Source organism: Leyella lascolaii (genome assembly GCF_900079775.1).
Taxonomy (GTDB): domain Bacteria; phylum Bacteroidota; class Bacteroidia; order Bacteroidales; family Bacteroidaceae; genus Prevotella; species Prevotella lascolaii.
Genome location: NZ_LT556035.1, coordinates 6,574 through 121,916, shown reverse-complemented (window position 1 = coordinate 121,916; position 115,343 = coordinate 6,574). Strand labels below are relative to the sequence as shown.

93 protein-coding genes and 2 pseudogenes (1 of these 95 running past the window's edge) are annotated in these 115,343 nt (G+C 43.5%); 64 read left to right on the top strand and 31 right to left on the bottom strand.

Features of this window, described 5'->3' with window-relative positions:
- The 3 genes from pheT to BN4609_RS01700 all read left to right on the top strand — a co-directional run.
- Positions 1-796 carry the 3' end of a phenylalanine--tRNA ligase subunit beta gene (pheT, locus tag BN4609_RS01710; RefSeq protein WP_068855074.1) on the top strand. The gene continues 1,667 nt to the left of window position 1, outside the view, so 796 of the gene's 2,463 nt are visible here — the last part of the coding sequence; the start codon falls outside the window, past its left edge; its stop codon occupies positions 794-796.
- Between the two features lie 103 nt (positions 797-899).
- A complete protein-coding gene (locus BN4609_RS01705) occupies positions 900-1,637 on the top strand; it encodes a YebC/PmpR family DNA-binding transcriptional regulator (RefSeq protein WP_068855073.1) in 738 nt (245 codons plus the stop codon).
- A 73-nt stretch (positions 1,638-1,710) separates the two neighbouring features.
- Positions 1,711-1,962, top strand: coding sequence for a TIGR03905 family TSCPD domain-containing protein (locus tag BN4609_RS01700; RefSeq protein ID WP_068855072.1), 252 nt, complete (start codon positions 1,711-1,713; stop codon positions 1,960-1,962).
- 269 nt (positions 1,963-2,231) lie between these two features.
- Here BN4609_RS01700 and BN4609_RS01695 read toward each other — a convergent pair whose 3' ends face one another.
- Positions 2,232-2,630 (bottom strand): DUF8479 domain-containing protein, encoded by a 399-nt coding sequence (locus BN4609_RS01695; protein ID WP_068855071.1) that lies wholly within the window; start codon positions 2,628-2,630, stop codon positions 2,232-2,234.
- A 413-nt stretch (positions 2,631-3,043) separates the two neighbouring features.
- Here BN4609_RS01695 and lepA point away from each other — a divergent pair, with 413 nt between their 5' ends.
- Both lepA and BN4609_RS01680 read left to right on the top strand, forming a co-directional pair.
- The gene (lepA, locus tag BN4609_RS01685; protein ID WP_021993376.1) at positions 3,044-4,825 is read left to right on the top strand and encodes a translation elongation factor 4; all 1,782 of its coding nucleotides are present in this window, start codon (positions 3,044-3,046) and stop codon (positions 4,823-4,825) included.
- Between the two features lie 40 nt (positions 4,826-4,865).
- Positions 4,866-5,456 carry a Crp/Fnr family transcriptional regulator gene (locus tag BN4609_RS01680; protein WP_068855069.1) on the top strand — a complete coding sequence of 197 codons (591 nt, stop codon included), beginning with the start codon at positions 4,866-4,868 and terminating at the stop codon, positions 5,454-5,456.
- Between the two features lie 14 nt (positions 5,457-5,470).
- Here BN4609_RS01680 and BN4609_RS01675 read toward each other — a convergent pair whose 3' ends face one another.
- The 4 genes from BN4609_RS01675 to BN4609_RS01660 all read right to left on the bottom strand — a co-directional run bounded on the left by BN4609_RS01675 (position 5,471) and on the right by BN4609_RS01660 (position 11,399).
- Positions 5,471-7,132, bottom strand: coding sequence for an AMP-binding protein (locus tag BN4609_RS01675; RefSeq protein WP_068855068.1), 1,662 nt, complete (start codon positions 7,130-7,132; stop codon positions 5,471-5,473).
- A gap of 46 nt (positions 7,133-7,178) precedes the next feature.
- Positions 7,179-8,852 carry an AMP-binding protein gene (locus BN4609_RS01670; protein ID WP_068855067.1) on the bottom strand — a complete coding sequence of 558 codons (1,674 nt, stop codon included), beginning with the start codon at positions 8,850-8,852 and terminating at the stop codon, positions 7,179-7,181.
- 90 nt (positions 8,853-8,942) lie between these two features.
- On the bottom strand, positions 8,943-10,193 hold the full coding sequence (locus BN4609_RS01665; protein ID WP_068855066.1) for an ABC transporter permease: 1,251 nt from the start codon (positions 10,191-10,193) through the stop codon (positions 8,943-8,945).
- Positions 10,194-11,399, bottom strand: coding sequence for a pyridoxal phosphate-dependent aminotransferase (locus BN4609_RS01660; protein ID WP_068855065.1), 1,206 nt, complete (start codon positions 11,397-11,399; stop codon positions 10,194-10,196).
- A 189-nt stretch (positions 11,400-11,588) separates the two neighbouring features.
- On the opposite strand from BN4609_RS01660, the gene BN4609_RS01655 reads away from it, so the two are divergent.
- From BN4609_RS01655 to BN4609_RS01615, 8 genes are all read left to right on the top strand, one after another.
- On the top strand, positions 11,589-12,095 hold the full coding sequence (locus BN4609_RS01655; protein WP_068855064.1) for a DUF4494 domain-containing protein: 507 nt from the start codon (positions 11,589-11,591) through the stop codon (positions 12,093-12,095).
- Positions 12,095-12,769 (top strand): YggS family pyridoxal phosphate-dependent enzyme, encoded by a 675-nt coding sequence (locus BN4609_RS01650; protein WP_021993368.1) that lies wholly within the window; start codon positions 12,095-12,097, stop codon positions 12,767-12,769. Before BN4609_RS01655 ends, BN4609_RS01650 begins: the two co-directional genes overlap by 1 nt.
- Positions 12,770-14,472: 1,703 nt before the next feature.
- Positions 14,473-14,685 (top strand): hypothetical protein, encoded by a 213-nt coding sequence (locus BN4609_RS16365; protein WP_164071546.1) that lies wholly within the window; start codon positions 14,473-14,475, stop codon positions 14,683-14,685.
- 93 nt (positions 14,686-14,778) lie between these two features.
- On the top strand, positions 14,779-15,339 hold the full coding sequence (locus tag BN4609_RS01635; protein WP_164071545.1) for a hypothetical protein: 561 nt from the start codon (positions 14,779-14,781) through the stop codon (positions 15,337-15,339).
- A gap of 10 nt (positions 15,340-15,349) precedes the next feature.
- On the top strand, positions 15,350-15,919 hold the full coding sequence (locus BN4609_RS01630) for a hypothetical protein (RefSeq protein WP_068855060.1): 570 nt from the start codon (positions 15,350-15,352) through the stop codon (positions 15,917-15,919).
- A 75-nt stretch (positions 15,920-15,994) separates the two neighbouring features.
- The gene (locus BN4609_RS01625; protein ID WP_068855059.1) at positions 15,995-16,723 is read left to right on the top strand and encodes a hypothetical protein; all 729 of its coding nucleotides are present in this window, start codon (positions 15,995-15,997) and stop codon (positions 16,721-16,723) included.
- Between the two features lie 193 nt (positions 16,724-16,916).
- On the top strand, positions 16,917-17,495 hold the full coding sequence (locus BN4609_RS01620; protein ID WP_068855058.1) for a hypothetical protein: 579 nt from the start codon (positions 16,917-16,919) through the stop codon (positions 17,493-17,495).
- Positions 17,496-17,619: 124 nt separating this feature from the next.
- The gene (locus BN4609_RS01615; RefSeq protein ID WP_164071544.1) at positions 17,620-18,204 is read left to right on the top strand and encodes a hypothetical protein; all 585 of its coding nucleotides are present in this window, start codon (positions 17,620-17,622) and stop codon (positions 18,202-18,204) included.
- Between the two features lie 114 nt (positions 18,205-18,318).
- Here BN4609_RS01615 and BN4609_RS01610 read toward each other — a convergent pair whose 3' ends face one another.
- From BN4609_RS01610 to BN4609_RS01600, 3 genes are all read right to left on the bottom strand, one after another.
- Positions 18,319-20,103 (bottom strand): M6 family metalloprotease domain-containing protein, encoded by a 1,785-nt coding sequence (locus tag BN4609_RS01610; RefSeq protein ID WP_068855056.1) that lies wholly within the window; start codon positions 20,101-20,103, stop codon positions 18,319-18,321.
- 1 nt (position 20,104) lies between these two features.
- Positions 20,105-20,911, bottom strand: a complete 807-nt coding sequence (locus BN4609_RS01605) for an EFR1 family ferrodoxin (RefSeq protein ID WP_068855055.1) — start codon at positions 20,909-20,911, stop codon at positions 20,105-20,107.
- 139 nt (positions 20,912-21,050) lie between these two features.
- Positions 21,051-21,443: a DUF1573 domain-containing protein gene (locus BN4609_RS01600; protein ID WP_068855245.1), complete on the bottom strand. Its 393-nt coding sequence runs from the start codon at positions 21,441-21,443 to the stop codon at positions 21,051-21,053.
- A gap of 224 nt (positions 21,444-21,667) precedes the next feature.
- Here BN4609_RS01600 and aspS point away from each other — a divergent pair, with 224 nt between their 5' ends.
- The 3 genes from aspS (at position 21,668) to BN4609_RS01585 (ending at position 25,451) form a co-directional block, all read left to right on the top strand.
- The gene (gene aspS / locus BN4609_RS01595; RefSeq protein WP_068855054.1) at positions 21,668-23,437 is read left to right on the top strand and encodes an aspartate--tRNA ligase; all 1,770 of its coding nucleotides are present in this window, start codon (positions 21,668-21,670) and stop codon (positions 23,435-23,437) included.
- Between the two features lie 134 nt (positions 23,438-23,571).
- Positions 23,572-23,853, top strand: coding sequence for a winged helix-turn-helix domain-containing protein (locus BN4609_RS01590; protein WP_021993361.1), 282 nt, complete (start codon positions 23,572-23,574; stop codon positions 23,851-23,853).
- 533 nt (positions 23,854-24,386) lie between these two features.
- On the top strand, positions 24,387-25,451 hold the full coding sequence (locus BN4609_RS01585; protein ID WP_021993359.1) for a mannose-1-phosphate guanylyltransferase: 1,065 nt from the start codon (positions 24,387-24,389) through the stop codon (positions 25,449-25,451).
- Positions 25,452-25,992: 541 nt separating this feature from the next.
- Here BN4609_RS01585 and BN4609_RS01580 read toward each other — a convergent pair.
- From BN4609_RS01580 to nudC, 4 genes are all read right to left on the bottom strand, one after another.
- Positions 25,993-26,694: an N-acetylmuramoyl-L-alanine amidase-like domain-containing protein gene (locus tag BN4609_RS01580; RefSeq protein ID WP_241033168.1), complete on the bottom strand. Its 702-nt coding sequence runs from the start codon at positions 26,692-26,694 to the stop codon at positions 25,993-25,995.
- Positions 26,695-26,852: 158 nt separating this feature from the next.
- Positions 26,853-27,932 (bottom strand): DUF4421 domain-containing protein, encoded by a 1,080-nt coding sequence (locus tag BN4609_RS01575; protein ID WP_068855052.1) that lies wholly within the window; start codon positions 27,930-27,932, stop codon positions 26,853-26,855.
- Position 27,933: 1 nt separating this feature from the next.
- Positions 27,934-28,917, bottom strand: a complete 984-nt coding sequence (locus BN4609_RS01570; RefSeq protein WP_021993356.1) for a Gfo/Idh/MocA family protein — start codon at positions 28,915-28,917, stop codon at positions 27,934-27,936.
- 16 nt (positions 28,918-28,933) lie between these two features.
- Positions 28,934-29,722, bottom strand: a complete 789-nt coding sequence (gene nudC / locus BN4609_RS01565) for an NAD(+) diphosphatase (RefSeq protein WP_303645084.1) — start codon at positions 29,720-29,722, stop codon at positions 28,934-28,936.
- A gap of 613 nt (positions 29,723-30,335) precedes the next feature.
- Between nudC and BN4609_RS01560 the strand changes: the two genes are divergently transcribed.
- The gene (locus BN4609_RS01560; RefSeq protein WP_068855050.1) at positions 30,336-31,328 is read left to right on the top strand and encodes a metallophosphoesterase; all 993 of its coding nucleotides are present in this window, start codon (positions 30,336-30,338) and stop codon (positions 31,326-31,328) included.
- 788 nt (positions 31,329-32,116) lie between these two features.
- On the opposite strand, the gene BN4609_RS01555 is transcribed toward BN4609_RS01560, so the two are convergent.
- Positions 32,117-32,758 (bottom strand): HD domain-containing protein, encoded by a 642-nt coding sequence (locus BN4609_RS01555; protein ID WP_068855049.1) that lies wholly within the window; start codon positions 32,756-32,758, stop codon positions 32,117-32,119.
- Between the two features lie 76 nt (positions 32,759-32,834).
- On the opposite strand from BN4609_RS01555, the gene menA reads away from it, so the two are divergent.
- Positions 32,835-33,743, top strand: coding sequence for a 1,4-dihydroxy-2-naphthoate octaprenyltransferase (menA, locus tag BN4609_RS01550; RefSeq protein ID WP_068855048.1), 909 nt, complete (start codon positions 32,835-32,837; stop codon positions 33,741-33,743).
- A gap of 243 nt (positions 33,744-33,986) precedes the next feature.
- Here the strand turns inward: menA and BN4609_RS01545 are convergent, their stop codons facing one another.
- From BN4609_RS01545 to uvrB, 3 genes are all read right to left on the bottom strand, one after another.
- Complete coding sequence (locus BN4609_RS01545; RefSeq protein WP_068855047.1) at positions 33,987-36,317, bottom strand: putative porin; 2,331 nt, start codon at positions 36,315-36,317, stop codon at positions 33,987-33,989.
- Between the two features lie 238 nt (positions 36,318-36,555).
- The gene (locus BN4609_RS01535; RefSeq protein ID WP_068855046.1) at positions 36,556-37,326 is read right to left on the bottom strand and encodes a DUF4468 domain-containing protein; all 771 of its coding nucleotides are present in this window, start codon (positions 37,324-37,326) and stop codon (positions 36,556-36,558) included.
- A 122-nt stretch (positions 37,327-37,448) separates the two neighbouring features.
- Positions 37,449-39,509: an excinuclease ABC subunit UvrB gene (gene uvrB, locus BN4609_RS01530; RefSeq protein ID WP_068855045.1), complete on the bottom strand. Its 2,061-nt coding sequence runs from the start codon at positions 39,507-39,509 to the stop codon at positions 37,449-37,451.
- Positions 39,510-39,652: 143 nt separating this feature from the next.
- Here uvrB and BN4609_RS01525 point away from each other — a divergent pair, with 143 nt between their 5' ends.
- The 7 genes from BN4609_RS01525 (at position 39,653) to BN4609_RS01495 (ending at position 48,212) form a co-directional block, all read left to right on the top strand.
- Positions 39,653-40,483, top strand: a complete 831-nt coding sequence (locus tag BN4609_RS01525) for an outer membrane protein assembly factor BamD (protein WP_021993347.1) — start codon at positions 39,653-39,655, stop codon at positions 40,481-40,483.
- 13 nt (positions 40,484-40,496) lie between these two features.
- Positions 40,497-40,826 carry a DNA-directed RNA polymerase subunit omega gene (locus tag BN4609_RS01520; RefSeq protein ID WP_021993346.1) on the top strand — a complete coding sequence of 110 codons (330 nt, stop codon included), beginning with the start codon at positions 40,497-40,499 and terminating at the stop codon, positions 40,824-40,826.
- Between the two features lie 5 nt (positions 40,827-40,831).
- A complete protein-coding gene (locus tag BN4609_RS01515; protein WP_068855044.1) occupies positions 40,832-41,287 on the top strand; it encodes a DUF4293 domain-containing protein in 456 nt (151 codons plus the stop codon).
- Between the two features lie 459 nt (positions 41,288-41,746).
- Positions 41,747-44,320 carry a DNA gyrase subunit A gene (gene gyrA / locus BN4609_RS01510; RefSeq protein ID WP_068855043.1) on the top strand — a complete coding sequence of 858 codons (2,574 nt, stop codon included), beginning with the start codon at positions 41,747-41,749 and terminating at the stop codon, positions 44,318-44,320.
- A gap of 32 nt (positions 44,321-44,352) precedes the next feature.
- Positions 44,353-45,567: a tetratricopeptide repeat protein gene (locus tag BN4609_RS01505; RefSeq protein ID WP_068855042.1), complete on the top strand. Its 1,215-nt coding sequence runs from the start codon at positions 44,353-44,355 to the stop codon at positions 45,565-45,567.
- Between the two features lie 178 nt (positions 45,568-45,745).
- Positions 45,746-46,906 (top strand): tetratricopeptide repeat protein, encoded by a 1,161-nt coding sequence (locus BN4609_RS01500; protein ID WP_241033167.1) that lies wholly within the window; start codon positions 45,746-45,748, stop codon positions 46,904-46,906.
- Positions 46,893-48,212 (top strand): DEAD/DEAH box helicase, encoded by a 1,320-nt coding sequence (locus tag BN4609_RS01495; protein ID WP_206196529.1) that lies wholly within the window; start codon positions 46,893-46,895, stop codon positions 48,210-48,212. The genes BN4609_RS01500 and BN4609_RS01495 overlap by 14 nt, the downstream gene beginning before the upstream one ends.
- Before the next feature lie 1,023 nt (positions 48,213-49,235).
- Here BN4609_RS01495 and BN4609_RS01490 read toward each other — a convergent pair.
- Entirely contained in the window at positions 49,236-49,682 is a 447-nt protein-coding gene (locus tag BN4609_RS01490; protein WP_068855041.1) for a hypothetical protein, read from the bottom strand.
- Positions 49,683-49,819: 137 nt separating this feature from the next.
- On the opposite strand from BN4609_RS01490, the gene BN4609_RS01485 reads away from it, so the two are divergent.
- From BN4609_RS01485 to BN4609_RS01360, 28 genes are all read left to right on the top strand, one after another.
- Positions 49,820-50,254 (top strand): SoxR reducing system RseC family protein, encoded by a 435-nt coding sequence (locus BN4609_RS01485; protein ID WP_021993338.1) that lies wholly within the window; start codon positions 49,820-49,822, stop codon positions 50,252-50,254.
- Between the two features lie 6 nt (positions 50,255-50,260).
- Entirely contained in the window at positions 50,261-51,088 is an 828-nt protein-coding gene (locus BN4609_RS15520) for an RnfABCDGE type electron transport complex subunit B (RefSeq protein ID WP_084791319.1), read from the top strand.
- A 67-nt stretch (positions 51,089-51,155) separates the two neighbouring features.
- On the top strand, positions 51,156-52,511 hold the full coding sequence (gene rsxC, locus BN4609_RS01480) for an electron transport complex subunit RsxC (protein ID WP_068855040.1): 1,356 nt from the start codon (positions 51,156-51,158) through the stop codon (positions 52,509-52,511).
- A gap of 5 nt (positions 52,512-52,516) precedes the next feature.
- Positions 52,517-53,515 carry an RnfABCDGE type electron transport complex subunit D gene (locus tag BN4609_RS01475; protein WP_068855039.1) on the top strand — a complete coding sequence of 333 codons (999 nt, stop codon included), beginning with the start codon at positions 52,517-52,519 and terminating at the stop codon, positions 53,513-53,515.
- 11 nt (positions 53,516-53,526) lie between these two features.
- Complete coding sequence (locus BN4609_RS01470) at positions 53,527-54,126, top strand: RnfABCDGE type electron transport complex subunit G (RefSeq protein WP_021993333.1); 600 nt, start codon at positions 53,527-53,529, stop codon at positions 54,124-54,126.
- A gap of 40 nt (positions 54,127-54,166) precedes the next feature.
- Entirely contained in the window at positions 54,167-54,751 is a 585-nt protein-coding gene (locus BN4609_RS01465; protein WP_021993332.1) for an RnfABCDGE type electron transport complex subunit E, read from the top strand.
- A gap of 2 nt (positions 54,752-54,753) precedes the next feature.
- Positions 54,754-55,356, top strand: coding sequence for an electron transport complex subunit RsxA (gene rsxA, locus BN4609_RS01460; protein WP_021993331.1), 603 nt, complete (start codon positions 54,754-54,756; stop codon positions 55,354-55,356).
- 36 nt (positions 55,357-55,392) lie between these two features.
- Positions 55,393-56,430, top strand: coding sequence for a UDP-glucose 4-epimerase GalE (gene galE, locus BN4609_RS01455; protein WP_068855038.1), 1,038 nt, complete (start codon positions 55,393-55,395; stop codon positions 56,428-56,430).
- 687 nt (positions 56,431-57,117) lie between these two features.
- Entirely contained in the window at positions 57,118-58,113 is a 996-nt protein-coding gene (locus tag BN4609_RS01450) for an AAA family ATPase (protein WP_021993329.1), read from the top strand.
- Between the two features lie 40 nt (positions 58,114-58,153).
- Positions 58,154-59,026 (top strand): DUF58 domain-containing protein, encoded by an 873-nt coding sequence (locus BN4609_RS01445; protein WP_068855037.1) that lies wholly within the window; start codon positions 58,154-58,156, stop codon positions 59,024-59,026.
- 52 nt (positions 59,027-59,078) lie between these two features.
- Positions 59,079-60,125 carry a BatD family protein gene (locus BN4609_RS01440; RefSeq protein ID WP_068855036.1) on the top strand — a complete coding sequence of 349 codons (1,047 nt, stop codon included), beginning with the start codon at positions 59,079-59,081 and terminating at the stop codon, positions 60,123-60,125.
- Between the two features lie 13 nt (positions 60,126-60,138).
- The gene (locus BN4609_RS01435; RefSeq protein ID WP_068855035.1) at positions 60,139-61,137 is read left to right on the top strand and encodes a vWA domain-containing protein; all 999 of its coding nucleotides are present in this window, start codon (positions 60,139-60,141) and stop codon (positions 61,135-61,137) included.
- A gap of 12 nt (positions 61,138-61,149) precedes the next feature.
- The gene (locus BN4609_RS01430; RefSeq protein ID WP_068855034.1) at positions 61,150-62,172 is read left to right on the top strand and encodes a VWA domain-containing protein; all 1,023 of its coding nucleotides are present in this window, start codon (positions 61,150-61,152) and stop codon (positions 62,170-62,172) included.
- A gap of 104 nt (positions 62,173-62,276) precedes the next feature.
- Entirely contained in the window at positions 62,277-62,840 is a 564-nt protein-coding gene (locus tag BN4609_RS01425; protein ID WP_306455792.1) for a tetratricopeptide repeat protein, read from the top strand.
- 31 nt (positions 62,841-62,871) lie between these two features.
- A complete protein-coding gene (locus BN4609_RS01420; RefSeq protein WP_068855032.1) occupies positions 62,872-65,436 on the top strand; it encodes a BatD family protein in 2,565 nt (854 codons plus the stop codon).
- A 183-nt stretch (positions 65,437-65,619) separates the two neighbouring features.
- A complete protein-coding gene (locus BN4609_RS15515) occupies positions 65,620-66,153 on the top strand; it encodes a phosphatase PAP2 family protein (RefSeq protein WP_368407820.1) in 534 nt (177 codons plus the stop codon).
- Between the two features lie 4 nt (positions 66,154-66,157).
- Entirely contained in the window at positions 66,158-67,375 is a 1,218-nt protein-coding gene (locus tag BN4609_RS01415) for an S-adenosylmethionine:tRNA ribosyltransferase-isomerase (RefSeq protein ID WP_068855031.1), read from the top strand.
- A gap of 22 nt (positions 67,376-67,397) precedes the next feature.
- Positions 67,398-68,540 carry a DUF2027 domain-containing protein gene (locus BN4609_RS01410; protein ID WP_068855030.1) on the top strand — a complete coding sequence of 381 codons (1,143 nt, stop codon included), beginning with the start codon at positions 67,398-67,400 and terminating at the stop codon, positions 68,538-68,540.
- Position 68,541: 1 nt separating this feature from the next.
- Positions 68,542-70,467, top strand: coding sequence for an NAD(+) synthase (locus BN4609_RS01405; protein WP_068855029.1), 1,926 nt, complete (start codon positions 68,542-68,544; stop codon positions 70,465-70,467).
- 44 nt (positions 70,468-70,511) lie between these two features.
- The gene (locus tag BN4609_RS01400) at positions 70,512-70,928 is read left to right on the top strand and encodes a helix-turn-helix domain-containing protein (RefSeq protein WP_021993317.1); all 417 of its coding nucleotides are present in this window, start codon (positions 70,512-70,514) and stop codon (positions 70,926-70,928) included.
- Positions 70,929-70,970: 42 nt separating this feature from the next.
- Positions 70,971-72,920, top strand: a complete 1,950-nt coding sequence (locus tag BN4609_RS01395) for a dipeptidyl-peptidase 3 family protein (protein ID WP_068855028.1) — start codon at positions 70,971-70,973, stop codon at positions 72,918-72,920.
- A 12-nt stretch (positions 72,921-72,932) separates the two neighbouring features.
- Positions 72,933-73,550, top strand: coding sequence for a DNA alkylation repair protein (locus BN4609_RS01390; RefSeq protein ID WP_068855027.1), 618 nt, complete (start codon positions 72,933-72,935; stop codon positions 73,548-73,550).
- A gap of 99 nt (positions 73,551-73,649) precedes the next feature.
- Entirely contained in the window at positions 73,650-74,927 is a 1,278-nt protein-coding gene (locus BN4609_RS01385) for an adenylosuccinate synthase (RefSeq protein WP_068855026.1), read from the top strand.
- 13 nt (positions 74,928-74,940) lie between these two features.
- Complete coding sequence (gene hisS, locus BN4609_RS01380) at positions 74,941-76,302, top strand: histidine--tRNA ligase (RefSeq protein WP_068855025.1); 1,362 nt, start codon at positions 74,941-74,943, stop codon at positions 76,300-76,302.
- A gap of 303 nt (positions 76,303-76,605) precedes the next feature.
- The gene (gene rplU, locus BN4609_RS01375) at positions 76,606-76,923 is read left to right on the top strand and encodes a 50S ribosomal protein L21 (protein WP_021993310.1); all 318 of its coding nucleotides are present in this window, start codon (positions 76,606-76,608) and stop codon (positions 76,921-76,923) included.
- 19 nt (positions 76,924-76,942) lie between these two features.
- A complete protein-coding gene (gene rpmA, locus BN4609_RS01370) occupies positions 76,943-77,206 on the top strand; it encodes a 50S ribosomal protein L27 (RefSeq protein WP_021993309.1) in 264 nt (87 codons plus the stop codon).
- A 640-nt stretch (positions 77,207-77,846) separates the two neighbouring features.
- Positions 77,847-79,316 (top strand): tetratricopeptide repeat protein, encoded by a 1,470-nt coding sequence (locus BN4609_RS01365; RefSeq protein ID WP_164071543.1) that lies wholly within the window; start codon positions 77,847-77,849, stop codon positions 79,314-79,316.
- 34 nt (positions 79,317-79,350) lie between these two features.
- Positions 79,351-79,755: a hypothetical protein gene (locus tag BN4609_RS01360; protein ID WP_068855023.1), complete on the top strand. Its 405-nt coding sequence runs from the start codon at positions 79,351-79,353 to the stop codon at positions 79,753-79,755.
- A gap of 937 nt (positions 79,756-80,692) precedes the next feature.
- Here the strand turns inward: BN4609_RS01360 and BN4609_RS01355 are convergent.
- Positions 80,693-81,109 (bottom strand): DUF3127 domain-containing protein, encoded by a 417-nt coding sequence (locus BN4609_RS01355; protein WP_068855022.1) that lies wholly within the window; start codon positions 81,107-81,109, stop codon positions 80,693-80,695.
- Between the two features lie 159 nt (positions 81,110-81,268).
- Here BN4609_RS01355 and dnaN point away from each other — a divergent pair, with 159 nt between their 5' ends.
- From dnaN to BN4609_RS01325, 6 genes are read left to right on the top strand one after another with little or no spacing between them, the layout of a single operon-like run.
- Positions 81,269-82,393 carry a DNA polymerase III subunit beta gene (gene dnaN, locus BN4609_RS01350; RefSeq protein WP_068855021.1) on the top strand — a complete coding sequence of 375 codons (1,125 nt, stop codon included), beginning with the start codon at positions 81,269-81,271 and terminating at the stop codon, positions 82,391-82,393.
- Positions 82,394-82,399: 6 nt separating this feature from the next.
- Positions 82,400-83,227, top strand: coding sequence for a 3'-5' exonuclease (locus tag BN4609_RS01345; RefSeq protein WP_068855020.1), 828 nt, complete (start codon positions 82,400-82,402; stop codon positions 83,225-83,227).
- 11 nt (positions 83,228-83,238) lie between these two features.
- Entirely contained in the window at positions 83,239-84,459 is a 1,221-nt protein-coding gene (gene coaBC, locus BN4609_RS01340) for a bifunctional phosphopantothenoylcysteine decarboxylase/phosphopantothenate--cysteine ligase CoaBC (RefSeq protein WP_068855019.1), read from the top strand.
- A complete protein-coding gene (gene porD, locus BN4609_RS01335; protein ID WP_021993299.1) occupies positions 84,456-85,367 on the top strand; it encodes a type IX secretion system protein PorD in 912 nt (303 codons plus the stop codon). Before coaBC ends, porD begins: the two co-directional genes overlap by 4 nt.
- A 3-nt stretch (positions 85,368-85,370) precedes the next feature.
- On the top strand, positions 85,371-87,044 hold the full coding sequence (recN, locus tag BN4609_RS01330) for a DNA repair protein RecN (protein ID WP_068855018.1): 1,674 nt from the start codon (positions 85,371-85,373) through the stop codon (positions 87,042-87,044).
- A gap of 18 nt (positions 87,045-87,062) precedes the next feature.
- Positions 87,063-88,727, top strand: a complete 1,665-nt coding sequence (locus BN4609_RS01325; RefSeq protein ID WP_068855017.1) for a tetratricopeptide repeat protein — start codon at positions 87,063-87,065, stop codon at positions 88,725-88,727.
- Positions 88,728-88,887: 160 nt separating this feature from the next.
- Here BN4609_RS01325 and BN4609_RS01320 read toward each other — a convergent pair whose 3' ends face one another.
- Positions 88,888-89,307, bottom strand: a complete 420-nt coding sequence (locus BN4609_RS01320; protein ID WP_068855016.1) for a hypothetical protein — start codon at positions 89,305-89,307, stop codon at positions 88,888-88,890.
- Between the two features lie 130 nt (positions 89,308-89,437).
- Here BN4609_RS01320 and BN4609_RS01315 point away from each other — a divergent pair, with 130 nt between their 5' ends.
- From BN4609_RS01315 to BN4609_RS01305, 3 genes are all read left to right on the top strand, one after another.
- Positions 89,438-91,108 carry a glycogen/starch synthase gene (locus BN4609_RS01315; RefSeq protein WP_068855015.1) on the top strand — a complete coding sequence of 557 codons (1,671 nt, stop codon included), beginning with the start codon at positions 89,438-89,440 and terminating at the stop codon, positions 91,106-91,108.
- Positions 91,109-91,117: 9 nt separating this feature from the next.
- Positions 91,118-93,673 (top strand): alpha-glucan family phosphorylase, encoded by a 2,556-nt coding sequence (gene glgP, locus BN4609_RS01310; RefSeq protein ID WP_068855014.1) that lies wholly within the window; start codon positions 91,118-91,120, stop codon positions 93,671-93,673.
- A 1,072-nt stretch (positions 93,674-94,745) separates the two neighbouring features.
- Positions 94,746-95,723: a PcfJ domain-containing protein gene (locus BN4609_RS01305; RefSeq protein WP_241033166.1), complete on the top strand. Its 978-nt coding sequence runs from the start codon at positions 94,746-94,748 to the stop codon at positions 95,721-95,723.
- A 308-nt stretch (positions 95,724-96,031) separates the two neighbouring features.
- Here BN4609_RS01305 and BN4609_RS01300 read toward each other — a convergent pair whose 3' ends face one another.
- The 4 genes from BN4609_RS01300 to BN4609_RS01280 form a co-directional block, all read right to left on the bottom strand.
- Positions 96,032-96,529 (bottom strand): DUF3408 domain-containing protein, encoded by a 498-nt coding sequence (locus tag BN4609_RS01300; RefSeq protein WP_241033165.1) that lies wholly within the window; start codon positions 96,527-96,529, stop codon positions 96,032-96,034.
- A gap of 269 nt (positions 96,530-96,798) precedes the next feature.
- Positions 96,799-97,443 carry a hypothetical protein gene (locus BN4609_RS01290; protein WP_241033164.1) on the bottom strand — a complete coding sequence of 215 codons (645 nt, stop codon included), beginning with the start codon at positions 97,441-97,443 and terminating at the stop codon, positions 96,799-96,801.
- 21 nt (positions 97,444-97,464) lie between these two features.
- Positions 97,465-97,911 carry a DUF3408 domain-containing protein gene (locus BN4609_RS01285; RefSeq protein WP_068855009.1) on the bottom strand — a complete coding sequence of 149 codons (447 nt, stop codon included), beginning with the start codon at positions 97,909-97,911 and terminating at the stop codon, positions 97,465-97,467.
- 4 nt (positions 97,912-97,915) lie between these two features.
- Positions 97,916-98,674 carry a ParA family protein gene (locus BN4609_RS01280; RefSeq protein ID WP_068855008.1) on the bottom strand — a complete coding sequence of 253 codons (759 nt, stop codon included), beginning with the start codon at positions 98,672-98,674 and terminating at the stop codon, positions 97,916-97,918.
- A gap of 747 nt (positions 98,675-99,421) precedes the next feature.
- On the opposite strand from BN4609_RS01280, the pseudogene mobA reads away from it, so the two are divergent.
- Positions 99,422-99,841, top strand: a pseudogene (gene mobA / locus BN4609_RS16845) (conjugal transfer protein MobA).
- Positions 99,826-102,492, top strand: a complete 2,667-nt coding sequence (gene mobC, locus BN4609_RS17090) for a conjugal transfer protein MobC (RefSeq protein WP_084791316.1) — start codon at positions 99,826-99,828, stop codon at positions 102,490-102,492. The pseudogene mobA and the gene mobC overlap by 16 nt, the downstream one beginning before the upstream one ends.
- Positions 102,493-102,699: 207 nt before the next feature.
- Here mobC and BN4609_RS17210 read toward each other — a convergent pair whose 3' ends face one another.
- The 8 genes and pseudogenes from BN4609_RS17210 to BN4609_RS16030 form a co-directional block, all read right to left on the bottom strand.
- Positions 102,700-102,825, bottom strand: a complete 126-nt coding sequence (locus BN4609_RS17210) for a hypothetical protein (protein ID WP_353888547.1) — start codon at positions 102,823-102,825, stop codon at positions 102,700-102,702.
- A gap of 130 nt (positions 102,826-102,955) precedes the next feature.
- Positions 102,956-103,249: an IS1/IS1595 family N-terminal zinc-binding domain-containing protein gene (locus tag BN4609_RS17205; RefSeq protein ID WP_199658369.1), complete on the bottom strand. Its 294-nt coding sequence runs from the start codon at positions 103,247-103,249 to the stop codon at positions 102,956-102,958.
- A complete protein-coding gene (locus BN4609_RS16360) occupies positions 103,152-103,424 on the bottom strand; it encodes a hypothetical protein (protein WP_068855006.1) in 273 nt (90 codons plus the stop codon). Before BN4609_RS16360 ends, BN4609_RS17205 begins: the two co-directional genes overlap by 98 nt.
- 72 nt (positions 103,425-103,496) lie before the next feature.
- A complete protein-coding gene (locus BN4609_RS01255) occupies positions 103,497-104,327 on the bottom strand; it encodes a hypothetical protein (RefSeq protein ID WP_241033163.1) in 831 nt (276 codons plus the stop codon).
- Between the two features lie 696 nt (positions 104,328-105,023).
- A pseudogene (locus tag BN4609_RS16830) lies at positions 105,024-107,450 on the bottom strand (RHS repeat-associated core domain-containing protein); the annotation flags it as partial.
- 916 nt (positions 107,451-108,366) lie between these two features.
- Positions 108,367-111,408: a SpvB/TcaC N-terminal domain-containing protein gene (locus BN4609_RS01240; RefSeq protein ID WP_262503273.1), complete on the bottom strand. Its 3,042-nt coding sequence runs from the start codon at positions 111,406-111,408 to the stop codon at positions 108,367-108,369.
- 557 nt (positions 111,409-111,965) lie between these two features.
- Complete coding sequence (locus BN4609_RS01235; protein WP_241033162.1) at positions 111,966-114,830, bottom strand: T9SS type A sorting domain-containing protein; 2,865 nt, start codon at positions 114,828-114,830, stop codon at positions 111,966-111,968.
- Positions 114,827-115,343 (bottom strand): SpvB/TcaC N-terminal domain-containing protein (locus tag BN4609_RS16030; RefSeq protein ID WP_303645082.1); only part of this gene is annotated, 517 nt, incomplete at its 5' end. The genes BN4609_RS16030 and BN4609_RS01235, both read right to left, overlap by 4 nt.

Sequence of the window (115,343 nt, the reverse complement as noted above, 5' to 3'; positions counted from 1 at the left end):
CGACCTCAACGTGATGCGTCAGACTCTGCTGTTCGGAGGACTTGAAAGCATCTGCCGCAACATCAATCATAAGAGTCCGAACCTCCGTTTCTTCGAATTTGGAAACTGCTACCACTACAACCCGGAGAGAAAAGATGCCGAAAACCCGATAAAGGCATACTCCGAGGAGATGCATATGGGTCTGTGGCTGACAGGCAAGAGGGTGGAAGGTTCATGGGCTCATGTGGACGAGAAGTCGTCGTTCTATGAGCTGAAGGCTTACGTGACGAACGTGTTCCGCCGCGTAGGACTTGCTCCGCAGATGTATACCGTTGAGAATGGCGACAACAACATCTATGCGAAGTCACTCCGAATAAAGGCACGCAACGGTAAGCTGCTGGCTGAAATGGGAGTAGTGAGCGGCAGGATGCTTAAGGCGACAGGCATAAGTGCCGAGGTTTTCTATGCGGAGATAATGTGGGGAAATGTGATGAAGGCAGTGCGCAAGAACACTGTGCTCTATCATGAGATAAGCCGTTATCCGGCTGTAAGCCGCGACCTTGCCCTGCTCGTGGACAAGAGTGTGGAGTTCGCTGCCATAGAGGCGATTGCGGCGCAGACCGAGAAGAAGCTTCTGAAGAGTGTGGAGCTCTTCGATGTCTATGAAGGCAAGAACCTGCCGGAGGGCAAGAAGAGCTATGCGGTGAACTTCATCCTGCAGGACGAAAGCAAGACTCTTAACGACAAACAGATAGAAAACGTGATGAACAGACTCATCACAAACCTCAAGACGAAACTGGGTGCCGAACTGAGATAAAGCATAAACATCAATAACAAATAATAAAAACGATACTCATCGTGCGGCGCAGTGTGTTTTGAGAACATGCCCTCCGATGAAAACAAAAACATAAGTATATATTATGGGAAGAGCATTTGAATATCGTAAAGCTACGAAACTGAAACGTTGGGGACATATGGCAAAGACCTTTACCCGACTCGGAAAGCAGATTGCCATCGCCGTGAAGGCAGGTGGTCCGGAGCCTGAGAACAACCCGGCACTGCGTTCGGTCATCGCTACATGTAAGCGTGAGAACATGCCGAAGGATAACATTGAGCGTGCCATAAAGAACGCGCTGGGTAAGGACCAGAGCGATTACAAGGAGGTGACATATGAGGGTTACGGTCCTCATGGCATCGCCATATTCGTCGATACGCTCACAGACAATACCACACGTACTGTAGGTGACGTGCGCTCGGTGTTCAACAAATTCAACGGAACACTCGGCACAACCGGTTCGCTTTCATTCCTTTTCGACCATAAGTGTGTGTTCACATTCAAGAAGAAGGAAGGTCTTGACATGGATGAGCTTATTCTTGAACTCATAGACCTCGACGTTGAGGATGAGTATGATGAGGATGAGGAAGAGGGAACAATCACCATTTACGGTGACCCGAAAAGCTATGCGGCGATACATAAGTTCCTTGAGGAGAAAGGATTTGAGGATATCGGAGGCGAGTTCACATATATTCCGAACGACTTGAAAGACCTCGACGGTGACGCGCGTGCGACTATCGACAAGATGGTGGAGCGTCTTGAGGAATTTGATGACGTACAGAATGTCTACACAAACATGAAACCTGCCGAGCCGGCAGAATAACGCAAGGCCTCTGTAACACAAATAATGGAGCCGGCGGATGGTCGTGCGGCTCCTTGTTTTTACAACAAAGCATATGGCACATTACAGTTACAAGACACAAGGCACATGCAGCCGGATGATAGACATTGAGGTGGATGACGCAGGCGTTATAACCGGTCTGAATTTCACGGGTGGATGTAACGGTAACCTGAAAGGAATATGCGCGCTCGCAAAAGGTCATAAGGCTGCCGATGTGAAGGCTCTTCTCGGAGGTATAACCTGTGGCGGCAAGATGACAAGTTGTCCCGACCAGTTGGCTAAGGCATTGGAGGACATGGGATACTGATACGCCATACAAAAGAAAAGTCCGGCATGATTCCGTAATGGTTCATGCCGGACTTTCCGTCTGTATATGTCTTATCCATAAACGGCTGCCAGACCGGCAAAGCCGCTTCTTCGTTTGATTGTTTGCTCATAAACGCTCTTCCGCGCTGCTGCCGTCATTCTGTTTCATGTTATATCGAGGCGTTTTCCACAGAATCTTACACAAAAGCGGAAGCCGATCCGCCTGACGGCGACACGGAATACGGATGGAGCATGATGCCCGCTCCGGTTTTATCTTTCGTATTCCTTTGGTGTATACTTCACACTGAAAAGCACTTTGCCGGGGTCTTTTGCCGAATGCAGGATGTATGCGAAGTTGAAACCGGCTTCTTTGTATATTTTTATCTGGGTGTTGCCTATAATGCTCTCAAGCAGTCCGCTCTTTATTCTGTCTTTGTTCTGGCTTATAATATCCGCATTGTCCATGGCGTCTGTGACTGAACAATAATACGTGTATGTTTTTGACTTCATGTCGAACGCGACGCTGTCCGTGCGTGTGTAGTTGACCACCGGGGTGGGACAGTATCTTTCGGTGAACTCGCGTGCCTCGCGCTGGGCACGCTCCTCTATGCTCTCATGACATGAGGCAATCATCATGACTGTAAGTACGGATAGTATGGTCTTTCTCATCTGTATTAATATTTTGTGCAAAGATAGTCTAAATTCCAGAATTTTACACTATCTTTGCATAAGATTAACTGCACTCGGAAATTAAAGAACAAGTTCTCATTTCTCTCGTTTGCGTTATCTTTGCATAAGATTAACTGCACTCGGAAATTAAAGAACAAGTTCTTATTTCTCTCGTTTGCGTTATCTTTGCATAAGATTAACTGCACTCGGAAATTAAAGAACAAGTTCTTATTTCTCTCGTTTCTGTTATCTTTGCATAATACAAACGGCTCTCGGGTAAATGGGGGTGGAAACGGAATATTGTTCTTGTGTGCGGTGATTGACATAAATGATAAAGTGGAATCCGGTAAAATGCGGAACCTCATTTTTGACCGGTATGTTGCTTACTAAAAACGAACAAACCGATACATATTATGAAGAATATAAGGAACTTCTGCATAATTGCTCATATAGATCATGGTAAATCAACTCTGGCTGACCGTCTGCTCGAACATACTGATACGATAAAGATTACTGAAGGACAGATGCTCGATGATATGGATCTGGAAAAAGAACGTGGCATAACGATAAAAAGTCATGCCATACAGATGGAGTATGTGTATGAAGGAGAGAAATATATTCTTAATCTTATAGACACTCCGGGACATGTGGATTTTTCCTATGAGGTGTCGAGAAGCATTGCCGCGTGTGAAGGCGCACTGCTTGTTGTGGATGCGACGCAGGGAGTACAGGCGCAGACAATATCTAATCTTTATATGGCAATAGACCATAACCTTGAGATAATTCCGGTTATCAACAAGATAGACATGCCGAGTGCCATGCCTGATGAGGTGGAGGACGAGATAATAGACCTTATCGGTTGTGAACGGACAGACATAATACGCGCTTCGGGAAAGACCGGTGAGGGTGTTGACGAGATATTGGAGGCTGTGGTGAGACGCATCCCGCATCCCACAGGAGACAGCGACGCGCCGCTTCAGGCTCTTATATTCGATTCTGTATTCAATTCATTCAGAGGAATCATCGCCTACTTCAAGATAGAGAACGGAAGTATAAGGAAAGGGGATAAGGTGAAGTTCTTCAATACCGGAATGGAGTATGACGCCGACGAGGTGGGTGTTCTTAAAATGGATATGGTGCCCCGCGACACGCTTAGAACAGGTGAGGTGGGATACATCATAAGTGGTATAAAGGATGCGAAAGAGGTGAAAGTGGGAGACACTATCACTCATGTGGACAAGCCATGTCTGGAAGCTATCTCCGGATTTCAGGAAGTGAAGCCTATGGTTTTTGCCGGTGTGTACCCGATAGATCCCGTAGATTATGAGAATCTGAGGTCTTCTTTGGAGAAGCTTCAGCTCAATGACGCCTCGCTGACATTCTCACCTGAGTCGTCGGTTGCGCTTGGTTTCGGATTCAGATGCGGTTTTCTGGGATTGCTTCACATGGAGATTGTGCAGGAAAGACTTGACCGTGAGTTCAACATGGATGTCATCACGACAGTGCCTAACGTCTCGTATATGGTGTATGACAAGCAGGGCAATGTGAAGGAAGTCCACAATCCGTCAGGTCTGCCTGACCCTACAATGATTGACCATATTGAGGAGCCGTATATCAAGGCGAGCATTATCACAACGTCAAATTATATCGGTCCGATAATGACTCTGTGTCTGGACAAGCGTGGAGAGCTTATAAAACAGGAGTTTGTAAGCGGAAACAGAGTTGAGCTTCATTTTATGTTGCCTCTGGCGGAGATTGTCATTGATTTTTATGATAAGCTTAAGTCTATAAGCAAAGGGTATGCGTCGTTTGACTATCACGTTGACGGCTTCCGTCCCTCACGTCTGGCTAAGCTTGACATATTGCTTAACGGTGAGCCTGTGGATGCACTGTCGGCTCTCGCACATCAGGACAACGCTGTCGTTCTGGGACGCAGAATGTGTGAGAAACTAAAGGATCTGATTCCCCGTCAGCAGTTTGATATCGCCATACAGGCAGCCATCGGGTCAAAGATTGTAGCACGTGAGACAATAAAATGTGTGCGTAAGGACGTGACCGCAAAGTGTTACGGCGGTGATGTCAGCCGCAAGCGTAAGCTGTTGGAAAAACAGAAGCGTGGAAAGAAACGCATGAAGCAAATTGGTAATGTGGAGGTTCCGCAGAAGGCATTCCTTGCTGTGCTTAAGCTGGACTGATACATAATGGAGTATAACTTACAAATAAAAAGAGTCTGAAATGAAAGAACCTGTCAGTTCAAAGCGGGATATCGCACGTGAGTTGGCGCGTAAATACAGCACGATGACTCACGATGAGCTTGATCTCCTTGAGGGTATTCTCAAACCGATGAAGTTTAAAAAGGGTGAGACAATACTCAAAACCGGGGAGACATGCCGTAACATTTATTATATAGATAGGGGTCTGATAAGACAGTATTATTATAAATATGATAAAGAGGTTACGGAACACCTGGGAGAGGGCCATACTATTTTCATGTGTATAGAAAGCCTCTTCAAGGAGGAGCCTTCTCAAATACAGGTAGACGCTCTTGAGACGTCAGTTATCTATGCTCTGCCTAAAACTGAATTGGAACGTGTGGCGCTGCACAGTGTTAACATACAGCTGATGTACAGAAAGATACTTGAGGAGAGTCTTATAATATCACAGGTGCATGCCGATCTGGTGCGTTTCGAAACAGCGCAGAACAGATACAAACGTATGTGTAAGCTTATGCCGCAGGTCGTTTTGCGGGCTCCTTTGGTGTACATCGCAAGTTATCTGCAGATGACACCGGAGACTCTTTCAAGAGTAAGGGCAATGCCGGGATAGTCCCGGCACCGCCCTTACTCTGTATAAAGATATCTTTTGATACTTTTTTTAGGTGTTTTCTCAAATTCTTCAGTATGTAGTCTTATCGAGGAAAGTCTGCAATAGGCGGGTAAGGACTCGTTGAGACTCTGCCGGTTCTGTTCCATTATCTGTTCAAGATCTTCATCCGACAGTCCCATGGAGTGTGCTTCATCATAGTCTGGATATACGAGTCCTACAAGCGATTCGCCCTTTTGTATGATGAGACTTTCGTTGACCATCGGCAATGAATTCAGCTTATCCTCAATCTCTTCCGGAAAAATGTTCTGCCCGTTTGCACCGAGCAGCATGTTCTTTGAGCGTCCTTTAATGAACACGTTGCCGTCCTTGTCCATCGTGCCGAGGTCGCCTGTGTGATACCATCCTTCTTTATCGATGGTCTCTCTTGTGGCTTCCTCGTTTTTATAATAGCCAAGCATTACATTCATTCCTCTTGCAAGAATCTCTCCAGGAATATTTTCCGGATCGGGACTGTCAATCTTCACTTCCATGTGAACGACCGCGCGACCGCATGATCCGGGAACAAATGTCTTGTAGTCAGAGTAGCATATGATCGGCGCGCATTCTGTTGAGCCGTATCCTACTGTGTATGGAAAATCAATCTTTTTAAGGAACGATTCCACCTCCTGGTTGAAGGCGGCTCCTCCTATTATTATTTCGTAAAAGTTGTTCCCGAATGCGTTAGTCACCTGTTCGCATATCTTGCGGTTTACCTTTTTGCTTACGTATGGCATGTTGAGTAGAATCCGCATCCGGTTGTTCTGTATCTTGGGAAATACCTTCTTGCGTATTATCTTCTCAATGATAAGAGGTACTGAGATGATGATTTTGGGTTTCACATCCGTGAACGCCTGTGCTATTATCGCGGGGCTGGGTACACGTGTGAGATAGAAGATGTGGCAGCCATGCAGAAATTCGAATATGAATTCAAATGCCATACCATACATGTGTGCCATCGGCAATATGCTTATCACATTGTCTCCCTTTTTGAGCTTGTTGCCGAGAACACTTTCCGCGAAGTCGTAGTTGCTCCACATGGCACGGTAAGGAATCATGACACCTTTAGAAAAGCCTGTCGTACCGCTTGTGTAATTTATTACGGCAAGTTCATCCGGGCTTTGTTCCTTGTAATAATTAACGTGTTGCTTGCGGAAATATTTCGGATATTTCTTTCCGAACATCTCGTTCAGATGCTCGCGGGCGTATGTCAGTTTCTCTGTCCTTGACAGTTTCAGGGAATAATCAGGTATGAATATGATGCCCTCAATCCCCGGCATCTTGTCTCCGTCTATTATTGTCGCGACCACGTCACCTGCGAACAGCAGTTTTGCTCCGCTGTGGTTTACAATGTGGTGAATCTGTTCGGCTGTGAATTCATGTAATATTGGTACTGCGATTGCGCCATATGTGAGTGTCGCGAGAAACGCTACAGCCCAATGAGTGCTGTTTCTTCCGCACAGTGCAATCTTGTCTCCTTTCTCCACACCGCTGTTTTCAAACAATATGTGGAGCTTTTCTATTTTCCTCGCCACATCGTGCGTCTGTAGCGTAAAGCCTTTGTAGTCTGTCAGGGCATCAAGGTTCCAGTTATCGACAATGTTCTGTTCGATAAGCCGGTTGAATGAGGGTGTTTCCATATTGAGTCTTTTTTATTGTTTTGAACAAATGCAGTTTAGGTATCTGTCATGTGTCCTGTATCTTGTAAAGATAGCGTTTTATACTTTTTTTAGGCGTTTTCTTAAACTCCTCGTTATGTATTCTTATTTCTGAAATCTTACAGAATGGAGGTATAAGTGTGTTTAGCTCCAGCCTGTTCTGCTCCATAATGTTTTTTAGGTCGTCTTCATTGAATCCCATAGCCTGTGCCTCTTCCATGTCCGGATACACAAGTCCTACAAGCTGGTTGCCGTGTTGCACAACAAGACTCTCGTTTACCATTGTCATGGAATTGAGCTTGTCTTCTATTTCTTCAGGATAGATGTTCTGCCCGTTTGCACCGAGGAGCATGTTCTTTATGCGTCCTTTAATATATATGTGTCCGTCGCTGCTCATTGTGGCACGGTCTCCTGTGTGGAACCATCCGTCCTCGTCAATAACCTCTTTGGTAGCTTCCTCGTTCTTATAATATCCGAGCATGAGGTTCGTACCTTTAACGAGCAGCTCGCCCGGAATGTTTTCCGGATCGCTGCTGTTTATCTTCATTTCCATGTGCCTTACGATTTTACCGCATGAAAACAGCTCATACTCGCTCTGGTCAGAGAATGCTATGAGCGGTGCTGTCTCTGTCGTGCCGTATGCTATGGTCAGAGGGAAGTCGATACTTTGCAGGAATGTCTCGATGCTTTGGTTGATGGGAGCGCCTCCGACAACCATTTCATAGGCTTTGCCTCCGAACACCTCGAGCACCTGCTCGCGTATTTTCTGCTTCACTTTCTTGCTTATTACCGGCATGTTGAGAAGCAGACGCATTCTGTTTGTCTGTACTACAGGAAGTATTTTCTTTCTGATTATCTTCTCGGCGACCAAAGGCACGGTCACGATGATTGACGGTTTTATTTCCGCGAACGTCTCAGCTATAAGTGTAGGAGACGGAAGGCGTGTCAGGAAATAAAGGTGGCAGCCGTTGAGGAATCCGAAGAAGAATTCGACCGCAAGTCCGTACATGTGAGCCATAGGCAGTGTACACACTATGTTGCCGCCAGGTTTCACTTTGTCCTTCAGTTTAAAAAGAATGTGGTCAAGGTTGCCCCAGATTGCCCGGTAGGGCAGCATCACGCCTTTGGAAAATCCGGTCGTACCGCTTGTGTAATTGATCATGGCAAGTTCGTCAGGGCTTTGCTCCTTATAATAATGCAGATGTTCCTTACGGAAATATTTCGGGTATTTCTTCCCGAACATCTCATTGAGGTGCTCTCTGGCATACGACAGCTTTTCTGTCCTTGATATTACGAGTGAGTAATCAGGAATGTATATGATGCCTTCAAGGTTTGGCATCTCCTCCGGATCTATCGTTGTCGCCACGATGTCGCCTACAAAAAGAATCTTGGCATCGCTGTGGTTTACAATGTTATATATCTGGTCAGGTGTGAACTCATGCTGTATGGGCACGGCAACAGCACCGTATGTCAGTGTGGCAAGCAGTGCCACGCCCCAGTTGCTGCTGTTTCGTCCGCACATGGCGATTTTATCTCCGCGTTGTACTCCGCTGTTTTCGAACATGATGTGCAGCTTCTCAATCTTTCTTGCCACATCATGGAATTGCAGTGTAACACCTTTATAGTCCGTCAGGGCGTCTCTGTCCCAGTTGTCTATTATACTTCGTTCAATATACGAGTTGAAGCTTGGTATTTGTTCCATTGCACAGAATTCATATTTGTGTGCAAAGATAATATCTTATCTGCACATCCCCAAAAGTTTTGTGCAATTTTTGTTTTGGCATCCGGCTAATTATTCGTAGCGCATTGACCTTGCCGGATGAATATGCGCGATGAGATAGCTTGGAGCTGTCAGCACAAAGATGCAGACAAGCATGGTCATGGCGTTGAGCATGAGAATGACAAGCGGGTTGAGTTCGGCAGGAACGGTATTCACATAGTATGTGGCTGGGTCGAGCTTGGCGAATCCCGTAAGTTTTTGCAGCAGAATTATGCCAATGCCGAGTATGTTGCCAATTATCAGTCCTTTGCCTATGATGAATGTGGCGAACCATAGGAATGTATGCCTTATCATTCTGTTGCGTGCTCCGAGGGCTTTGAGCAGGCCTATCATCGAGGTCCGCTCAAGAATGATGATCAGCAGACCCGAAATCATGGTCACACCTGCCACAGCTGTCATTATGGCAAGTATAATCCAGACATTCAGGTCGAGCAGTTCGAGCCATGAGAAAATCTGACGGTTGAGCTCCTTTATGTTCTTCGACGTGTATGTATGACCGTAGCTGTCGGTGGTGCGGTTGACGTTCCTGCTTATTGCGTCCTCCGTTTCCTTCATGCGGTCGAAGTCGTTCACTGATATTTCCGCTCCCGTCGCAGTGTTCTCATTCCATCCGTTGAGCTTCACGGTGGTATATAAATCGGTGAAGCATATTGTGTTGTCGTATTGCGTAAGATTGGTGCGGTATATTCCCGAAACGGTGAACCGTCTCATTCTTACACCGTCCTGATTGATGAAGTATGCGAATATCCTTTCTCCGCATTTCAGTCCGAGCTTGTCCGACATAGCCTTGGAGATGAGTATCCGGTTACCGCTCTTCTTGTCGGAAAACTTCGGAATGCTGCCTTCAAGCATGTTTTTATGTATGAATGTGGAGTCGAACTCCGGTCCCACACCTTTGAACATCACTCCAAGAAACTCGTTGTCGGTCTTCAGTATGCCCTGCGTCATGGCATAGCGTTGCACATGCTTCACGCCCGGCTGCTTCCTGAGAACATTCATTACCGAGTCGTCCATCTGTATGGGCTGCGTCTCCGATGTCTGCAATGTCATGAAGTCAGCCACCTGTATGTGGCTTCCGAACCCCACAATCTTGTCGCGTATGGTGTGCTTGAATCCGAACACCACGCTCACACTGACAATCATCACAGCCAGCCCTATTGCCACACCGGCTGTGGCAATGCGTATGGCAGGACGTGAGACCTTGCGCCTGTCGTTCTCCTGTGCGGAATATATGCGTCTGGATATGAAAAGAGGCAGATTCATCTATTTGTCGTCAGTGCGTCCCGGATAAGCCTCAAGAGCCTTTCTCAGGACAATGAGGGCACGCTCCAGATCTTCTTTTTTCAGTACGTAAGCTATTCTCACCTCGTTGTTGCCGGCTCCCGGTGTGGTGTAGAAACCTGCTGCAGGGGCAAGCATCACCGTCTCTCCTTCATAAGAGAACTCTTCAAGACACCAGCGGCAGAAGTCCTCCGAACTGTCTACGGGCAGTTTTGCCACCGTGTAGAAAGCCCCCATGGGTATCGGAGAATATACTCCGGGTATGCGGTTAAGCCCGTCGATGAGGCATTTGCGCCGTTCAACATATTCATCGTAAACGTCGCGGTAATATTCCTCAGGCGCGTCGAGCGACGCCTCAGCCACTATCTGTCCTATTAGCGGCGGTGACAGACGTGCCTGACACAGTTTCATCACGGCGGCTCTCACCTCGGCGTTCTTTGTTATCAGCGCGCCTATTCTTATACCGCACTCGCTGTATCTTTTAGACACGGAGTCTATCAGCAGGACATTCTGTTCGATGCCTTCAAGATGGCATGCGCTGATGTAGGGCGAGCCGGTGTAGATGTATTCGCGGTAGACCTCATCCGAGAAAAGATACAGGTCGTACTTTTTCACCAGGTCGCGTATCTGGTTCATTTCCCTACGGGTGTACAGATAGCCTGTCGGATTGTTGGGGTTGCATATCATGATGGCGCGCGTATGCTCGTTGATAAGCTCCTCGAACTTCTCCACCTTCGGCAGTGAGAACCCTTCCTCTATGGTTGTCGCGATGGTGCGTATCTTCGCTCCAGCCGATATGGCGAACGCCATGTAGTTGGCGTATGCCGGTTCCGGGATTATTATCTCGTCGCCCGGGTTGAGGCACGACATGAAAGCGAACAACACAGCCTCGGAGCCTCCGGCTGTAATGATGATGTCGTCGGCGTCTACATTGATGTTGAACCTTTTGTAATACTTTGTGAGTTTCTCCCTGTATGACCGTATGCCCTGCGACGGAGAGTACTCCAGCACGGTGCGGTCAATGTGCTTCAGCGCGTCCAGACCCACCTGAGGTGTGGGCAGGTCGGGCTGTCCTATATTGAGATGATAGACCTTTATGCCCCGTTTTCTCGCATCGGCAGCCAGCGGTGCAAGCTTTCTGATAGGCGATTCGGGCATTTCAAGTCCCCTGATTGATATTTCCGGCATTGTACAGTTGTAAGTTTTTATTTATCCGCAAAGTTAATAAATAAATTTATATTAGCCAGTGCCTCATGGTTTTTTTACGATTTTATTGCCAGATGTCCGCATTTCGTATTTTTCGTTATGCGTTTTTCGGAATTAATTGCTACTTTTGCCGCCGGAAGAAAAGTATAGTATAACATTTATAATAAGTATATGAGATCGAGAACAACTAACTGGTTTGAGACAACCGTACGCTACGACCGTCAGTCAGAAGACGGCGGACAGAAGAAGGTGAGTGAGACCTACGTGGTCGACGCTCTGAGTTTTGGAGAGGCTGAGGAAACCATAACACAGGAGATGGAACCATATATAAGCGGTGAGTTTGAGGTGAAGAACATAACGCCTGCCACTTATGGAGAGGTGTTTTTCAGCGACAATGCCTCAGACGACCGCTGGTACAAGGCAAAGCTTACGTTCATAACGATAGACGAGAAGACCGAGAAGGAGAAGCGCACGAGCGTGAACTATCTTGTGCAGGCGTCCGACTTCAACGGTGCGGTGAAGAACATTGAGGAGGTGATGAACGGTTCGGCAATAGACTATATGATAGCCAACATCTCCGAGACGAAGATAATGGACGTGTATGAACACAACGCCCCGCTGAAGAAAGAGGAACGCGACGACAAGCCCGAATACGAGACTCAGGAGGAGACTGTGTGATGGAGACTGACGTGGCACGCAATCTGCGCGAGGTGAGGAGCGCGCTGCCTGAGGGAGTGCGCCTCGTGGCAATCAGCAAGTTCCATCCGTCAGAGTGCATCATGGAGGCATACGACGCAGGTCAGCGGGTGTTCGGAGAGAGCCGCGAACAGGAACTTGCCGTTAAGGCAAAGAGCCTGCCGAAGGACATAGAGTGGCACTTCATCGGACATCTGCAGACAAACAAGGTGAAGCACATCGCGCCGTACATTGCCATGATAGAGGCTGTGGACTCGCTGAAGCTTCTGAAGGAAATCAACCGACAGGCTGAGGCTAACAACCGTGTCATAAAAGTGCTGCTCGAGCTTCACATTGCCGAGGAGGACACGAAGTACGGGCTGTCGCTCGACGACTGCCGCAAAATGCTCGAGGAAGGCGAGTGGCGCGCGCTCGACCATGTGTGCATATGCGGCATTATGATGATGGCGTCCAACGTGGACGACGAGGGGCAGATACGCTCGGAGTTCAGTCTGGCAGCCTCGTTCTTCGATGAGGTGAAGCAGAAGTATTTTGCCGATGACGACAGATTCTGCGAACGCAGCTGGGGTATGAGCCACGACTATCACGTGGCGGTGCAGTGCCGTTCGACAATGGTCAGGGTTGGGACTGCCATCTTCGGCGAAAGAGAATATTGAGCCTCACTGTAGCATACATTAATAATAACGCGCACATGCGGTAATCACTCAGCATGTGCGCGCTTTCTTTTTGTCATTATCTGTTCTTCAGAGCCATAAAAGTCACGGTCGGGTGATTTTCACGCACAGCGGAATAGGGCGCGTTAGAGACGCGCGATGCCATCATGCATAAATATACACGGGCAAGACGTCATTGCATATTTATACATCGACAACTCTGCGAGAATGCCTCCGTTCTGTCCGCATGATTATCCGGCTGCAAATACGCTGATTCTGAGCGCTCTTTTCAAGTTCCTTATAGTCAGCGTCTTACGGATGTCTGAACCTTGAAAGACTTGTTCCGGTCGTGCGGAAGAGGCTTTCCCGTGATGCGGAAAAGCCTCTTTTACACATCAGAAAGCACTTTCTCGTGCCGTTATAATGCCCTTCCCGTATACCCGAAGAGCCCGTTTCATGGCGTCATTGTCCGGATTTCGTGTGCCGGAACGTCGCAGACTGTTGTCCGTAACGGCTTTTACAGGTTTCCGGCACTCTCTTTTGCGATTTCATATTGTCAAAATATTTTACTTCCATATGTGTATATTTATGCAGTGCGGAAGAGTCTTTCGCTTCGTGTCCTCATTGTCGATACCTTTCCCTCACACCGCGCCATCATCATAAATGAAACGTTCCGAGGCTTACATCTCGTGCCCTTCCCTGTATATGATAGTCACATCACCACATTTTTATATATTATAATAGACATAAGCCTCGTGTCTTGAAAAAGCCGGTAAATGATTTGAAGCCTTTTTTCGCATTGTCTGTCATCATTCAGTAAGATTTCTCCCAGTACATCTTCAAATAACTATGATACGGCAGATATTTTCATTCATTTTCTTTCTTTGTATTTGAAAAAAGTGTATATTTGCGGTAATGATGAACACATGTCCGGTTATGCTGTAATCATGCACGGTTTTGCAGTTGGCTGGTATTACCGGTGAAGAGCACTCATCACACGTTCTTTTTGACAGTTCTATAATATAAAATAACTAAAAACTTTAAGATATGAGAAGATTGTTCATTACACTTGCCTTTTTCAGTGCGGGACTATATGTTTCCGGACAATCGCGTACCGCGTCGGTCTTTTATCAGTATGACAGTTACGGTAACTGTATCTTGCGCTCGATGAACGGGATGAAAAAGAGTATGAAAAATATGCAGACGGCTGATACATTGACTGTAAAAATCATTCAGATGTACAATTGAATATTGATAATTGATATAGATTCTGGCTTTTCTTGTCAATCGTAGTGTATCGTAAATTCATAATCTGATTACAGTAGAGATTAATTAGAAAGTATGATGAATAATAGAGTGGTGTTGTTATATGTATTGTTCCTGTTGTTTCTTTGCGGTTGCCATAAAGACAAGTTCCGTGATTTTGACCGCATGGTATTGAATAACAAGGTGTTGGAACGGGAGATAATAAAATATAGAGGACGGTCAGATCAATATCCTTTTTATGAGGGAATTAAAGTCTATACCAGCGTATGGTGCAAGACGATAAACGATTCTACAGTGAGATACACGCTTGCCCCACTATCATATCCTGATGCTTTAGATACGAGACCGGTTTTTTTTATATGTAATGTCGGTGGTGAAGATGTGTTCTTTTTATCCCAGCTTGGAGTATCGAGGATAGATTTTCGTAATAACCCTTTCAAATGGCTGATGGAGACAAAGAGCGTTTCAAGAGAAAGTATTTTTCGGAGATTTACGAAGAAGGTCGTATAAATACAGGAGTAATAGGTATTTCCCATCCGGAACTATGTCATCTCACATTTATCAATGACAGTCTTGTAAGTAAGGCATATAAGCGAGGCATGCCTTTCGACAGGGTGAAAGTAAGAGTGGGGAACAAGGAGTATTTCTGGTAGCTATTGTATGACAAGTATAATGAAATGTAGTAAATCCGATGTATAATGTACTTTAATAGTGGATTTCTTTCGGCAAAGTGAAGGTAAGGGTCGGTGACAAGGAATATCTCAGGTAGCGTGGGATGGTTTACAAAAGATAGAGAGGAGGAGATGATAATGAACAGGATTATTATATTAACGGTTGTGCTTGCATGCCTTTTCTCATGCGACAAGACTGAATACAGACACTCGCTGAGTATAAAGAACAGTGAGTTGGAGAAGGCAATAATAGATTTTGCCGATGAAAAGAAAAAGCTTTATGATGGCAGAGATTTTGTCGTCAACATGCGTTATTGGCAGGTGAATGATTCGATAAGCCGTTGCGGACTTTATTGTGATTTCTCGTCAGACTCATGGGATTATCCGTTTGAATTTGTGAGTAAGGCGGGAGACTATGATGTTCTCGTTACGATGATGGCGGGGTATGACCGCAGACGTCCTCTGTTCAGAATGAGGAAAGAGGATAAGGAATATTTCATGAAAAAATACTTTCCGGAAGAGTACAGCCTGTACAAAGCCGGAAAGAAAGTGTATCCGCCTCAGATAAGATACAAGAAGTGTATAATCACCTTCCTGTATGGCAGGATTATAGATAAACGTATGGAATGGATATAAATATAATAATATGAGAAAAGTGTTGGAGACAGTCGTGTTCTTATCGGTATGTCTGTTACTTCTTGCAGGATGCAGACACGACGCGCGTCCGGAAGAATATTTTCTGGAGCTTGACAATAAGGAGTTGGAGCGTGAGATAATAGCTTTTACCAAAGAGAAGGAAAAGGAGAGCGGCAACAGAAATTTCATGGTGAATGTAGGTTGTAAGGATATTAATGATTCTATAAAAAGATACATATTGTTTTATAATTCACAGGGCTGGAGCTGGCGTGTCTCACCTTTCCACTTCGTGTGCAGGGTGGGCGGACGTGACGTTATGTTCACAATGGTTGCTGCAAATTCTTATCCGGATATGCTTTTTGATATGGACGAGTGGGCTTATATGTATTATCTTAGGAAATATTACCCACAGGAGTATGAGGCACAGCGCACAGGCAGGGAGTGGTATCAGACAGTATATGACGGTGAGAACTGTTATCTGACGTTTCTGAACGGAAAGCTGATAGACAAAAGAATCAGCCGCGGATGTCATGTGGATAAGTTCAAGATAAAAATAGGAGAAAAGGAACTTTATATTTAGACGGTTGTTCCTTTCACAGTTTGGGAGAGATATGTATAATATGGTATATACATCATAATAAAAATACAGTATAATATGAAGAATATAATTTTAGTTTTTTTATTACTGCTTTATGTGATGATGTCGTGTGACAACGCAGCCGTGGATAAGAAAACAAGCGGTAGTGACACTACGCTTTGCATATCGTATAATGTTTATTATTCTCCTCGATATTATTCGTTTCATCTGCAATCTGGCAATGAACTGTCTGAGTATCTTGTAGAGGCAAAGTCAGCATATGGAGATGAAGATATTGTTAAAATTGAGGAAGGAATAAATTATGTAGTACATCATCCGGTAGATTATAACGACACTACAGTGGCATTTATCGGTGATTATAAGCAAAAATACTTCAAGACAAGCTATGAGCAGAATTTTATGATGATGAGTAATGCGTTGGACTCTTTGCCTTTGGAGGTAGGAATATCGGATACGTGCAAAATTTATTTAGACCTCAGTTTTGGAGGAACGGCAACCGTTGATATGACCGAGGAATACATAAGGCGCAGACAATCGTTGTCAAGGAATATAGACAAAGGCTGTTTCTCGGATATTGTAAAGAGTAGCAGAATGGTGAACAACTGGAACAGCATATTAAGACCGTACAATGTGTATGTCGCGGATGTTGCGGTTGGCGATGTCGAAATTATCTCTTTGAAACGGTTCATGAAGAGAAATGTCGGGTTGAAATCTTCCGTATCACCGCCAAACATTATTATAAGCAAGAAAGTGTGTCTTTCACTCAGACGTATAGAATCGATATAGGACAACGATCCGTGTGCTATAAATATTTTATCAGCCAGGGCAGTAAACTCGCATTAGTTGTAGTTTATGCATAATGGAAAGATGTGCATTTAAAGACAATACGGAAATAATGAATGACAAATATACACTCAGAATATGTCTTATGACGGGTCGGCGTAATGATAATAATAAATTGGTTTAAAGAAAGATAATTATGAAAATGCATGAGGCAATATTCGTATTTATTGTATTGTTAATGCTTTGTGGTTGCCATAAAGACAAGTTCCGTGATTTCGACCGCATGGTGTTGAACAACAAAGTGTTGGAACGGGAGATAATAAAATATAGAGGGCGTCCAGATCAATACCCTTTTTATAATGGAATTAAAGTATATACCGGTGTGTGGTGTAAGACTATAAACGATTCTACTGTGAGATACACGCTTTTCCCATGGTCATATCCCAATGGTTTGGATATGGATCCGATTCTTTTTATATGTAGAGTAGATGGTGAGGACGTGTTCTTTTTCTCACAGATTGGAGCATCGAGGATGGATTTTCGTAATAATAATCCTTTTAAATGGTCTGATGAAGACAAAGAGCGTTACAAGAGAAAGTATTTTCCGGAGCTTTACGAAGAAGGTCGTATAAATACAGGAGTAATAGGTATTTCCCATCCGGAACACTGTCATCTCACATTCATTAACGACAGACTTGTAAGTAAGGCATATAAGCGAGGCATGCCTTTCGACAGAGTGAAAGTAAGAGTGGGTGACAAGGAGTATTTCTGGTAGTGATTGTTTTATTCTTAAATGATGGAGGCTGTATAAAAACGGTGATGCTAAATTATGATAATGCACCTGCCGACGGATGGAAATGAAGATAATGTGTAAATAATTAAATAAAAATGTAATGTTTATGAAAGCGAAGGTGTTGTTTAATACAGTAGCTGCGGTTATATTAGTATTGGCTTTATGCGGATGCCGCGAGGAAAAGAACTGTGATTTCGATCGTCTTGTGCTTAACAACAAGGCATTGGAACGGGAGATAATAGAATACAGGAAGAGAGAAGACCAGCATCCTGCATATGAGGGTACCAAGGTTTATACCAGTGTATGGTGCAAGACAATAAATGACTCGACTGTACGCTATGTGCTCAGGCCTTTCGCAGACCCAGCCGAGCTTGATAAATATCCTGTCAGCTTCATATGCAATGTGGATGGCGAGGATGTGTTTTTCATTATGGGCTGCGGTGTCTCAAAGACAGATTATAAGAATAACTTCTTTAAGATGTCGGAGAGGAACAAGGCTTGTTTCAAGAAAAAATATTTCCCGAAGATTTACTATAACAGGGACGGCAAACTCGGCCCGTACTGTTATTCGCATCCTTTGCTGACTTATCTGACATTTGTGAACGACAGTCTTGTTGATAACAGTACAGGATATAGTGATGTGAATGCTAAGGTTCTTGTATTTATTGACGAAAAGCCATATTGGTGGTGATGGCAGTTGGCGGTGTCGGCTGATATCGGCTTTGTGGATTATGATATTTGTCAGAATATAAAAACAGTGGCGCGATTACTTCCGTGCCACTGTTTCTTTTCAGAGAAATTATTCTTATTTCATTATTATTTTCTTTCCTCCGGTGATGTATATGCCTTTACCGGCTGCGGACTTGTCATTCCCGATGTATGTGCCGTTAATGGTATAAATGCGTGTGTCGTCTTCTGTCGGGATGACAGACGGCATACCGATGGCGGTGCTTGTGTCATGCACATAGTTGAAGGTGACAGTCCCTGCGGTAGTGTCCTCTGTTATGTTTCTGAGAGCCTTCTTTACTTCCGGACCTTCTGTGTACCATCGGAAGTTTGGCAATCCCATGTCGTAAGTCAGCGATGTGACGTTTTTTTCTCCGGGGAATGGGTCACCCTTGTGGCTGCTCTGGTATTCTTTTTTGAGTTCTTGATTATATGACGATATGAGTATGCCGTCGGCTGGGATTAGGGCAAAGCCCGGCTTCTCGGGTGTCTCGTTAGGACGGTCGTTGAATGCAACCGTACTCTTTGGCCATTTCACATGGTAGGCAATGAGACCATGCCCGATGGAATAACTGTTCCATCCTTTCTTCTGGATGTTTTCAAGTACGATGTATTCAGATTCGTCGGCATTGTTCACCATCTTGTATGACTGTCCGCCGTCGCTTATAGGTGTGGCAGTAATGGTGGCGTTGTTCTCAAGTGTGGTGATGGAATGCCATCCGAGAGCTTCGCGTTCCCATGCCGTGTAGGCGGTAGGGCAATATCCGTAGTAAGTGTACTCGCCTCCGTCCATGATGCTCCAGTATTCCATCGCCTGATTGTCTATCTGTGCGGCGGCTGAATAAGGATAAAGGTCGGGGAGCCCGAGACAGTGTGAGAACTCATGACAGAACAGTCCGATACCGTTTATTTTGGGTGTTACAAACATGCCTGATGTAACATAAGGATTGGAGTTCAGCTCATTGTTCAGACCATACCGCTGCACGCTCATGCCGTTGTATGTTCCGAAACTTCCGATACCTGATTTCGCCCAGATTGTGTTCGGGTCGGCACCGTTGCTTTCTCCGTATCCTGCATATATTATGTATACAAGGTCTACAATGCCGTCGGCGTTGATGTCATATTTAGGTGTGGAGAAGTCTGTCTTTTCAGAAGCCAGAGCGCAGGCTTCCTTTATCATTTCACTACAGTTGACGTCTTTTGTAGAACCGCTGTTCTTTCCATAATATGCCATGTCCTTTGACAGTGTTACAGGGCCAATGATATCGAAGTTAGGTTGGTATTTTCCGAAGCTCATGTCGGTGAAGAATTTTTTCACACTTCCGTAGTTGAGGCTTTCTCCATAGCCCATTTCTTTCTGTTCGTCACCATTGAGATACTGGTCGAATACTGCTTGGGGATCATTCACTGTGAACTTCTCGTCCTTGAACTCCACAAGTATGACAATGGCAGTAGGAGAGCCCGTACTGGGAAAATATGGAGGATTGTATGTCGGCGCAATAGGTTCACGTAACATGGGGATACGGTTCTTGTCTGCGTTATCAGAGAAGAACGCTTTCAGATTCTGTTTTTTAACGAGCGAGATTTCATTTGACGAACGTTCTTCTTTCTCATGGGCGAGCTGTGAGGTTGGCGTGATGTTGCCGATGGCATCAATGTCTGCGATAAAGAAGTCATTGCCCGAACGTGCAAGAACCACGTTGTCCATGGTGGTGTACCAGCTGAAATTCTCGTCACCGTGAAGTCTGACAGTTATTGTAGTCCCGTCGCTCTGCTTTACAGAGAATGGCGTGGAATTGGCTTTCGCAGCCCGGGACGTGACTGCACATGCCATAAGCATGAAAATAATTAGAATGTGTCTCATATTATTTTTGATTTGGTTGTTTTAGTGTTGGATTCTTTTTGTGCCCGTACCAGTATTGTCCTTTATTCCTGGTTGCAGAACCGAAGCTGATAGCTTTTGTAGGGCAGTGATGGTAGCATGAGAAGCATGTGAGACATTTGCCGTTGTGCAACCATTCCGGTTTGGTGCCGATACCGCCCTTTATGTCGTGTACAGGGCATATGCTCGAGCATATGCCGCATTTGATGCATTTGTCATTGTTCACTCTGAATGGCGTATCCTTTACAAGATATTTCAGGAACAGATGACCGATAAGGCGGCTGTTAATCCGAGGCCATCGCCCTATGGTGAGATTTCTCAAGCCGCGTTGCTTTGCCCTGATGTGATTTATGTATTGTTGCAAAGTCCTGTCGGCATCGTTTATTTTCTGTTTCTCTTTTTGAGGAGTGTCGACATCCATAAATGGCAGACCGACGTATGACTCGGGCATAATCAGCGAAAATGAACTGTTGAGGGTTATCCCGGATATTGAAAGGTCATGTTCGAGTAGCCTGATTGTCTCACCAACGGTGTCACCGGCTGTACATACAGCATAACAGTAATTGTCTTTATAGTTGGATATATGCAGCCGTCTGACAAATTCCCTCACGATTATTGGCGGACGCCATCCGTGTACAGGGAAACAGAATCCGATGGATTCACCGTCTTTTAGAGTGAACTCGTGTTTGTTGACGATATCCGGTATATATAACAAATCATCCCCAGTGTTTTTACAAATTTGCCTTGCAGCCCATTTTGTATTACCGGTAGCTGAGAAATAAAATATCATGCTATGTGACAGGTGTTGTTATTATAAATGGATGTATATCTGCCAGTGTAGATGTTTTTTATAAAAGAAATAATCTCCAAATACATGTTTCGGTAATTGGAGATTATTATGTTTCGATTATGTGAAAATGATTTTGTATTTATTTTTCTTCAGTCATCTCACCTACAATGTATAGGCGTACTGTCTCATTGACACCGTTTGTGCGTACGGTTATGGTTTTCTTGAAACGTGCGGGAAATGTTCCTCTTCCGCTGTATGTGACTTTAATCTCACCTTTCTCACCTGGTTCAATAGGCTTCTTTGTGTATGAAGGAACTGTGCAGCCACAACTTGCGATAGCCTGTTTTATAACAAGAGGCGTATTCCCGGTATTTGTAAATGTGAATACACATTTCTGTACCGGATCGCTTTCAGGAAATTTGCCAAAATCGTATGTCGTGTTCTCAAATTTAATTTCGGCGTATTTTTTTTGTGCCAGAGCAAAATTTACAGTGGACAACAATAAAAGAGATATAAAAAGAATCCTTTTCATAATGTGTTGTTTTATTTCATTGCAAAAGTAATAAAAAAGATATAGTGATGTAGGAGACCATGTCTTTATTTTCACAATAATTAATATATCACTGCAAATCTTAAACCGTAATAGGCGTTGATTGCTTGTGGTTTGCATTAAGCGAGAATATATATGTCGTGTTTTTTCTGCTTTTCAAAGAATTGTTGTACTTTTGCAGAAAGTAAAAATGTTTATAATAAAATATGTATAGAAGTAATACGTGTGGAGAGCTAAGGCTTTCTGATTCCGGCAAAACCGTTACGTTGGCAGGATGGGTTCAACGCGTAAGAAAAATGGGCGGAATGATATTTGTCGATTTGCGCGATAGATATGGTATAACTCAGCTTGTGTTCAACGAAGCTGACAGCATCGAACTGTGTGACAGGGCAGGGAAGCTTGGACGTGAGTACTGTGTGCAGGTGACAGGAGTTGTGAGCGAACGTCAGAGTAAGAATCCGAATCTTCCGACAGGAGACGTAGAGATAATTGTCAATACTCTGAACGTTCTTTCCGAGAGTATGACACCCCCGTTTACGATAGAAGATAAGACCGACGGCGGTGATGATATCAGAATGAAATATCGTTATCTTGATCTTAGACGTCCGGTTGTACGAAAGAATCTGGAATTGCGCCACCGTATGACTATTCTTATAAGGAATTTCCTTGACTCGAAGGACTTTATCGAAGTCGAGACTCCTATTCTTATTGGAAGTACTCCGGAAGGTGCGAGGGATTTTGTCGTCCCTTCCCGTATGAATCCGGGACAGTTCTACGCTTTGCCTCAAAGCCCTCAGACTCTGAAACAGTTGCTTATGGTTAGCGGTTTTGACAGGTACTTTCAGATTGCCAAATGCTTCCGTGATGAGGATTTGCGCGCAGACCGTCAGCCGGAATTTACGCAGATAGACTGTGAAATGTCGTTTGTTGATCAGGAAGATGTTATATGTCTGTTTGAAGATATGGCACGTCATCTGTTCAAGGAGGTACGTGGCGTAGAACTGCCTGCTAAGTTGCAGCAGATGACATGGAATGAGGCAATGCGGCGCTATGGCAGCGATAAGCCAGACCTCAGATTCGGAATGGAATTTGTAGAGTTGATGGACGTATTGAAGGGAAGCGGATCTTTTCAGGTGTTCAATGATGCGGAATATATAGGAGGTATTTGTGTTCCGGGATGTGCAGGATATACAAGAAAACAACTCGATCAGATTACTGACTTTGTAAAGAAACCGCAGATCGGTGCCAAAGGACTTGTCTATGTTAAGTTTAACGAAGACGGTACAATAAAAAGCAGCATTGACAAGTTTTACAGCCCTGAAACAATGATGGCATTAAAGAAAAAGGTCGGAGCAAATGACGGTGACCTTCTTCTTATATTGAGCGGTGATAAGCCAAACAAGACACGTGTTCAGTTGTGTGCTTTGCGTCTTGAGATGGGTGAGCGTTTAGGGCTGCGTGACAAAGATAAATTTGAATGTTTGTGGATTGTAGATTTTCCTTTGTTTGAGTGGAGTGATGAGGAGCAGCGTTTGATGGCTACACACCATCCGTTCACTATGCCAAATCCCGATGATATCCCGCTGCTTGACAAGCATCCGGAGCGCGTGAGAGCGATGGCTTACGATTTCGTATGCAATGGCATAGAGGTAGGTGGCGGCAGCATCCGTATACATGACTGCAAGCTCCAAGAGAAAATGTTCGATATTCTTGGATTTACACATGAGAGAGCTATGGCACAGTTCGGGTTCCTTATCAATGCATTTAAATACGGTGCGCCACCTCATGCTGGTCTCGCATTTGGTCTTGATCGCTTTGTGTCTATAATGGCAGGGTTGGATTCGATTCGTGACTGTATCGCATTCCCCAAGAACAACAGTGGAAGGGATGTCATGCTTGATGCTCCTTCAGAATTGGATAAGAAACAGCTTGAGGAATTGAAGATAAAGGTTGACTTAAATCAAGAAAATAGTTGAAGGCTTCCGACAATAAGTAAAAAGTCTCTTTTTCTTCATTAACAAAAGCAGTAAATAAAAAAATAATCGTAATTTTGTAGCACGATTAAATCCATGATTAGATTTATTCTTGGAGTTTTTATTTATACTAAATTATGACAGAAAAGAAAGCTGCAACTAAAAAGGTTGTTACAAGCAAGGCTGCAACATCAAAGAAGTCAGCCGCAAAAAAGAATGAGGTAGTTATTAATGCTGAAAATGTTGGATTCCGTGCAGGAGATGTCTATCAGGCATTGGCAGCCGCAGAAAAGCCGCTTAGCGTGGCAGATATCGCAAAAGCTGCCAAAATAAGCAAGGAAGAAGCATTCTTAGGCATAGGCTGGCTCTTTAAAGAAGGAAAAGTTAAAGATGAAGATTGTCTCATCACATTGGCTTAATTTTAAAACAATATCAAGAGAGAGCTGTAATTTTAATTGCAGCTCTCTTTTTATAATACATGTCTTTAGATAAGGAAATATTTCGTGTTTTGGCTTATGTCGGAGATGAAGGATTATCTGTTAGAAAAATATCCATTCACGTGCATAACGCTTGCAATTCTTTCTTTGACAGGAAGTCTTATGACGATGTACATGCGTATGTGACAAATTTTCTAATACGGAATTCCCGAAATTCGGATTCTCTAATAGAAAGGACGGAACATAGAGGGAAGTATCGACTTAATAAAAATTCATGTAGGACACAGCAGTTAATGTTGCATTTCATTGACTGTGACGAAGAATCCCTGAATGAAAATGATAGTTCGTCATGCTCTGAAGATAAATCATTATCTTTATTCTGATAAATGACACGGTATTTAAAATATCATGTTTAAAATGTCAGCATGATTTATTAATTTATTGGTCATATTATTTTTCAATTAGAAATATTTTATGTATTTTTGTTAAGGATATACAATATAACAGATATTTTTATGGATACGGTTAACAATCATCTGGTTATAATGGCAGGAGGAATAGGAAGTCGCTTCTGGCCTATGAGCTCTTCGGACAAGCCAAAACAGTTTATTGACGTTCTTGGAACCGGACAGTCATTAATACAACTCACCTATGATCGCTTTAAAGGAATATGTCCTCCGGAAAATGTCTGGGTTGTGACAAACATAAAATATTTTGATATTGTACATGAGCAGCTGCCGGAAGTTCCTGTTGAAAATATTCTTCTGGAACCTTGCCGACGCAATACGGCTCCATGCATTGCATATGTAAGCTGGCGTATAAAATCGATAAATCCGAAGGCAAACGTTGTTGTTACGCCAAGCGATCATATCGTTACAAATCAAAAGGAATTTTATCGAATCATAAAATCGTGTCTTGATTTTACCAGCGGGACAGATGCTATTGTGACACTCGGTATCACACCCACTTGTCCGGAAACCGGATACGGCTATATACAGGCAGATTTGAGCTCATGTTCTCTTCGAAACAAAGAGATATTCAGGATAGACTCATTCAAGGAGAAACCTGATTTGGAGACGGCAAAGAAATATATAGCTCAAAAGAATTATTTCTGGAATGCCGGGATTTTCATCTGGAATGTCAGTACGATAGTGAATGCCTATAGAGTGTATTGTCCTCAGATAGGCAAAGTTTTCGAGAACCTTATCAACGTTTACGGAACACCCGAAGAAAGAACTATGATAGATAAAATCTATCCGGAATGCGAGAACATCTCTGTAGATTACGCTATTATGGAAAAGGTAGAAGACATATTCGTGTGTCCGGCTGATTTCGGATGGAGCGATCTTGGGTCATGGAGCGCGTTATTAATGCAGTCGCGCAGGGATCTTTATGGCAACGCATTGTTGGGTGATAATATAAATCTGTATGATTCTCATAATTGTATAATACATACAACACAGGAAAAGAAAGTTGTCATACAGGGATTGGATAATTTCATCGTAGCTGAGAAAGACGGAATGCTTCTTATATGCAAATTGTCTGAAGAGCAAAGAATAAGGCAGTTTGCAGAGGAGTAGACGAGTGAAATAAGGCATGCTGATATTACTTAACCGCAAAAGTTATAAGCTATAGATAATTGAACCAAGACATAAACGTTTTTCGCTAAAGTAATCAAAAATGCATTAGCTTAGAGTACTTTTGCGGGTGAGGCAATATCAATTGATGTACGAGGATACGCAGACGTGCAAGTTGTGTGCCTGAGTAATTTACCCATACGTATTATCTGGAAGTTGAATCAGGTCAGATGACATATTTCCGGGAGATGATTTTTTGCCTTAATATTATTTCGGCAAAAATCATTGTGTATATTAATATTTATCCCGAATCCTGTCAGACGTTCAAAGTTGCCTTTTCACTTGATTATAGGCTCTTCATTCCTCTTTCACATCACCCCATTCATATTGTTTTCCTCTTTTCACGGAAGCGGTCAGGACACATCTTCTATAAAAGCGGAAAACAGTCAGTCTGGCGTCAGCGCGTCGGACGGATTATGCCTTACAGCCAATCCTGGGCGTAATCATACATAAACAAATGTATTCTAATGTATGGTTACGTCGTTTATAGAACACGTATGATTCTTATACCAGTTTGAGACGGGTGACGCATCATATATTTATAAAGCGACATTGGCTCTTCCACAACCTTCTTATGTATGGATGATGCGTTAAGCAAATGCAAGTTTCCTTTGTGCCATGCAGCAAAACCTATATGAGAGATGTCAAGTCCTTTTTTATTTGTAACGATAGCGATAATGTCTCCGTCTTTAATGTATGCTTGTAGCGATTCCGGATTTTTCAGTTTTGCTTTGGGTATATATCTATAAGTTTTTCCATCAAAATATTTCTCCATTTCGGCTATGTCATCAATCAAAGAAGTATCTTTTCTAAGTGCGGGATACTTTTCCGGATTACTGCTCATATAATATATGTCATATTCTGAATTCTCTGTGACGGACGAATCTTGCGGGACAATCTCTCTCACAATGCCGGTTAGCGTGTTCTGTTCAATCCAATATGAGAAATAGTGCAGACGGGTGGGGTATGTCACAATGCCATTCTCATACCTTATATTTCTCAGATAATTGCAGAAGTTACGGAAAGTCGTTTTTTCGTTTTTTATGCACAGATATAGTGCAATCACATTCTCAACATATGTTGTGCAGTCCAGTTGGCGAAGGTTTACAACCAGTCGCTCGCGTTCTCCGCCCTCCAGCGTTCTTGCCACATAAGGGACGGATTTGAGTTTTCTTGCAAAATACATAAGACAGTTGTCTTTTGTCTTACATTCAGTCATGCACGACTTTAAGAGCTCTGTTGCCACGATACTGTCTTTTTGCAAGTATTTCACTTCGTCCTGTGTATAGGCTGGCAAACACCGGCATAATATGATTATCAATGATAGCAGATATTTCATTTACGTCATTTTTTATCAAAATTAAAGCCAATGTAAATGTTGAGGCTTCCAAAGAAATTGTTGGTGGAGAATTGTTTTTTACTGTAATTGTATGAATGCAGTATGGTGCTTGCCCCAAAATACCATTTGGTATTGTTCCATACAATGCCAAAACGCCCTACGCCGTCTATGTTCATGTTCTTTATGGAGAAATCCCTGAACGAAAAGTTCGTATGATCCACATCGCTTGTTGTGTGCTTATATCCCAATGCCAGAGACAGAGATGATGCGAAAAGCCAGTTCTTTGCAAACACCCAGTTGTATCCGTATCCTCCTGATACAGATACATCTGTATATTTTATCTTTCCGGAAATAACGTTCTTGTCCACGTAACTGTCAGCTATCTCACTGCCAAGAACCGCAGATATTACAGAGTTGAGTTTTTTCCAGTCAACGCTGAGGGTGTGCTTTGTATACCCGATTCCCACCATCGGCGAGCCGCAGCTGCGGCGTTGTACGGTGCTCTGACTGAATGCCGCCGGATAAGAAAAACGGTTGTGGTTGAAAATGTAATATATGTTAAAACCCTTGATACTTGCAGTAAGACCGTCATAACTTATGTCTTTCATGGGAGATGTGTCCACGTTTTCTCCAAGATAGACATAGCGCATCTTATAGTCATTGCCTGTCTTGCGATAGAAAAGGTCAATGCCTATCTGTGAACTGTACAGACTTAGATCGAACTCTTTTTTTGTGTTTCTGTCGTTAAGATGTGTAAGATCAATCGTATATCCGAGAAACACCCACCTCCATCCGGCGTAAGGTCCTAATTTTATTGATGGTTGCGGGGCGAATGTGAATACGTTTCCGTTAGGCGTCGATATGCGGTATATTTCGTATGTGTTTGTGTTTTGCAGCATCAGAGTGTAGTTGTAATGTTGCGGCTCAATATAGTTGGTGTCTACTCTGCTGAAATTCTTTACAAATCCATACAGCCCGTCAGCAATCTTACCCCAGAAAGAACGTTTCTCCGGGATACTGTCATTGGACGCATGGCAGTCTGGCGACAGAAATATAAAAGCCAACAATATAAATACCGCCTTCATATTACAGTTTTCCTAATATGCGGTCAAGTACCCAGTTCACCGGAGTCGCGCTCACGCTTGTACAGTTGCATACACCTGTGCCTTGCAGGTCTTCTATCACAGCTTTTATTATCGGAAGCTGCACATATGGAGGATTGGGCACGACAATATTAGTCACTCCTTCGCTTGTGACAAGATATATCGGGTCATAATTATATATTGAAAATGACAGCATGCCTTTATCTCCAATAACCTCCACTTTGTCTTCTTTTGCGCTCTGGTGTCCTACAAAACACCATGAGCCGCTTCCCGGGACACCGTTCTCGAACATGAAACATGCGCTTATGTTGTCTTCCGCGTTATACAGGTTGGCACGGTTGGCGCAATATCCATGGGCGTGAGTTATTACACCGAAAATCTCCTGAAGTATATCAAGCTGGTGAGGGGCAAGGTCATAAAAGTAACCGCCTCCGGATATGTCAGGCTGCAGACGCCATGGGAGGTTCTGGTTGCCCTGATAGTCAAGGTCGCGTGGCGGAACCGAGAATCTTATCTGTACGTTTGAAATGACGCCTATCGTTCCTTCTTCAATTATTTTCTTCACTTTTTTGAAATATGGCAGATATCGTCTGTAGTATGCAACGAAGCACGGAACTCCTGTCTGCTGGCTCACGCGGTTTATACGTGCACAGTCTTCATAGCTTGCAGCCAGAGGCTTTTCTATGTATACAGGCTTGCCCGCCCTCATCGCCATAATGGCAAATGTCGCGTGACTTGAAGGTGGCGTAGCTATGTATATTGCATTTACATCACTGTCGTCTATAAGTGACAACGGGTCTGTGTACCACTTCGGAATACCGTGTCTTTCCGCGTATGAGCGTGCTTTTTCAGTGTTGCGGCTCATTACGGCAACTACACGTGAGCCCGGCACTTCGTTAAAAGCCGGTCCTGATTTTTTTTCGGTCACCTCACCGCAACCTATGAATCCCCAGTTTACATTTCTCATTTCTTGAAACTCGTATCTAATGTTGTTCCAGCCAATTGTCTATTAATTGGCGTGCTATGCTCAGCTTTTCCGGAATGCGCGGCAGATTGTTCTTGTTAAACCATCCTCCGCTTTTCAACTCTGAGTATTGCAGCGTCACCTCACCGCTTTCATACTCGGCATAGAAACCTGCCATCAGTCCGGAAGGATAGGGCCATGGCTGTGACGCATAGTATCTGATGTTCTTTATCTTCAGCCCTGTTTCTTCCTTAACCTCCCGTGTCACAGCCTCCTCAAGTGTCTCTCCTGTTTCTACAAAGCCTGCCACAAGACCGTAAAAATCATATTTGAAATTATGTGCATGGACTAACAGCAGCTCATCACCGCGACTCACAAGTACAATAATTGCAATGGACAATTGCGGCCATACTTCCTTGCCGCAGTTCGTACACACCTTGGATATCTCAGTATGTTTTTTCATGCGTGCTCCGCATGCACCGCAAAACTGGGTGTTTGCGTCCCAATACACCAGCTCCTCGCACTTCCCGGCTTTCAAATACAGATTATAGGACAGTTTGTAATAAGACTGTCTGAGACCACACCACTCAAACTCCGGATTGTCTATCAGCGAATGATCTTTTATTGCATATGTTTTTATGCCGGTCCCTTCAATTGATGACGGAACGTTGATGATATTAGTCTTTTCGTCTGTTTCCGTTGGAGCATGTTCCTGACACGGAATCGTGTATGTGCTGCTGCCTGTTTTTCTCAGCAAAATGTTTCCATTGCAAAATACGAACCAATAAGACATCTTCTGTTTTTTTATATCTTAGTGAAAAGAAACAATATATGCAAATATAGTACAAATTAGGGTATATCACAAATTTTTTATGAATTAATAAGTATAATGATATTGTGTGAAGACAGGATGGACCTGTAGGTGCATTTATGTATCGGCAAATTCTGTCCGCATGTTTTTCTTTTGTTTCATCGCCCTTATATATTTCATTTGTGTCGTAATGGCTTTTTATATATGGCGTGAGGGCTGCGTCCTGTATATAGTATAATGTCGTTCTTTTGCTTCCTCTCCATATGTTACCAGTCATATCAGTACGTTAAGGTATGGAAGATGTTCTGTCATTCCCCTTTAGAATAGGAGAAGTCATCGATGGAAATATGACTCGTGAACTATATGGAGTTTGTCATTTATCAGTGTGAGGGTATCGTAACAGATTTGTAAAATAAAAGCAGGAGGATGCCACTTGTAGTGTCGTTTATTTTCCCTATCTTTGTATATGATAAGCTTGGGCTCGGCAGACCGTGAGCCGGCTGGCTTAATGTATGTATGCCTGATATTAGTACTGACCGTCTATGAGTGGCGCATCCGGATTTAATCAGTTTATTATATATTATATCTTATTTTAAAATAATAAAGCATTATGAGTTTATTAAGGTTTGTTTTATCGGTCTTAGGCGTTGCAATGTACTGCGTACTTAATGCCCAAACGCTGAAATTCGGTTCTGACAGGAAGTTCAAGATTGTACAGTTCACTGACGTTCATTGGGTTTCCGGCAGTGAGCATTCTGTTGTGTCGGAAAAGTGTATGAACAGTGTCCTTGATGAGGAAAAGCCCGACCTTGTTGTTTTTTCAGGTGACTTTGTTACCGGAAAACCTGCGGCAAAAGGACTTGAAGAGGTGCTCCAGCCAACGGTGTCGCGTGGCATTCCGTTTGCAATGACCTTCGGCAATCACGATGACGAACAGGGACTGTCGCGTGAGGAACTGTTTGAACTTATACGGAAATATAAGGGTAACCTTACGGAAACAACCCCAGGAATATCCGGAGTTACCAATTACACGCTTACTCTGAAATCGCATGATGGGGACAAAGATGCCGCTGTTCTGTACATATTTGACAGTAATTCGTATTCTCCGCTGAAGTCTTTGGACAGTTATGACTGGATAAAGAGAGATCAGATAAACTGGTATGCAGAAAGAAGCAAGGCGTTCAAAGCCGCTAATGGCGGCAGCGCACTGCCTTCATTGGCTTTTTTCCATATTCCGTTGCCAGAATATAATGAGGCTGCAAGGGATGAAGAAGCGAAGTTGATAGGGACACGTAGAGAAAAGGCGTGCGCTCCTGTTGTCAACAGCGGACTGTTCACGGCAATGCTTGAATGCGGAGACGTGATGGGAGTTTTTGTAGGACATGATCATGTGAACGACTATGCTGTGGAGTGGAAGGGAGTGATGCTCTGTTACGGACGGTTCACAGGAAGCAAAAATACTTATTATGACATACCCGGAGGCAACGGTGCGCGGGTTATTGAAATGGAGGAGGGCAGACGTGGTTTCAGAAGTTGGATACGCATGAATGACGGAAAGATGATTAATGAATTCTCGTTTCCGGATGATTATCTGAAGGATTAAAGTTTTTCTGTATTCTGTATTGGAATACTTGTTTCCAGTTTCTTTAAACCAGAGTATGCATCATACTGCAATACATTATATATGTATATGATTACCGGTTTGCCGTTCTTCTTATGTGCTGCTGGCTCATCTTGTTTGCCGTTTAATCAGGAGTAGCCCACCACCTTGGAATAAATGCGTAGTGCGGTCAGCCTGACATTAACACGAAACACGGACGAAGAACGGCAGCCGGATACTGATTGATGAAAAATGAATGTATGTGTATAAATATGCGGAACGTATATGCGGTTCCGTATATTTATTTCCTGTCAAGTCGATGAGATTGCTGCCAAAGTATAGAAAAGAGGTTTTACTGACAAATAGCCGATTATTGTGCTGGTTGGTTAACTCGTTTATAATCAGTGTGTAAGATGCTTGTGAATCAAGAAACGGTTTGTTTTGTTTTACCGAAAAGCCTTTTTGGGACATCAGGAAAGGCTTTTCGGGTGGTTCATAATGGCTTTTTGAAGTGTCGGAATGATGTGTTTGAGCGGATTCGGGTGGCGAGAATGCGCATTAAACTGTACTATAATGCGGGGTGAAATTTGAAATATGCCTTTTTGGTCTTTAAAAAATGGATTTCCTGTTTCTATTTTGACAATTTTTATTGTCAAAATAATTTACTTTCAATGATGCATAAATATGCATTCATCTGCATGTATATGGGGCATTCTGCTTTCTTTCCATGCCGGTTGACACGTGCCGGGACAGTGATGTGAGGACGGATTGCTCTTGGTCAGTGGGATGACTCACTGACCGCTGGTGACGAGCGCGTATATCCTGTCGAACTCTTCTCTTAGAAGCTGCGGGGCACTTATAAGCTCGCGTATCCTTTTCAGATTCTGCTCATTCGGCGAGTTCGGCAGCCAGAGGCGTATATAGCCGTGTGACGAATACTTGTTGTCCATGTGTGAAAGGAATCTCTGCCATTGTTCTTCCTTGTTTTTTTCAGGATAGTGGTCTATACCGTATTCTATTGTCCTTCGGAACACTATGGATGGCTCGAGGTCTCGGTCGGCTTCGGCGACAATCTTCCCATACAGGCTGCGAGGTGTGTGTGACGTGGAGGCGCGGTGGTCTTCTACGGCTTCCTTCATTATTTTCAACTGTTCATTAGTGAACCATTTCTGCAGCCTCTGGTCAGCTGCAAGAATCTTGCCGCTTGTCAGATGATGTACGGCTCTCGGTCCTTCAAGTCCGAGGTCGTGATAGGCGGCTATGGCATACGCCATGTCCGCGTCGGCTCCTATTTTTGATGCCAGTTCCAGTGAGCGGCTTATTACTCTATTGATGTGTGTCAGATTGTGGGCTTTGTCGAAAGCGGCGTATCTTGGAAGAATGTTTTTTTCGACAAATTCCATAAGGTCAAGACTAACGTTTGATGCAAGCATAATAAAGCGGTTGTATTTATTTGCAAATATAGTCTTTTATGGTTAATTTTGCAAGAAGTAAACAGAAAAAACTGATATGAATGAGGTTGATGTGAAAGTTAATTCGTTTAAGGCATGGATATTGGCATCACGTCCTAAAACTCTTTCCGGTGCGGCAGTCCCGGTGATGATTGGTACTGCTCTTGCCATGCGCGACGCTTCGTTCGACATAAGGATAGTGCCTGCCGTATTGTGCTTTCTTTTTGCTTTCCTTATGCAGATAGACGCCAATTTCGTAAACGATTATTTCGACTATGTCAAGGGTACTGATGATGAAAACCGTCTTGGTCCGAAGAGGGCATGCGCGCAAGGCTGGATAACGGAGAAGGCGATGCGGCGCGGCATGGCATTGACCACGGTGCTCTCATGCATGGTGGGTCTGCCTCTTGTTGTTTACGGGGGATGGCATATGATTGTGGTAGGAGCGGCGTGTGTGGTTTTCTGTTTCCTTTACACAACGTGCTTGTCTTATATGGGACTGGGCGATGTGCTGGTTCTGTTGTTTTTCGGTTTTGTGCCGGTTTGTCTCACATACTATCTTGACATGCCGTCAGGTGCCCCGCTTTTCAGCCAGGAGGTGGTGTGGACGTCATTGGCATGCGGGCTTGTGATAGACACCCTGCTCGTGGTGAACAACTACCGCGACATAGACAACGACAGACGCTCCGGAAAGAAAACTCTTGTGGTGAGAATCGGAGCGCAGGCGTCTGAGAAACTGTACCTTGGACTCGGACTTACCGCATGCATTTCCGGCTTCGTGCTGTTTTATGACAGAAGCATGTGGGCGGCGTTCCTGCCGTTGGGCTATCTTGCGCTGCACATCTACACTTACCGTGAGATGATTAGAATAAGAAAGGGAACGGAGCTGAATCGTGTGCTCGGTAAGACAGCGCGCAATATGTTTGTATACGGACTGTTGCAGTCAGTCGGGCTGATAATCGCGTGACTTTCTGATACGATTGTTTGCTTATGTCCGGAATCCACCGTTATACTTTATCCTTATTTCGTGCTGTTGTTGGCATATCGTTTTCTGTCTTTGCCGACAATGTTGCCGGCTTCTCCGTGATTGGAAGCTAAGCAGGAGGGCGGCTGTTACGCATAAGCTTGCGTGAGTATGCGGGGCATGGCAGTGTTCATAAATATCTGGTCTGAATGCTACCAGGCTTTAGCCGTAAAACGCAAGTCTTGCTCAGTTGTAGAAGTTCCAGCTCAGTCCGAAACGGAAGATGCGTCCGTTAAGCGGATAGTGCGGTGTCAGGAAATACTCCTTGCTGCCGCTTCCTCCGTTTATGTGGCTCATCATTACGAAGAAGCGTGTGCGTTTGAGGTGGAAGTTGGCGTATGCGTTGACTATCGGATAGTTGCCGGTCTTTACGCGTGACGTTCCTGCCTGTATCGCATATTGTCCTAATGCAGGGCTGTAGTCCGGCGCATAGTATTTTGTGAAATACCGCACATCTGCTCCAATATCACATTTCAGCACACGTGCAATCTTGAATCTTAGATAAAGATTGGAGTATATGTTTATATCCGGAAGAGGAATGACGTCGTTGTCAGATGACTTCTGGTAGGTGATGACGTTGTCCCAATGAAGCGGTCCGAGTTTGAAGTCTTGTGCCAGTGATATTGTGAAAAGACTTATGGCACCGCCTTTTTGTCCGACAGTCACCTTGTTTCCAGTGCGGTTGAACTCGCTGTCGATGCCATAGCTCATAGCCATATATGTGTAGTCTTTTATTTCGTCTACAGCTACACGCAGTGATGTGCGCGTCTTGCGGTAAGCGAAAAGTCCTTCTATGCGCGAGTGTATTGTTTTGCTCAGGTCGTCGTTGTCCCACCAGAAATGGCGCGAGTGATAGTGGCGATAGTAGAATGTGGGATTAAGATGATGGAAAAATCCTTTGGCGCATAAGGTGACAGTATCTCCGAAAAGAGGAAAGTTTACATCAACGGAGCCGTCAATCTTTAATTGTCCTGCATCCTCTCCGGTGAGCCATGTCTCCGCCACAACGTCGTAGTGGAGCGTATGTCCCTGCGTTTTCTGAAGCTGTCCTCCTATGCTTAGGCTGTGTTCGTTGTATGTTATTGTGCCTCCTTTGGTGTCAGGCAATACAAAATGGCGAAGGTCTGAGGACGCGAAGACTTTCAGTCCGGCTTTCGCCCATTTGTTGAACCCTTCGAGCAGTGATATGGCAAATGTGTTCTGCAGACGGAAATGACTTGTCTTGTCATATATGGAGTCACCTCTCAGTATTGATGGGTCGTAGAAATTATCTGCATAATAATTCTCAGGCGCCATGTATGCCTGATATATTCTCTTGTAATTGTCGAAGCTCATGGTGTGTATGAAGCTTGTGACGGGCACATATTCATTCTTCATCCATGCGGTATCGGCATTTGCACCGGTTTTCTTTTCGGTTGTCAGTATGCTGTCTGCCTTTGCGTCGGTGATGGCAATTCGGTCTGATGTGTTGGCAGACAGACTGTCGGCAGGTTCGTCACCTGCGATTTTTGCATCGTCGGGACGTCCGCTGAAGGTCTGTTTGTTATCAAACTGTTCTTCATCGAACTCCCTTCCCTCACGGCGGGCTTTTCTGCTTGCCCGTTCCTTCTCAAGAAGAGCCTCGTTCTCCTTCATTGACTCAATGGCAAACTTGCGTGCCTTTATCTCCTCCTCACTCATCTTCACCTTCCGGTTGAAGCCAATGTTGTATCGGTGGGTGAGGAATATGTGCAGGTTGTCGTTGCGGTTCCAGTTCTGCTCAAGCACAGTAGGTATCTCACTTGTGGTATAGCTGTCGTCGAAACTTTCAGGATGGGTTATGTATGCGTCGTTTGTTATACCTCCGTTCTCCGTCACTTTCTGATGATTGGTGGAGAAGAGCAGGTGAGCCTGATAATGGTCGCCTAAATACGAACCGTACATCGTATAATTAAAGTGTGACGTGCTTTGGTTCTGATAATATCCGCGTCCGTAGATATAGTCGAATTTGAAGCCTACGCCAATGCGTTTCCCTGCGTTCACGCCGAACTTTGCAGTGAAATGATCCTCGCCATTGGTACGGTCTCCGGCTGTGTTGTATGTGAGATTTGTGAATGGAGACAGTGTGTTGGTGAATTGGAACTTCTCAACCGGTGTGATGAAGAAGTCGTATGGCTGGGTGAAAATGAACTGTTCTGTCTCCGGACGGTCTATGAAAATGCGGTTGATGCGTGGCGCGCCAAGGTTGCCGGTGGTGTTGTATTCACCCCGTAGACCTGTGGTGAATATTGTGTTCATGAACATGTGTGACAGTGTGTCGACCTGTACTGGTGTCCTGTCTCCGAATTTACGGCTGACTGTCCACGCCTTTATTCCTTTCGGTATTTCTTTGTCGCTTCCCAGCGAATCTGTGTTTTGGGATGATCGTCTGTTTATGCTGCCGTCTTCGTTTATCTGATTATATGTGGCACCGGTCTGCGCCATGACGTTTACAGACATCACGGAGGCAACTGTCAATATTATAAAAAACTTTTTCATTAACGGAAAAATCGAAGGCAACATTCTGCTATCTTGAACACCATTGACGACATTATTATAATAATGCCTGTGGTTTGGCTGGAAGTGATATAGAATATCACTCCGGCTATTGCGCCTATCATGAATATTATATTTAATATGTTTCTTATTTTCAGAAACTTATCCGTATTATCCTGTCCGGACCTTCTGTGTCTTGGAAACTGTATGTTTGTACCGTCATCCATATTTTTTATTGGTATTATAGAAGCCTGTCTTTTACTTCCTGAAAGATTTCATCCTTCCTGTCTATCGTATTTCTGCGGAATTTTGAGAATGTAGGCTTCAGTTTCGTTTTTTTCTTATTTAACGCGTATTCGTCTGTTATGAGTTTTTCTGCGGGAAGCATAAAGCCTGTCTCACGCCCTTCCTCATAGTTGTATGTTATACGTTCGAGGGTCATTGTAAGGTGATTGTCCTTACATGTGGCAATTATAGTGTAATTGAATTCAGTGCGGTCCAGAACGAAAAAGTTCCTTGTGAATTCGAGCCATTCGCTGTATTTGGCGGCAATTATGTGTTCTTCCTTGTTCACAAGCAATATGCCACTGTTTATCTGATTCTCTTTTTTTGCCAGTCCGTCAAGCGTGTTGTACATCCTGTCGTATATCTGCTGGGCATTCTTTCCTGGAACATCAAGTTCAAGGGTGAATATTACCTTGCCGTCAACTTCCGGCACGGAACCGGGCTGGATATATTTGCTGTATTTGTATTTCTTGCCGTTATCTTTACTGTCTGTTGATGTAGATATGTCTGTAATATCGTTACCCGAAGCGGAGCCTTTCCCGCTTTTACTTATTTTTTTGTTTTTCTTCGCTTGCTTTTCCGCATCTTTTCTGGCTTTTTTTGCGGCTGCTTCCGCCTTTTCTATCTGTTCTTGCTTTTCCTTTTCAGTAAGAACGCGTTCCCATCCGTTTTGCGCCATGCTTGCCAGCGGGATGGACAGAAATATCATAATCAACAGTTTCTTCATATTGTTCTAATGTTATTTGTGTTTAAATTTTTAAGTTTTGCAAAGTTAATAATTTTGTTCTGTAACTTTGTTCGTTGATGACAATTTAACGTTATTTCATTTCCTTATGCATAACTTACACTTCATTCCTTGTCTGTATGCTTTTCAAGCAGAGACTGAAGCCGTACAATTTCGTCACGGTATTGTGCAGCCTGAAGGAAGTCAAGATTCTTTGCGGCTTGTTTCATGAGTGCCGTAGTGTCGGCAATGCTCTTTTCAAGCTGTTTCCGGCTCATTCGTTTTATTATCGGGTCGGCTGCTATGGCGTCCTTTTCTGGCTCGATATAAGGACGGTACTTGATATTCTTTTCAACAGGTTTTGATTCTGGCTGCATTTCACTTTCGCCTCCGGTCGGGGTGAGAATGCCTTTGATGCTTTTTCTGATTTGGCGTGGAGTGATGTTGTGCTCTTTGTTGTATTGCAGCTGTATTGCTCTGCGTCTGTTGGTCTCGTCTATTGTCTTCTGCATGCTCTCGGTTATGGTGTCCGCATACATTATCACCTTGCCGTTCACATTACGTGCTGCGCGACCTGCTGTCTGGGTGAGTGAACGTCTGCTTCGGAGAAATCCTTCCTTGTCTGCATCAAGAATGGCGACAAGAGATACTTCCGGAAGGTCAAGCCCTTCACGCAGAAGATTCACGCCGACAAGGACATCAAAGAGTCCGTTGCGAAGGTCGTTCATTATCTTCACGCGGTCGAGTGTCGCAACGTCGCTGTGTATATAGTTGGCTCTTATGCCGTGGTTGAGCAGATATTCTGTCAGTTCTTCTGCCATTCTTTTTGTAAGTGTGGTCACAAGAGTGCGCTCGTCCCGTTCGTTTCGTTCGATAATTTCATTGACAAGATCGTCTATCTGGTTTTCGCTCGGTCTCACCTCTATTATCGGATCCAGCAATCCTGTAGGACGTATTATTTGCTCCACAATCACACCCTCAGACTCGTTGAGTTCAAAATCTGCCGGAGTGGCTGACACATAAATGACTTGATTTATCATGTTCATGAACTCTTCGAATTTGAGAGGTCTGTTGTCGAATGCCGCAGGAAGTCGGAAACCGTATTCTACCAGATTCTGTTTTCTTGCGCGGTCTCCACCGTACATGGCGTTTATCTGCGGTACACTGACATGACTTTCGTCAATTATAAGAATGTAGTCTTTAGGAAAAAAGTCAAGCAGACAGTATGGTCTGTCACCTGGCTGGCGTCCGTCGAAATATCGGGAGTAGTTTTCGATGCCGCTGCAATGACCGAGCTCTTTTATCATTTCCATGTCATATTCCACTCGCTCCTTAATGCGCTGAGCCTTAATTGAATCTCCCAATTCGTTAAAGTAATCTATTTGCTTTGTCAGATCGTCCTGTATCATCCTTATGGCTTGGTTTGTCTGTTCTTTAGAAGTGACAAAAAGGTTTGCCGGATATATCTGATACTCATCAAATGTTGCCAGAGTCTGAAAGGTGAGACTGTCAAGTTCTTCTATCGAGTCAATCTCATCGTCCCACCATATTATGCGTAGGATATTGTCGCTATATGCCATGAAGATGTCTAGAGTATCTCCTTTTACGCGGAAATTACCTCTTTTCAGTTCGATGTCATTACGCAGGTATAAGGCGTCTACAAGTTTGCGCAGGAATTCGTTTCTGTCAATGCTTTGTCCCTTTTTCACCTTTATGACACTGTTTGCCATTGCTGCCGGCCCACCCATACCATAAATGCATGACACTGAAGAAACCACCACGACGTCATTCCTGCCTGAAAGCAGAGCACTTACAGCTGAAAGTCGCAGCTTGTCTATGTCTTCGTTTATCGCAAGATCTTTCTCTATATATGTGTCTGTTGACGGGATGTATGCTTCAGGCTGGTAATAGTCGTAGTATGAAACATAATATTCGACGGCGTTTTCTGGGAAAAAACCTTTCATCTCTTCGTAGAGTTGCGCTGCCAGTGTTTTGTTGTGGCTTAGAATTAATGTGGGTCTGTTGATATTGGCAATCACGTTTGCCATGGTGAATGTCTTGCCTGAACCGGTGACACCCAGTAATACCTGTGCGTGCTCACCTCTTGTAATGCCGTCTGTAAGTTGCTTTATCGCTTCGGGCTGGTCTCCTGTAGGGGAATAGTTTGATGTCAGTTTGAAATTCATATTAAACAGTTTGAAGAGAGGTAACAAAAATAATAAAAAACTCACAATTATAATGTGAAATCGTGATTTTTTGCTAAAAAAAGAAGGCTGTTGCTTTGTTGGTAGATGAAATATGTGTATTTTTGCACTTCAAAACATGTAATATGAAAAGAATAACTTTTGGTGTTATCATATTGATTTCGGCAATCTTATCAAGTTGCTCCAATGAGTTTAATAATGTATATAAGACATATGATAACTCTTTCAAATATGAATATGCAAAAGAATGTTTTGTTAATGGTAAGTACACAAGGGCTTCGACACTGTTGCAGGAACTTGTGACAATGCAGAAAGGCACGGACAATGCCCAGGAAAGTCTTTACATGCTGGCTATGGCAGAATATCTGAGTAAGGACTATGAGGGCGCGGCTGCCACATTCAAAAAATATTTTTCAAGTTATCCGAAAGGTATATATGCTGAGATGGCTGAGTTTTATGTAGGTCAGAGTCTGTACATGAGTACTCCCGAGCCAAGGCTTGACCAGTCGCAGACTGTTGCGGCAATAGCTGCATTTCAGGAATATCTGGATCTTTTCCCGGATGCAAAATATAAATCGCTTGCTCAGGAACGGCTGTTCGAGCTTCAGGATAAACTTGTGCTGAAGGAATTTTATTCAGCACAGCTTTATTATGATTTGGGACAGTATTTCGGTAATTGCACATATGGGGGAAATAACTATGAGGCATGTATCATTACCGCACAGAATGCTTTGAAAGATTATCCTTATACTTCTATGCGTGAGGATTTCGCGCTTCTTATTATGAAAAGCAAGTTCGAGCTTGCAGAGCAGAGCGTTGAGGAGAAAAAGCTTGAAAGGTTTCAGGATGCTGAAGATGAATGTTATGGTTTCTTGAATGAGTTTCCTGATTCCAAGGACAAGAATCTCGCAGAGAAGTTTATAAACAAATGTAAGGAATATACAAAAGAACAATAATTAAAATATAAATATGGATTACAAGAAGTCAAAAGCACCGGTCAACACTGTTACACGTAATATAATGGATTTGTGTGATGAGACTGGCAATATTTATGAAAGTGTAGCTATTATCTCTAAGAGAGCAAACCAGATAGCTGTGGAGATAAAGCAGGACCTTAATAAAAAACTGGCAGAGTTCGCTTCGTACAACGACTCTTTGGAAGAGGTCTTTGAGAACCGCGAGCAGATTGAGATTTCTCGTTATTATGAAAAGCTGCCGAAGCCTACTCTGTTGGCTACACAGGAATTTGTCGAGGGCAATATTTATTATCGTGATCCTTCAAAGGACAACCAGAATTGATAAGTATGTTACAGCGTAAGCAGACGGTATTCCTCTTTCTGTCATTCCTGTTGACAATAGCATGCCTGTGCCTTCCTGTAGGAACGTTTGAGTTTAAGGACACAATGGGGACGGATAAGCAAATGTTTAATCTGTGGTTGCTTGATGACGGCCGCCATGAATATTCTGTTGCATGGTTGTTTTTCATATTACTGATTACATGCCCGATATGTCTGAAAGCAATAGGCTCATTCAGAAACAGAATGTTTCAAAGCCGTTTATGTGTGTTCAATATTCTTATATTGGTATTGTGGTATGTGGTATACGGAATTTGTGTGAAATTGATTGGTTCCGATGCTTACAGTTTTCGCCCGTCAATCGCAGCCTGTTTCCCGCTCATATCCATAATATTGATACTTATGGCAAGGAAAGGCATCCTTGATGACGAGAAGCTTGTCAGGGCTGCGGATAGGATACGCTAAGTTTATATTAAGATAATTACATCGTGATGATTGTACAGTAAAACTTATTTTTAGAGCATCGGGTATATACTGAACTCTATAAAGATTGTAGTTGTTCATCAACATTAAGTTTTATGCCTGACGCTCAGTTATATAATAAGAGATTAGGGAAACCTGCAAGTCTTCGCTCATACAATGAGGGAGACTTGCAGGTTTTATCATAAGTAAAACTATACATATGGCGGATGTTGCGTTGAATTAATAGTATACGCTTGCGTTTGTCGCGGATAATTATACTATAAGCTAATTATATTTAATTTTGCTCTGTTTGCCTTTTAAAAGTTTCTTCGGATCATGTTTTTTTTGTAATTTTACATTTGAAAAAATATTAAAAACCCGTGAGAGCGAAAAATAATGCCCTTAGCGGGGATTTTCTTCAGAAATGAGAGTATTGAGTAAAAAAAACAAGAAACATAAAAAATGGATGAGAATCAGACAATTGATCAAGATCGGATTTTGAAGATAAACATTGAGGAAGAGATGAAGTCTTCGTATATCGACTATAGTATGTCGGTTATAGTGGCTCGTGCCCTTCCTGATGTTRGTGATGGTTTTAAGCCTGTCCACAGACGTATATTATACGGAATGCTTGGTATCGGCAATACAAGCAACAACCCTTATAAGAAATGCGCACGTGTTGTAGGTGAGGTGTTGGGAAAATATCATCCTCATGGAGACATTTCTGTTTATGGCGCAATTGTCCGTATGGGACAGGATTGGAACATGCGATATACTCTTGTTGACGGACAGGGAAACTTCGGTTCTATAGACGGTGACTCCGCAGCCGCTATGCGTTACACTGAGTGCAGGCTGTCAAAAATGGGCGAGCATGTCATGGACGACTTGGAGAAAGATACGGTTGACATGACCAACAATTTTGATGACACTTTGCAGGAACCGACGGTCATGCCGACAAAAATACCGAATCTGCTGGTCAATGGAGGTAACGGAATAGCCGTGGGTATGGCAACAAATATACCGACACACAATCTTGGTGAGGTCGTTGACGGATGCTGTGCATACATAGACAATCCTGATATAGATACGGAAGGTCTCATGCAATATATAAAGGCTCCTGATTTCCCTACCGGAGCATACATATATGGTTTGCAGGGCGTGAAGGACGCCTATGAGACCGGGCGTGGAAGAATTGTTCTCAGAGCCAAGTCGGAGATAGAGAGCGATGACTCACACGACAAGATAGTTGTTACAGAACTGCCTTACGGAGTCAATAAGGCGCAGTTGGTGGAGAATATTGCAGAACTCGTAAAGGAAGGCAAGATTGACGGCATTTCCAATGTGAATGATGAATCCGGAAGACAGGGAATGCGCGTTGTAGTGGATGTTAAGAGAGATGCAAATGCCAATGTCATATTAAACAAACTGTATAAGATGACAGCAATGCAAAGTTCGTTCTCTGTAAATTGCATTGCCTTGGTAAAAGGACGTCCGCGTTTGCTGTCGCTGAAAGACTGTGTAAGATATTTTGTGGAACATCGTCATGACGTGACGATACGTCGTACGCGGTTTGATCTTGCAAAGGCTGAGGAGCGTGCGCATATAATAAAAGGTTTGATTATAGCATGTGACAACGTGGAGGAAGTGGTGCGTATAATACGTGCAAGCAAGACTCCGTCAGACGCCCAGCGCAATCTTGAACGTAGATTTGAACTGGATGAACTGCAGTCAAAGGCAATTGTTGATATGCGTCTTGCGCAGCTTACCGGACTGCGTATGGATCAGTTGCACGCTGAATACGATGAGTTGTTGCGCCAGATATCATATTTGCAGTCTATATTGGACGACCCCGAATTGTGCAAGAAAGTCATGAAAGACGAGCTTCTTGAGGTGAAGGACAAATATAATGACCCGAGACGTACAGAGATAAAGCCTTACGAGCATGAGTTCAATGCCGAGGATTTCTACCCGAATGATCCTGTTGTAATTACCGTAAGTCATCTTGGATACATCAAGCGCACTCCTTTAAGCGAGTTCAGGGAGCAGGCACGCGGAGGCGTCGGCTCGAAAGGCGCACGCACGAGAGAGCAGGATTTCACAGAGTATATATATCCTGCCACCATGCATCAGACCATGCTGTTCTTCACACGCAAAGGACGCTGCTATTGGCTTAAGTGTTATGAGATTCCTGAAGGAGACAAGAACTTTAAGGGACGGGCAATTCAGAACATGCTTAATATAGAAAGCGACGACTCTGTAAACGCCATGCTGCGTTTGAGCGGCCTTGATGACGAGGCATTCGTTAATTCTCATTACGTCGTATTCGCTACAAAGCACGGCACTGTAAAGAAAACTTGTCTGGAAGCATACTCACGTCCTCGCACAAACGGAGTTATCGCAATAAATATAGCAGAAGATGACGAGGTGGTGGATGTACGCCTGACTAATGGTAGAAACGAACTTATTATGGCAAACCGTAACGGTCGTGCCGTAAGATTCGATGAGAATTCCATACGCACCATGGGACGTGTTGCTACAGGTGTTAGAGGTATGCGTCTGGATGACGGAGACGATGAAGTCGTCGGAATGATTGTTGTGAATAATCCGGAGACAGAGACCGTTATGGTTGTAAGCGAGAACGGATACGGAAAGCGTTCACAGGTTAATGACTATCGTATAACAAACCGTGGCGGTAAGGGTGTCAAGACTCTTAGCATAACGGATAAGACCGGACGTCTGGTTGCAATCAAGAATGTAACAGACAGCAATGATTTGATGATAATCAATAAGAGCGGTATTGCCATACGCCTCTCAGTAGCGGAGTGCCGTGTCATGGGACGTGCGACCCAGGGAGTGAGACTGATTAATCTTTCAAAGAAGAATGACGTCATTGCAAGTGTATGTAAGGTGATGAGCAGCGAGCTTGAAGCGACCGTAGAGGAAGAAAGCCGTGCTCAATGGACACAGAAACAGGAGGATATTGCAGAAGATATAGTATCCGGAACAGTATCAGAAAGTGAAGAAAGCAAGGAGTGAGGATTATATAACCACTTTAAAATAATGCAATTATGAAAAAGCTAATAATTTCGGCTGTATTGGCAGTAGCTGCCACTTCAGCTTTTGCTCAGGGAGATGCTTTAAAAAGCATACTGAAATCTAAGGATTATGCGGAGGCAGAAAAACTTCTTAATGCCAACCTCTCGTCTTTGGATGCGCAACAGAAGGCTAAGGCTTACAATAAGCTTGTGGAACTGGCAATGGAAAAGGTGTCTAAGGAGGAAAGTACTTTGAATACCAACCAGCTGGTCGTTCAGATGCAGCAGGGAAATCCTGAACCATATGACACACTTGGACTTTATAATGCAGCTTATGCCGCAATGAAGAATGGAATGGAGTGTGACAAATACGACAACATGCCTAACGCAAAGGGCAAGGTGTCTCCGAAGTTCCATAAGTCTAATCAGGAGAAGCTTTACAGATTGCGCACTCATCTGATCAATGGCGGACAGTATGCCGCAGAAAAAGGCGACCAGGCCTCGGCACTGAACAATTACGCTCTGTATGTTGAGAGCGCTTCGTCTCCACTTTTCGCGGATGTAGACAAGACTAAAGAACCGGATCTCTGGCTCGGAGAGGTCGCACGTGTTGCTGCAGTGTATTCATTCCAAGCCAACAATCTTGAAAATGCAAACAAATATTGTGATATAGCACTTAAAGACACTGCGTCATACCGTGAGGCTCTCGGTCTGAAAGTATATCTCATGCAGCAGGGACTTAAAACAAAAGAAGACTCATTGAAAAGTATGAAAGAGGTTGAGGCTCTTTATGCTACAACCAACAAGGACGAGCAGGTTTTCAATGCGCTTGTCACTCTGTATGGAGGTCTGGGAATGGATCAGAAGCAGCTTGCTTTAATCAGTGAGCGTATTGCTGTGGACCCCAACAACGCTAACATCTGGGCAATGAAGGGTCAGAACGAGATGAATGCTGAAAAGTGGGACGATGCTATCGCGTCATTAAAAAAGTCCATAGAACTTGATGACAAACAGGCAATCGTATTCACATATTTAGGATATTCGTTGAATTCTAAGGCAGGAACGTTGGCGACAGCCAATGAGCAAAAGCCTCTTTTGATGGAGTCTTTGGGATATCTTGAGAAAGCCCGCTCTTTGGATCCGAACCGTAAGGATGCCAACTGGAGCTATCCGCTGTATCAATGCTATTACAGTCTTTACGGTGCGGACGACAGTCGTACCAAGGAGATGGAAGCTCTGATTAAATGATGAATCTTTATTTTATCCTCCACAGCATATTTTGTGGAGGATAAAATAAATTTATTCACCGGATGTGATGTCCGGATTTTTGTTTTCTTGTTTGCGCGGTATCGTACTAAAGTATATGTATATGGTTTCTGTAAATAAATTTGTATTATTCGCATTCTTCTTTTTTGTTCCGGTCAGCATGTTTTCCCAAAGAAAGGAAATATCACAGGCAAAGGTTTGGGTTAAGGCAGGAAACGAATTGGCTAAGGCGGAAGAATCAATGCGTAATTTACTTAAGGATTCCGCGAACCGTAAGAATGATAAGATTTGGCTGGTGCTTTTCGACGCGATAAAGAAGCAATACGATGTCGGCAATGAGCAGTTGTATTTGAAAAAACAGTATGATACGGCAGTTATGTTCAATGCTACACGCAGGATGTTTCTGGTTCTTGAGAGTTTTGATTCGATAGACGCAGAGCCGGACAAGCACGGACGTATTGTTCTTAAATATAGGAAAAAGCACTCCGCTTTTCTTAATACATATCGCCCGAACATGTATAACGGAGGATTGTTCTTTGCAAGAAAAGGTGATTTCAAGCAGGCGTTTGATTTTTTTGATACATACATTGACTGTAAGAATCAGCCTATTTTTTCTGAATACGATTACGGAACACGTGACAGTCTCTTGTCTCGTGCCGCTTACATGGCAGTGTATTGCGGATTCAAACAGAATGATGCCGGGAAGACATTGAAGCATTCCGAACTGGCGATGGCAGATACTGCAAGGCGTAAGTTCTTATATCAGTATCTTGCCGAGACATATAAGCAGCAGTCTGACACGGCAAAATATAAATCGTTGTTGCTTGCGGGTTTCGACAGATATCCAAGGTCCATGTATTTTTTCCCGCGTCTTTTTGACCTGTATTACAAGCATGACGATATGAGGAACGCCCTCATCCTTTGTGACCGCGCATTGGAGACAGACAGTGCAAATGCTGTTTTTCTGTATGCAAAGAGTACCGTCCTGCTCAATATCGGACGTTATGATGAGTGTATAAACATAAGTGACGGCTTGATTGCACGCAACGACACACTGGCAGACGCCTACCTTAATGCCGGACTGGCATATTTCAACCAGGCGTTGAGAATAGATTCGAATACACTTATGTCGCGCAAGCAGAAATCGCGGTTAAGGAATCTTTATAAAAGCGCGATGCCATATCTTGAGCGTTACAGAGCCCTCGCTCCAGACCAGAAAGGCAAGTGGGGGATGCCGCTATACACTATTTACCTTAACCTTAACATGGGAAAGGAATTTGAAGAAATTGACACGTTATTAAAGACGGATGATAATAAATGATTGTTTGAAAAAGCTCGGGATAGAATCTCTGAGCAATATGCAGCGTGCAGCCTGTGAGGCTATATCTCGGGCTGACAATGATGTTGTACTGTTGTCGCCTACCGGTTCCGGAAAGACTCTGGCTTATCTTCTACCTATAATACAGTTGATAGACAAGACGGACAACCGCGTACAGTGTGTTGTAATTGTGCCCGGGCGCGAACTTGCGTTGCAGTCTGCCAATGTGTTCAACGATATGAAGACAGGATTACGCTGTTGCGCGTGTTATGGCGGCCGTATGGCTATGGAGGAACACCGCACCTTGCGTCAGGTGTGTCCACATGTTGTGTTTGCCACTCCTGGACGTCTTAACGATCATCTTGATAAGCGTAACATCCCTGCCGGTGGCATCAGGTATCTTGTCATAGATGAGTTTGACAAATGTCTGGAGATGGGATTCGCAGACGAAATGAGTGAGATAATGTACAAGTTGTCTGATTTGAGAATGCGTGTGCTCTTGTCGGCTACTGATGCGGAGGCAATTCCTCATTTCGTGAAGATGGGGCGTACGGTGCGTATTGACTTTCTTGACAGTGCTGACTCATCCTCGCGTAGAATCGGTATATATAAGGTTTCTGTTCCTGTAAAAGACAAGCTTGAGACATTGTCATCTTTATTGAGGACTTTCGGGAATCAAAGCAGTATTGTGTTTGTGAACTATCGCGAAAGCGTCGAGCGTGTAAACGCCCATCTGCGTAGCCTCGGATTTGTCACGAGCGCATACCATGGAGGAATGGAACAGCGCGAACGGGAGGCTGCCGTTTACAAGTTTTCAAACGGTTCGTCCAATGTGCTTGTCAGTACAGACCTTGCTTCGCGAGGGCTTGACATACCGTTTGTCGAGAATATCATACACTATCATCTTCCGGAAACAGAAGATAATTACATTCACCGCATTGGGCGTACAGCCCGGTGGGACGCTTCCGGCAGAGTCTTCTTTTTGTTGAATCCTTCTGAAAAGCTTCCCGACTATGTGAGGAAAGATGTTGACGGTTTCGAACTGCCTTCCGAGTTGCCGCCTGTGCCACAGCCTGTAAACGCTACAGTATATATAGGTAAGGGGAAACAGAGCAAGATAAGCAAGGGAGATATTGTAGGTTTCCTATGCAAGAAGGCAGGACTCAAGGCTGGTGACATTGGCAGAATCGACATAAAAGAACGCTATTCATATGTCGCGGTTGAACGTTCCAAACTACGTCAGGTGTTGCGCATGGCAGACGGAGAAAAGATAAAAGGAGTGAAGACTGTTGTTGAGGAAGTAGACTGATCGGAAAATCCGGATACGCATATGTCAATAGCTGTTCGTATGGAGAGAATCATCTGATTTCCTCAATTTTTCAGTTTTCAAATATATTTTCTTGCCGGTTTTAACGCCTTTACGTTATGTCTGATAAGGATGTTTATCGGAAATTCAAGCCCGAACGGCTGTACCGGATAAGAATCTTGCTGGAAAATATATCTGTAATGCGTCGGACACATGTTATGTCATGATTCTCATTGACCGTCAGTTGCTATATGATTCCGTTCGACGGAGGACTGTTTTTTTTCGGAAAATCCGGATACGTATATTCATGTAATATAGTTGAAAGATGCCGAATATTCATATAATGTAAAGTCTCTGAGAATTACGCAGAGACAACCGGAATACATCCTGTCTCTGTATAGGCTGGTTTTTACGTATCATTATAATTTGTTGTATATCAGAACTTTGTGAAATTGATGCTCTCCAGAAGTTTTTCATGACATGCGAAAAAGGCTTTCCCGTGTAACGGGAAAGCCTATATGGGCACGTGGAAAAGGCTTTTCTGTGTGACGACATGGGCTTTTCCGGAGTGTAATCCGTTCACAGACGGATGCCGGATATGAGATGGAACGGTGGAAAAAGCATGTGTGCGGAGAAATTGTGGGGTATATTGTAGGGAGAAATGTGGGGGAGGGTATAATCCGGAGAGCCTCAAACGCATGAATGAGAGAGACAGCATGCCCTCAACGTTTCTGTTTTGCGAAAAAATAATGTAAATATTTTTTACTGCGCGTTCCGGATAAATATTCATTCGTGTCAGGCAAATAATCATGGCTTCCGGTATGCACATAACTTCCATAAGATTTAAGACAGGTCTACTACAAATGATATATCTGAATTAAATCAATCTCCGTGCTTGTCATGCTCTTGCACTTTTGCGGAAAAGTCTTGACGGACACCGATGGTTGACAATCATATGTCCTTCCCATCGGCTGTTATGATGTCACGTGTGCAGTGGACAATATGCACACCTGTCGGAGCAGTTCTTTATTTTTCTTTACCAAGCAGTTCTGACAGGAAAGAGTTAAGGTCGTCGTTGAGGTTTTCCATCAGGTTTCCGCCAATTATTACCGTATCGTTGTCGGCAACGTACAATTCAGAGATGTTTTCCCTTTCTTCATTTTCGAGGACAAAACTGTATGGTTTCATAATTCCCATATTGTCTATTGCGTCGTGCAATCTCTGTAGTGTGTCTTGCAACACCGCAGTTACGTCCTTATAGAAACGTTCGTCATTGTTGTTTATCCATTGTTCTACAACACATCGGGTTATTTCCCTGTCGTCATCATCGAATGAAATCATTTCACCGCTGTCTTGTGACACTCTTATATGAATATCAGTAAGAAGCGACGTTTCCTCGTTCGGAGGGAACTTCAGGATGATTTTCTTTACGAAACGCTCAATCTGCTGCGTTGTCTGTTCGGATGTTTTCATATCAGTCTTTGTAATAATATGATGCAAATATACTATTTTTCGGGAATAGTGAGCTAAAAACGGACGAAAATATTATAGTTTTATTTGCTATTTAGAAATTATAATGTTACTTTTGCACATATATATTAGAAATATGTATGAGCCAATCCTGTAACAGAATCGCACATGACGGAGTTGTTGTTGCCGTTAATGGAGATAGCGTCAGTGTGCGGATTGTCCGGACTTCAGCGTGCGTTTCATGCAAAGTTTCCGGTTTGTGCAATAAGACAGAAAGCCGTGAGATGGATGTGACAGTCCGTGGCGCGCATGTTTCAGGATTAAAAGAAGGAGACAGTGTTGTTGTCGCAGTCCGTGACAGCATGGCTCGTATGGCGGTGACATATGGCTTCGGACTTCCTCTTGCCATCATGCTTGTATCCTTTTTTATAGCTGAGACCTTTTGTGAGAATGATTTAATCATATCCTTGACATCTTTGGGAATGGTTGCCGTCTATTACTTCATCTTGTATCTGTTGCGGGATAGGTTGGATAAGAGATTCTCTTTTGAGATAATGGATATAAAAAAGATTTGAGTTAGCATGGATTATCTGTTGATTGCAGTGTTGGTACTTGGCTCGATAGCGTTTGTCGCATCGCTGGTTCTTTATGTCTGTTCCAGAAAGTTTTATGTCAAGGAAGACAGCCGTGTAGGAAGTGTTACGGAACTTCTGCCTCATGCCAACTGTGGCGGATGCGGCTATCCAGGATGCTCCGGCTTTGCTTCTGCGGTTGTCAGTGCGGCTGATTCCGGATCCATTGAAGGGCTCTTCTGTCCTGTAGGAGGCAATGAGACGATGAGACGTATCGGCACACTGCTGAATGTGGATGCGGGAGATACAGCACCTAAAGTGGCTGTCGTAAGATGTGGGGGGACACGCGACATCCGTCCTTCTGTCTCACAATATTCAGGACTTCGAACCTGTTTTGCTGTACATATGTGCAGCGCGGGAGAAACAGCCTGTGGCTATGGCTGCCTCGGGTGTGGCGATTGCGTGAACGCATGCATGTTCGGAGCTTTATCCATCGGTACTCAAAGCGGCATTGCTGAAGTTGACACGTCAAAGTGTGTGGGATGTGGTGCGTGCGTAAAGGAGTGTCCCCGCAATATTATAGAATTACGTGAGAGGCAAGATACAAAACCTTCAGTATATATAAGGTGTATGAATTGTGACAGTGGGGCGGTGGCATCCAAGGCTTGTGGCGTGTCTTGCATCGGTTGCGGAAAATGCGCAAAGGAATGTCCTACGGGTGCCATTACGATAGAGAATGGACTTGCCCGTATCGACATGGAGCGGTGCGAATCATGCGGAAAGTGTGTCGAGGTGTGTCCGAGAAACGCTGTCAGGATGCTTGTATGCGGCAGCTGATTACGTACATGTTTATGCTGTCTTAATTGCGTGTTTACATATTTGTGTTCTATAAAGACTTCATCATATGATGTTCAAGACGTTCAGAATAGGAGGAATTCATCCGGAAGAAAACAAGATTACTGCGGAAATCGAGACGTGTGTGGCTGAACTGCCACAAGAGGCTTTCTTTCCTCTGTCGCAGCATATAGGTGCGCCGGCTGTGCCTATAGTTAAAAAGGGAGACAAGGTCAAGGTCGGCACAAAAATAGCAGAGGCTGGCGGACCGGTCTCAGCACCGGTTCATTCTTCCGTTTCGGGCACTGTCACAAAAATAGGGACTATAATTGACGCTACCGGTTATAACAAGCCGGTAATTATAATAAAGACAGAGGGCGATGAGTGGGAGGAATCCATTGACAGAAGTGATGCTCTTGAGACACTTGACGGACACGACGGACTTACACCGGAATATATTATCACACGCATAAGGGACGCAGGCATAACCGGAATGGGAGGCGCCGGATTCCCTACATACGTTAAGTTTACCCCGCCATCTACGTCAAAAATAGACTGTGTCATCATAAATGCAGTAGAGTGTGAACCGTACATAACGTCTGATTACAGGCTTATGATGGAGCATGCGGATGAAATTCTTGTAGGTGTGAAATTGGTGCTTATGGCTGTTTCCGCTCCCGTAGCTTACATCGGTATTGAGCGGAACAAGCCTGCGGCAATTAGACTTTTTCAGGAGAAGACCATCGGTGAAAGAAGCATAAAGGTTGTCCCCTTGGAACAGAAATATCCTCAGGGTGGCGAGAAGCAGCTTATTGACGCTGTGATAAGGCGTCAGGTTCCCGACCCGCCCGCGATACCAGCCAATGTCGGAACGGTTGTCGTGAATGTCGGGACTGCCTTCGCCGTATATCAGGCGGTAATGAAGAACAAACCGTTGTTCGAACGATACACAAGTGTCTCCGGTAAGCACATCAGCCAGCCGAAGAATTTCCTTGTAAGGATGGGGACTCCGATAAGTCAGCTCATTGACGCATGTGGCGGACTTCCGGACGGAGACAACAAGATTATAGCAGGCGGCCCCATGATGGGCAAGGCACTTATGACGACAGGTGTCCCGGTGTGCAAGGGCACAAACAGCATAACAGTCCTGTCGGGAAAAGAAGCCGTGCGTGACGGTGCGATAGGTCCCTGCATCAGATGTGCCAAATGTGTGGGTGTCTGTCCGATGGGGCTTGAGCCGTATATTCTTGCCACATCCTCCGCTGCTCATAATTGGGAGATGGCAGAAGAACATTTCATCACATCATGCATAGAATGCGGGTCATGTCAGTACACATGTCCTGCCAACAGACCGATGCTTGACAATATACGTTTTGGAAAATCAAAAGTGATGACCATCATAAGGGCGCGTAAACAAAAAAGTTAATAATTATGTCAAACCTGATTGTATCTTTATCACCACATATACATGGAAATGACAGTATAAAACGTAATATGTACGGTGTCGTCATCGCACTGTTGCCGGCATTGCTGGTCTCGTTCTATTATTTTGGAGTAGGTGCGGCAGTTGTCTGCATCACGAGTGTCGTTTCGTGCGTGTTCTTTGAATGGGCTATAAACCGCTATCTTCTCCGCAACCGGAATCTGTCTGTTCTTGACGGCTCTGCTGTGATAACAGGTCTGCTTCTCGGCTTCAACTTGCCGTCAAATATTCCTGTCTGGATTGTCGTTATAGGTTCATTGGTTGCCATCGGCATAGGAAAAATGACATTTGGAGGATTGGGCTGCAATCCGTTTAATCCGGCTTTGGTGGGTAGATGTTTTCTTTTGGTCTCGTTTCCTGCACAGATGACGACATGGCCTGTCGCCGGACAGCAATGGCACTACATGGATGCCGTGACCGAAGCTACCCCTTTAAGCATTATGAAAGAGGCTGCCAAAACCGGTGACGCGACTGTGTTGGAAAAACTGCCGGATTCTCTCAGTATGATTTTGGGCAATAACGGTGCGGCGTTCGGTGGCGGCTCTATTGGCGAGGTGTGTGCTCTTGCATTATTGGCAGGTCTCGCCTATATGCTTTGGCGTAATATAATTACATGGCATATACCCATAAGCATTTTGTTGACGATTTTTGCCTTTTCAGGCATACTTCATATTGTGGACTCCTCCTATGCCGACCCGATGACGGTATTGTTTTCCGGCGGCGTGATGTTGGGAGCCATATTCATGGCCACAGACTATGTCACATCGCCAATGACACATAAAGGTCAGATAATATATGGTGTATCCATAGCTGTCCTGACGATAGTCATACGCAACTGGGGGGCATATCCGGAGGGAATGTCTTTCGCGATTCTCGTCATGAATGCGTTTACACCCTTGATTAATATGTATGTAAGACCGAAGCGTTTCGGAGAGAATAGGAAATAAAAGTCAAAGATATGGAAAAATTGAAATCCACATTCCGCAATATGTCATTGGTCTTGATTACTGTCACCGTAATTACCGGTGCCTTGCTGGCTGTTGTGAATCATGTTACGGAGGAACCGATAAAAGTGCAGGCAGACAAAGTTCTTTCTGACGGAATAAAAACAGTCATGCGCAACAACAATATCGTTGTAGACTCTGCGGACAGTATTGTAATTGATAATGACGGCAGACAGGAACTGTTTGTTGTTTATCGTATAACCGGTGATGGTGCCGGTGATGTGGGAAAGGCAATAGAAAGCAGTGTGATGGGATTTGGAGGACAAATGAAAATTCTGGTAGGTTTTGATGAAAACTCAAGAATACTCGGTTATACAATATTGCAGTCTTCAGAGACTCCAGGACTTGGTACAAAGGCGGACAAATGGTTTGATGAAGGAGGCAAGGGTGACATAACAGGTCATGACATGTCAGACGGTAAACCTCTGGCAGTGACTAAAGACGGAGGCACTGTTGACGCCATCACTGCATCAACAATAACGACAAGAGCTTTTCTTAAGGCTGTAAATCAGGCATATGAGGTTTATGAGGAAAGCCGGAAAAGCGGTGACTGAGAGCGCATTTTGAGGAATACTGAATATAATAATGGGAACAATGAATTATCTTAGAATAGTAATAAACGGCATTGTGCAGGAGAATCCTACATTTGTTCTTCTGCTCGGAATGTGTCCCACACTGGCAACTACCACGTCTGCCGTCAACGGAATGTCTATGGGATTGGCTACGATGTTTGTATTAATATGTTCCAACGTTGTCATATCGCTCGTCAAGAACCTCACACCGGACAGTGTCCGCATTCCTGTATTTGTTGTTATAATAGCATCTTTTGTTACAATATTGCAGATGTGTCTGCAGGCATACCTTCCTTCAATAAACAAGTCATTGGGAATATACATACCTTTGATAGTGGTGAATTGTATAATACTGGGACGCGCCGAGGCTTTTGCATGTAAGAACGGAGCTGTTCCGAGTTTCTTCGACGGTGTTGGAATCGGCATCGGGTTCACCATCGCGCTTACCGTGCTCGGTATGTTGCGCGAACTGCTTGGCGCAGGTTCTCTGTTTGGAGTGGTCTTGCTTCCGGATACGACAAATATGCTGTTGTTCATATTGCCTCCCGGAGCTTTCCTTACATTAGGCTATCTGATAGCACTGGTCAATAAATTCAAGAAGTCATAACTATGGAATATATATTGATATTCATATCCGCTATATTTGTAAATAACATCGTCCTGTCCCAGTTTCTTGGGATATGCCCGTTCCTCGGAGTGTCAAAGAAGGTGGAGACAGCTTTGGGTATGGGTCTCGCCGTCGCTTTTGTGCTTACTTTATCCACAGTCGTGACATATCTGGTTCAGAAGTTTGTGCTCGATCCGGCAGGTCTTCAGTACATGCAGACTATAGCATTCATCCTCATAATAGCCTCTTTGGTGCAGATGGTGGAGATAATTCTGAAGAAAGCGTCACCTGTGATGTATCAGGCATTAGGCATATTTCTGCCGTTGATTACAACTAACTGTTGCGTTTTGGGAGTTGCGATATTGGTGATACAGAAGGATTTCAATCTTGCGGAAAGCATCGTTTACGCATTCTCCACAGCAGTAGGATTCGCCCTCGCGCTGATTGTTTTTGCCGGTCTGCGTGAGCAATTGTCCATGGTGAACATTCCAAAGGGTATGCGCGGAATGGCGGTTGTGCTTGTTACGGCAGGCATTCTTGCATTGGCGTTTATGGGATTCAGCGGAGTAGACAATGGTCTTAGGTCTCTGTTCGGATTAGAATGAAGGAAAATATAAGTCTTAATATAACAAACTAAATTTATGAAACAAACGATTTTAGTTACAGGAGGAACCGGTTTCATCGGTTCACACACAACGGTAGAACTGCAACAGGCAGGTTACAATGTGGTAATAGTCGATAATCTGTCGAATTCAAAGATTGAGGTTCTTGACGGCATAGAGAAGATTACAGGAGTGCGCCCCGCATTTGAAAACGTGGACCTTCGTGAAAAAAGCGCAGTTGAGGCTGTTTTCGAAAAGTATCCTCATATAGAAGGCATTATTCACTTTGCGGCATCAAAGGCAGTCGGTGAAAGCGTGGAGAAGCCTTTGCTGTATTATCGCAACAATATCGTGTCGCTGATAAACCTCCTCGAACTAATGCCAAAATATAATGTGAAAGGCATAATATTCTCGTCAAGTTGTACCGTCTATGGTCAGCCGTCAGAAGACAATCTGCCTGTAACAGAGGAGGCTCCTATACAGAAAGCACTTTCTCCTTATGGCAATACAAAGCAGATAAACGAAGAGATAATCTGTGATTATATTCATAGCGGAGCACCGATAAAATCAATAATATTACGCTATTTCAATCCGATAGGCGCCCATCCGTCTGCATATATCGGCGAACTTCCCAATGGTGTGCCGATGAATCTTATTCCATTTGTCACACAGACAGCGATAGGTGTACGCAAGGAACTGAAAATTTTCGGAAATGATTATAATACACCGGACGGAACATGCATTCGTGACTATATTTATGTTGTTGACCTCGCCAAGGCTCATGTTGCGGCAATGGCACGAGTGCTTGACCAGGATACAGACGCAGTTGAGGTGTTTAATGTCGGAACAGGTAAGGGTGTTTCTACACTTGAGGTGGTAGAGGGCTTTGAAAAAGCCACCGGTGTAAAGGTCAACTGGAGCTATGCGCCACGACGCGAAGGTGATATAGAGAAGGTCTGGGGAAATGTTGATAAAGCCAACAATGTGCTTGGCTGGAAAGCGGAAACCCCGTTGGAGGATGTACTGGCTTCAGCTTGGAGATGGCAGAAAAAACTACGTGAGGACGGTATAATGTAATGAACGGAAATTGAGCATTCTCTTTTCTCGTTTTTCAACATGACAGGTCGTAAGACCTTCTGGAACGCATTTACACTAAGTTGTAAGTTCTTCGGCTTTCTTTCGTACAGCTGATGGAATGTTGTTTCCGACATTCTCCCGGTGCGGCACGCTGCGTCTGAGACATAAACGGAAACAGATTTGTATGGTGGCTGTAAGAAATACGGATGAAGACCTTACAGTTTAGTGTAAATGTTATATTAGTGTTTTGATGAGAATGTGGTTAAAACGCTAATGAATTGTGATATTAATAAAAGACTCAATAATATTTTTGAATCATCCACCTTAAATCATATACATAAATACAAATAGGTTGTTATACCTCCAACGCAAGATTCTTACTTGGTAGTATACTCTTCATCCTTCATCCGCACTGCTACTGCGATTTTGCTTCGTGCTTTTGCCCGCTGTAGCACTCTATATCTTTTACAAAACGTGAGACCGACAGACCGTACATGAGCATGAAAGAATGATGGAGCCGGACTGCCTATTCGTGATAAATCAAGTGATTGCAGATGTACTCAATATTTATATTGTTTATATGTGAAGACGTGTTTCCAGCCCCTTTTTTAATATAATTTAGAGCGCATCATTCGCCTCTCTCTGATTAATATTGTAATTTTGCGACAAAATTAATATATATAAAATATGGCAGAATCTATTGATATTCGTGAACTTAATATCCGGATAGAACAGCAGAGCGGTTTTGTAACCAATCTTGTTACAGGAATGAACCGTGTGATAGTAGGACAGAAGCATCTCATTGATTCGTTGCTTATATCACTTCTCAGTGACGGACATATATTGCTGGAAGGTGTTCCTGGTCTTGCCAAGACATTGGCTATAAAGACGCTTTCGCAGCTTATAGATGCTGATTACAGCAGAATACAGTTTACTCCGGACCTGTTGCCGGCAGACGTGATTGGTACGTTGATATATTCTCAGAAAGATGAAAAATTCCATGTGAAAAAAGGACCTGTCTTCGCAAACTTCGTGCTGGCTGATGAGATTAACCGTGCTCCGGCAAAAGTACAGAGCGCACTTCTTGAAGCCATGCAGGAGCATCAGGTAACGATAGGTGAAGAGACTTTTGCATTGCCAAATCCGTTCCTTGTTATGGCGACCCAGAACCCGATTGAGCAGGAAGGTACTTATCAGCTTCCGGAAGCCCAAGTCGACCGATTCATGTTGAAGGTAATAATAGGCTATCCTACGCTTGAAGAGGAAAAACTGATAATACGTTCAAACATCAGCGGAGAACAGCCTGCCGTGCGTCCTGTGACAACAGCGGAAGAGATACTAAAGGCAAGAAAAATTGTAAATGAAGTGTATCTTGATGAAAAAATCGAACAATATATTGCAGACATTGTTTTTGCTTCAAGATATCCAGACCGTTACGGACTGCCGGAGTTGAAGAATATGATAACTTTCGGAGGCTCGCCACGTGCCAGCATAAATCTTGCGAAAGCGTCGCGTGCCTACGCCTTCATAAAGCATCGGGGATATGTTGTGCCTGAAGACGTGCGTGCTGTCGCCCATGATGTGATGCGCCACCGCATAGGCCTTTCTTATGAGGCGGAGGCAAGCAATACTTCAGCAGAAGAAATTGTTTCTAAGATTATAAACAAAGTTGAAGTTCCATAAAACTTCATTTGTAATGTGATTCAACAAAACAATATTTGGGGTGGAGACGTCTGATTTATTAAAGAAGGTTCGTAAGATAGAAATAAAAACGCGTGGACTGAGCCAGAATATATTTGCCGGTCAGTATCATTCTGCGTTTAAGGGGCGTGGTATGGCTTTTGCCGAAGTGCGCGAATATCAGTTCGGTGATGACGTGCGCGATATAGACTGGAATGTGACCGCCCGCTTCCGTAAACCTTTCGTCAAGGTGTATGAGGAGGAGCGCGAACTGACGGTAATGCTGCTCATTGATGTTTCCGGTTCCTTGGATTTCGGTACCTCCCGTCAGATGAAATGTGACATGGTTACGGAGATTGCGGCTACTCTTGCTTTCAGTGCCATGCAGAATAATGATAAGATAGGAGTTATATTTTTTTCAGATAGAATAGAAAAATATATTCCGCCACAGAAAGGACGTAAGCATATACTATATATAATACGGGAGATGCTTGATTTCCATCCTCAAAGCAAGAAGACAGATGTGGGTATGGCGGTCGCCTATCTAACACGTGTCATAAAAAGGAGATGTACGGCTTTTTTGCTTAGTGATTTCTATGACCGTAAAGACATGTTGCAGGAGCTTGAAATAGCAAACCGCAAACATGACATCATGGCAATACAGGTCTACGATAAGAGGGCGAAAGCATTGCCTGATATAGGTCTCATGAAAGTGCGCGATGCTGAGAGCGGTCATGAAATGTACATAGATACCAGTTCTTCCAGACTTAGGACTGCACATACGAGATATTGGCTTGACAGGCAGGCTGTGTTGGGGGAGACTTTTGCAAAAAGTAATGTCGACTGGATGTCTGTCGCCACTGATGAGGATTATGTAAGGTCTATGATGGCACTATTTGCCAAACGAAACAGATGATAGTTGAAATTAAGTGAAGACATTGAAGAAATTTCTTATAATAATAATCTTAATGTTGCCCGTCGTGTCGCATGCCAAAACAGGACGAGTGTATGTAAAGGCAGCAATAGACTCAATTGCGATTTTCATAGGGCAGCAGGTCAATTTGACCGTAGATGTTACGGCAGACCGCGGTGCAAAGATTGCTTATCCGACATTCGAGCGTGCGCAATTTATCACACCGGGAGTGGAAGTTCTCAGAACGTCAGATGCAGATACATCGTTGATAGACAATGGCATGATGACCGTTTCAAAAACTTTTACTCTTACGAGTTTTGACGAAAAGCTATATGCCATACCGGGTATGAAAGTGAGTGTGGACGGTAAGGTGTATGCTGCCAACCAGTTGGCATTGAAAGTTCTTTCGGTGGAGGTAGACACGTTGCACCTTGACAAATTCTTCCCTCCCAAAGATGTGCAGGATAATCCTTTCGATTGGTCTGAATGGAGTGGAGTGTTCTGGATGAGTGTAGTGGTATTGCTACTATGCATGCTGTGTTGTTATCTTGCGGTGTGTCTGAAACAGAACAAGCCGGTCATGGTGCGCATACGCGTGATAAAGAAAGTGTTGCCGCACCAGAAAGCTATGACTGTTATAGAACGTCTACGCAAGGAGAAAATGAATTCTTCAGAGAATCAGAAAGAATATTATACCCAGCTCACGGATGCATTAAGACAGTATATCAAAGAACGTTTCGGCTTTAATGCTATGGAGATGACCAGTACGGAGATACTCGACAGACTTCGTGAGAATGGCGACCAGAGTATGCTGGATGAATTGAAAGAACTGTTTTATACGGCAGATTTGGTCAAGTTCGCCAAGTATTCTACACTGCTCAACGAGAATGACATGAATCTGGTGAATGCTATAAATTTCATAGATCAGACAAAGATTGAGAATCTTCCTACAGAGGAGAAAATTGTACCGAAACTGTCGGAGAATGACATAAAGACCCGTCAGAACCGGATTGTTATAAAGACGCTTATCGCTATAGCATCAGTTCTTGTTGTGGCAATGATCTGTTTCGTGGTATATAGGGTATATCTGTTGATGGTATAAGGAATAAAGAAAAATGGAATTTGCAAATAAAGAATATTTCCTGCTGCTTATATTGCTGATACCATATGTGTTATGGTATTTCCTTTATAAGAAAAAAAGCGAGCCAACCCTGAGGATGAGTGATACCGAGGCTTATCGTTTCGTCGGAGGCAGCTGGCGTGTGAGAATTGTCCATATGCCAATGTTGCTTAGATGTATAGCTTTCGTGATGCTTGTTATTGTTCTGGCACGTCCGCAAACACATAACTCATGGGGGAGTAAATCTGTAGAAGGCATTGATATAATGCTTGCAATGGATGTATCCACATCAATGTTGGCAGAAGACTTGAAGCCTAACCGTATAGAGGCAGCCAAGAATGTTGCGGCAGAATTTATCTCCGGGCGTCCGGATGACAATATAGGACTTACAATATTTGCGGGCGAATCATTCACGCAGTGTCCTATGACGACGGATCATGCATCGTTGCTTAACATGTTGCAGTCTGTACGTACTGATATTGCATCAAGAGGGATTATAGCTGACGGAACAGCAATTGGTATGGGATTGGCAAACGCTGTTTCCAGACTGAAAGATTCTAAAGCAAAAAGTAAGGTTATAATTCTACTCACTGATGGAAGCAACAACATGGGGGACATATCTCCAATGACAAGCGCGCAGATAGCGAAGAAATTCGGTATAAGAGTATACACCATCGGAGTAGGTACCAACAAGGTAGCTCCTTATCCGATGCCCGTCGCTGGGGGTATACAATATATAAAAATACCTGTTGAAATAGATTTCAAGACTTTGACGGACATTGCGTCAACGACAGACGGAAATTCATACAGGGCTACCAACAACCGTGAACTACAGCAGATATATAACGATATTGACAAACTTGAGAAGACAAAGATGAACGTAAAGAAATTCTCAAAAAGGTATGAGGCGTTCCAGCCGTTCGCGTTTGCATTGTTCATTGTACTGCTGTCAGACATTTTACTAAGAACGACGGTATTAAGAAGAATACCATAAAATTTAAGAGAGATGTTTAGATTCGAGGATCCAATATATCTTTGGCTTCTACTGCTTGTGCCGGTATTGCTGTTGCTACGGTTCATTACATACAAGCGCAGAATGGCAAAACTGAAGAAATTCGGTGACATGTCGCTTGTTACAGAGTTGATGCCGGATGTCTCAAAATACAGACCCACGGTAAAGTTCATGCTTATTCTGGCTGCATTGGCTCTTGTCGCTTTCATGCTTGCACGTCCGCAGAGTGGAACCAAAATATCGAATGAGAGCCGTAATGGCATTGAAACGATTATAGCTGTCGACATAAGCAATTCCATGCTCGCGAGAGATGTGGCACCGTCAAGACTTGACAAAAGCAAGTTGCTGGTGGAGAATCTGATTGATAATTTTACGGAAGACAGAATCGGACTCATTGTATTTGCCGGTGAAGCTTTCGTACAGTTACCTATAACCAACGACTATGTTTCTGCAAAAATGTTTCTGCAGAATATGGATCCGTCTCTTATCTCTACTCAGGGAACCGATATTGCGCGCGCAATAAGACTGGCGATGAACAGTTTTAGCCAACAGGAGAAAATAGGGCGCGCTATAATAGTCATCACTGACGGAGAAGACCATGAGGGTGGCGCTCTTGACGCAGCAAAAGAAGCCAGGAAGAAAGGTATAAATGTGTTTATCCTCGGTGTCGGAAATGGGAATGGAGCACCCATACCTGTTGGGAACGGATACCTGACAGATGCAAGTGGTAAAACAGTAATGACTGCTCTTAATGAGCGGATGTGTCAGGAGGTTGCCCAAGCAGGAAACGGCACGTATATTCACGTTGATAATACAAGTGACGCACAAGAAAAATTGAATTCGGAGATTTCTAAATTGCAGAAAGGTACGACACAGAATGTTATCTATAGTGAATATGACGAACAGTTTCAGGCTTTTGGCATTCTTGTGCTGATTCTTATCATTACTGAAGTATGCATTCTCGAGGCAAAGAATCCTATTCTTAAGAACATACGCTTATTCAGGAGGAAAAAGTGATGAACAGGTATATAATATTATTATTTATTACATTTACCTGTCTGACTGATGTGTCGGCACAGGCAGACCGGCAGTCCATACGCTCAGGTAACAAACTGTACAGGATGCAGGAATATTCAAAGGCGGAAGCGGAATACAGAAAGGCTGTTGCCGTGAATCCTGACAATCCGCAGGCGTTGTATAATCTTGGATGTGCTTTAATGATGCAGCAAAAGGACTCCGCTGCCGTAGAAGAATATCAGAAGGCTGCAAGGGTGGAGAAGAACGCCATGCGTAAAGCCAAAATTTTCCACAATATAGGGGTCATTTGCCAGAATCGTAAAATGTTTGCAGAAGCAATATCTGCATACAAGGAAAGTCTTAGAAATAATCCGGATGATAATGAGACTCGTTATAATCTGGCGTTATGTAAGAGACAGCAAAAAAACAGTCAGAATAAACCTCAACAAAACAATAAGGACGATAAGCAAAACAAGAATAATAAGGAAAAACAGCAAAAACAAAAAACTCAGCAAAAACAAGATACTCAGCAGAAGCAGGAGCAGATGAGCAAGGATAACGCAGAACAATTGCTTAATGCTGCTATGCAGGCTGAAAAAGAAACAAAAAAACGAATGCAAAACGAGTCACACCATTCGCGGTCAAGAAAACTCGAAAAAAATTGGTAAGACATTTTCATTTAATGACATTCATGTTATTATGAGGATCACGAAATTACATTTAGTATTATGTATAATGTTGCTGTGTGTATGCAGGTCATATTCACAGGGAATATCTGTTTCTGCCCCGTCGCAGGTAGCTGTGGGGGAGAATTTCCGAATCGCATACACAGTAAACACGCAGGATGTCGATGATTTCAGGGCAGGAAATATTCCTGCGGGAATAGAGGTTATTGCAGGACCGTATCAGTCTGTACAAAGAAGTATCCAGATGATAAACGGACGTACAAGCAGCTCTTCATCCATTACATTCACTTATACTTTATATGCAGAGAAGAAAGGTACTTATACTATACCATCGGCTCATGCAAAAGTTGATGGAAAAAGCATTTCGTCAAAGGCTGTAAAAATAACAGTCAGTGGCACATCTGCAAACACCAACGGAGCACCGCGTATGCATGATGAAAGTGAACCGATGAGACCATCCGGGTCGCATATAAGCGGAAAGGATCTGTTTGTAAAGGTAAGCGCAAATAAAAGGCGCGTATACGAACAGGAACCGATATTGTTGACCTACAAAGTTTATACGTTGGTTGATTTGACACAATTAGATGGGAAAATGCCAGATTTGACCGGTTTTCATACGCAAGAGATTAAACTGCCTCTTCAGAAGAGTTATCACATAGAGAAGGTAAATGGCATAAATTATCGTTGTGTCACATGGAGTCAATATGTCATGTATCCGCAGATGACAGGAAAATTGCAAATACCAAGCATAACATTTAAAGGTATTGTTGTGCAGCAGAATCGTGCGGTAGATCCTTTCGAGGCTTTTTTCAATGGCGGTTCCGGATATGTTGAGGTAAAGCGTAATATTGTCGCTCCAGCAATAGACATTCAGGTGGATCCGCTTCCCAAAAAGCCTGTTGGATTTTCCGGTGGAGTCGGTTCTTTCAAAATTTCCGCTAATGCAGACAATAAAAGTATTAAAGCCGGCGATCCGTTGACAGTTAGGGTTGTTGTGAGTGGTGTAGGCAATATGAAGTTGCTTAAACAGCCTTCAGTCGCATTTCCAAAGGATTTTGACAAATATGATCCTAAGGTTACAGATAATACAAAGCTAACTGAGAAAGGTATTGAAGGTAGCATAATATATGATTTTCTGGTCGTTCCACGTAATCAGGGGAAATATGTTATTCCACCTGTAAACTTTACATATTATGATTTGAACGAAAAGAAATACAAGACGATTAAGACACAGCCTATAAATGTTAACGTTGCAAAAGGGACTGGACGCGGTGGTGGTATCGTCAATTATTCTGATGATGTTGAGGATGATATTCGAGGAATAAAGACCGGAAGCACATCCTTGCGTCAACTTGGACAGTTTTTTTATGGTTCCGTTTCTTATTGGAGTTGTATCGCTTTATTGATTATATTGTTTGTTGTTCTTTTAGTAGTTTTCCGTAAAAGAGCGATCGATAATGCCGATATAGTAAAGATGAAAGGACGCAGGGCCAACAGGGTTGCTGTTAAGAGACTGAGAAACGCGGAAAAGCTTATGAAGTCAGGAAGGCAGAACGAATTCTATGATGAAGTATTGAGAGCACTTTGGGGTTACGTAAGTGACAAGTTGAATATGCCGGTAGAACGGCTTTCAAGAGATAATATTTCATACAATCTCAAAAATAATGAAATAAAGGAATCTACGATAAATAAATTTATGAGCGCTCTTGATGAATGTGAATTTGAGCGTTATGCTCCTGGTGATATCGCAGGAAATATGAGTAAGACCTATGACAGCGCAATGAATGCAATAATGGATATAGAGAACTCCTTGAAAACATCAAAACACAGGAAAAAGACAAATATGTCAATAATACTGTTGCTGATGTTGTTTCCGCTTTCTCTGTCTGCCGTAACAAAAGAGCAGGTGGATGACGCATATTCAAAAGGAAATTATCAGAAAGCGATAGTAGGATACAATGAATTGTTGAAAAAAGGTGTAAGTGCAGAATTATATTATAATTTGGGCAATGCATATTATCGTACAGGAGACAATACTAAGGCTATAATAGCATATGAAAGAGCATTAAGACTTTCTCCGGGAGACAATGATGTTCTTTTTAATCTCCAGTTTGTGCGGAACAAGACTGTAGACAAGATTATGCCACGAAGTGAGATGTTCTTCGTCACATGGTACAAATCACTGGTCAATAGTGTTGGTGTAGACACCTGGGCTGTGCTGTCTGTTTTATTTGTGATTATTGCGTTGGTTCTTACGCTCCTGTTTCTATTTGGAGATAGAATCATATTCAGAAAACTTGGATTTTACGGAGCAATCGCATTTCTGATACTGTTTATTTTCAGTAATGTCTTCGCGTATCATCAAAAAATGCAGTTTGAGAATCGTGATGAAGCAATTGTTGTTATGTCTGTCGTTAATGTCAAAAATACACCTGCAGAATCCGGATCTGACAGCTTCACTTTACATGAAGGGACAAATGTGAGGATAATAGATAAGACAATGAAGGATTGGCGTCATATAGAACTGCCTGACGGAAGAGACGGATGGGTTAGAGAAAATCAGATAGAAGAAATATAAAATCTGTATATTACAATAATGGATGTTAATACGTTTTTGGCTTTTGATCAGAGTTTGTTGCTATATTTGAATGGCAGCAATTCTATCTTTATGGATAATCTGATAATAGTATTGACATCGGGTTGGACATGGATTCCTTTGTATTTATCTTTATTGTATGTAGTTGTAAAAAACAATGAGACAATGGGACAGATACTTTTGATTATAGGATGTGCGGCATTTTGCATTCTTCTGTCAGGTGGGGTGTCTGATTTTATTGTTAAACCGTTTTTTGCAAGAGAAAGACCTTGTAATGATCTTGCATTTAAGGGGTGTATAAGTTTGGCAAATAATTTCCGGGCAACCGGCTATAGCTTTTTCTCGTCACATGCAGCAAATACATTTTCTTTAGCGATATTTTTTATATTGTTGATTAGAAGTCGGGTTCTCAGCGTGTCATTGATATTATGGTCATTTACAAATTGTTATACGAGACTATATCTTGGTGTGCACTACCCAAGCGATATAGCAGTCGGGCTTATTTGGGGTGGAGTTTCTGGATATTGTGCATACAAATTATATCATTGCATGTATGGAAAAATAGCACCACAAATAACTTACGTCTCCACGCAGTATACTGTGAGCGGATATGATAAAAGAGATATCGATGTTGTGATATTTACAATAATTGTTACTTTATTATATGCAGTAATCAGATCTGTAATAATTTATATTTAGTTAAATGGATACAAAACATATACATATTAAAGATTTTAATTATTCTCTTCCTGAGGATAGGATAGCAAAATTTCCTGTGAAAGAAAGAGATCATAGCAAACTTCTTATATATAGAAAAGGTGAAGTTTCAGAGGATGTATTTTATAACATATCAAAATATCTGCCATCAGAATCGCTGATGATATTTAATAATACAAAAGTTATACAGGCAAGGATGCATTTCCAGAAAGAGACAGGTGCTTTGATTGAGATTTTCTTGTTGGAACCTGTCGTTCCTTCTGACTATGAGCAAATGTTTCAGACAACAGGTCATTGTTCATGGTCATGTCTTGTAGGAAATCTGAAAAAATGGAAATCAGACTCTCTAGTGAAAGTTTTTAACATAGATGGGAAAGATGTTGAAATTAAGGCTACTTTGAGAGGTGAATACGGAACAGGACAGTTGATAGATTTTGATTGGGATAATTCCAATGTCAATTTTTCAGATATTATAGACTGTATAGGCGAATTACCGATACCACCGTATTTGAATCGCGAAACACAGGATAGCGACAAAAAATCGTATCAGACTGTCTATTCCAAAATAAAAGGTTCTGTTGCTGCGCCAACTGCCGGACTTCATTTCACGAATCGTGTTTTAGCTGATTTGGATGCTCATGGTATTGATTGTGAGGAATTGACACTCCATGTTGGGGCAGGAACATTTAAGCCAGTTAAATCAGAAATGATTGAAGGACATGAGATGCATTCTGAATACATTTATGTAAAGCGGCAGACAATAGAGAAACTTATCAGTTACAATGCGTGCGCAACCGCCGTCGGAACGACAAGTGTGCGAACATTGGAGAGTTTATATTATATAGGCTTGAAATTACATAAAAATCCTGATTTACGTGAAGATGAGCTGCATGTTAATCAATGGGAACCTTATACCAATGATATAGAACCGATTTCAGCGGTAGATGCGTTAAAGAATATATTGGTATATCTTGAAAGGCATGATATGAATGCGTTGCACACAAGTACACAAATTATCATTGCTCCAGGATATAAGTATAAGATTGTGAAAATACTGATAACTAATTTTCACCAGCCTCAGAGCACATTGTTGCTTTTAGTAAGTGCGTTCGTCAATGGTGATTGGAGAAAAATATATGACTATGCTTTGACGCATGAATTCCGATTTTTGAGCTATGGAGACAGTTCTCTATTGATTCCATAAAAATAAGTATATTTATAATATTATGAAAATAGGAGATAAAGTACGTTTCCTGAGTGAAACAGGCGGTGGGCGTATTGCAGGATTTAAGGGAAATATTGTATTGGTGGAAGATGAAGACGGATTTCAGATTCCAACACCTATTAATAATGTTGTTTTAGTAGGTGATAAAGAAAATTATGATTCCCAGAATATAATCAAGAGAGAGTCTTCAAATCGTACAGAGAACGTTCATTCCCGAAGCAATATTAATGATTTTGCTGCGGAACAGAATTATGCAAAAGATATAACTGAAAAAGTTGCCCACAATAAAGCCGAAGTTGAGGAGCGTTCAGGAGGAGATGTGCTGAATTGCTATATTGCATTTGTCCCGAAAGACGCTAAATCGTTTACAACAACAGCATTTGATGTGTATATAGTAAATGATAGCAATTACTTCATACAATATAGTTATTGTACAGCAGAAGGAGCAAATTGGGTATTACATTCAGCGGATGAGTTAGAGCCTAACACAAAAAAATATATTGAAGATTTCGAGCGTGAAAGCTTGAATGACTATGACAGAATATCAATACAGTTGTTCGCGTATAAACGTTCAAAGAGTTTCATGCTTAAGCCTACTGTTGAAACTCAATTCAGGTTGGACAAAGTGAAGTTTTATAAGTTGCATACATTCCGTGAGAATGACTTCTTTGATGAGGCGGCATTGTTGTTGCCTATTGTAGAGAACGATAAGACCACACGTCCGCTTGTCGTTGATGCACAACAGTTGAAGAAAGAAATGTTTTCTTCATCCTCTGATGACAGTTCCCCAAAAGATACATACGCAAGACGTTATGAAGACGGGAAAAAAGGCAATCCTTTTCTAAATAAAAGAAAAAATGATGACATTGTTGTTGTGGATTTGCATGCAAACTCTCTTCTTGACACAACTGCAGGCATGAGTTCTTCTGATATTTTGAGTTATCAGATAGAAAAATTTCATGAGGTACTTGATAAATATAAATCAGAGAAAGGCAGACGCATTGTATTCATACATGGAAAGGGGGAAGGCGTTTTGCGTCATGCGATAGTGCATGAATTGCAATATAAGTATAAGAAATATCAATATCAGGACGCTTCATTTCTGGAATACGGATATGGCGCGACACAAGTAACAATAAGATAAGATGAAATTCGGATTTATAACAGTGGCGGCAGCAATTCCATCGGTTAAGGTTGCCGATACGGAATATAATATTAAGCAGATTGAAGATTTTGTCGCACAGGCAGAAGGACGTGGCGTGGAGATAATAGTTTTCCCGGAATTGTCCGTGACAGGATATTCATGTCAGGATTTGTTTTTACAGCAGTTACTTGTTGAACAGGCAGAGGTTGCGGTAATGCAGTTATTGGACTTTTCCCGCAAACTTGATATCATATGTATCGTAGGAGCTCCTGTCAATATTTCAGGTTCTTTGTATAACTGTGCGGTTGTGATTCAGCATGGCATAATATTAGGGATAATTCCGAAAACGTATCTGCCTAATTATGGTGAGTTCTACGAGAAACGATGGTTTACATCCTCAAAGGATCTGAAGCCTACGGATATAAGATATGCCGGTAATTCTGTTTCAATTACTCCCGGACCTACGCTGTTCAGAACGTCTGATAATGCACTGTTTGGTGTAGAGATTTGTGAAGATGTTTGGGCGGCAGAGCCGTGTAGCAATAAATTAGCATTAGCCGGTGCGGATATTATTTTCAATTTGTCAGCGAGTGACGAATTGATAGGCAAACATATTTATCTTATGAATCTGCTTTCGCAACAGAGTGCGCGTACAATCTCCGGCTATGTTTATAGTGGTTGCGGATTTGGTGAAAGCACTCAGGATGTCGTGTATGGCGGGAACGCTCTCATATATGAAAATGGAACCTTGTTGTCAGAATCAGAACGTTTCAGTTTCAAGCCGCAAATGATTGTCAATCAAATCGATATTGAGAAACTGCGTGTTGAAAGACAGAAGAACACCACATTTGTAAACTGTCGTGATGACTCAAATGCAGTAATAAAACAAACAGCTGTTGTGCAGCCGAAAAATTTCAGCCTGTTACGTGAGATAGATGCTTTACCCTTTGTTCCGGATGATAATGATATGGAGCATAGTTGTAATGAAATATTCTCGATACAGGTAGCCGGGTTGGCGAAGCGTATAATGCATACAGCCTGTAAACATCTTATTGTCGGTATAAGCGGTGGGCTTGATTCTACATTGGCGTTGCTGGTATGTGTGAAAACATTCGACAAACTTGGTATGAACAGAAAAGGGATTGTCGGAGTAACGATGCCTGGATTTGGTACCACAGACCGTACTTATAATAACGCGTTGTCATTAATGAATAGTCTTGGCGTTACCATTCGTGAGATAAGTATCGCTGATAGTGTTAAGGTCCATTTCAACGATATCGGGCATGACATCTCTGTACACGATGTTACATACGAAAACAGCCAGGCGCGTGAAAGAACTCAAATATTGATGGATCTCAGTAATCAATTGAAAGGCATGGTTGTTGGAACCGGTGATTTGAGTGAACTTGCTTTGGGATGGGCAACTTATAATGGAGACCATATGTCAATGTATGGGGTCAATGCGGGTATTCCTAAAACGTTGATAAAATACTTGGTTAGGGACGTAGCATACAATGCGGTGGATGAAAAATCGCGCAATACATTGCTTGATATAATAGATACGCCAATAAGTCCGGAACTTATTCCTGCGGAAGAAGACGGGACAATTAAGCAAAAGACAGAAGACCTTGTAGGACCATACGAACTGCATGACTTCTTCTTGTATTATTTCTTGCGTTTCGGTTTCAGACCGTCAAAGATTTATCTGTTGGCACGCAAAGCTTTTGATGCAGTTGATTATGAAGATGATACAATAAAACATTGGATTAAGGTGTTTTTCCACCGTTTCTTTACACAGCAGTTTAAACGTTCTTGTCTTCCTGACGGTCCGAAAGTAGGTAGCGTAAGCTTGAGTCCTCGTGGTGATTGGCGGATGCCGTCAGACGCATCAAGTGCGTTGTGGCTGAAAGAATGTGAAACATTATAATGTCATTGGAGTGTCTTCATTTTATATTAAAGATGAAAAATATAATGAGAGACGATAAAAAACAATCAGAAGAAAAATGCGGTCCTGCATATCTAAAATATATCAGCTCATCGGTTTCTGATGAACTGTACGAGCGAATCATAAGAATTCTTCATATTGAGAAAAAGTATAGAGACAAGCACTATTCTGCAAAGAAAATGGCTGCAGAATTGGGAACCAATACACGTTATGTATCAGTTGTGTTGAGAGTAAGGTTTCATATGAACTACACATCATTGATAAATAAGTTAAGGGTGGAGGAATCTATGACTTTGTTGACAGACCGCCGTTACTCCAAATTAAGAATGCAGGACATTTCTGATATGGTGGGATTCTCAAGCCGCCAGTCTTTCTACAACGCGTTTTGCAGATATAAAGGTGTAACGCCCCTGCATTATCGTCAGACCAATCGAATAGAATGATGAGATTATCAGAATGTTTTCTTAACAAACATAGCAATACTAATGGAACAGAAATTTAATTATATAGATGAGAAGTTTGCCGATCTTCAGTTATTGAGATACCGGTTGCCGAATTTTGATAAATTGTCACTTCGTCAAAAGAAGTATATTTATTATCTCTCAAAGGCGGCTTTGTCGGGGCGGGATATCACGACCGATCAATTCGGTGCTTATAATATACGTATAAGAAAATTGTTTGAAGCAATTTACACCGGTTATGACGGAAATCGTGATTGCTCCGAATTTCAGAACGTTGTGGTATACCTTAAGCGTATGTGGTTCTCAAACGGCATTTATCATCATTATGGATGTGAGAAGTTAGTGCCTGATTTTTCATCCGATTATCTAAGAATGGTAATAGACCATACTGATAAAAGTCTTATTCCATTGAAAGACAACGAGACAATAGACTGTTTCTGTGATGAAATCTTTCCAGTGATATTCGATCCGTCAGTACTCCCGAAACGTGTAAACAAAGCAGATAAACAAGACCTTGTGACAACTTCGGCATGTAATTATTATGAAAATCTTACGCAGGAAGAAGTTGAGAAGTTTTATAACGACATGAAGGATGGGGCTGATGAGTCAATGCCTTCATATGGTCTGAACTCAAAACTTGTAAAACGCGACGGCTCTATTGTAGAATGTAAATGGACAGAAACAGGCATGTACGGTCCTGCAATAAGTCATATTATCTATTGGCTTGAAAAGGCTCGCGATGAAGCCGAGAACGAACAACAGAAAAAAATAATAAGTATACTGACGGAATATTACCGTACCGGAGATTTACGGACCTTTGACAGTTTTTCTATAGAATGGCTGAAGGAGACAGAAGGACGTGTCGATTTCATAAACGGTTTTATTGAAGTATATGGAGACCCTCTCGGGCTAAAAGCGTCATGGGAAGGTTTTGTGTCTTATAAGGATATCGAAGCGACACACCGTGCTCAGACTATCAGCGACAACGCACAATGGTTCGAGGACAATTCTCCGATAGATCCGCGCTTTAAGAAAAAAGAAGTAAAAGGAGTTATTGCAAATGTAGTTTGTGCCGCTATGCTTGGAGGTGATGAGTATCCTTCATCCGCGATAGGTATCAATCTGCCCAATGCAGATTGGATACGTGCGCGTTATGGTTCTAAAAGCGTTACAATAGGCAATCTCACAGAAGCATATGATCAGGCTGCAATGGGAAACGGTTTTAATGAAGAGTTTGTCTTAGATGCATCAATGCTTGAACTTATAAAAAAATATGGTAACATATGTGACGACTTGCATACAGACCTTCACGAGTGTCTCGGACATGGAAGCGGACAATTGTTGCCCGGAGTCTTCCCTGATGCTTTGAAAGCATATGGCAATACGATAGAAGAGGCGCGTGCCGATCTTTTCGGCTTATATTACATCGCAGACAGAAAGTTATGTGATTTAGGTCTTCTCGATTCTCTTGATGCATATAAGGCTCATTATTACACCTATATGATGAACGGTATGCTTACTCAACTTACCCGCATCAAACCCGGTCACCGGATAGAAGAGGCTCATATGCGTAACCGTGCACTTATAGCCCGTTGGGTGTATGAACATTCCGGCGGTGTGGTGCGACTCGTAAAAAAAGAAGGCAAAACGTACATTGACATAACTGACTATCAGGCTTTACGTTCGCTTTTCGCTGAATTATTGGCAGAGATTCAGCGTATCAAGAGTGAGGGTGACTATGATGCCGCGAAAGCAATAGTTGAGTCATATGCTATAAATGTAGATGACACTTTGCATTCGGAAATTCTATCAAGATATGCCACATTGAATATATCACCATATAAAGGATTTATAAATCCGCGGATGCAACCAGCATATGATGAAAATGGCGATATTACCGATATTTTGCTTGATTTTACGGAAAGTTATGCACATCAGATGATGAGATATTCTTCTGAATACGGTTTTCTATAAAGTATTTTTTATATGGATCAGACAACAGAAAACATACGGCAGATTAAGAAGACATTCCGTCTGTTCATGAATGGAGTAACCTCGCGTTCTATGCGTGAGAAGGGACTTGAATATAGAGTGAACTGGGGAATACCTTTGGCTCAGCTTAAAGAAATCGCTTCAGGATATGATAAGAGTTTCAATCTTGCATCCGAATTATGGAAAGATGATGTGAGGGAGTGCAAGATTCTCGCAACAATGCTGATGCCGGCAGACAAAATGACACACGGACTTGCAGAAGATTGGATAAAGCATACCTCCTCTATGGAAATAGCGGAAATGTGCGCGCTCAATCTGTTTCAGAATCTCGAAGATGCGCATCTGTTGGCGTTAAGATGGCTCTCAAGTGATAATTTGATGGTAAGGATATGCGCCTACCATGTTCTTTGCAGACTGATTATGAAAGGATTCAAGCCGGATGACAATCAGGCTGGACAGATCCTGAACCGTATACATGAAGCTCTTTCTGGCAATAACACAGCTTTGAAACATGCGGCAGTGAATTGTCTTACTCGTTTCATATCTATAAGTGACGGTTATTCGGCTATGGCTGATTCTGTATTAGCCGACCTTAAAACAGACATTTTTTAACGGCTTATATATCATTATTAGATAAAAAAATGTAACTTTGTGGCATATTCTATTGTGATATATTATTCCGGAAACAGTGACATTTTAAATTTCAGATAAATGAATACAGGTAAAGTTGATGTATTGCTTGGTCTTCAGTGGGGAGACGAAGGCAAGGGAAAGGTTGTGGATGTGCTTACTCCGAAATATGATGTCATTGCCCGTTTTCAAGGCGGACCAAACGCAGGTCACACTTTGGAGTTTGAAGGACAGAAATATGTTTTGCGTAGCATTCCATCCGGTATATTTCAGGGAGGCAAAGTGAACATCATCGGCAACGGAGTGGTGCTTGCTCCTGATTTGTTCATGGATGAGGCTAAAGAACTTGAGAAGAGCGGTCATGATTTGAAATCACGCTTATACATATCCAAGAAAGCACATCTGATTATGCCGACACACCGCGTGCTCGACCGTGCATACGAGTCGTTGAAGGGCGACCATAAGGTCGGGACAACCGGCAAAGGCATAGGACCGGCATATACTGATAAGATATCGCGGAACGGATTGCGTGTGGGTGATATTTTCGAAGATTTCGAGAGAAAATACGCTGAACATAAAGCACGTCATGAGGCGACACTCAAGTCATTGGGATATGCCGATTATGATATCAGCGACGATGAAAAACGCTGGATGGAGGGCGTAGAGTATATGCGTCAGTTCAACGTTATAGACAGCGAGCATGTAATCAATCGGAATTTAAAGGAAGGTAAGAATATATTATGTGAAGGAGCGCAGGGAACATTGCTCGATGTCGATTTCGGCAGCTATCCGTATGTCACATCTTCCAATACCATTTGTGCAGGAGCGTGCTCTGGTCTAGGCATAGGACCTAACAAAATAGGTAACGTCTATGGCATAATGAAAGCTTACTGTACACGTGTAGGCTCTGGTCCGTTCCCTACAGAGCTGTTTGATGATAACGGAAGCAGGATACGTCAGCTCGGTCATGAATACGGTGCTGTGACAGGAAGAGAGCGTCGTTGCGGATGGATAGATCTTGTGGCTCTGCGTTATGCAATTATGATAAATGGCGTTACAAGTCTCATCATGATGAAAAGTGACGTGCTGGACAGCTTTGACACAATAAAGGCATGCGTGGCATACAGACAGAATGGCGTGGAAACCAGAGACTTTCCGTACAATATAGAGAAAGACATAGAGCCTGTTTATGTAGAGATGCCGGGATGGAAGACCGATATGACCGGCTACACGGACGAGTCTCAGTTCCCGAAAGAGTTTTTGGATTATATAAATTTCCTTGAGAAAGAACTTGAGACACCAATCGACATTGTTTCGATAGGTCCAGACCGTGAACAGACAATCGTTAGAAAAAAATAAAAGAAGCTTACAGATGAATAAACCAAGCATACCAAAGGGGACAAGAGACTTCTCTCCGGAGGAAATGGCGAGACGCAATTATATTTTCAATACCATCAAGGATGTATTCTCGCTTTACGGATTCCAGCAGATAGAGACACCGGCGATGGAGACTCTTCATACGCTTATGGGTAAATATGGCGAGGAAGGTGATAAGCTTCTGTTCAAAGTCCTTAATTCCGGGGACTATATGAGTAAGGTCAGTGATGAGGAACTTGCCGGGCGTAATTCACTCAAACTGGCTTCAAAGCTTTGTGAGAAAGGACTGCGCTACGACCTTACAGTTCCGTTTGCAAGATATGTTGTAATGCATCGCGATGAACTCCAGCTTCCTTTCCGCCGTTATCAGATTCAGCCCGTGTGGCGCGCAGACCGTCCACAGAAAGGACGTTACAGAGAGTTCTATCAGTGTGATGCTGATGTAGTCGGCTCCGATTCGTTGCTTAACGAGGTAGAGCTGATGCAGATTGAGGATACAGTTTTCTCTCGTTTAGGTGTGCGTGTTGTCATAAAGATAAACAATCGTAAGATTCTCGCAGGCATCGCTGAGGTGATAGGTCAGGCTGACAAGATTGTGGATATAACGGTAGCCATAGACAAGCTTGACAAAATAGGGATTGATGGAGTCAATGCTGAATTGCGTGGTTGTGGCATTCCGGAGGATGCTGTTGAGAAGCTTCAGCCGATAATCAGCATGAGCGGTACAAACGAGTCCAAGCTTGACGTCATCAGCAATGTTCTGTCCAAGTCTGAGATAGGATTGAAAGGTGTTGATGAGGTGAGATATATTCTCGACAAACTCAAGCTTTGCAATCTTAAAAACGAGATACAGCTGGATCTAACATTAGCACGCGGACTCAACTATTATACAGGTGCAATATTTGAGGTTAAAGCTTTGGATTATCCTATAGGAAGTATCTCCGGTGGTGGACGTTATGATAATCTTACCGGAATATTCGGAATGCCTGGACTCAGTGGAGTGGGTATATCTTTCGGTGCTGACCGGATTTACGATGTATTGAATGGTTTGAATCTTTATCCGGCAGATGCATTGAATTCTACCAGGCTGCTTTTTATCAATTTCGGAGAAACAGAGACTGCTTATTGTATGCCATATGTGCAGAAGTGTCGTCAGTCCGGCATTGCTACAGAGATATATCCGGATTCGTGCAAGATGAAGAAACAAATGAATTACGCCAACGCAAAAGGCATCGCATATGTTGCTTTGGCAGGGGAGAGCGAGATGGCTGACGGTGTGATAACAGTCAAGGATATGAAAACAGGAGAGCAGCGTAAGGTTAGTCCTGAAGAGCTTCTGTCGGTTGTGTCATGCTAAACTTGTTTACAACTTGGTATGACAGTTATGAAGGAACACACCGGTACTGTTATGTGCGATTTCAAACCAACAGTTAAATAACGAAGACAACCTGCCGGGTATGATCACATACTTGTGCAGGTTGTTTTTACATTATATATTGGAGGAAAGCGTTTGTTAATGTCTATTAAAAACATTTATAATAAATCTTTTATATAAAGTTTTATTATTACCTTTGCATCCGATTTAGTCCGTACAGGCATGAACAAGCATTGGCTGAAGCCAATCGCCTTGCGGAAAAACCCGTTTAATATAAAAGATTTAATGTACGCAATTGTAGAAATTAACGGTCAGCAGTTTAAGGCAGAACAGGGTAAGAAACTGTTCGTCAATCACATCAAGGATGCGAAAGAAGGTCAGGCTGTTGAATTCGACAAGGTACTGCTTGTCGACAAAGATGGTTCAGTACAGGTAGGTGCGCCGACTGTAGACGGTGCAAAGGTTGTATGTGAAGTTGTAAATCCTCTTGTTAAGGGTGACAAAGTCATTGTTTTCAAGATGAAGCGCAGAAAAGACTATCGCAAAAAGAATGGTCATCGTTCACACTTCACAGAGGTAACAATTAAAGAGGTAATCGCATAAAATTCAGGAGGACACAGAAATGGCACATAAAAAAGGTGTAGGTAGTTCTAAGAACGGACGTGAGTCAGCTTCACAAAGATTAGGTGTTAAAATCTGGGGTGGCCAGAAAGTCATTGCAGGTAATATTATTGTTCGCCAGCGTGGTACAAAGCACAATCCCGGCAAGAATGTCGGTATTGGTAAGGATGATACCCTCTATGCGCTGACAGACGGAATTGTGAATTTCCACAAGGGTCGTCAGAACAGAAGTTTCGTTTCAGTACTTCCGGAAACAGAGGCTTAAATAATTTACAATAAAACTATTCCAAACAACAATAATCCCGGCTTTCATAGAAAGCCGGGATTATTGCTTTTTACCTTCTTGCTCTCATCATAAAGTGAGGAACATTTGGCAATATAAGGTGTATGCTTACATACGTGGTCTTGTTTCATCCTTTCTATGAGCTGTGTTATTTCTGTTTGCTAAAACTTTCCGACTGAGATGAAATTATGATTTGACCCTCGCTCTGAATCTAGTACATTTAGCGACCTTTGTATTTGAAGCGATATAATTATAGAAAGTATGTACAAAGTTAAACATTTTAATCCCAACAAGTTATATCGAAATTGTGTATATTTATTCTTATTGAACGGTTGGCAAACTTGAGAGACAATGTCATGTTTTTGTTGTGACATGCTAAAATTTAATCTGATAATTTGATATTATTAACATTGTGTTATGTTTTTTGTGTATGGGTTTAGAACAATGTTATTATTTATTCCGTATATTTGTATAATATAGGATGCGGCTCGGCAGTGCCAAAACTGTAGAAACGATGTTTCGCCGTCTTGTCGTTGCTCTCGCCTTTTAATATATTTGCAATTGTAATAAACAATTTATTAATTAGCGTTATATGAGACATTGGATTTATTTTATTGCTTCCATGATATCAGTGTTTCCATTTACAGGAGTCATTGCTCAGAATGACAGCGTGCGTGGTGGTGTCACGGATAGGGCTCGTGAGTATGTGCAAGGTAATGGAGAGGCGGACAGTATACCTCCGGTTGTTTATGACAGAGTCACTGAGCCGCCTATATTTTATGGAGGCAATTATGTTTTGGAGAAGTTTGTGCTCGAAAACGTGAAATATCCGGCAGAGGCATGGAATGATACAATATATACAAAAAAGGATATACGGTATTATGACTGTGTGATAAGAAAAGACGGACGTATTGTTTTTCCGCGGCCTTTGAACATGCACCCTGCTCTTGCTGACGAGATAGCGAGGGTGTTCGCGATGCTGCCGAGCTGTAAACCTGCAAAACGTGGTGATGAATATGTGGACGTGACGTATAACATCGACTTTTCGCTTAAAGACGATTATTTCAGAGTGCCACACAGTGCGTTGCCCTCCATAAAGAAGGCAATCTCCGCCGCAAGAGACGTGAAAGGAAAATACAGTTATGGCATAAGTAAGACGGAAGCTGAAGACATCGCGTCGCGTATTCTGGCTGTGCATGATGAGGGATGGAACGAAATACACTCCACGCTGACCGGTGCGCGTCTGCTCGCCACGCTCGGACGCTATGATGAAGCGATAGCCTTGCTCGAACGCGGACGAAAAAGGTATCACTGGCTTGGCTTTGACAAATACGGTAGGGTGGCGAAACTTTATGAAGACATGTACTATAAACCGCACACCGATCTTGACGCGATTGTGACGCTTGCTGCCATATACGACATGGCGGGCATGAGTGACAGGGCACGCGATGCTTACGGTGAGGCGATAGAAATGATGGAAAGATTTATGGAGCAGGGCATCAAAGCCGAGGACAACCTGCAAAGACGAATGAACCGCCAATATGACCTGATGCATGAAAAGGCAAACCGGGTAATGTCAAAAAAGAGTGCTGCCATACGTATAAACGATTCAGACCGGCGTGACATAGGCGATGAGCACCATCTTGGCGAAGTGAACAGTGAGATAGATGACAGAGTGGCTGAGGGCAAGATAAGCGACGCTCGGGTGACGCAGATAAACAGCCAGATAAACAAGATCAACTCCTCCGACCTTTCCAACCGTAAATCTTTGAATGATTGTGTGAGGCTCAGTAAGTTATGTGCCATGCTCATAGGACTGCGCGACGGAACTGATGCCGAGAAGGAGTACGTCTCCTCCATGTCCTACGCGAATGTTTCCGGAAAAAGGATGGCTGGAAGGATTGCGAGCTGGAGTAAAAACATGGTATTCCCAGTATGCGACCGCGATGAACTGCTGAGATGTCTTGTGTTTTATGCACCTCTTAATGAGACAGGTGTGAAGAACGCCTCGGCAAAGGCTGAGTCAAAAAGATTTTATGAACATTTGAAGCAGTTGGAAAAGGCATATCCGCTGGCATGGATGCGCAAATAGGATGCCTGCATGATAAAGATACGGAAATAATATTATGACTGAACAGTACGGCATGGTGGAGCAGATATGCTATGACAAGGAAGAGATGTTGCGTATGATAGCCAATACGCTAACGCTTTATGCTTATCACATAGAAAACAATGCGCTGGTAAATATTCCAGCCCGTATAAACACTCTTGCCGCAGCGGGACTTCCAATGATACTGAACAACAATGAAGGAAATATCTGCGCGCAGCAGAGTTATGTGTGCGGACGCGGTATGGGGTTGGTTTACAACAGAATTGACGACCTTATCGAGCTGTTGAAAGACAAGGAACAGTTAAGTCTCATTGCTGGTAATGTAATGTCTGAGCGTGTCAGACTGACGTTTGACAGTCATGTGTCTGTACTCACAGATTTCTTCAGAAAGACGATGCGTTATGCCCGCAGTATAAGATGACGTTGCGAGTATGTTTTTTTGATATGGATAGTTAAAGTACCGGCATTTTGTATATCTCAAAATCGTTGCCGTCCGCTAAAACTTTCAAACTGTTATATATTTAAGGCTGGATTCCTCGTCTGAAATTCAGCCTATTTAGTTGCCTTTGTTTCTTGTACGCTAAAACTCAAAACCGCGATAGTAACCAATTGTACCCGTATAGATTATACGTTAACACATGATTGTTTGCTTACAGTTCATGGTTTACTATGGAAACGCGTTGGGTATTACGTCTCTTCGTCAAGTAAAAAATATTGACAATTTATTTTCGTAAAATAGAATCGAAAAAGGATTGTGGACATGCTTTTATTATAGTATTGTCTCCTTGAAATTTTGCGTCAGGTCGTATACATCCCCGTTATTCTCATCTCAAAGTCTTGTAATTTGTTCTTTTATGGGAAGGTCGGACTCTGTACTGACTGTCATGATGGAATATTCAGCCACCGTAAAGACAATGTCATAATACGATATAGCCTTTATCGGATGCTAATAAAGGCTTTTCCGGAACACGAGAAAGGCTTTTCTGCAAGACCTTTAATTGTTATTTGAAGCTGAAAGTGTGAATTATGCTGATTTTGAATGTGTTATGTTTGTGTGTCAGTAGTGCGCGTGTGCGCGTGCGGATGGATGTGTGTCCGTTTTTGCGTGATTATCGATGACATATCGTTGTTTGTATATCCCTTCTCATTCAACTATACGGTGTGTTTCTTAGGAGACATATCGTGAATGCTTTACAGTTTCACTCCGGTATAATTCTTATCATGCCTGAATATGAATGGGACAGGCATTGAAAATCGGGAAAAAAGAAATGGATGGGAATGCCGTCTGACATATCCCATCCATATTGTGATAATCACAAAATGTTTTCTGCATTTTCTGTGTGCCGTCTGTTTTATTTTCAGAATGGCAAATCGTCTGCGTCGTCCTTTGTATCATTGAATTGACTGTCTGCCGATGCTGCCGGTGTTGCGCCGAATGTGGTGTTAGGTATGGCGGAAGAGCCGCCCGGCACGTATGATGACGGCTGTGCCTGCTGTTGTACGGCTTGCGCTGCTGGTCTTACATCAAATGCCCTTATACTGTTAAACCATCTTCCGTTATATTCATGCGCATCAATGTCGAACGATACAGAAACTTCCTGACCTGTCTGTATATTGAATCTTTCAAGTCTGTCTGCTCCGAAGACAGAAAAGACCATCTTGCGAGGGTATGTGTCATGTGTCTCTATTACAAAATCCTGTGCCTTCCATGGACCTCTTGCAGATTCACCGCTTCTTGGTTCAAGCACAGCAATAATTTTTCCTTGTAACTCCATTTTAAACTTTATTTTGTGTACTAATTACAATATTTTTATTCAAATGCGAAATTAATAAAATAGTTCTAAAAGAGGAAAACTTTCTTGTCTTTTTTTTGTTGTGCACAAAGCTTTTTTGTATTTTTGTACCTAAGTTAAATTTATAAAGAAAGAATATCAATGAGATTTACTTTATCAAGCAGCATTCTAAATAGTAAGCTACAAGTTCTTGCAAGGATTATAAACAACAAAAGTTCCATCACAATACTTGACTGTTTCCTTTTTGAGATAAAAAATAATATGCTCTCAATAACGGCAAGTGACAGCGAGAATATGATGCAGACGACTATCCAGTTGGATGAAAGCAACGAGGACGGAAGCTTTGCCGTACCGAGCCGCACCATTCTGGAGGCTGTAAAGGAATTGCCGGAACAACCTTTGATGTTCGATGTGAATATCAACAATCATACCGTGGAAATATGTTATCAGAACGGTAAATATAATTTCACCGCCCAGGACGCAGGCGAATACCCTGTTATGCGGCAGGTTCCGGATGAGGCGAATGTAATTAACATTGATGGTAAATTGTTGTATAACAGTATCTCAAGGTCTTTGTTCGCGACTGCCCAGGATGAGTTGAGGCCGGTGATGAACGGCATTTATTTCGATATCAAGGAAGACAGTATTACTGTTGTCGCAAGCGACGGACACAAGCTCGTACGGAGTCAGATTTCTTCAATGAATGGGAATGTCACTTCATCCTTTATATTGCCAAAGAAACCGGCATCATTGCTTAAGAACATCTTGGGACGTTCGGATGAGAATATAGTGATCAGATTCCATGAGAAGAGCGCGGAAATAAAATATACGGACGGATTCATGATTTGCCGTCTGATAGAGGGAAGATATCCTAATTATAATTCCGTAATACCGCAAAACAATCCCAATGAGCTCACTATAGACCGTAAGTCTCTGTTGGGGGCACTCAGACGTGTTCTGCCTTTTGCAAGCGAAAGCAGCCAGCTCATCAGATTCCATATAGATAGCGGCAATCTTGAACTTACTTCAGAGGATATGGATTTTGCGACAAGTGCCAAGGAGAATGTTATATGTGACTATAACGGACGTACAATGGATATCGGTTTTAAGGGTGGCTCGTTATACGAGATACTTACAAACCTCGACTGCGATGACATAATAATGCATCTTGCCGATCCGAGTAGGGCAGGAGTGATTGAGCCGGCGACACAGGCGGAAGATGAAAATATTTTGATGCTTATTATGCCAATGTTACTAAACGACTGATTAGCGATGAAAATAAATATATCAAAGCCCTTGATTGTCTTTGACTTGGAGACAACGGGGCTTGATTTGGTAAATGATAGGATAATACAGATTTCTTACATAAAGATTCATCCTGACGGTAAGGAAGAACGGGATAATATCTATTTGAATCCGGGCAAGGAAATACCGCAGGATGTCACGACTTTAACGGGCATAAGTAACGATGACGTAAAAGACCGTCCGTCGTTCAAAGATGTTGCGTCTGAGTTGAGCGTCACTTTCAGAAATTGCGATTTTGCCGGTTTCAACTCCAATCACTTTGATATACCGATGCTGGCGGAAGAGTTTCTCAGAGCAGGCATCGACTTTGACTTTTCGCATTGTCGGATGATAGATGCACAGACAATATTCCATAAGATGGAACGACGCAATTTGTCGGCTGCATACAAGTTTTATTGCGGAAGAAAAATGGAGGAAGACTTTAACGCCCACCGTGCTGATCAGGATACAGAAGCCACATACCGCATACTTATGGGCGAGCTGGACATGTATAATCCTGAAACACAGGCGGATCCGGAAAAGCATCTTCCAAATGACATTGACGTTCTTGCAGAATTCTCTAAACTTAATGATTTTGTCGATTTCGCAGGTCGTATTGTATGGAAAGAGGAGACCGGCAAAGACGGGAACAAAGTGCGGCATGAGGTATTCAATTTTGGAAAATACAAGGGACAGCCTGTTTCTGACGTCTTAAAAAGAGATCCCGGATATTTCAGTTGGATTCTGAACGGGGACTTCACATATAATACGAAACAGGTTCTTACAAGAATTCGTCTTAGGGATTTGGGCAAATAAATATAGCGGATATGTTGAGCGGGAAAAAAATAGTATTAGGTATTACCGGGTCTATTGCAGCTTATAAGGCATGCTATATCATACGCGGACTCATAAAGCAAGGGGCTGAAGTTCAGGTGGTGATAACTCCGAGTGGAAAGGAGTTTATAACACCGGTAACGTTATCAGCGCTAACGCATAAGCCTGTAATATCCGATTTCTTTGCGCAACGTGACGGAACATGGCATTCTCATGTCGATTTGGGATTGTGGGCTGACGCAATGCTTATCGCACCTTGTACGGCATCAACCCTTGGTAAGTTGGCTCACGGTATAGCAGACAATATGCTTGTGACTACCTATATGTCTATGAAGGCTCCGGTGTTCATTGCTCCTGCAATGGATCTTGATATGTACGCACATGCAGCTACACAGGAGAATCTGAAGAAACTGTCTGCTGCGGGAAATCATATAATAGAGCCGCAAAGCGGTTTTTTGGCGAGCGGGCTCGACGGTAAGGGTAGAATGGAAGAACCGGACAAAATTGTTCGGATGATTTCCGAATGGTTCGACAATGAGACATCCATGCGGCAGTTGACCGGAAAACATATTATGATAACGGCAGGACCTACTTATGAAAAAATTGATCCCGTACGTTTCATTGGCAATTATTCCAGTGGAAAGATGGGATTCGCCATTGCCGAGGAATGTCTGAGACGCGGTGCGAATGTAACATTGATAGCTGGTCCGGTCAATCTCAGCTGTTCTGAAGGCATCAGACGTATAGATGTGGAAAGCTGTGAGGAGATGTATGAGGCGGCTTTAAAGGTTTTCCCTAATACAGACGCTGCTATATTGGCTGCTGCAGTGGCTGACTTCAAACCTGAACAGCAGTGTGACAGGAAAATAAAGCATGATAAGGGCAATATGACATTACACCTGAAGACCACGACAGATATCGCGGCATCATTGGGCAAACTCAAAACAGAGCGTCAGTGTCTTATAGCCTTTGCTCTTGAAACGGATAATGAGGAGCAGAATGCCATGCATAAACTTAAAAGTAAAAATGCCGATTTCATTGTATTGAACAGTATGAGGAACAAAGGAACATGTTTCCAGTCTGACAACAATCAAATTACAATTATCGGTAGCGATAGGAAAAAGCAATTCCCAATAAAAAGTAAAATAGAGGCAGCCGCAGATATCGTGGATGAAATGGTCGAAGTAATCTCTCACAAAAGTAATGACAGATGAGAAAGAAAGCTTTACTGTTGTTTTTCGCAATAATGTTCATATTAGCTGATGCCGTACGCGCTCAGGAGTTACAGGCACGTGTCACTTTGAATTACAGTCAGATTCAAGGTACGGACGCAAGTGTGTTTGAGGATCTGAAACAAACACTTACTCAATTTATAAATGACCGGCAATGGACAAATCTGCAATTTCAGAAAAATGAAAGGATTCCGTGCAATTTCAACATAACCGTTACTAAATACGATAATTCATCAAATCTGTTTACTTGCAAGGCTACAATCCAGGCGAACCGCCCTGTATATAATTCGACATATACAAGTACGATATATAACAATACAGACAACGATTTTAATTTTAATTATGCACAGTTTGATCAGCTTCAGTTCAATGAAGAAAATGTGGATAATCAGCTGACTGCGCTTGTTGCATATTATGCATATCTTATAATCGGCATCAATCTGGACACATTTGCGCCAATGGGAGGCGAGGAGGTCCTGCAGCAGTGTATGAATCTTGCAAACAACAGTCAGAACCTCAATTTCCCCGGATGGAAAGCGTTTGATAATGACCGTAACCGTTTTGCCATCATCAATGATTATCTTGATGGTTCGATGAAGACATTCAGGCAATTCCAATATGATTATTACAGAACAGGACTGGACGAAATGGCGAATAATGCTGAGCGGGGGAGAACAAACATAACCATCGCAATAGAGAATGATTTAAAAAAGTGTCACGAAGATAACCCCATGAGCATGCTGCCACAAATATGGACAGATTATAAACGTGATGAACTGGCTAACATCTACAAAGGTAAGGGTACACAAAAGGAAAAAGAGTCGGTATATAATATTCTGTTTTCGATAAATGCGAGCCAGAACTCTGCCTGGGAAAAAATAAAAGAATAAACAATGCTTAAACATTTATATATAAGCAACTTCACATTAATTGACGAATTGGATATTACATTCAGTTCTGGTTTCTCTGTTATAACAGGCGAAACGGGAGCCGGTAAAAGCATAATCATTGGTGCCGTGAGCATGCTCTTGGGAAACAGGGCTGATGTAAAGATGATAAAAAGCGGTAAAGATAAATGTGTTGTTGAGGCAATTTTCTCAATATCTGATTATGATCGTAATTTTATTGACCGCTTTCTGGAAGACAGTAATCTGGACAGTAACGGAAGTGAATGTATCCTAAGAAGGGAAATAAATACAAATGGCAAGAACCGTGCATTCATAAATGATACTCCTGTCACTCTTTCAACTCTTAAGTCTTTGGGAGAGCATCTTATGGATATACACAGTCAGCATCAGAATCTGATGCTGAATAAAGAGGACTTCCAGCTGAATGTAATAGATATTTTCGCTCAGAACAAGGCAATTCTTACAGAGTATCAGAATTTATATAAATGTTATAAGGATGAAGTCTGTAAATTGAATGAATTGCAAGACACTATTGCACGGATAAAGGAGAATGAGGATTTTCTAAAGTTCCAGAACAAGGAACTCTCAGACGCGAATCTTGAGAATGGAGAGCAGGAGCATCTGGAACAGCAGAGTGAGGTGCTTACCCATGCAGAGGATATAAAAAGTGCGTTGTTTAACGTTGACGGCATTCTGTCTGGCAATGAGCAAAATATCATCAGTATGTTAAAGAATGCGTCTGATTCAATGTATAACATACAGACGGTATATCCTGATGCAGAGAATTTGGCGGAACGTCTGAATAATTGTCTTATTGAATTAAAGGATATTTCCAGAGAAGTGGTGTCGCATACAGACGGTATTGATTACGACCCTGATAAATTGCAATATATAAACGCAAGACTTGACACTATATATACTCTTGAAAACAAGTTTCATGTTGACAGCGTTTCAGAACTAATAAGAAAACATGAAGAAATAGAGAGTCAATTGAACAAAATAGATAATTTTGATAATGAGCTTGCCGAGCTTCAAGATAAAGTAAAGGATTTGAGGAATTCTTGTATCAGGCATGCCGGACTATTGACTGAGTCACGGCGTAAAGCAGCAAACCTACTTGAAAAAGAATTGGCTTCAAGACTTGTCCCTCTTGGTATACCTAACATTAGATTCAAAATAGAGATGACTTTACAAAAGGAGCTTACAGCAAAAGGTCTTGATAAAGTTACTTACTTGTTCAGCTCTAACACAAGCTCCCCGTTACAACCTATTGCACAGGTCGCATCTGGAGGAGAAATCTCGCGGGTCATGCTATCGTTAAAAGCCATGATGAGCAAGGTCGCAGGACTTCCGACGATTATATTCGATGAAATTGATGTTGGAGTAAGTGGTCGTGTGGCGGAGCAAATGGCTCATATAATGAGAGAGTTGGGAGACGGTGATCATCAGGTGATATGCATTACTCACCTGCCGCAGATCGCAGCTATAGGAACAAGTCATTATAAAGTTACAAAAACCGAGACACCGGAAGGGACAAACAGCCGGATGAGTGTTTTGTCTTATGAGGAAAGGGTAAAGGAGATTGCTCAAATGCTGAGTGGTACAGACATATCCGGTGCCGCGATAGAGAATGCGAGAACTTTATTAAAACTGAATTAATTTATCAACGATATTAATATGAAAAGATTATATTCTTTCATTGCTATACTGACATTGTCTATTTCATTAAGTAATGCGCAGCCGTCTGTAAAGAAATATGGCAAGTCTGTTTTTACACTTACAACTTTTGACAAAGATGGTAATATAAAATCATCAGACATATATGGTGTGTTTGTTGGTTCTGAAGGTGAGGCAATAAGTCTATGGACTCCGTTCATTGACACAGACAGCGCAGTAGTTAAGACCAGTAATGGTGACATAATGGAGGTTGAGTCTATTATAGGTGCCAATGAGTTGTATAATGTATGCAAGTTTAAAGTAAAGGGCAAAACATCTTCCGTTGAAATTGCAAGAAAACCATCCACACAGGGTGAAAACATGTGGGTCTTATTTAATAAGAACAACAAACTGGGTGCCAGCAAGTGTGAAATAGACAAAACGGAGGCATTCATGGATAAATACACATATTATATAATTTCAATGGAGGATGCACCGGAATTTTCCGGATGTCCGGTTATAGATAAAGATGGAAAGCTTACTGGTTTGTTCCAGCGGTCAGGTTCTTCGGCTGGCATTAATGTGGTTGATGCGAATTTCACTGACAGCATTGAGACTAAAGGTCTTTTCATAAGCAACTCAATGTACCGCCAGACAGGAATAAAACTAAACATGCCCGCAGATAAGCAGGAAGCTTTGATAATGCTTGTGATGGCAAAAGAGCAATGTGATTCTTCTAAATATGTAAAATATGTGGATGATTTTATAAGCTCTTTCCCGACAGAGGTCAACGGATATTCAACCCGTGCCATGAATCTTGTAAGTGCAGGACACTTCGAAGAAGCCGACAAGACGATGAAAACCGCCATTGAAAAGACTGCCGACAAAGCCACCGCGCATGCAGAATATTCTTCTGTAATTTATCAGAAACTTATATATAGTCCAGATACCACATATAAGGAATGGACTCTGGATAAGGCTTTGGGGGAAATAAGAAAAGCTTATGAGATGTCTCCGCAGCCTGTTTATAGGCATCGTGAGGCACAGATAATCTACACAAAAGGAGATTATCAGAAAGCATATGATATGTTTATCGGTCTTACAAAAGAAGAATTGAAGCGCGAAGAGTTGTTCTTGGAGGCTGCACAATGTAAAATACAGCTTAATGCTCCTGATACTGAAGTCGTAGTCCTTCTTGACAGTGCAGTTTCGGCTTGCCCTAAACCATTGACAAGCATATCATCTCCTTATATTCTTGCACGAGGGCAGATTTATGACAAAATGGGAGAATATAGAAAGGCTCTTGCAGACTATAATGTCTACGATACTTTAATGTTAGGGAATGCCGATGCACCTTTCTATTATACAAGGTTCAAGTGTGAATTAAATATTAAACAGTATAAACAGGCTCTCAATGATATAGCTCATGCGGCTTATCTTAATCCAAATGAACCGGTATATCTGGCTGAAATGAGTTCGCTTCAGTTGAGGTTAAATCAGCTCGATGATGCTATAAAATCAGCAGACCTATGTATTAGGATAGCCCCTGAATTTCCGGACGCATATCTTATAAAGGGACTGGCATTGATTCATAAGAAAGATAAATCCAACGGATTGCAAATGCTTGAGAAGGCACGTGGACTTGGAGACAGCAGGGCGCAGGAGTTAATAGATAAATATAAATGAGGTTATTCAGTAAATAACACAAAATCAGCCAACTAATTCAAACATATTCATAATATGAATTAGTTGGCTTTTAGCATTATCAGAAAATACACAGTTCAGACGGATGTAAGTCTTTGCGGTAGATTGTTAAGCCTCAATCGGTCATATATATAGTGCAATACTATTTCTTTTTGAATTTTATTTCTGTCGGAATCTTTACCCATTTCCGTTTTTCAACAATTTTTATCCGGCTTCCGTCTACTTGTTTAAGGATGTAATTACTCTCCTTGTCTAAAGTAAGTGTAGCCGTAAGATCTTCGCTCCCGTAGTCGTTTACAATCGAAAGTTTCGCAGTGTTGCTGTTTACAATCTTTGCGTCTGTTATCAGCCAGACCCTGCTGTCGTTATCCTGTCCGAAGAATCCCGGCAGTTCTCCGAATATTTCCTGTCGTGGTGCTGTTATGTTGTTGTCATAAAGATTTATCTTCATATACACATTGTATTCCTCGTTATACAGGTTGCACTTGAATATGGAGTCATTTTGAGAAAATACATTCATAGCGAGTGCAGACATTATTGCCAATATGGATATTCTTTTCATTTTCAGTCTTTTTTATTTTACAAAAATACCAAATTAAATCAAGAATACTCCCGTTTTATTTATTTTTATATTCATAAAAGTTGGTAATTTATACCAAAATGTGTACATTTGCAGACATATATTTTTTCATATGGCTAAAGAGAGTTTATTGTTCCCGGACTATTTGTTTGAGTCGAGTTGGGAAGTTTGTAATAAAGTCGGTGGTATATACACGGTTTTATCTACACGAGCGAAAACTTTACAGGAAAAACTAAAAGATAATTTGATTTTTATAGGTCCTGACTGTTGGGGCAGCAAGCAATGTCCTTATTTTGAAAGTGACGAGCGTCTCTATGCTGAATGGAGAATGCATGCGCATGAGGAAGGGCTGAATGTAAGGGTTGGCCGTTGGAAAATACCCGGCAATCCTGTTGCCGTATTGGTTGATTTCACTCCATTCTATGCAGAAAAGAATGATATATATACTCGCATCTGGGAACTTTACGGTGTGGACAGTCTTCATGCTTATGGCGATTATGATGAGGCATCTATGTTCTCATTTGCGGCAGCTAAGGTGGTAGAGAGTTTCCATTCGTTTTATCTTACTCCGGAAACACGCGTGATATATCATGGTAATGAATGGATGACCGGACTCGGATTGTTATACATCAACCACAAATTGCCGGAGATTGCAACTCTGTTCACAACGCATGCGACAAGTATAGGACGAAGTATAGCTGGCAACAACAAGCCTTTGTATGACTATCTGTTTGCATATAACGGTGACCAGATGGCTGCGGAACTTAACATGCAAAGCAAACATTCCATAGAAAAGCAGACAGCCTGTCACGTGGACTGCTTTACGACAGTAAGCGATATAACAGGCAGAGAGTGTGCCGAATTGTTGGACAGACCTGCGGATTTTATTCTGCCAAACGGTTTTGACAACAGTTTCATACCTAAAAGTTCGACATTCATGCGTAAACGCCGCATGGCACGCCGAAAGCTGCTTCAGGTCGCCAATGCGCTTACCGGGTGCAGCACGGATGATGATACACTGATAATATCGACGAGTGGCCGATATGAATTCAGAAACAAAGGAATCGACGTGTTCATCGAGGCTGTTAACCGTTTGAGGAACGATGATAAATTCAAACGTAGGGCGATAGCCTTTATTGAAGTACCGGGGTGGGTAAGTTCTCCTCGTGAGGATTTGTCTGCGCGCATTGGTTCAGGTCAGACTTTTGACACACCGCTTGACACGCCGCTGCTCACTCACTGGCTCAACAATATGAATGAAGACAGGGTTATAGGCATGTTGAAAGGCATGAATGTACAGAACAATGCCAGTTCAAAGGTACAGATTATTTTTGTGCCGTGCTATCTGACAGGTGATGACGGCATATTCAACATGACATATTACGATCTGGTGTTAGGAAACGATCTTTGCATTTACCCGTCTTATTACGAGCCGTGGGGATACACTCCGTTGGAAGCTGTAGCCTTTAAGGTTCCTTGTATAACGACAGACCTCGCAGGGTTCGGTTTATGGGTGAATTCGGTAAAGGGCAAATACGGAGAGATAGAAGACGGAGTCAAGGTGATTCATCGTAACGACTACAACTATTTCGATGTGGCTGAAACCATAAAGGAAACGGTGGAGGAGTATGCCGGATTTACTGATGCGGAAGTGAAATCATCCAGAGATAACGCAGCTTCATTGTCGAAGATGGCTTTATGGAGCAATTTTATCAAACACTATTATGCTGCTTATGATTATTCTCTCCGTGCAGCTCAGAAAAGAATGTCAGAAAATAACTAAAATATAATTATGAAAATAAAATCAGATTATGCCAACACTCCTCAGTGGAAGGAGTTGATTGTAAGATCAAGATTGCCGGAGCAGCTAAAATGCCTGGACGAATTGGCCCATAATATGTGGTGGGTATGGAATTATGAGGCACAGGAACTATGGAAAAGTCTGGACGAAAAGCTTTTCGAAGAGGTAAAGCACAATCCTGTTCTTCTTCTCGAACGTCTCAGCTACGACCGCAAGGAAGCCATTGTAAAGGATCATGCAATAATGAGTCGGGTGAAGAGCGTATACAAGAAGTTCCGTGAATATATGGATGTAGAGCCTGACCATTCGCGTCCTTCTGTAGCATATTTCTGCATGGAATATGGCTTAAGCCATGTACTTAAGATTTATTCCGGCGGTCTTGGCATGCTTGCCGGTGACTATCTGAAAGAGGCTTCGGACAGCAATGTGGATATGTGTGCTGTCGGATTCCTTTACCGTTACGGCTATTTCATACAGTCGCTCAATATGGACGGACAGCAGATAGCAAAATATGAGGCTCAGAACTTTGAGTCGCTGCCTATTGAGCGTGAGAACGATGCTGACGGCAATCCTATTGTGGTGGATGTGCCGTATATGAACTATCAGGTACATGCTTATGTGTGGAGAGTTAATGTGGGACGCATAAAACTGTATCTTCTTGATACTGACAATGAGCTGAACTCAGAATTTGACAAGCCTATAACCCACTCACTGTATGGCGGTGACAACGAGAACCGCCTGAAGCAGGAGATACTGCTTGGTATAGGTGGAATGCTGACGCTCAAGAAACTCGGTATAAAGAAGGACATTTATCATTGTAACGAGGGACATGCCGCGCTCTGCAACTTGCAGCGTCTGTGCGACTATGTCAAGAGCGGACTGAATTTCAATCAGGCAATGGAGCTGGTACGTGCTTCCTCCTTATATACCGTACACACTCCGGTGCCGGCAGGACACGACTATTTTGACGAGTCCCTTTTCGGGAAATATATGGGAGGCTACCCATCAATGCTCGGCATAACATGGGATGAGTTCATTGGTATGGGCAGGCAGAACCCGGACGATCATTCAGAACAGTTCTGTATGTCTGTATTTGCATGCAATACATGTCAGGAGGTTAACGGTGTCAGCAAACTGCACGGATGGGTGAGCCAGAAGATGTTCTCACCGATATGGAGAGGATATTATCCTGAAGAAAATCATGTCGGATACGTTACTAACGGTGTACATTTCCCTACATGGACCGCGCCTGAATGGCAGAAGCTCTATGCAAAATATTTCGACAAGAACTTCCTCAATGACCAAAGCAACGAAAGCATCTGGCATGGCATATATGATGTGCCGGATGAGGAGATATGGAAGACCCGAATGATTCTCAAGAAAAATCTTGTTGATTACATACGCAAGAAATTTACAGAGACATGGCTTAAGAACCAAGGCGACCCCGCACGTGTCGTGTCATTGCTCGACCGCATAAATCCTAACGCATTGATGATAGGCTTCTGCCGCCGCTTCGCCACATACAAGCGTGCCCATCTGCTGTTCACAGATATTGATCGTCTTGCCAAAATCGTGAACAATCCGGAGCGTCCTGTACAGTTTATATTCTCCGGAAAAGCACATCCGGCTGACGGAGCCGGACAGGGACTCATCAAGAGAGTGTTCGAGATAAGCCAGCGTCCTGAGTTCCTCGGCAAGATTATATTCCTTGAGGATTATGACATGCAGCTTGCCCTCCGTCTTGTTTCAGGTGTCGATATATGGATGAACACCCCGACACGACCGCTTGAGGCTTCAGGTACGTCAGGCGAGAAAGCCGAGATGAACGGTGTTGTCAATCTGTCAGTCCTTGACGGATGGTGGGTTGAAGGCTATCGGAAAGGTGCCGGATGGGCACTGCCGCAGGAGCGCACTTATCAGAACCAAGGCTATCAGGATCGTCTTGATGCAGCCATGATTTACAGCCTGCTTGAAAATGACATCGCACCGCTCTATTATAACCGCAACAAGAAGGGATATAGCGAAGGCTGGATAAAGACGATAAAGAACTCAATTGCAACAATTGCGCCTCATTATACCATGAAGCGTCAGTTGGATGATTATTACAGCCGTTTCTACACAAAGCAGGCTTCCCTGTTCAAGAAACTGTCTGCCAACGACAATCAGCTTGCAAAGGAACTGGCACAGTGGAAGGAAACTGTTGCAGAGCGCTGGGATTCAATACATGTGGTATCGAAAACCGACTTTGTAGTAAGTGGTGTAGAAACCGGTAAAAAATACAGTATGCAATATGTGATTGACGAACAGGGACTTAATGATGCTGTCGGTCTTGAATTTGTTTCTGTAAAGACCGACCTCAACGGAGAGGAGCGGATTTTCAATGTTCGTGAGTTCAAGATGGTTGGTCATGAAGGCAATCTTTATACGTTTGAACTTGAATTCGAACCGGATGTCTCAGGTTCGTTCAAGGGATGTGTAAGGATGTTCCCCAAGAATGAGATGCTGGCTCACAGACAGGCGTTCTGCTATGTAAAGTGGCTTGACTGATATAGATTGCAATTAATATTAATTATAAAAGCATCGGATATTTGCATCCGATGCTTTTATATTTTACGGACACCCAGTTTTTATATTCAGTTTTCACTTGTTTTATTCCGAATCAGTCATTTTGCCACATTCGTATTTCGTATAGCTTACTTGTTTTTTATGTTTCTGGTTTTGTCGAGAATGTATCGTATTATACAGGGCAAAATGGGAAACCGAATGGCGACAACAGTGCAGACAAGAGATGAGAAAACTGACACGCAGACATGAAAGATTGCATGTTCCGGAGCTATAACTTCATTATAAAAAATGAAGTTATGCTTTTTTAACAACATGGACAGATGTGATGTATATGACTTATTGCCTGGAAACGTTATGTATTAAATACAGAATACATGAGTATTATTTCAAATTTTACAGACAAAACAGAGGTCTCCAATCTCTCGGAAACAAACTAAGCATATGTGCGATAGAGTGGAATAAGACTGTACATTCGTGTAACGTCAAGTCGCTGAGAATCGTATTTAAACAAGCAGACATATGTCCAGATACGAATATGCGTTTTTTAGACATATAAGCATAAGTAATCGGATATCATTCTATTATATGTTCTCTATAATAGAAAATGAAATTTTATTCGACGGAAAAGGCTTGTTTATATGACGGAAAGTACGTATTTTTTTATAAGTGATTGAGAATGAGATAAGTTTTTATCTCATAAAAAGAAGAGGTTACGAATTAGAAATAAACAGAATGTAGCATCCTGCTGTGATTTGCATAACCATCCAAAGAACTCTTTCGGTTGCAAAGGTACGATATTTAATCGGGGATAAAGAATGTTTTAAGATTTTTTATCCTCGATTTTTTACTNTGTCTTGACCACTATGCCTTTCAGTTGAAGCACGGACAGACCACTTGCATGGACTGCGGACACACTTGGACTACGGACGAGGATGCGGACAAATGTGTCTGCCCGAAGTGTAAGGCAAAYTTGGAAGTGCAGCGCACCAAGCGACAGAAGGCAATGTCTTCTACRTATTTCAGCGTACTCACRGAGCGCAAGGGACTYCAACTTATGCGAGCATTTCAGATGAAAGCCTATTACCGCAAGGGACAAAAGGCAGACATRTWTTGTTGGGAGGTGYCACGCTATTGGATGAACGAYAAAGGCAAGGTGGAGYTTATGGCACGCAAGCGCACAATGGGTATCTATATGGACACGTTCTGCTACGACTCCGACATTGAACTGCGCAYGGACAACACCACCTATCAGCATATTGCTTCATTTCCGGTCTGCCCCGATATGAAAGTRATTCCTCAGATATGGCGCAACGGCTTTGACGGAGCGTTTCACGGCATCGAACCGCTTACATTGTTCAAGGCGATGCTGACAGACCACCGCATCGAAACGATGATGAAACAATGRCGTTACGGACACGTCCACCACTTCATAGACCATCCACGGCACTTGGAAACTTGTTGGAATGCCTACAAGATWGCCAACCGCAACCATTACCTTATTACAGACATCGGCAAATGGGCGGACTACATCTGTATGTTGGTYGAAATGGGCAAGGACATKAGAAGTCCACATTACATTTGTCCCGACAACCTTGAAGCCGAGCACGACAGAATATCCGAGAAAATCAGAGRKAAGAAAGAAAAGGAGCGCACCGAGGAGGAGATACGCAAGGCATTGAAGAACGAGGACAAYTTCAAGGAAATGAAGAGCCGTTTCTTCGGTTTGATGTTCACGGACGGCAATATCGTGGTGAGAATGCTTGAAAGCGTCAYGGAGCACGTTCTTGAGGGRAAGGCGATGCARCATTGCGTAGGCAGCGGTACAAACTACTCACTCAATCCCGACTGCATCATCTTCTCAGCAAGAATAGCCGAACAAAGGGTTGAYACCGTGGAYTTTTCTCTCGAACAGATGAAAGTCGTACAATGCCACGGACTACAGAACAAGGACACCGAGCACCATGCRGACATCATCAACTTYGTGAACAGCAATGCAAGACTTATAGAYCAYCGWATGGTTGCAACGACATGAAATCCATATCGGCGGAGCGATGAAAATTCGTTCCGCCACTTTCTTCATGAGCCGAGGAGCGGAAAGAAAGTGGCAAAGAACCGTTTTTTCCTTATCTGCGATGCTTGCAGAATAACAAAGGACAGCCCAAATCAAAAGGACTGTCCTTTATTCATAAATCGTTTTTTTCTGTTCCTTGGGAGATAGTCCCATCTGGCGATTGACACTTTTGCTTACTAATGCGGCATGATGCCGTCCTYTGGATTCAGTGGCAAGCTGAGATTTTAGCCGTAGTCTTTCTTTTTCATTGGCGTACTCTTAATTTATTGTCAGAGYCGATACGACTTGAGACCTTCATCGAATGCAGCCTTGATTTCGGCTGCATAGGCATTGAAGTGTTCGTTGATGATGTTATCCACATAACTTGCAATGGAAATCTTTCCCTTGCCTACGATACTGACAAATTTAGTCACACGCTCATGAATGTCCTCGCTGATGCCAACATGTCTGCCATATCTTGCGGTAAAACCTGCATTTGCCATGAACTTACCGACATACTGCTCAGCACGCTCTTTCTCCATTCTGTCGATTGGCTCAAATTCACCCACATCATAATTCTCATATGCTGCATCTTCATCAAAACACTCCTCCTTGTCGGAAATAGTTGACGYTGTACGGTCTTGAAATGTCTCTTCAAGACAAGCGTCAATCTGTTTCCCAGCTTCCTCCATTGTCTCTTCATAATTTCTCATGAAAGCCTCATACAACTCCTTGGCATCTGTCGAAGTGAGTTGTCCTTTACCACAGTTTTTTGTTTTGTCTGCCATAATCATTCTTTTAATTGTTATACAAATTCTCTGCWATTGAAATACTTGTTGACTATTGAAAATCCAACCTCAACAGTTTTTGTCAGATACCTGACATATGCAATTCCATCAACGCATCTATTTTGCGTTTAATAATCTTTGAGCGTTCTGCGATTTCWGCTTGTAGCTTTTCMCTGTCCATTTCRGAGAATYTTTTGKCCACATGTGCAAATCTATCCTTTGTTGCATTGTTRTCTTCTGTTCTTTCCATAATTCTCCTTATTAAATTGTTATACAAAGTCGAGGATATTGAAGTCCTCTATACTGTCTGGCACCTTAAACTCTTTCTTTGGCTTGGAAATCTCTACAATCTTGTGAGTTTGCAAGTAGAAGGTGACGTAATCATGGATGTTCTTCTTGCACTCCTCGCTGTTCTCCATGAATTTCTCATAGAATTGGTTGCCATCCATCTCATGGAAAACCTTGCCTGCATGTCTTTTCTCCTTGTCCGTTGCTTTCGGTGCCTTGACGGTATTCACAGCTGCGTCAATGTCCTCAAAACTTGACCCTTTGGCTTGTGGRACATCGGCATCTRCCTCATTATCAGAATATTTCACACCAATATCTTCTATGCGAACATTCGTAAACACYTCATCAAGCTGTTCGTCAGAAATCCGTGCCGTACTCTTTGGAGAATCGTCAAATGTCACGTCATTATCCGATACGGACATGGATTCTGTTTGMTTTTGTTCCGTTTCTTCTTTCTTCCGCAGTTGGGACAKTTTGAAAAGACTTTTGCCTACAAGTGCCATCGGGTCGATAGGRGGTTTTTTCTCCTTTTCCTTGCCGTTCGCAACTTCAAGGAGCAACTTGTTGTAAAAATAGATAGTCCAAACATTGAATGCAGCCAAGACTATCAAGAATATAGTTTCCATTGTCATGCTTGTRCCTTTTTGTTACACATTCCAATCGTCAATCTCTTTTCTCAGCAAGCCGTTGATTTCTTRCTGGTTCTCTTCAAGATGTCTCTCAAGAATAAGGTCGATGTAACCACCGACTGTCAACTCATGCTTTGCGAGCACACTGACTATTCTTGAAATTCTCCTGTGTATCTCACGGCTGATATAAACGCATTGACGAGTCTTTATCTCGTTGCGTTTGAAGAATGCTGCATCGTAGCTTTCCGAAGATGCCTTGGAAGGCTTGCGTGAAGTTGACGGTTTGTCGGTCTGCGAGCGTTGTGGTTTCTTTCCCGCCTCTTCTTTCTCTTCGGTATCCTTCACTGGGTTTGGGGAAGCTCCGTCAAGAATGGATGCCGTTGTCATGCCAATCTTGCTCTTGCCTATAGAGGCAATGAGCAGATTTTCATCTATTGRGTCAGTGTTGATTTTTCTGCTTACCATAGGCTCATGTCTTTATGATTTCACAAATCTCGTCGGACAACTCCTTGATGCCACTCCCTCGCAACAGGTTTGGGTCTGATGGAAAGATGGTGGAACGGAACACTGCCTTTCTGTTCTCCGACAGCTCTCTTCTGAAACGTTTGCTGTCTGGCAGTCGTGTGTTGAGAACCGAATAGTCGAGAGACTTGAACATACCTTCATATACATCATACAAACTCGTMCGTTCTCGTTTGTCAACCATTGTCCAAAAGAAAGCAAGTTTCTTGGTGACCGACCAACCCRGTGTCAAAAAGTTGTCGTGGAACAACTGCATGAAGCTCATTGCGCTTTCTACAACAAAGCGGTCTGCGCTGACGGGTACAAAGATGTAATCCATCTGAGACAAGGTCTTCATGACGCCCTCACTTTTGATAGTCCCAGGCATGTCAAAGAAGATGAAGTCAAGTTTAACCTCTGTTTCATTCAACACTGTCTCTGCGTCGTCAAGCGCATTGACWGCATTGCTTCTCGTTACGCTGAAGGACTTCTTGCCCAGCTTTTTGAAATGCTCACAGGCTTGCGCCTTGAAATAGTCGCTGCTTTTGATGAGTTCCAGTTCCTCGTCTCGCAGGTCTGCAAGGTTGTATTGTGGCTCGTCACAGTCTATGACCGRCACATTGTAACCCTTGACATTGTGAAAGTAGTTGGCTACAAGAGCCGTGATGGTGGACTTTCCTATTCCGCCTTTCTGTGTTGCGAACGCAACAAATCTTGTCTTACTCATATCGTTAACTTTTTAAATTGTTGATTACTCGTTTCTATGATTTCCTGCCAATTCAAAGATATGAACACTTTGATGTCCATGTCTATCGGTCATTGCTCCATTATGGAGACCTTGAACTGTTGCAATGCTTCATCATTTCCATACGACAGTACGACAGTGAATCAGTAAGTCTGTACGTCAGTGGAGCATCATGGATGCAAAGAGACGCTGCAATAGTGACAGYCTTATTCGTTGCTGCAAATGCTTGTTTCATRATATTTTCAAATCATTGGTTCAATGTTTCGGCTGRAAAATAACAACGAAATTTCCYYAAAACAATGGTTTTCAAATCCTGTGGCAGCATGTTGCCGATAGTTGCAGTGGTTGTCTGGGGTYGCATTGTACAGGGGCGCATTTTTAGCCGTAATTTTGCACCCGAAAGGCAAAGCYATGGATYGCGCATCCATATCGTTCCGASAAGAACAAGGCTTGATGRTCCGCAAAGGACAAGATTTCCCGAACAGCTCCCATTCGGGATGGGGATTGCTTCTTACAAAGGCTAACTCCAATCCACCCTAAGCGGATTTTTATGTCCTCAAAGACATAGCAAGGTATGTTTTGAGTTACTCAAAACCTTTGGAGTTACTCTCCAAAGACCTTGCCCTGCCGGGTTGGTAGCCTCTCCGAAGTCGGGCTCCCCATGTTCCAATCTGACGATAGTTTGTGCAATTCCATTATTGCCGCATGTACCACTTAATCCATTTTAATATGAACACAGAAAGAAAACGAGGGGGACGAATCCCCAAGCTGAACCCGAAGTCGCACCATGTGATGCTTCGGTTCGACGATGACGAGTGGATGAAATTCCTCYTCATGTATGAGCAGACTGATGTGAAGGCYAAGGCTGTCTTTGCCAAGGCACGCATCTTRGGCGAYCCGTTCAAGGTGRTGCGWGAGGARAAGACYCTGGTGGAATACTACACCAAGCTTTCRTCTTTTCACTCGCAGTACCGAATGATTGGCAACAACTARAACCAGYTTGTCAAGGAACTCCGTTGTCATTTCTCAGAGAAAAAGGCGATGGCTTTGCTCTARAAGRTGGAGAYCTGCACCAGGGAACTGGTCTCTCTTACCCGTGAGATTGTTGAACTAACCCGTAAGTTTGAGGAAAYATGGTCGCAAAGATAAGTTTCGGAAGTTCATTGTATGGCGCACTGGCATACAATGGTGAGAAGATTAACAAGGAAGAGGGAAAGCTCTTGGCWACYAACAAGATCTTCGATGATTGTTCGGGAAAGACYAGCATCYCCAATGCCTTGCGTGATTTCCAGCGATACCTTTCTCCGCARATCAGAACYGAYAAGCCTGTCGTGCATATCTCCCTGAATCCGCATCCTGATGATGTGCTGACGGATATGGASATGGAGAACATCGCACGGGAATACTTGGAGCGCATGGGATATGGCAACCAGCCATACATGGTTTACAAGCATGAGGACATTGACCGTCACCACATGCACATCGTMACCATCCGYGTGGATGAYAACGGCAAYTGCTTGGATAGCCGATACAACTACCATAAGAGCAAGGCTATCACTCGTGACTTGGAGATGAAGTACAATCTCAACAAGGCAGACCGCAAGCAACGTCGATTCGACAATCCACTTCGTAAGGTGGATGRAAGCCAAGGCAATGTGAAGAAGCAGGTTGCCAACACAGTAAAATCTCTCTGCGCTACCTACAGGTTCCAGTCCTTGGGCGAGTACCYTGCACTTCTCTCCTTATATAATATATCCTTGGAGGAAGTCAGAGGCGAAGTTGGCGGTCGTGAGTATCATGGTTTTGTCTATTCTGCCACGGACGGACAGGGCAATAAGGTTGGAAATCCTTTCAAGGCTTCCAAGATTGACAGGTCTGTCGGAGTGGAGGCGATAGAAAAGCGGTTCGCTTATTCTGCCAAGAAGTTCAAGGAGGACAAGAAACTCTCCGAGATGACCAAACATAGCGTAGAAGCAGTCTTGAAGCAGACGTACCATAAGGATAAGTTCATAGAACTTCTGAAAGCAAAGGGCATTGATGTTGTTTTCCGCCATACAGCTGACGGCCGTATCTATATTTGGACGGTTCTTGCTGTTGGCTTCTTCTTGTTCTTCCTCAACTGGTGGATATTATTGTTGCCTATATCTWATTTGGGCAATGCCACGCTGTACATCTTTACAATGACAGCAGGTTATATCTGCCTATTGATGGGTGGACTGTGGATGAGCCGACTCTTGAAGCACAACCTCATGGAGGATGTSTTCAATAATGAGAACGAYAGCTTCATGCAGGAGACCAAACTAATGGAGAATGAGTATTCCGTCAATCTGCCAACACGTTTTTACTATAAGAAGAAGTGGAACAAAGGTTGGATTAACGTGGTCAATCCCTTCCGTGCCTCGATGGTGCTCGGCACGCCGGGTTCGGGTAAGTCTTACGCCATTGTGAACAACTATATCAAGCAGCAGATTGAGAAAGGCTTTGCCATGTATATCTACGACTATAAGTTCCCCGATTTGTCAGAGATAGCCTACAATCACCTGCTTCATCACTTGGATGCCTACAAGGTAAAACCTCAGTTTTATGTCATCAACTTCGATGATCCGAGAAAGTCGCATCGGTGCAATCCTATCAATCCCGCCTTTATGACGGATATATCGGATGCCTACGAGAGTGCCTATACTATTATGCTCAACCTTAACCGTTCGTGGATTCAGAAGCAGGGAGACTTCTTTGTGGAGTCGCCGATTATCTTGCTGGCTGCCATCATTTGGTTTCTGAAGATATATGAGAAAGGAAAGTACTGCACCTTTCCCCATGCTATCGAGTTTCTGAACCGTCCTTACGCACAGATATTCCCGATACTCACTTCTTACGATGAACTTGCCAACTATCTTTCTCCCTTTATGGACGCTTGGGAGGGAGGAGCGCAGGATCAGTTGCAGGGACAGATAGCCAGTGCCAAGATACCGCTTTCACGAATGATTTCACCAGCCCTTTATTGGGTGATGACGGGCGATGATTTTTCGCTTGACATCAATAATCCCAAGGAGCCGAAAGTGCTGGTTGTAGGTAACAATCCCGACCGCCAGAATATCTATTCGGCAGCACTTGGTCTGTATAATAGCCGTATCGTGAAGCTCATCAATAAGAAGAAGCAGCTCAAATCGTCTGTGATAATCGACGAGTTGCCGACTATCTACTTTCGTGGGTTGGATAACCTTATCGCCACAGCCCGAAGCAACAAGGTCGCCGTGTGCTTGGGTTTTCAGGACTTTTCGCAGCTTACCCGTGACTATGGCGACAAGGAGAGCAAGGTAATCCAGAACACTGTAGGCAATGTGTTTAGCGGTCAAGTTGTGGGCGAAACTGCCAAGACACTTAGCGAACGCTTCGGAAAGGTGCTACAGCAACGGCAGTCCATGACCATCAACCGCAACGACAAATCCACCTCCATTTCCACGCAAATGGATAGCCTTATCCCGGCAAGCAAGATTTCCAACCTCACACAAGGTATATTCGTGGGTGCGGTGTCCGATAACTTCGACGAACGCATCGACCAAAAGATTTTCCATGCGGAGATAGTGGTGGATAGCGTCAAGGTGTCGGCAGAAATGAAAGCATACCAGCCTATCCCAGTGATAGTGGAATTCAAAAACGAAGATGGCTCCGATAATCTCAAAGAGACTATCGAAGCCAACTATCGTAAGGTAAAACAAGAGATACTGACGCTGGTTGATTCGGAGATTCAAAGGATAAAAAACACCCCTGCCTTGTCCCATCTCATTCCAGACAAGTAGTGCAAACACGGATTGGGTATTGTGGTTGCGGTGTTATGATTACGGACCGTAGCTATACCCACAGGTAAATCCTTATGATAGCTGTTAGCACTGATAAACTGCGGCTGTAACAAATCGTTTTCGGTTCAGTCGTTTCAGGTGGATACGAAGTGTAAGATTGTGCCACTCGATATGGTTGGTAGAACGGAAAACGGTACGGTGTATTTTTCAGCTGATGAGATAACTGTATTTTTTCAGTTTATCGGTGTAAATCATTTTGGCTTTGGACAGAAAAAGACTTTGAAGCACAACAGACAGAGTACGGTTGGTACGTCTGCCCACTTTAAAAGCCACAACCTTGCGAGTTTCTCTATCCAAGGCGTACACTAACCAGCGCGGATGATTTTTTTACCGATAAAAATGCGCATCTCATCCACTTCGTAGGTCTTGCCTACAGAGGTAGGTGGCTGCTTGATATTGCTTACTATCTGCAAAATCTTCTTAAGCAAGGTGGTAATGAAATTCCCAATATTCGTGCCGTACTGCGAATACCCAATCCCTCTTTGGTCAGTTGAGTGATTTTGGTGTCAGAGTTAGGAAGATAGGCTTTGTATGTGTAGTCAGTAATAAAACGCTTCTGGCAATGTTTGCATCGGTAGCGTTGTTTACCTGTACTACTTTTACCACTTTTGATAATATTGTTTGAGTAGCAATGTGGACATTGAAGCTCGACTCCCAATCTGGAGCATAAAGTGCCGAAGCGTTCTCGTATATTCATTTTCTTTGTTTTGGGTTACAAATATAGCAAAAGGCAGAGAATCTTTCCCTGCCTTTACGCCTAATCTTTTAAAAATCACATTGATAATCAGATGATTATTACAACAACTCCCGATTTGAAGCATTACCCATCTTATTCCATATTTAATTCCGCCAACGGGTAATGTTTTTTTCATTTTCGTAATCCTTTCAAAATAACAGTTCTTTCGCTTACTGGAATTTCTTTACGTCTTTTGGCCATTACCGCATTATCTAAATTTTAAATATGATGTTACGCTCATTCCATCCGTCATTTTATATTTCCCAAAATTGGTAAACTCAATGGTATCAATCTTGTTATCTTTTAATTTTAATATGATCATTGTTATATCACAGTGACTTAACTGCTTCAATGATTGGATATATTGTTTATCTACCCAAAGAGAGCGAACCGCTTCTGGATGTATGACGCACATTACCTTATACTCTGTTAAGGTTTCAAGTGGGATTATTCCCTCTATCCCCGCTTTTCTATTTAGCACTTTGATAGGCATACCCACATATATGGGGAGACCAATTAACCTATTTGTCTTCAATATACCCTTGGACAATTGATACGGAGCAGATTTTATTGGTATTTTTTCATAAATAAGAGTATCTGATGAAGATGTGGCATAAAATCTTATTGGAAGATCATTGTCAAAATTAAGATTGTACCTTGAATATACCTTCCTTGCTCTACTTTTTGATCTTATTGATAATATATTCGCCCCAAAAAATATTGGGTTATCGGATATAACTACCAACGTATCATTAATCCCTAACACAAGATACAACCTGTTTTCTACACTTTTCTGGTAGTATTCTTCGTCTTGGGGCCAAATCCGGATACCATAATATGTTACATTGCTCTGAGAAAAATTAGTTGTTATAGAATCTGTTAGTTCATTATCTTCAGAATTTAGAGGACTACAGATTGGCGACTTTACTTCTAGTGCGTCTGTTGATTCATCATTTTTATAATTCAATGAGACTCTCGAAGAGCCAAGACAACAGCTGCACATAAATACATACAATATCAAAGATAAGGACTTCTTCATTTTTAGAGTGTTCAAAAGTTAATTAAAGGTCTGTGTTATTGAAAATCTTCAATAACACAGACTTACATAACATTATTACTTTTTCCTTGATTTAAGAATTAGGGTATGTTTAATTGGAGCATTAAAAGTTGCCCCTTCTCTATTATAGGTCCTACTTTTAGGTCGATACGAAAAATGTCCTATGGCTCCCAAAGCATTGTCAAAGTTTCTTGATGCCGTTTTTGATTCATCAGCATTATAATGGATCGTATTTCCATTAACAGAATACCCAGAGGATAAAACAAAGCATCCTTCTGTCCAAGATCTTGGATTTGTTCCTCCATAGTGGAATCTGATTCCTCGCTTACTTACGTTTCCTCCAACTCCAGGTTTTATCCATTGTGATCCAGCCGTCGGATTAATTATTGGATATGTTCCATCAGGAATCCTTCGACCACTTCCGTTCTTTGTACTTGGCTCTCCTCCTGGAGCAACATAGAACCCTGTGCCATTATCTGCTTCTCCAGATATATGATACACTCCTAGTGTATAACTGTCTTTTGTTTCACCTATTTCCAAGTTTAACAAATTCACTCGCTTCCCATGCTCTCCTTGTGAAAATTCATAGGTTTCTTTTTTATCTCCATTTGCGACATTAAAGACGTCATTTCCATCAGCTATTATGGGCGCATCTATCTTCCATTTTTTATTAACATAGGATATATTTATTGTGTCTGTGCCAATAGGATCAATAAAAGTAATTGGATTATAGGTATACGCATAACTTGAATTTCCATAATTCTTCTCTTCCAATATATCCGTACTAATCCACAAACTCACCCTCGGGTCATAGTACCTTGCTCCATAGTAATACAATCCCGTCTCCTCATCGAATTCCTTCGCATTGAAAAGATAAGGCGTATTCCAAATATTATTGCGCTCCTCAATGAACACCTCACCGAAAGGAACATACTCGATATGCTGCACCACCTCGCCGTCAAGGTTGGTGATGTAACTACTGCTACCCAAATGGTCTGGGTGGTAGTAGAACTGCATCTTCTCGTATGCGTCGCTCTCTTGGAAGTTATTCTTCATTGCTCTTGCCATTACACGTGACTGCGCTGCCTCCAAACTGCCGTCATTGCAGCAGAAGCCCTTGCCATCGACATAGTCGTTGTTGTCCTCGCCATTGTACGGCACTGCAAAGGTTGCATAATTATCCTTAATAACCTGCAACTGCTGGACATATTTTTGCTTATAGTCAACAGAAAGTCCATCAGTCTCACTACCTGCATACTGAATGCGGCGTGGGTCAGAACCATAAGAGTCGAAGTCACCAATCTTGCTGACTACTCGCTGACTGCCAATATAGATGTGCTTGGTGTAACGTCCGCCTTGGTTGGCAACGAGGTAAGGAGATACATAGAGTGAGAACTTGGCTGTATTCGTGCGACCTCCTGCAAACTCTGAGTTCACATAAACTTGGTCACTCTCACCTGATGTCTTCACCGTACGCTCACCGTCTGCATCATACCAATAGTTGGTCACAAAGCCGTTATCATCAGAAGCAAGGAGGCGGTTCTCCTCGTCCCACTTGAGTTTGCGCTCTGTAGTCTTTTCATCAGATACTCCATCCTTCTTTGTACGGCTTGTATTGACATAAATAAGATTACCATTTGCATCATACTCGTATGCGTGATTGTTGTTCACGTTCTCGCTTTCGGATGGTGTCTCCTCTGTGCGGTAGTTAATATCCTTCACATTGGCGAGTTGGAACTTCTTGCCAGTGTCAGTGCCGTAGGTGTATGACAAATCATAGCCAGCATTCAAAGTGCCATCAAACTGCACGTTGTTCTGCGTGAGAATCTGACGCTTCGAGGTGATGCGGTGCATATTGTCGTAACCCATCGCAAGAGTGTAGCTTGCGGTCTTGTTGTCCGCACCAGTATATGTACCTGTTGCACTGACAAGACGGTAGAGGGCATCATATGTATAGGTATGCGCCATCTGTCCGCCAGCCTTTCCACTCTGTGGGACTGACGCACCGTTTACCACGCTGAGCACATTGCTCACCGCATCGTAAGTGTAAGCGTTATCCATAATGGTGTTGCCACCACTATTCACAGTGAGGTTCTGCAATCTGCGACGCTGTGGGTCATAGGTGTAGAATGTCTCTGCACCGTTGCAATACTTCAAGTATGTGCGCTGCTCGAACTTGTCATAGCCAATCTTGCTTACATAATCGTAGCCGTATGACTTGTAGCCATGAACCTTTTCAAGCTGACCACCGAGATTGTAAGAGTAAGTGATTTTCTCCTCATCAGGATAAATCATCTCCAACAGACGGTTGTGGCTGTCATAAGTCCATTGCGTCACATAAGTTGCTATCGCCTGGTTGGGCACAATCATCGTGCGACGAGTCTTGGTGACTTCGCCCATCTTGCCATAGAAGTATTCGATGGCACCTGTTCCGTCCTCACGGAGCATCAATCTGCCGATACGGTTCTGAGAAGCGTTGCGACCACCATAGTAATACTTCACGTTGTTCTCTGGGTGGTCTGGGTAGTTGATACCTGTCAGACGCAGATAGTCGTAATCGTAGGTGATGAACTTGCCTTCCTTTGCAAGGTTGGCAGTCTGCTTGGTCAGCACATTGCCGAGCGCATCATAAGTGAAACTTGTGATGCCACTTGCAGGATGGTTCACCTCAGTACGGCGGTCACCCATGTCGTAAGTAGAGGTCGTTACATTGCCCTCCGTGTCGGTGACACGAACAAGACGCTGTATGCCGTCATATTCAAACGAGGTGGTTATCTCACCGTCAGGACCGCTCTTCTGGATGGTCTTCAAGGTCTTGCCACTGCCATTGGTATGGGTTGCCTGCACATTATGAAGTGCATCCGTTACGGTTGTAACGAGAGTATGACTGCCGTTGTCAACAGTATAGGCCGTAGTTGTCGTAGAGTTGTCCGGCAATGTCACTGAGGTAGCACGGTCGAGCACGTCATAAACAGTAACCGTTGGAGATACATTGTCAAATGACTTGTTGAACGTTGATTTCGATCCAGTTCCTTCCGTTGTAGGATAGAATGCCTTTGCCACACGTCCGAAAGCGTCATACACGTTTCTTCCGCTGACTATCATSACGTTRTCATCCTTGGCAGAGTTGCCCTTTGCTGCACTTGTCACAACACCGTCCTTCTTCACCTGAACGGCTCTTCCGAAGCCGTCAACGAAWGTAACGGTCTCCAAGTCATCGTTAGGATGCTGGATGTCGTAGTGCTTGGTCACMGCGTATGCAGGAGCGGTAATGCCACTCTCACCAAAGGTAGCCAAAGGCTGATATTCAAAGGCGATGGCATAAGGCACGCCTGTAGCCAACTCGTTAGGACCACGCACGCCAGTGATGCGACCGAGGTCGTCAACATCAGTCTCYTAGTAGAAGTTGTTGAGGTCYCGATGCTCCTTGGCWATYCCATAGCGATAGTCAAAATTGCCTTGCTCGCTGCGGTAGCCCCACGCATCGTCAATGCGCTCAACATACATGTTCATCTCAGGCTCATAGCGGTACTTGTACCACATYCGCTGTCCCTTGCCGTTGGCAGGGAGYGTCTTCTGGATGATGTTGCCGTAAGAGTCGTACTTGTAATCAGTAACTGCCGCACCGTCATTCAACTGCTGTGTAATCTGCGTGATGTGGTTGGCGTAGTTGGTATTATACTTCGCCGTCACATGGTGGTAGAGTGAGCCGTCACCGCCTGTAACAGTCACATCAACAGGAAGTCCGAAGATGTGCTTGCTTGCATTGTCGGTATATTTGATAGCAGTCGCATAATCGAACTTGCCGTTTCCGTCCTCGCCAAGACTGCCCTTGTCGCTGTACTTGTAGGACTTCAACTCACCATGATAGCCATTAAGATAATACTCATTCCAAGCCTCGGATGTAACCACACCGTTTGCCGCTCCCTCATACTGCAAGTTTGCCGTATAGCGGAGAGGAATGAATGCAGATGCACGGTCACTCCAAAGGTTCACGTCACGCTTTGCGAACGTGTACTTGTCACCGTCGGCAGTCAGATAGTAGCTGTCGTAACGGTTCTTTGTCTCNGGCAATGCCATAGCGATAGTCAAAATTGCCTTGCTCGCTGCGGTAGCCCCACGCATCGTCAATGCGCTCAACATACATGTTCATCTCAGGCTCATAGCGGTACTTGTACCACATGCGCTGTCCCTTGCCGTTGGCAGGGAGAGTCTTCTGGATGATGTTGCCGTAAGAGTCGTACTTGTAATCCGTAACAGCCGCACCGTCATTCAACTGCTGCGTAATCTGGGTGATGTGGTTGGCGTAGTTGGTATTATACTTCGCCGTCACATGGTGATAGAGTGAGCCGTCACCGCCTGTAACAGTCACATCAACAGGAAGTCCGAAGATATGCTTCGCTGCATTGTCCGTGTATTTAATGGCGGTTGCATAGTCAAACTTTCCGTTTCCGTCCTCGCCAAGGCTTCCCTTGTCGCTGTACTTGTAGGACTTCAACTCACCATGATAGCCATTGAGGTAGTACTCATTCCATGCCTCGGATGTAACCACACCGTTTGCCGKTCCCTCATACTGCAAGTTTGCCGTATAGCGGAGAGGAACGAATGCAGATGCACGYTCACTCCAAAGGTTCACGTCACGCTTTGCGAACGTGTACTTGTCACCGTCGGCAGTCAGATAGTAGCTGTCGTAACGGTTCTTTGTCTCCGTGTARTTGTTGCCGTTGGCATCCTCTACYGATGTGGCGGTAACATTGCCCTGCGTGTAGTAGTTGGCTACATCGTAGTTCTCAACAGCCTGTCTGTAAACAGAATTGCCTTTCTCCGTGTCGAGGTTCTTGGTGATAACCTCACCGAAACCGAGGAACTCACGTTCATGGCGGTCACGTTTTCCGTCCTTATACTCAAAGGCAGTTGTCATGACTGGACCATCGTCATGGATTCCGTCGTCAATCGTCAAGGCAGACATTACCCACTTGCCACCAGGAAGACCGTAGGTCGGAGTGGTGTGGGCATAGTCCAATGTGAATGTTCCGCCCAAGGAATTGGTGACTGACTTTAACATGTTGGTTCTGCCAATGGCAGAGCGTGTAACCTTCAACTCGCTTTCCTTCTCAGACTCAACGATGTCAAGATAACCATCACCATCCACATCCTGCAATGAATAGGTCGGACGGTTGATGCTGTGGGATGTGGAAGCGCCAGGGTTGGTTGAAATCTTAACCACCAATAGCGGAATTGTTACAGTGAAGGCAGCATTTGCAGATTCCGATGTGGAAGCCGCTTCACTCAAAGCATTAACGCCCTTCCAACTGATAGGCTTATCAAAGCCATTACCTGTGTTGAGTGCAACAATGATACCGTTATCGCTCTTCCACACCTTATCAGGAAGACCGTCAGAATTGATGTCGATAAGGTTGTATTCCTCTTCACTCTCAGATGTTACAATGTCTATACCTGCGGAGAAACTGCCAGAAGCAATATTTATGCAACCTCCAGCTCCAAAATTATAAGAAAGACTCTTTCCTCCCTGAATACGGTCAAGCCCCCAATCAATAGGCTCAGTAAAGGCATAGCCAAGATTTAATCTTACCTTCTTGTCGGAAAGAATCTTGTCAGGAAGACCATCACCATTGATGTCTATGAAAGCCTCGACAGATTCATCTGTATTCTTTGGCACACTACCTGATATAGATAATTGTGCCAACCAAGAGTTTTTAAGATTTTTCAGAGAAGCCTTGCTACTTGGAATCAAATTGGCAATATCAGATACAGATGATATAGGATTACCACCATATCCCCATGCTTGTGAAGCATTGTCTGAGTTGTTCGAGCCGATGCCCTTGTAGATTTCGCCACTCAGTCCACCCAATGAATTGGTGTATTGGATAGTACCGCCAGCGATGATGTCAGGGAAGCCGTCACCATTCATGTCCATCATGGTGACCTCAGTCTTGGCGCTACCACTTGCATCGTTGTGCGTGATGCCAAGCGCGCCGCCTTGCACTACCGTGCTCTTGCTTGAAACTACTTGAGTTACTGCCGCAGCACCAGTACCTTGCAAATGTTCTCCTGCAAGTCCTGCCACCTCGGTATTGTTCTCCAAAGGATTAGAGAGAAGAACATCCTGCTCGGTCAGTCGGGCTGTACTTGCCTCCGTTGCCGTGAGATAGATGTCCTGTCGCTGACCGACCCATTTGTCCATGGAAGTCTGGTCTGTACCCAATGGGGTGAATGCCATCGTGAGCGGATCAACCTTATCATCCTCGTTCTCCGGCAATTTCAGCAATGACTCGTCAATAGGCTTGGCATATCTGCCCTCTGCCGCATTATAGACAAAGCCACCCCAACCTTCAAAGAGTACAACGGTGTGCGGTTCCTGTCCWGCATTACCTGCGTGAACCTCCTTCAGATATGCAGCCTTGGCCTTCAAGCCGCCACGCACATCCTCATCCACGATGTCATACACATATTCTATATAGTCACCGTGGAGTTCCTCGACACGTTTCAGCTTCCATTCGGCAATCACCTCACGGGTATTGCCCGAAGCATCYGTGACATTGCCCTTTACAACAGCTCCGTCACCACCATAGATGTACTTGACACCCTGCTTGTCTGTAACCTCCCAATAATAGTTGGCAGGACTGTCACCCTTGCGGATGATACGGCTGAAATCACCGCCTTGGCGGGTGTAGAACTGGCGGTCAGCCTTTCTGTRCATCTTCTCGCCACGGTGTGCGACTCCCATCTGTCCGTTGTCYTCCATAGTGGAGAGCATTGAACCGGACAAGAGATAAGTRTCCGTCTCTTTTGACTGGTCATAACGAGGCACGCCCCACCGGGTGTCAAGCGTAATGCTTGGCACYCTGACGTTCCAACCCTCGCCAAGCCAACCGCTACCGCCCTCGCTGCTGTACTGCAAGCCAAGGCTTGGCTGCATACCGTTTCGTGCTGGCGGCATCTCGAACGGATACTGCAGGTTGGCAGAGCCACGGTTGTTTGCGCTTGGKGGTGCTATGACATTMAMCTTCGCCGTKGGGTCTGCCGCCTTGATGTCGTTCATCATCGTCGGGGCAAAGCCTTCGGTCTGCGGTGACTCCGGGGCCTGTATCACGCCGTTGATCATGTCGGTGAAGTGGGTCGTCTTTGAAACGACACACTCTTCCTTCTTGTCCACACGCACACGRTCCAACGCAACCCAYTGCTTCTCGGCCGGGTCGTAGTAATAGGTACGGATGTCGTCCTCGGTATAGCCGCTTGGTATTCTCGTGCGGTCATACTTTATCTTGACAGTCGCYCCCTCGCCTGTGAAATGGGTTCCGTGAGGGAGAAAACGGTAGCCATGTCCTCCTGCCGTGACGTTGGTCATGGCAAAGTCAAGCTCAGGAACYTTCTCCTCTCCGATAGAGTTCACGGAAAGGCTTCTGTTCCGAATGAGGTCTTTCTGAAGAACGACCAGTTTGCTACCTCCTACGGAGATACTGTCAGAGACACCCTTCTTGAAGAGTTTTCTCACGGCTGTCCCGTCCTTTGCCGAAAGGGACAGTGTGGCGGCAAGCAGTAAAACCAATGCCCACGCCACCTTCTGTATATAATTCTTCATGCGTATCTTCCTTTAAGTTACTTTACTGAGATTTTCCTTGTATGCTCCCCATTCTCGGAGATTGCCTTCACGACATACACACCCGATGCGGGAACCTTGAAGTCGGCRTGCTTGACGCTTTCGRCTGTCATTTGGCGTGACACTACCAGTTTGCCTGATACGTCAAACACCATCAATGTGGCTGCAGKAGGCTTGTCCTGTGTGAGTTTAGCCTCGTAGATGCCTGTKGTAGAACCGTTGCCCTTGACAGTGAAATCCTCGTCTTCTCCAGAAATGAAGGWYTTGTCAGCCTGTCTGTCCGAGCTYCCCACATGGTTCTCCCTTGCCTGTGTTCCGTTAGGCATACTTGCATCACARTCGCTGCCGACATAGACGGTCATCGTTGTCGTACACTTCTTGGGTGTTTCTATCTGCACGTTGCCCCTTGTGGTGAATGAGGTTACAGGCGTACCGTTTACGGTAAGYTCMGTGATATGRGTCTCGCCCTTTCCGTACTTGATGCAGAACCGCCATGCACGAAGTGACCAGACATATTCATGATGCACGGTCTGTCCGTTCAACTTGTATGTGACCTGCATATTGCGGACWGTAACACTGAGCACATCGCCKGGCTTGATGGTGACATATTTGGTTAGGCTTGTATATCCACCGGTTATGATATGCGCCTTGTCGCCCCGCACGTCGAAGCCATATTGGGTGATCTCGTCCGTGAGGCTTGGCTCCAATCCCACACGGTAGTTTGATTTTGTATCGTTCACCGTCCATGAGATGTCGCCAGACAGATAGGTCCTGGTGTCATGRGAGTATGAGGTGTAGAGTGCGTTGCCAGTGGCATAAATCTCGTTGCCTCCACCTTGTGATACGGACAGCGCATAGGCYCCMGGGGCAAGATTCGTGATTCTATGCGTGTCACCGAAGAATGTTCCTCTGGCAATGGTTTCTCCTTTTACTTTTCCTGCAACGGTGTCAACGCTGAGCACATAGGAATAGACTGGTGTACCGATGTTGATGCCGATGTCGATATACCCGTCATTGCGTGGAACTCCATTCTCGCAACTTGACGGCGTAGGAGTGGCATCATAGGAAATGCCGTCATAATAGGCGAATGTGAACACATCGCTTCCGCTTCCGTCTGCATCCCATAGGATATTGCGGAATATGGTCTTGCCCCTCGTCATATCAGGCTTGGAGCATCTTATGTTGCTATTGCTGTTGATGTCGAAATCACCTTCACCGCTTGGGTCTATGAGCATGACGGTACGCTTGCGGCAATAGTCCGAGAACTCCCTGTCCGGRGTGAGGTCATAGCTCAACTCTGCCATATAACCGACATCATCTATTCCTCCTGTRCTCAAGCCTGCCATGTTCAAGGCGGACTCTGCTCCTTCCGTTCGGATAATGCCCACATTTGTGTCTGTGTCAGTTGCATCCGAAAGGGATATGGTTCTTGRCGCACTTCCTGTTCCGTCAACACGCAGATAGATGTTTTTGCCTTCCTTGCGGATYGAYATGTCCGTTCCGTCAACATCCGTGGCGATGTATGAATTTGAGACCGCTCCGTTGYTGATCGGATAAACAACTCCAGCATTGGTGAACCGGAATCCATACTTGCATGTGCTGCCACCGATGCTTCCGAAGCCAACGTCAAAAGTCGGGTGACTTGTCGGACAGGTGAACTCAAAAGCACCGCCACCTCCAACAAGGGCTGGGGTCGTGGCATAAGCTCCGGAAGRGGCTTTCTCTTGGATGATATTGTCAGTAAAGCCATTCCTTGACACTTCAAYTCCTTGCGCAGTCCATCTTGCCACTGTACTGTCGGGKTTMGACGGCACGTTGGTCTTGACCATCCATGTACGTTTCATGACATGCCACAGGGAATCTGTAGGTGAMGTATATGTTGCAAGTGCCACATCATCGTCGCCCCAGAAAGTYAAGCCTCTGTCCGGCATCGGATTGCCGTTTTCACGTCCCATGACAAGCAGACGGGAAGCGGATGAAGGGTTGTATGGATTTGCGTCATGATAAGTTCCGTTCTCCTTCAAGGCCGCATACACCGGACTTTCCTCATATGATGTTGCGGAAAGCGGTTGGGAGAGACTTCCTGCCGTGTCGGTTCCAACAGCTGTGACCCTATGGTGGTAGGCTTGGTTCTCCGCCATGTCCCAAGTCAGGTTTCCGTCGCTGTCAAGATACGAGCCTTTGAGGGTGATGCCGTACTTTACCGCCAGATAGCTCTCCACTTTTCTGCGCTCATCGGGTGTAAGCATCCTGCTGAACACAATAAGCTCAGGYGCATATCCCCGGATGGAAGCATTACCGAAGAGCGAGGTCGGGAAATCCGTACCGAAACTGCCAGAGGTGGAAGGGGTTCCGATGAATAATGTGGTGTTGGAGTTGTCTCCCCACAATGTTGTTGAAGGATTGCTTACCTTGAAGTAGGACACAACTCGCAGAGCGCTTTCCTTAAAACCGTTCTCGGACAAAGAATCYCTTGARTGATAAAGCAGGTCTTCACCCGATGCTGAACCATAYTCCAGTGGTTCAACACCTCTACCCCTTACGGCTTTGTCCTTGCTCAGAATGGCTCCGTCGCCCTTGCGGCCGTCAAGAGCATAGACAACCATATCCTTGCCGATGGTTGCCAGTTCCGGTGCAAAGACACCGATGACGGTAGCCTGCGAGAGGTCGCCGTGCTTGAGGCTGGCACTCAGGCTGCGGAATCCGTCTGCGAGCCAGAGACTCGGATTGAAYTTGAAGTAATGGACTGAACTGTTCGGAAGAGTAAGTTCAGACTTGACGCCACGGCTGTCCAATAGCATCAGCCGTATGGAATCCCCAGAGAAATCCTGCCAACGGTAATAACCTTGCAGGTCTGAGTTCAATCCGTCTCTTTTGACTGGTCATAACGAGGCACGCCCCACCGGGTGTCAAGCGTAATGCTTGGCACGCTGACGTTCCAACCCTCGCCAAGCCAACCGCTACCGCCCTCGCTGCTGTACTGCAAGCCAAGGCTTGGCTGCATACCGTTTCGTGCTGGCGGCATCTCGAACGGATACTGCAGGTTGGCAGAGCCACGGTTGTTTGCGCTTGGAGGCGCAATGACATTGAGCTTCGCCGTCGGGTCTGCCGCCTTGATGTCGTTCATCATCGTCGGGGCAAAGCCTTCGGTCTGCGGAGACTCCGGTGCCTGTATCACGCCGTTGATCATGTCGGTGAAGTGGGTCGTCTTTGAAACGACACACTCTTCCTTCTTGTCCACACGCACACGCTCCAACGCAACCCAATGCTTCTCGGCCGGGTCGTAGTAATAGGTACGGATGTCGTCCTCGGTATAGCCGCTTGGTATTCTCGTGCGGTCATACTTTATCTTGACAGTCGCGCCCTCGCCTGTGAAG

What these genes read in the sequence shown, in the direction of transcription:
- BN4609_RS01705 (WP_068855073.1), top strand. Translation starts at nt 900, where the DNA reads ATGGGAAGAGCATTTGAATATCGTAAAGCTACGAAACTGAAACGTTGG.
- BN4609_RS01700 (WP_068855072.1), top strand. Translation starts at nt 1,711, where the DNA reads ATGGCACATTACAGTTACAAGACACAAGGCACATGCAGCCGGATGATA.
- BN4609_RS01695 (WP_068855071.1), bottom strand. Translation starts at nt 2,630, where the DNA reads ATGAGAAAGACCATACTATCCGTACTTACAGTCATGATGATTGCCTCA.
- lepA (WP_021993376.1), top strand. Translation starts at nt 3,044, where the DNA reads ATGAAGAATATAAGGAACTTCTGCATAATTGCTCATATAGATCATGGT.
- BN4609_RS01680 (WP_068855069.1), top strand. Translation starts at nt 4,866, where the DNA reads ATGAAAGAACCTGTCAGTTCAAAGCGGGATATCGCACGTGAGTTGGCG.
- BN4609_RS01675 (WP_068855068.1), bottom strand. Translation starts at nt 7,132, where the DNA reads ATGGAAACACCCTCATTCAACCGGCTTATCGAACAGAACATTGTCGAT.
- BN4609_RS01670 (WP_068855067.1), bottom strand. Translation starts at nt 8,852, where the DNA reads ATGGAACAAATACCAAGCTTCAACTCGTATATTGAACGAAGTATAATA.
- BN4609_RS01665 (WP_068855066.1), bottom strand. Translation starts at nt 10,193, where the DNA reads ATGAATCTGCCTCTTTTCATATCCAGACGCATATATTCCGCACAGGAG.
- BN4609_RS01660 (WP_068855065.1), bottom strand. Translation starts at nt 11,399, where the DNA reads ATGCCGGAAATATCAATCAGGGGACTTGAAATGCCCGAATCGCCTATC.
- BN4609_RS01655 (WP_068855064.1), top strand. Translation starts at nt 11,589, where the DNA reads ATGAGATCGAGAACAACTAACTGGTTTGAGACAACCGTACGCTACGAC.
- BN4609_RS01650 (WP_021993368.1), top strand. Translation starts at nt 12,095, where the DNA reads ATGGAGACTGACGTGGCACGCAATCTGCGCGAGGTGAGGAGCGCGCTG.
- BN4609_RS16365 (WP_164071546.1), top strand. Translation starts at nt 14,473, where the DNA reads ATGGCTGATGGAGACAAAGAGCGTTTCAAGAGAAAGTATTTTTCGGAG.
- BN4609_RS01630 (WP_068855060.1), top strand. Translation starts at nt 15,350, where the DNA reads ATGAGAAAAGTGTTGGAGACAGTCGTGTTCTTATCGGTATGTCTGTTA.
- BN4609_RS01625 (WP_068855059.1), top strand. Translation starts at nt 15,995, where the DNA reads ATGAAGAATATAATTTTAGTTTTTTTATTACTGCTTTATGTGATGATG.
- BN4609_RS01620 (WP_068855058.1), top strand. Translation starts at nt 16,917, where the DNA reads ATGAAAATGCATGAGGCAATATTCGTATTTATTGTATTGTTAATGCTT.
- BN4609_RS01615 (WP_164071544.1), top strand. Translation starts at nt 17,620, where the DNA reads ATGAAAGCGAAGGTGTTGTTTAATACAGTAGCTGCGGTTATATTAGTA.
- BN4609_RS01610 (WP_068855056.1), bottom strand. Translation starts at nt 20,103, where the DNA reads ATGAGACACATTCTAATTATTTTCATGCTTATGGCATGTGCAGTCACG.
- BN4609_RS01605 (WP_068855055.1), bottom strand. Translation starts at nt 20,911, where the DNA reads ATGATATTTTATTTCTCAGCTACCGGTAATACAAAATGGGCTGCAAGG.
- BN4609_RS01600 (WP_068855245.1), bottom strand. Translation starts at nt 21,443, where the DNA reads ATGAAAAGGATTCTTTTTATATCTCTTTTATTGTTGTCCACTGTAAAT.
- aspS (WP_068855054.1), top strand. Translation starts at nt 21,668, where the DNA reads ATGTATAGAAGTAATACGTGTGGAGAGCTAAGGCTTTCTGATTCCGGC.
- BN4609_RS01590 (WP_021993361.1), top strand. Translation starts at nt 23,572, where the DNA reads ATGACAGAAAAGAAAGCTGCAACTAAAAAGGTTGTTACAAGCAAGGCT.
- BN4609_RS01585 (WP_021993359.1), top strand. Translation starts at nt 24,387, where the DNA reads ATGGATACGGTTAACAATCATCTGGTTATAATGGCAGGAGGAATAGGA.
- BN4609_RS01580 (WP_241033168.1), bottom strand. Translation starts at nt 26,694, where the DNA reads ATGTATTTTGCAAGAAAACTCAAATCCGTCCCTTATGTGGCAAGAACG.
- BN4609_RS01575 (WP_068855052.1), bottom strand. Translation starts at nt 27,932, where the DNA reads ATGAAGGCGGTATTTATATTGTTGGCTTTTATATTTCTGTCGCCAGAC.
- BN4609_RS01570 (WP_021993356.1), bottom strand. Translation starts at nt 28,917, where the DNA reads ATGAGAAATGTAAACTGGGGATTCATAGGTTGCGGTGAGGTGACCGAA.
- BN4609_RS01560 (WP_068855050.1), top strand. Translation starts at nt 30,336, where the DNA reads ATGAGTTTATTAAGGTTTGTTTTATCGGTCTTAGGCGTTGCAATGTAC.
- BN4609_RS01555 (WP_068855049.1), bottom strand. Translation starts at nt 32,758, where the DNA reads ATGCTTGCATCAAACGTTAGTCTTGACCTTATGGAATTTGTCGAAAAA.
- menA (WP_068855048.1), top strand. Translation starts at nt 32,835, where the DNA reads ATGAATGAGGTTGATGTGAAAGTTAATTCGTTTAAGGCATGGATATTG.
- BN4609_RS01545 (WP_068855047.1), bottom strand. Translation starts at nt 36,317, where the DNA reads ATGAAAAAGTTTTTTATAATATTGACAGTTGCCTCCGTGATGTCTGTA.
- BN4609_RS01535 (WP_068855046.1), bottom strand. Translation starts at nt 37,326, where the DNA reads ATGAAGAAACTGTTGATTATGATATTTCTGTCCATCCCGCTGGCAAGC.
- uvrB (WP_068855045.1), bottom strand. Translation starts at nt 39,509, where the DNA reads ATGAATTTCAAACTGACATCAAACTATTCCCCTACAGGAGACCAGCCC.
- BN4609_RS01525 (WP_021993347.1), top strand. Translation starts at nt 39,653, where the DNA reads ATGAAAAGAATAACTTTTGGTGTTATCATATTGATTTCGGCAATCTTA.
- BN4609_RS01520 (WP_021993346.1), top strand. Translation starts at nt 40,497, where the DNA reads ATGGATTACAAGAAGTCAAAAGCACCGGTCAACACTGTTACACGTAAT.
- BN4609_RS01515 (WP_068855044.1), top strand. Translation starts at nt 40,832, where the DNA reads ATGTTACAGCGTAAGCAGACGGTATTCCTCTTTCTGTCATTCCTGTTG.
- BN4609_RS01505 (WP_068855042.1), top strand. Translation starts at nt 44,353, where the DNA reads ATGAAAAAGCTAATAATTTCGGCTGTATTGGCAGTAGCTGCCACTTCA.
- BN4609_RS01500 (WP_241033167.1), top strand. Translation starts at nt 45,746, where the DNA reads ATGTTTTCCCAAAGAAAGGAAATATCACAGGCAAAGGTTTGGGTTAAG.
- BN4609_RS01495 (WP_206196529.1), top strand. Translation starts at nt 46,893, where the DNA reads ATGATAATAAATGATTGTTTGAAAAAGCTCGGGATAGAATCTCTGAGC.
- BN4609_RS01490 (WP_068855041.1), bottom strand. Translation starts at nt 49,682, where the DNA reads ATGAAAACATCCGAACAGACAACGCAGCAGATTGAGCGTTTCGTAAAG.
- BN4609_RS01485 (WP_021993338.1), top strand. Translation starts at nt 49,820, where the DNA reads ATGAGCCAATCCTGTAACAGAATCGCACATGACGGAGTTGTTGTTGCC.
- BN4609_RS15520 (WP_084791319.1), top strand. Translation starts at nt 50,261, where the DNA reads ATGGATTATCTGTTGATTGCAGTGTTGGTACTTGGCTCGATAGCGTTT.
- rsxC (WP_068855040.1), top strand. Translation starts at nt 51,156, where the DNA reads ATGATGTTCAAGACGTTCAGAATAGGAGGAATTCATCCGGAAGAAAAC.
- BN4609_RS01475 (WP_068855039.1), top strand. Translation starts at nt 52,517, where the DNA reads ATGTCAAACCTGATTGTATCTTTATCACCACATATACATGGAAATGAC.
- BN4609_RS01470 (WP_021993333.1), top strand. Translation starts at nt 53,527, where the DNA reads ATGGAAAAATTGAAATCCACATTCCGCAATATGTCATTGGTCTTGATT.
- BN4609_RS01465 (WP_021993332.1), top strand. Translation starts at nt 54,167, where the DNA reads ATGAATTATCTTAGAATAGTAATAAACGGCATTGTGCAGGAGAATCCT.
- rsxA (WP_021993331.1), top strand. Translation starts at nt 54,754, where the DNA reads ATGGAATATATATTGATATTCATATCCGCTATATTTGTAAATAACATC.
- galE (WP_068855038.1), top strand. Translation starts at nt 55,393, where the DNA reads ATGAAACAAACGATTTTAGTTACAGGAGGAACCGGTTTCATCGGTTCA.
- BN4609_RS01450 (WP_021993329.1), top strand. Translation starts at nt 57,118, where the DNA reads ATGGCAGAATCTATTGATATTCGTGAACTTAATATCCGGATAGAACAG.
- BN4609_RS01440 (WP_068855036.1), top strand. Translation starts at nt 59,079, where the DNA reads ATGTTGCCCGTCGTGTCGCATGCCAAAACAGGACGAGTGTATGTAAAG.
- BN4609_RS01435 (WP_068855035.1), top strand. Translation starts at nt 60,139, where the DNA reads ATGGAATTTGCAAATAAAGAATATTTCCTGCTGCTTATATTGCTGATA.
- BN4609_RS01430 (WP_068855034.1), top strand. Translation starts at nt 61,150, where the DNA reads ATGTTTAGATTCGAGGATCCAATATATCTTTGGCTTCTACTGCTTGTG.
- BN4609_RS01425 (WP_306455792.1), top strand. Translation starts at nt 62,277, where the DNA reads ATGCAGGAATATTCAAAGGCGGAAGCGGAATACAGAAAGGCTGTTGCC.
- BN4609_RS01420 (WP_068855032.1), top strand. Translation starts at nt 62,872, where the DNA reads ATGAGGATCACGAAATTACATTTAGTATTATGTATAATGTTGCTGTGT.
- BN4609_RS15515 (WP_368407820.1), top strand. Translation starts at nt 65,620, where the DNA reads ATGGGACAGATACTTTTGATTATAGGATGTGCGGCATTTTGCATTCTT.
- BN4609_RS01415 (WP_068855031.1), top strand. Translation starts at nt 66,158, where the DNA reads ATGGATACAAAACATATACATATTAAAGATTTTAATTATTCTCTTCCT.
- BN4609_RS01410 (WP_068855030.1), top strand. Translation starts at nt 67,398, where the DNA reads ATGAAAATAGGAGATAAAGTACGTTTCCTGAGTGAAACAGGCGGTGGG.
- BN4609_RS01405 (WP_068855029.1), top strand. Translation starts at nt 68,542, where the DNA reads ATGAAATTCGGATTTATAACAGTGGCGGCAGCAATTCCATCGGTTAAG.
- BN4609_RS01400 (WP_021993317.1), top strand. Translation starts at nt 70,512, where the DNA reads ATGAGAGACGATAAAAAACAATCAGAAGAAAAATGCGGTCCTGCATAT.
- BN4609_RS01395 (WP_068855028.1), top strand. Translation starts at nt 70,971, where the DNA reads ATGGAACAGAAATTTAATTATATAGATGAGAAGTTTGCCGATCTTCAG.
- BN4609_RS01390 (WP_068855027.1), top strand. Translation starts at nt 72,933, where the DNA reads ATGGATCAGACAACAGAAAACATACGGCAGATTAAGAAGACATTCCGT.
- BN4609_RS01385 (WP_068855026.1), top strand. Translation starts at nt 73,650, where the DNA reads ATGAATACAGGTAAAGTTGATGTATTGCTTGGTCTTCAGTGGGGAGAC.
- hisS (WP_068855025.1), top strand. Translation starts at nt 74,941, where the DNA reads ATGAATAAACCAAGCATACCAAAGGGGACAAGAGACTTCTCTCCGGAG.
- rplU (WP_021993310.1), top strand. Translation starts at nt 76,606, where the DNA reads ATGTACGCAATTGTAGAAATTAACGGTCAGCAGTTTAAGGCAGAACAG.
- rpmA (WP_021993309.1), top strand. Translation starts at nt 76,943, where the DNA reads ATGGCACATAAAAAAGGTGTAGGTAGTTCTAAGAACGGACGTGAGTCA.
- BN4609_RS01365 (WP_164071543.1), top strand. Translation starts at nt 77,847, where the DNA reads ATGATATCAGTGTTTCCATTTACAGGAGTCATTGCTCAGAATGACAGC.
- BN4609_RS01360 (WP_068855023.1), top strand. Translation starts at nt 79,351, where the DNA reads ATGACTGAACAGTACGGCATGGTGGAGCAGATATGCTATGACAAGGAA.
- BN4609_RS01355 (WP_068855022.1), bottom strand. Translation starts at nt 81,109, where the DNA reads ATGGAGTTACAAGGAAAAATTATTGCTGTGCTTGAACCAAGAAGCGGT.
- dnaN (WP_068855021.1), top strand. Translation starts at nt 81,269, where the DNA reads ATGAGATTTACTTTATCAAGCAGCATTCTAAATAGTAAGCTACAAGTT.
- BN4609_RS01345 (WP_068855020.1), top strand. Translation starts at nt 82,400, where the DNA reads ATGAAAATAAATATATCAAAGCCCTTGATTGTCTTTGACTTGGAGACA.
- coaBC (WP_068855019.1), top strand. Translation starts at nt 83,239, where the DNA reads ATGTTGAGCGGGAAAAAAATAGTATTAGGTATTACCGGGTCTATTGCA.
- porD (WP_021993299.1), top strand. Translation starts at nt 84,456, where the DNA reads ATGAGAAAGAAAGCTTTACTGTTGTTTTTCGCAATAATGTTCATATTA.
- recN (WP_068855018.1), top strand. Translation starts at nt 85,371, where the DNA reads ATGCTTAAACATTTATATATAAGCAACTTCACATTAATTGACGAATTG.
- BN4609_RS01325 (WP_068855017.1), top strand. Translation starts at nt 87,063, where the DNA reads ATGAAAAGATTATATTCTTTCATTGCTATACTGACATTGTCTATTTCA.
- BN4609_RS01320 (WP_068855016.1), bottom strand. Translation starts at nt 89,307, where the DNA reads ATGAAAAGAATATCCATATTGGCAATAATGTCTGCACTCGCTATGAAT.
- BN4609_RS01315 (WP_068855015.1), top strand. Translation starts at nt 89,438, where the DNA reads ATGGCTAAAGAGAGTTTATTGTTCCCGGACTATTTGTTTGAGTCGAGT.
- glgP (WP_068855014.1), top strand. Translation starts at nt 91,118, where the DNA reads ATGAAAATAAAATCAGATTATGCCAACACTCCTCAGTGGAAGGAGTTG.
- BN4609_RS17205 (WP_199658369.1), bottom strand. Translation starts at nt 103,249, where the DNA reads ATGAATATACGAGAACGCTTCGGCACTTTATGCTCCAGATTGGGAGTC.
- BN4609_RS16360 (WP_068855006.1), bottom strand. Translation starts at nt 103,424, where the DNA reads ATGAAAAAAACATTACCCGTTGGCGGAATTAAATATGGAATAAGATGG.
- BN4609_RS01255 (WP_241033163.1), bottom strand. Translation starts at nt 104,327, where the DNA reads ATGAAGAAGTCCTTATCTTTGATATTGTATGTATTTATGTGCAGCTGT.